The organism is Bacillus sp. 1NLA3E (assembly GCF_000242895.2).
In the GTDB taxonomy this organism is placed as follows: domain Bacteria; phylum Bacillota; class Bacilli; order Bacillales; family Cytobacillaceae; genus Bacillus_BU.
This window is the reverse complement of record NC_021171.1, coordinates 519,042-634,384: the sequence shown is the minus strand read 5'-3', so window position 1 is coordinate 634,384 and position 115,343 is coordinate 519,042. Positions and strand designations below refer to the sequence as shown.

Annotated in this window: 95 protein-coding genes, 1 tRNA gene, 7 pseudogenes and 1 riboswitch (2 of these 104 cut by a window edge); of the genes and pseudogenes, 41 read left to right on the top strand and 62 right to left on the bottom strand. The window is 37.3% G+C overall.

Going from position 1 to position 115,343, the window contains the following annotated elements:
- Both B1NLA3E_RS03140 and B1NLA3E_RS03135 read left to right on the top strand, forming a co-directional pair.
- Positions 1-562 carry the 3' end of an MFS transporter gene (locus tag B1NLA3E_RS03140; RefSeq protein ID WP_015592413.1) on the top strand. It extends 689 nt beyond the left edge of the window, so 562 of the gene's 1,251 nt are visible here — the last part of the coding sequence; its start codon lies beyond the left edge, outside the window; its stop codon occupies positions 560-562.
- 138 nt (positions 563-700) lie between these two features.
- Positions 701-1,669 carry a hypothetical protein gene (locus B1NLA3E_RS03135; protein WP_015592412.1) on the top strand — a complete coding sequence of 323 codons (969 nt, stop codon included), beginning with the start codon at positions 701-703 and terminating at the stop codon, positions 1,667-1,669.
- 114 nt (positions 1,670-1,783) lie between these two features.
- On the opposite strand, the gene B1NLA3E_RS03130 is transcribed toward B1NLA3E_RS03135, so the two are convergent.
- The 9 genes from B1NLA3E_RS03130 to B1NLA3E_RS03090 all read right to left on the bottom strand — a co-directional run bounded on the left by B1NLA3E_RS03130 (position 1,784) and on the right by B1NLA3E_RS03090 (position 19,238).
- Positions 1,784-2,584 (bottom strand): ABC transporter permease subunit, encoded by an 801-nt coding sequence (locus B1NLA3E_RS03130; RefSeq protein WP_015592411.1) that lies wholly within the window; start codon positions 2,582-2,584, stop codon positions 1,784-1,786.
- 46 nt (positions 2,585-2,630) lie between these two features.
- Complete coding sequence (locus B1NLA3E_RS03125; RefSeq protein WP_015592410.1) at positions 2,631-3,428, bottom strand: ABC transporter permease subunit; 798 nt, start codon at positions 3,426-3,428, stop codon at positions 2,631-2,633.
- Between the two features lie 6 nt (positions 3,429-3,434).
- Positions 3,435-4,319 carry an ABC transporter ATP-binding protein gene (locus tag B1NLA3E_RS03120; RefSeq protein WP_015592409.1) on the bottom strand — a complete coding sequence of 295 codons (885 nt, stop codon included), beginning with the start codon at positions 4,317-4,319 and terminating at the stop codon, positions 3,435-3,437.
- A 90-nt stretch (positions 4,320-4,409) separates the two neighbouring features.
- Positions 4,410-5,042 (bottom strand): TetR/AcrR family transcriptional regulator, encoded by a 633-nt coding sequence (locus B1NLA3E_RS03115; RefSeq protein WP_328285161.1) that lies wholly within the window; start codon positions 5,040-5,042, stop codon positions 4,410-4,412.
- Between the two features lie 243 nt (positions 5,043-5,285).
- On the bottom strand, positions 5,286-5,774 hold the full coding sequence (gene nrdG, locus B1NLA3E_RS03110; protein WP_015592407.1) for an anaerobic ribonucleoside-triphosphate reductase activating protein: 489 nt from the start codon (positions 5,772-5,774) through the stop codon (positions 5,286-5,288).
- Between the two features lie 87 nt (positions 5,775-5,861).
- Positions 5,862-7,709 (bottom strand): anaerobic ribonucleoside triphosphate reductase, encoded by a 1,848-nt coding sequence (locus B1NLA3E_RS03105; protein WP_015592406.1) that lies wholly within the window; start codon positions 7,707-7,709, stop codon positions 5,862-5,864.
- Between the two features lie 306 nt (positions 7,710-8,015).
- Positions 8,016-9,266 (bottom strand): ATP-binding protein, encoded by a 1,251-nt coding sequence (locus B1NLA3E_RS03100; protein ID WP_015592405.1) that lies wholly within the window; start codon positions 9,264-9,266, stop codon positions 8,016-8,018.
- 260 nt (positions 9,267-9,526) lie between these two features.
- Complete coding sequence (locus B1NLA3E_RS03095) at positions 9,527-17,773, bottom strand: GH36-type glycosyl hydrolase domain-containing protein (RefSeq protein WP_015592404.1); 8,247 nt, start codon at positions 17,771-17,773, stop codon at positions 9,527-9,529.
- 184 nt (positions 17,774-17,957) lie between these two features.
- Complete coding sequence (locus B1NLA3E_RS03090) at positions 17,958-19,238, bottom strand: ArsB/NhaD family transporter (protein WP_041580253.1); 1,281 nt, start codon at positions 19,236-19,238, stop codon at positions 17,958-17,960.
- A 220-nt stretch (positions 19,239-19,458) separates the two neighbouring features.
- Here B1NLA3E_RS03090 and B1NLA3E_RS03085 point away from each other — a divergent pair, with 220 nt between their 5' ends.
- Together B1NLA3E_RS03085 and B1NLA3E_RS03080 are read left to right on the top strand one after the other, a co-directional pair.
- The gene (locus B1NLA3E_RS03085) at positions 19,459-20,883 is read left to right on the top strand and encodes an ABC transporter substrate-binding protein (protein WP_015592402.1); all 1,425 of its coding nucleotides are present in this window, start codon (positions 19,459-19,461) and stop codon (positions 20,881-20,883) included.
- Positions 20,867-23,389, top strand: coding sequence for an EAL domain-containing protein (locus B1NLA3E_RS03080; protein WP_015592401.1), 2,523 nt, complete (start codon positions 20,867-20,869; stop codon positions 23,387-23,389). The genes B1NLA3E_RS03085 and B1NLA3E_RS03080 overlap by 17 nt, the downstream gene beginning before the upstream one ends.
- A gap of 58 nt (positions 23,390-23,447) precedes the next feature.
- On the opposite strand, the gene B1NLA3E_RS03075 is transcribed toward B1NLA3E_RS03080, so the two are convergent.
- Both B1NLA3E_RS03075 and B1NLA3E_RS03070 read right to left on the bottom strand, forming a co-directional pair.
- On the bottom strand, positions 23,448-23,984 hold the full coding sequence (locus B1NLA3E_RS03075; protein ID WP_015592400.1) for an HD domain-containing protein: 537 nt from the start codon (positions 23,982-23,984) through the stop codon (positions 23,448-23,450).
- Between the two features lie 277 nt (positions 23,985-24,261).
- Entirely contained in the window at positions 24,262-26,070 is a 1,809-nt protein-coding gene (locus tag B1NLA3E_RS03070; protein WP_015592399.1) for a glycosyl hydrolase family 18 protein, read from the bottom strand.
- 430 nt (positions 26,071-26,500) lie between these two features.
- Here B1NLA3E_RS03070 and B1NLA3E_RS03065 point away from each other — a divergent pair, with 430 nt between their 5' ends.
- From B1NLA3E_RS03065 to B1NLA3E_RS03040, 6 genes are all read left to right on the top strand, one after another.
- On the top strand, positions 26,501-26,851 hold the full coding sequence (locus tag B1NLA3E_RS03065; RefSeq protein WP_015592398.1) for an ASCH domain-containing protein: 351 nt from the start codon (positions 26,501-26,503) through the stop codon (positions 26,849-26,851).
- A 333-nt stretch (positions 26,852-27,184) separates the two neighbouring features.
- Complete coding sequence (gene atpB, locus B1NLA3E_RS03060) at positions 27,185-27,928, top strand: F0F1 ATP synthase subunit A (protein WP_015592397.1); 744 nt, start codon at positions 27,185-27,187, stop codon at positions 27,926-27,928.
- A 14-nt stretch (positions 27,929-27,942) separates the two neighbouring features.
- Positions 27,943-28,323, top strand: coding sequence for a F0F1 ATP synthase subunit B family protein (locus tag B1NLA3E_RS03055; protein WP_015592396.1), 381 nt, complete (start codon positions 27,943-27,945; stop codon positions 28,321-28,323).
- Complete coding sequence (locus B1NLA3E_RS03050) at positions 28,320-29,288, top strand: DUF3939 domain-containing protein (protein ID WP_015592395.1); 969 nt, start codon at positions 28,320-28,322, stop codon at positions 29,286-29,288. Before B1NLA3E_RS03055 ends, B1NLA3E_RS03050 begins: the two co-directional genes overlap by 4 nt.
- A gap of 227 nt (positions 29,289-29,515) precedes the next feature.
- A complete protein-coding gene (locus tag B1NLA3E_RS03045) occupies positions 29,516-29,923 on the top strand; it encodes an ATP-binding protein (protein ID WP_015592394.1) in 408 nt (135 codons plus the stop codon).
- Complete coding sequence (locus B1NLA3E_RS03040; RefSeq protein WP_015592393.1) at positions 29,916-31,793, top strand: ATP-binding protein; 1,878 nt, start codon at positions 29,916-29,918, stop codon at positions 31,791-31,793. Before B1NLA3E_RS03045 ends, B1NLA3E_RS03040 begins: the two co-directional genes overlap by 8 nt.
- A gap of 109 nt (positions 31,794-31,902) precedes the next feature.
- Here the strand turns inward: B1NLA3E_RS03040 and B1NLA3E_RS03035 are convergent, their stop codons facing one another.
- The 6 genes and pseudogenes from B1NLA3E_RS03035 to bioD form a co-directional block, all read right to left on the bottom strand.
- Entirely contained in the window at positions 31,903-33,315 is a 1,413-nt protein-coding gene (locus B1NLA3E_RS03035; protein WP_041580252.1) for a sensor histidine kinase, read from the bottom strand.
- Positions 33,316-33,372: 57 nt separating this feature from the next.
- Positions 33,373-34,071: a response regulator transcription factor gene (locus tag B1NLA3E_RS03030; RefSeq protein WP_041580251.1), complete on the bottom strand. Its 699-nt coding sequence runs from the start codon at positions 34,069-34,071 to the stop codon at positions 33,373-33,375.
- A gap of 660 nt (positions 34,072-34,731) precedes the next feature.
- Positions 34,732-34,882, bottom strand: a pseudogene (locus B1NLA3E_RS23535) (transposase); the annotation flags it as partial.
- A gap of 408 nt (positions 34,883-35,290) precedes the next feature.
- A pseudogene (locus B1NLA3E_RS03025) lies at positions 35,291-35,584 on the bottom strand (transposase); the annotation flags it as partial.
- 342 nt (positions 35,585-35,926) lie between these two features.
- Positions 35,927-37,267, bottom strand: a complete 1,341-nt coding sequence (gene bioA / locus B1NLA3E_RS03020) for an adenosylmethionine--8-amino-7-oxononanoate transaminase (protein WP_015592389.1) — start codon at positions 37,265-37,267, stop codon at positions 35,927-35,929.
- The gene (bioD, locus tag B1NLA3E_RS03015) at positions 37,239-37,979 is read right to left on the bottom strand and encodes a dethiobiotin synthase (protein ID WP_015592388.1); all 741 of its coding nucleotides are present in this window, start codon (positions 37,977-37,979) and stop codon (positions 37,239-37,241) included. The genes bioA and bioD overlap by 29 nt, the downstream gene beginning before the upstream one ends.
- A 112-nt stretch (positions 37,980-38,091) precedes the next feature.
- Here bioD and B1NLA3E_RS03010 point away from each other — a divergent pair, with 112 nt between their 5' ends.
- A complete protein-coding gene (locus tag B1NLA3E_RS03010) occupies positions 38,092-38,673 on the top strand; it encodes a biotin transporter BioY (protein WP_015592387.1) in 582 nt (193 codons plus the stop codon).
- Positions 38,674-38,756: 83 nt separating this feature from the next.
- Here the strand turns inward: B1NLA3E_RS03010 and B1NLA3E_RS03005 are convergent, their stop codons facing one another.
- From B1NLA3E_RS03005 to B1NLA3E_RS02980, 7 genes are all read right to left on the bottom strand, one after another.
- Positions 38,757-40,133, bottom strand: coding sequence for a sensor histidine kinase (locus B1NLA3E_RS03005; protein ID WP_015592386.1), 1,377 nt, complete (start codon positions 40,131-40,133; stop codon positions 38,757-38,759).
- Entirely contained in the window at positions 40,130-40,828 is a 699-nt protein-coding gene (locus tag B1NLA3E_RS03000) for a response regulator transcription factor (RefSeq protein ID WP_015592385.1), read from the bottom strand. Before B1NLA3E_RS03000 ends, B1NLA3E_RS03005 begins: the two co-directional genes overlap by 4 nt.
- Positions 40,829-41,016: 188 nt before the next feature.
- On the bottom strand, positions 41,017-41,589 hold the full coding sequence (locus B1NLA3E_RS02995; RefSeq protein ID WP_015592384.1) for a hypothetical protein: 573 nt from the start codon (positions 41,587-41,589) through the stop codon (positions 41,017-41,019).
- A gap of 395 nt (positions 41,590-41,984) precedes the next feature.
- Positions 41,985-42,704, bottom strand: coding sequence for a YebC/PmpR family DNA-binding transcriptional regulator (locus B1NLA3E_RS02990; protein WP_015592383.1), 720 nt, complete (start codon positions 42,702-42,704; stop codon positions 41,985-41,987).
- A 205-nt stretch (positions 42,705-42,909) separates the two neighbouring features.
- Positions 42,910-43,086: a DUF3934 family protein gene (locus tag B1NLA3E_RS23530; protein WP_083935043.1), complete on the bottom strand. Its 177-nt coding sequence runs from the start codon at positions 43,084-43,086 to the stop codon at positions 42,910-42,912.
- Positions 43,087-43,190: 104 nt separating this feature from the next.
- A complete protein-coding gene (locus tag B1NLA3E_RS02985; RefSeq protein ID WP_015592382.1) occupies positions 43,191-43,970 on the bottom strand; it encodes a TPM domain-containing protein in 780 nt (259 codons plus the stop codon).
- The gene (locus tag B1NLA3E_RS02980) at positions 43,970-44,545 is read right to left on the bottom strand and encodes a LemA family protein (RefSeq protein WP_015592381.1); all 576 of its coding nucleotides are present in this window, start codon (positions 44,543-44,545) and stop codon (positions 43,970-43,972) included. The genes B1NLA3E_RS02985 and B1NLA3E_RS02980 overlap by 1 nt, the downstream gene beginning before the upstream one ends.
- A gap of 335 nt (positions 44,546-44,880) precedes the next feature.
- On the opposite strand from B1NLA3E_RS02980, the gene B1NLA3E_RS02975 reads away from it, so the two are divergent.
- The gene (locus B1NLA3E_RS02975; RefSeq protein ID WP_236619601.1) at positions 44,881-45,924 is read left to right on the top strand and encodes a UvrB/UvrC motif-containing protein; all 1,044 of its coding nucleotides are present in this window, start codon (positions 44,881-44,883) and stop codon (positions 45,922-45,924) included.
- Positions 45,925-46,210: 286 nt separating this feature from the next.
- On the opposite strand, the gene B1NLA3E_RS02970 is transcribed toward B1NLA3E_RS02975, so the two are convergent.
- A complete protein-coding gene (locus tag B1NLA3E_RS02970; protein WP_015592379.1) occupies positions 46,211-46,534 on the bottom strand; it encodes a nitrous oxide-stimulated promoter family protein in 324 nt (107 codons plus the stop codon).
- A gap of 722 nt (positions 46,535-47,256) precedes the next feature.
- Between B1NLA3E_RS02970 and B1NLA3E_RS02965 the strand changes: the two genes are divergently transcribed.
- A complete protein-coding gene (locus B1NLA3E_RS02965; protein WP_015592378.1) occupies positions 47,257-48,171 on the top strand; it encodes a hypothetical protein in 915 nt (304 codons plus the stop codon).
- Between the two features lie 304 nt (positions 48,172-48,475).
- Here the strand turns inward: B1NLA3E_RS02965 and B1NLA3E_RS23520 are convergent, their stop codons facing one another.
- A complete protein-coding gene (locus tag B1NLA3E_RS23520; protein ID WP_083935042.1) occupies positions 48,476-48,721 on the bottom strand; it encodes a DUF3888 domain-containing protein in 246 nt (81 codons plus the stop codon).
- Between the two features lie 198 nt (positions 48,722-48,919).
- Here B1NLA3E_RS23520 and B1NLA3E_RS02960 point away from each other — a divergent pair, with 198 nt between their 5' ends.
- The 4 genes from B1NLA3E_RS02960 (at position 48,920) to B1NLA3E_RS02945 (ending at position 51,763) form a co-directional block, all read left to right on the top strand.
- Entirely contained in the window at positions 48,920-49,240 is a 321-nt protein-coding gene (locus B1NLA3E_RS02960) for a hypothetical protein (RefSeq protein WP_015592377.1), read from the top strand.
- A 481-nt stretch (positions 49,241-49,721) separates the two neighbouring features.
- The gene (locus B1NLA3E_RS02955; protein ID WP_041580250.1) at positions 49,722-50,492 is read left to right on the top strand and encodes an alpha/beta hydrolase; all 771 of its coding nucleotides are present in this window, start codon (positions 49,722-49,724) and stop codon (positions 50,490-50,492) included.
- A gap of 303 nt (positions 50,493-50,795) precedes the next feature.
- Positions 50,796-51,251: a GNAT family N-acetyltransferase gene (locus B1NLA3E_RS02950; RefSeq protein ID WP_015592375.1), complete on the top strand. Its 456-nt coding sequence runs from the start codon at positions 50,796-50,798 to the stop codon at positions 51,249-51,251.
- Between the two features lie 278 nt (positions 51,252-51,529).
- Positions 51,530-51,763, top strand: coding sequence for a hypothetical protein (locus B1NLA3E_RS02945; protein WP_015592374.1), 234 nt, complete (start codon positions 51,530-51,532; stop codon positions 51,761-51,763).
- 503 nt (positions 51,764-52,266) lie between these two features.
- On the opposite strand, the gene B1NLA3E_RS02935 is transcribed toward B1NLA3E_RS02945, so the two are convergent.
- Positions 52,267-52,467 carry a hypothetical protein gene (locus B1NLA3E_RS02935; protein WP_041580248.1) on the bottom strand — a complete coding sequence of 67 codons (201 nt, stop codon included), beginning with the start codon at positions 52,465-52,467 and terminating at the stop codon, positions 52,267-52,269.
- 497 nt (positions 52,468-52,964) lie between these two features.
- Between B1NLA3E_RS02935 and B1NLA3E_RS02930 the strand changes: the two genes are divergently transcribed.
- The 4 genes from B1NLA3E_RS02930 to B1NLA3E_RS25160 all read left to right on the top strand — a co-directional run bounded on the left by B1NLA3E_RS02930 (position 52,965) and on the right by B1NLA3E_RS25160 (position 56,828).
- A complete protein-coding gene (locus B1NLA3E_RS02930) occupies positions 52,965-53,711 on the top strand; it encodes a hypothetical protein (protein WP_015592372.1) in 747 nt (248 codons plus the stop codon).
- 874 nt (positions 53,712-54,585) lie between these two features.
- A complete protein-coding gene (gene ltrA, locus B1NLA3E_RS02925; protein ID WP_015592367.1) occupies positions 54,586-56,382 on the top strand; it encodes a group II intron reverse transcriptase/maturase in 1,797 nt (598 codons plus the stop codon).
- A 55-nt stretch (positions 56,383-56,437) separates the two neighbouring features.
- A complete protein-coding gene (locus B1NLA3E_RS02920; protein WP_041580247.1) occupies positions 56,438-56,641 on the top strand; it encodes a hypothetical protein in 204 nt (67 codons plus the stop codon).
- Between the two features lie 13 nt (positions 56,642-56,654).
- Complete coding sequence (locus B1NLA3E_RS25160; protein WP_187292148.1) at positions 56,655-56,828, top strand: hypothetical protein; 174 nt, start codon at positions 56,655-56,657, stop codon at positions 56,826-56,828.
- 63 nt (positions 56,829-56,891) lie between these two features.
- Here the strand turns inward: B1NLA3E_RS25160 and B1NLA3E_RS02910 are convergent, their stop codons facing one another.
- Positions 56,892-57,761 (bottom strand): SDR family NAD(P)-dependent oxidoreductase, encoded by an 870-nt coding sequence (locus tag B1NLA3E_RS02910; RefSeq protein WP_015592370.1) that lies wholly within the window; start codon positions 57,759-57,761, stop codon positions 56,892-56,894.
- Between the two features lie 120 nt (positions 57,762-57,881).
- On the opposite strand from B1NLA3E_RS02910, the gene B1NLA3E_RS02905 reads away from it, so the two are divergent.
- Complete coding sequence (locus tag B1NLA3E_RS02905) at positions 57,882-58,343, top strand: MarR family winged helix-turn-helix transcriptional regulator (RefSeq protein WP_015592368.1); 462 nt, start codon at positions 57,882-57,884, stop codon at positions 58,341-58,343.
- Positions 58,344-59,257: 914 nt separating this feature from the next.
- Positions 59,258-60,151, top strand: a pseudogene (locus B1NLA3E_RS02900) (reverse transcriptase domain-containing protein); the annotation flags it as partial.
- Here B1NLA3E_RS02900 and B1NLA3E_RS23515 read toward each other — a convergent pair.
- Positions 60,096-60,536: an SDR family NAD(P)-dependent oxidoreductase gene (locus B1NLA3E_RS23515; protein ID WP_328285160.1), complete on the bottom strand. Its 441-nt coding sequence runs from the start codon at positions 60,534-60,536 to the stop codon at positions 60,096-60,098. The pseudogene B1NLA3E_RS02900 and the gene B1NLA3E_RS23515 overlap by 56 nt on opposite strands.
- A gap of 138 nt (positions 60,537-60,674) precedes the next feature.
- Between B1NLA3E_RS23515 and B1NLA3E_RS02895 the strand changes: the two genes are divergently transcribed.
- From B1NLA3E_RS02895 to B1NLA3E_RS02885, 3 genes are all read left to right on the top strand, one after another.
- Positions 60,675-61,136 (top strand): MarR family winged helix-turn-helix transcriptional regulator, encoded by a 462-nt coding sequence (locus tag B1NLA3E_RS02895; RefSeq protein WP_015592368.1) that lies wholly within the window; start codon positions 60,675-60,677, stop codon positions 61,134-61,136.
- Between the two features lie 914 nt (positions 61,137-62,050).
- Complete coding sequence (gene ltrA / locus B1NLA3E_RS02890) at positions 62,051-63,847, top strand: group II intron reverse transcriptase/maturase (protein ID WP_015592367.1); 1,797 nt, start codon at positions 62,051-62,053, stop codon at positions 63,845-63,847.
- A 457-nt stretch (positions 63,848-64,304) separates the two neighbouring features.
- A complete protein-coding gene (locus tag B1NLA3E_RS02885; protein WP_015592366.1) occupies positions 64,305-65,765 on the top strand; it encodes an IS1182 family transposase in 1,461 nt (486 codons plus the stop codon).
- Between the two features lie 396 nt (positions 65,766-66,161).
- On the opposite strand, the gene B1NLA3E_RS02880 is transcribed toward B1NLA3E_RS02885, so the two are convergent.
- Positions 66,162-66,770 (bottom strand): methyltransferase, encoded by a 609-nt coding sequence (locus B1NLA3E_RS02880; RefSeq protein WP_015592365.1) that lies wholly within the window; start codon positions 66,768-66,770, stop codon positions 66,162-66,164.
- A gap of 320 nt (positions 66,771-67,090) precedes the next feature.
- Positions 67,091-68,299, bottom strand: a complete 1,209-nt coding sequence (locus B1NLA3E_RS02875; protein WP_015592364.1) for an MFS transporter — start codon at positions 68,297-68,299, stop codon at positions 67,091-67,093.
- Positions 68,300-68,429: 130 nt separating this feature from the next.
- Here B1NLA3E_RS02875 and B1NLA3E_RS02870 point away from each other — a divergent pair, with 130 nt between their 5' ends.
- Together B1NLA3E_RS02870 and B1NLA3E_RS02865 are read left to right on the top strand one after the other, a co-directional pair.
- A complete protein-coding gene (locus B1NLA3E_RS02870) occupies positions 68,430-69,329 on the top strand; it encodes a LysR family transcriptional regulator (protein WP_015592363.1) in 900 nt (299 codons plus the stop codon).
- 412 nt (positions 69,330-69,741) lie between these two features.
- A tRNA-Arg gene (locus B1NLA3E_RS02865) sits at positions 69,742-69,815 on the top strand.
- Positions 69,816-70,282: 467 nt separating this feature from the next.
- Here B1NLA3E_RS02865 and B1NLA3E_RS02860 read toward each other — a convergent pair.
- The 5 genes and pseudogenes from B1NLA3E_RS02860 to B1NLA3E_RS02840 all read right to left on the bottom strand — a co-directional run.
- The gene (locus B1NLA3E_RS02860) at positions 70,283-70,513 is read right to left on the bottom strand and encodes a hypothetical protein (RefSeq protein WP_015592361.1); all 231 of its coding nucleotides are present in this window, start codon (positions 70,511-70,513) and stop codon (positions 70,283-70,285) included.
- Positions 70,514-70,649: 136 nt separating this feature from the next.
- The gene (locus B1NLA3E_RS02855; protein WP_015592360.1) at positions 70,650-71,396 is read right to left on the bottom strand and encodes an amino acid ABC transporter ATP-binding protein; all 747 of its coding nucleotides are present in this window, start codon (positions 71,394-71,396) and stop codon (positions 70,650-70,652) included.
- 15 nt (positions 71,397-71,411) lie between these two features.
- The gene (locus B1NLA3E_RS02850; RefSeq protein WP_015592359.1) at positions 71,412-72,071 is read right to left on the bottom strand and encodes an amino acid ABC transporter permease; all 660 of its coding nucleotides are present in this window, start codon (positions 72,069-72,071) and stop codon (positions 71,412-71,414) included.
- Between the two features lie 66 nt (positions 72,072-72,137).
- Positions 72,138-72,920, bottom strand: a complete 783-nt coding sequence (locus B1NLA3E_RS02845) for an amino acid ABC transporter substrate-binding protein (RefSeq protein ID WP_015592358.1) — start codon at positions 72,918-72,920, stop codon at positions 72,138-72,140.
- Positions 72,921-73,133: 213 nt separating this feature from the next.
- Positions 73,134-74,042 (bottom strand): annotated as a pseudogene (locus B1NLA3E_RS02840) (IS4 family transposase); the annotation flags it as partial.
- A 254-nt stretch (positions 74,043-74,296) separates the two neighbouring features.
- Here B1NLA3E_RS02840 and B1NLA3E_RS02835 point away from each other — a divergent pair.
- Complete coding sequence (locus B1NLA3E_RS02835; RefSeq protein ID WP_015592357.1) at positions 74,297-75,301, top strand: NADH:flavin oxidoreductase; 1,005 nt, start codon at positions 74,297-74,299, stop codon at positions 75,299-75,301.
- 295 nt (positions 75,302-75,596) lie between these two features.
- On the opposite strand, the pseudogene B1NLA3E_RS02830 reads toward B1NLA3E_RS02835, so the two are convergent.
- The 4 genes and pseudogenes from B1NLA3E_RS02830 to B1NLA3E_RS02820 form a co-directional block, all read right to left on the bottom strand.
- Positions 75,597-76,483, bottom strand: a pseudogene (locus B1NLA3E_RS02830) (IS4 family transposase); the annotation flags it as partial.
- 300 nt (positions 76,484-76,783) lie between these two features.
- The gene (locus tag B1NLA3E_RS02825; protein WP_015592356.1) at positions 76,784-77,098 is read right to left on the bottom strand and encodes an aldehyde ferredoxin oxidoreductase C-terminal domain-containing protein; all 315 of its coding nucleotides are present in this window, start codon (positions 77,096-77,098) and stop codon (positions 76,784-76,786) included.
- A gap of 37 nt (positions 77,099-77,135) precedes the next feature.
- Positions 77,136-77,282, bottom strand: coding sequence for an aldehyde ferredoxin oxidoreductase N-terminal domain-containing protein (locus B1NLA3E_RS23510; RefSeq protein ID WP_268870666.1), 147 nt, complete (start codon positions 77,280-77,282; stop codon positions 77,136-77,138).
- 215 nt (positions 77,283-77,497) lie between these two features.
- Positions 77,498-77,983 (bottom strand): DUF2231 domain-containing protein, encoded by a 486-nt coding sequence (locus tag B1NLA3E_RS02820; protein ID WP_015592355.1) that lies wholly within the window; start codon positions 77,981-77,983, stop codon positions 77,498-77,500.
- 210 nt (positions 77,984-78,193) lie between these two features.
- On the opposite strand from B1NLA3E_RS02820, the gene B1NLA3E_RS23175 reads away from it, so the two are divergent.
- A complete protein-coding gene (locus tag B1NLA3E_RS23175; RefSeq protein WP_015592354.1) occupies positions 78,194-79,801 on the top strand; it encodes an ATP-binding protein in 1,608 nt (535 codons plus the stop codon).
- Positions 79,802-79,912: 111 nt separating this feature from the next.
- Positions 79,913-80,941: a CdaR family transcriptional regulator gene (locus tag B1NLA3E_RS02810; RefSeq protein WP_015592353.1), complete on the top strand. Its 1,029-nt coding sequence runs from the start codon at positions 79,913-79,915 to the stop codon at positions 80,939-80,941.
- 42 nt (positions 80,942-80,983) lie between these two features.
- On the opposite strand, the gene B1NLA3E_RS02805 is transcribed toward B1NLA3E_RS02810, so the two are convergent.
- The 8 genes from B1NLA3E_RS02805 to B1NLA3E_RS02770 all read right to left on the bottom strand — a co-directional run bounded on the left by B1NLA3E_RS02805 (position 80,984) and on the right by B1NLA3E_RS02770 (position 91,624).
- On the bottom strand, positions 80,984-82,123 hold the full coding sequence (locus tag B1NLA3E_RS02805; protein WP_015592352.1) for a glycerate kinase family protein: 1,140 nt from the start codon (positions 82,121-82,123) through the stop codon (positions 80,984-80,986).
- A 15-nt stretch (positions 82,124-82,138) separates the two neighbouring features.
- Positions 82,139-83,440 (bottom strand): GntP family permease, encoded by a 1,302-nt coding sequence (locus tag B1NLA3E_RS02800; RefSeq protein ID WP_015592351.1) that lies wholly within the window; start codon positions 83,438-83,440, stop codon positions 82,139-82,141.
- 457 nt (positions 83,441-83,897) lie between these two features.
- Positions 83,898-84,818 carry a ribokinase gene (gene rbsK / locus B1NLA3E_RS02795; RefSeq protein ID WP_015592350.1) on the bottom strand — a complete coding sequence of 307 codons (921 nt, stop codon included), beginning with the start codon at positions 84,816-84,818 and terminating at the stop codon, positions 83,898-83,900.
- Positions 84,819-84,830: 12 nt separating this feature from the next.
- Positions 84,831-85,847 carry an aldose 1-epimerase family protein gene (locus B1NLA3E_RS02790; protein WP_015592349.1) on the bottom strand — a complete coding sequence of 339 codons (1,017 nt, stop codon included), beginning with the start codon at positions 85,845-85,847 and terminating at the stop codon, positions 84,831-84,833.
- A gap of 73 nt (positions 85,848-85,920) precedes the next feature.
- Entirely contained in the window at positions 85,921-87,267 is a 1,347-nt protein-coding gene (gene fucP, locus B1NLA3E_RS02785; RefSeq protein WP_015592348.1) for an L-fucose:H+ symporter permease, read from the bottom strand.
- 44 nt (positions 87,268-87,311) lie between these two features.
- Complete coding sequence (gene deoC / locus B1NLA3E_RS02780) at positions 87,312-87,983, bottom strand: deoxyribose-phosphate aldolase (RefSeq protein WP_187292177.1); 672 nt, start codon at positions 87,981-87,983, stop codon at positions 87,312-87,314.
- Between the two features lie 513 nt (positions 87,984-88,496).
- On the bottom strand, positions 88,497-89,510 hold the full coding sequence (locus tag B1NLA3E_RS02775; RefSeq protein ID WP_015592346.1) for a LacI family DNA-binding transcriptional regulator: 1,014 nt from the start codon (positions 89,508-89,510) through the stop codon (positions 88,497-88,499).
- A gap of 422 nt (positions 89,511-89,932) precedes the next feature.
- Positions 89,933-91,624 (bottom strand): IS200/IS605 family accessory protein TnpB-related protein, encoded by a 1,692-nt coding sequence (locus tag B1NLA3E_RS02770; protein WP_015592345.1) that lies wholly within the window; start codon positions 91,622-91,624, stop codon positions 89,933-89,935.
- A gap of 417 nt (positions 91,625-92,041) precedes the next feature.
- Here B1NLA3E_RS02770 and B1NLA3E_RS02765 point away from each other — a divergent pair, with 417 nt between their 5' ends.
- The 3 genes from B1NLA3E_RS02765 to B1NLA3E_RS02755 are packed head-to-tail and all read left to right on the top strand — an operon-like array spanning position 92,042 to position 93,079.
- Positions 92,042-92,413, top strand: coding sequence for a DUF2089 domain-containing protein (locus B1NLA3E_RS02765; protein WP_015592344.1), 372 nt, complete (start codon positions 92,042-92,044; stop codon positions 92,411-92,413).
- Positions 92,414-92,803 carry an SHOCT-like domain-containing protein gene (locus tag B1NLA3E_RS02760; RefSeq protein WP_015592343.1) on the top strand — a complete coding sequence of 130 codons (390 nt, stop codon included), beginning with the start codon at positions 92,414-92,416 and terminating at the stop codon, positions 92,801-92,803.
- 3 nt (positions 92,804-92,806) lie between these two features.
- Positions 92,807-93,079, top strand: coding sequence for a hypothetical protein (locus B1NLA3E_RS02755; RefSeq protein ID WP_015592342.1), 273 nt, complete (start codon positions 92,807-92,809; stop codon positions 93,077-93,079).
- A gap of 202 nt (positions 93,080-93,281) precedes the next feature.
- Here B1NLA3E_RS02755 and B1NLA3E_RS02750 read toward each other — a convergent pair whose 3' ends face one another.
- The 6 genes from B1NLA3E_RS02750 to B1NLA3E_RS02725 form a co-directional block, all read right to left on the bottom strand.
- Positions 93,282-94,577: an NCS2 family permease gene (locus B1NLA3E_RS02750; protein ID WP_015592341.1), complete on the bottom strand. Its 1,296-nt coding sequence runs from the start codon at positions 94,575-94,577 to the stop codon at positions 93,282-93,284.
- Positions 94,578-94,662: 85 nt separating this feature from the next.
- Positions 94,663-94,764, bottom strand: a riboswitch (purine riboswitch).
- Positions 94,765-95,068: 304 nt separating this feature from the next.
- Positions 95,069-95,563 (bottom strand): DUF1456 family protein, encoded by a 495-nt coding sequence (locus B1NLA3E_RS02745; protein WP_015592340.1) that lies wholly within the window; start codon positions 95,561-95,563, stop codon positions 95,069-95,071.
- A 222-nt stretch (positions 95,564-95,785) separates the two neighbouring features.
- Positions 95,786-96,289: an ABC transporter ATP-binding protein gene (locus B1NLA3E_RS02740; RefSeq protein ID WP_015592339.1), complete on the bottom strand. Its 504-nt coding sequence runs from the start codon at positions 96,287-96,289 to the stop codon at positions 95,786-95,788.
- 24 nt (positions 96,290-96,313) lie between these two features.
- On the bottom strand, positions 96,314-96,880 hold the full coding sequence (locus B1NLA3E_RS02735; RefSeq protein ID WP_015592338.1) for a DUF4256 domain-containing protein: 567 nt from the start codon (positions 96,878-96,880) through the stop codon (positions 96,314-96,316).
- A gap of 156 nt (positions 96,881-97,036) precedes the next feature.
- Positions 97,037-98,626: an NAD(P)/FAD-dependent oxidoreductase gene (locus B1NLA3E_RS02730; RefSeq protein ID WP_015592337.1), complete on the bottom strand. Its 1,590-nt coding sequence runs from the start codon at positions 98,624-98,626 to the stop codon at positions 97,037-97,039.
- Between the two features lie 212 nt (positions 98,627-98,838).
- Positions 98,839-99,381 carry a DUF1697 domain-containing protein gene (locus B1NLA3E_RS02725; protein ID WP_015592336.1) on the bottom strand — a complete coding sequence of 181 codons (543 nt, stop codon included), beginning with the start codon at positions 99,379-99,381 and terminating at the stop codon, positions 98,839-98,841.
- 130 nt (positions 99,382-99,511) lie between these two features.
- Here B1NLA3E_RS02725 and B1NLA3E_RS02720 point away from each other — a divergent pair, with 130 nt between their 5' ends.
- The 3 genes and pseudogenes from B1NLA3E_RS02720 to B1NLA3E_RS25925 form a co-directional block, all read left to right on the top strand.
- Complete coding sequence (locus B1NLA3E_RS02720; RefSeq protein ID WP_041580245.1) at positions 99,512-99,694, top strand: hypothetical protein; 183 nt, start codon at positions 99,512-99,514, stop codon at positions 99,692-99,694.
- Positions 99,695-100,627: 933 nt separating this feature from the next.
- Positions 100,628-101,212 (top strand): annotated as a pseudogene (locus B1NLA3E_RS25930) (CHASE4 domain-containing protein); the annotation flags it as partial.
- 1,020 nt (positions 101,213-102,232) lie between these two features.
- Positions 102,233-103,153, top strand: a pseudogene (locus B1NLA3E_RS25925) (methyl-accepting chemotaxis protein); the annotation flags it as partial.
- A gap of 372 nt (positions 103,154-103,525) precedes the next feature.
- Here B1NLA3E_RS25925 and B1NLA3E_RS02710 read toward each other — a convergent pair.
- Both B1NLA3E_RS02710 and B1NLA3E_RS02705 read right to left on the bottom strand, forming a co-directional pair.
- Positions 103,526-104,002: a CBS domain-containing protein gene (locus B1NLA3E_RS02710; protein ID WP_015592334.1), complete on the bottom strand. Its 477-nt coding sequence runs from the start codon at positions 104,000-104,002 to the stop codon at positions 103,526-103,528.
- Between the two features lie 284 nt (positions 104,003-104,286).
- Positions 104,287-105,507 carry an MFS transporter gene (locus B1NLA3E_RS02705; RefSeq protein WP_041580244.1) on the bottom strand — a complete coding sequence of 407 codons (1,221 nt, stop codon included), beginning with the start codon at positions 105,505-105,507 and terminating at the stop codon, positions 104,287-104,289.
- Between the two features lie 172 nt (positions 105,508-105,679).
- Between B1NLA3E_RS02705 and B1NLA3E_RS02700 the strand changes: the two genes are divergently transcribed.
- Entirely contained in the window at positions 105,680-106,570 is an 891-nt protein-coding gene (locus B1NLA3E_RS02700; RefSeq protein WP_015592332.1) for a LysR family transcriptional regulator, read from the top strand.
- 329 nt (positions 106,571-106,899) lie between these two features.
- Here B1NLA3E_RS02700 and B1NLA3E_RS02695 read toward each other — a convergent pair whose 3' ends face one another.
- The 4 genes from B1NLA3E_RS02695 to B1NLA3E_RS02680 form a co-directional block, all read right to left on the bottom strand.
- Positions 106,900-108,402 (bottom strand): DUF3800 domain-containing protein, encoded by a 1,503-nt coding sequence (locus B1NLA3E_RS02695; protein WP_015592331.1) that lies wholly within the window; start codon positions 108,400-108,402, stop codon positions 106,900-106,902.
- 101 nt (positions 108,403-108,503) lie between these two features.
- Positions 108,504-109,358 carry a DUF6994 family protein gene (locus B1NLA3E_RS23165; RefSeq protein ID WP_015592330.1) on the bottom strand — a complete coding sequence of 285 codons (855 nt, stop codon included), beginning with the start codon at positions 109,356-109,358 and terminating at the stop codon, positions 108,504-108,506.
- Positions 109,359-109,760: 402 nt separating this feature from the next.
- Positions 109,761-110,675, bottom strand: a complete 915-nt coding sequence (locus B1NLA3E_RS23160) for a hypothetical protein (protein ID WP_051120116.1) — start codon at positions 110,673-110,675, stop codon at positions 109,761-109,763.
- 436 nt (positions 110,676-111,111) lie between these two features.
- Positions 111,112-111,459 carry a hypothetical protein gene (locus tag B1NLA3E_RS02680; protein WP_041580243.1) on the bottom strand — a complete coding sequence of 116 codons (348 nt, stop codon included), beginning with the start codon at positions 111,457-111,459 and terminating at the stop codon, positions 111,112-111,114.
- A 30-nt stretch (positions 111,460-111,489) separates the two neighbouring features.
- Between B1NLA3E_RS02680 and B1NLA3E_RS25155 the strand changes: the two genes are divergently transcribed.
- Genes B1NLA3E_RS25155 through B1NLA3E_RS23155 form a run of 3 tightly spaced genes read left to right on the top strand, consistent with a single transcriptional unit; the run spans position 111,490 to position 113,197 of the window.
- The gene (locus B1NLA3E_RS25155) at positions 111,490-111,651 is read left to right on the top strand and encodes a hypothetical protein (RefSeq protein ID WP_187292147.1); all 162 of its coding nucleotides are present in this window, start codon (positions 111,490-111,492) and stop codon (positions 111,649-111,651) included.
- Positions 111,648-112,778 carry a recombinase family protein gene (locus B1NLA3E_RS02675; RefSeq protein ID WP_015592327.1) on the top strand — a complete coding sequence of 377 codons (1,131 nt, stop codon included), beginning with the start codon at positions 111,648-111,650 and terminating at the stop codon, positions 112,776-112,778. Before B1NLA3E_RS25155 ends, B1NLA3E_RS02675 begins: the two co-directional genes overlap by 4 nt.
- Before the next feature lie 50 nt (positions 112,779-112,828).
- Entirely contained in the window at positions 112,829-113,197 is a 369-nt protein-coding gene (locus B1NLA3E_RS23155) for a hypothetical protein (protein WP_015592326.1), read from the top strand.
- Between the two features lie 294 nt (positions 113,198-113,491).
- On the opposite strand, the gene rlmD is transcribed toward B1NLA3E_RS23155, so the two are convergent.
- Positions 113,492-114,874: a 23S rRNA (uracil(1939)-C(5))-methyltransferase RlmD gene (gene rlmD / locus B1NLA3E_RS02670; protein ID WP_041580242.1), complete on the bottom strand. Its 1,383-nt coding sequence runs from the start codon at positions 114,872-114,874 to the stop codon at positions 113,492-113,494.
- An 18-nt stretch (positions 114,875-114,892) separates the two neighbouring features.
- Positions 114,893-115,343: the 3' portion of a DNA-3-methyladenine glycosylase family protein gene (locus B1NLA3E_RS02665; protein ID WP_015592324.1), read on the bottom strand. It continues 416 nt past the right edge of the window; 451 of the gene's 867 nt are visible here — the last part of the coding sequence; the start codon falls outside the window, past its right edge; its stop codon occupies positions 114,893-114,895.

The window sequence follows — 115,343 nt, the reverse complement described above, 5'->3', positions numbered from 1 at the left end:
AATTCGGAAATATCGAGCACTATTTTTATTCTTGCTTGCATACTTCTTATATATTGACGGCGTCGATACGATTATTACCATGTCAACGGCTTATGGAACAGACCTTGGAATCAATTCTACCAATCTGCTGATTATTCTATTTGCTACACAGGTTGTCGCAGCACCGTTTGCGATATTATATGGTAGACTTGCCAAGAGCTTTACTGGGAAAAAGATGCTATATGTTGGCATTACCGTCTATATTATTGTATGTATTTATGCTTATTTTCTAAAAACGACCTTAGACTTTTGGATTTTAGCCATGCTTGTCGCCTCTTCCCAAGGTGGGATTCAAGCATTAAGTCGTGCATATTTTGCCAAGCTCGTACCAAAACAAAATGCAAACGAATTTTTCGGATTCTACACCATTTTCGGAAGATTTGCTGCCATTTTGGGACCTCTTTTAGTTGGGGCAACAGCACAACTTACCGGTAGTACAAGCAGCGGTGTATTCAGCTTGGCTATCCTATTTGTTTTAGGACTAATCATTCTATCCCGGGTACCAGAACCAGAAAGCATTTAAAAAAACTTAGTAAACTTGAGATATATTAAAAGAGGAGCCCAAATATGATTTTGGGTTCCCCTTTTTTTGATTTTAATAAGTAATTAGAATAAAATTATCTTGATGTTAGAAGTCTGATCATCAGGTGAGGAGAACCCCATGAAAAAAGGATTGATTCCATTAGTTTTTATCTTGCTAAGTTTCACTTTATTAACCTCGTGTAACTCGCAAAAAGACATTGATCAACAAGTAAAAGATTATGTTAAAGAAAAATATAAATTTAACGTTGCTATTACATATCGTGAAGGTAAAAATGAAGGAAATATGGGAGACCGAATTTTCCAGGTCATAAAAAATAGCCAACCAAAAATTGAATTTCATGTTTACCTTTCGGGTGTTATAAATCCTAAAATCCAAGGTGATGATTATCCAGAACAGAAAAAGGCTTACGAATATAGCCAACAATTTTTCAAGGAGAATACGCAAAAAATTAAACGATTTGGTTATGATCAAATAAAATTTTCTGCTTCCGCAAATGGACTTGATGTAAGTGTCGTTACAAATCAAGAAGTTAGCTCACGTGATCAAAACTCACTTGAACGGTTACTGGAATTTGTTCAAATCGTGAACCGCTTTAAAGAAGACTCGCTCCGTACTGAAACGATTAGTTCAATCATCATTCATCATAAAAATAGCCAGAATAAGATTGTTGTAAACGGCATTAACTCAATAACGGATTCTAAGATCTTAACTCAACAACTCAATAAAGATGCATATTTTGTTAATAAAGCGTTGTTCCAACGTGACAAAGCTTTATTTCAATCAATGGAAAAAGACATTAAAGAAATAGGATACAGTTATAAATATGGACTCAATGTAGGAATGGTAAAAGAAACAATTTTTTGTAATGAAGACAACATTAAGAACGGTGAATGTTTCGGAGGGTACGATCTCACGCTAGAAGGACCAAGGGATTCAAAAAGTTTATATCAATTAGCCCAAACGTTAAAAAGTCAGGATATTAAGATTAAGGACGTATTCCTCCCTGAAAAACCATCATTACTAATCGAAAATATTGACAAAATTACAAGTCCCCAGCAAATCGATCTAATCCTTGATAGAAAATAATAAAAATGGTGCCTGACCCCCGGTGCGGTAACGCAGTACCGCGCTGGGGGTCAGGCACCCAATAGTAGTTTAACGTGTTAAACCATCACAACTTTATGCTGAGACTTTTAGGGTTTATGCATTTAAATCTCTTTTTTTGAAAAATGTGTAGGTCACAAAAATGAGTATGGCACTCAGCCCTACTGACAATAGGATAAATACAACATCCAATCCATCACCGAACATAACCTCTTTTGCTTCAAAATACTTAAACGGTGTCAGATATTTTAAGACTTCAAGGTTATCATTTAAATCAATCGCGATCGATAAAATATAGGTAAGCATCATGACCCCGGCACCAAATGATGCTGCCGACTTTGGATTTTTTTTCACAGCAGCAAGCGCACTTCCAATCGCCAAAAACAAAAGCTGCAAAACGAACATTGCCACCATTGTAAGGGCAACATCACCATTAACCGCCTCATGGTGTTTGTTGTATTTCCCCATCACGACCACCAGCGACACCAATGACACCAGATTAAAGATCACAACATTCGTGAATGCCGCTATTAACTTTGCTGTAATAACGGTTGTTCTGGAAACAGGCTTGACGAATAAGAATTCAGATGTTTTGTCGCGCTCCTCTTTCGCAATAATACCCGCACCCAGCATTACGGCATGAACCAGCGCCATTAATAAAATATAAATAAACAGCATCGAATAATATCCGCTTAGTGTAGATAGATCGACATCAGAGAAGCCTAATACAGCCTTCATCGATTTAGGCATATCTGCAACAATGTCATTGATCGATTGACCCGAAGAAGAATAGGCTTCATATTTAGCCATCCCAGATATCGCCATAAAAAAGATCCCAACGCTCCAAATAATCAGCGATTTTCGATAAGATTTCAGTTCTTTTATAAAAATATTCAAGAATAAACACCTCCAATTTGCTCAAAGCTATACAATGCAAACATCCTTAAACCGCATGGATATCCTTTTTGGTATAAACAAAATAACTCCCCACTATGGCTAAAATAATAATGACCGCACCTACAATTAAAAAGGATGATTCATAACTCGAATGCTTTAAAATATAGGCGGTGTCAAAATATTTAAACGGCGTAATATATCGTTTCGCATCCTCACCCGATGAATCGCTGAGCATACCAAGAAAATAGAAGACAAACACAGTGCTGAGCGACACAGACAACACGGATTTAATTTTTGGAACAATAACAGAAATAATAATTCCTAGAGCTAGAAAAATCAGTTGAATAAAAAACATCGTCAGCGAAAGCAAGATAAATAATTTCATGCTAAAGTCATCCGTTTTAACTTGGTTCGCCATCAAGATCCCGGCAGCTATATACACGATGTTCGTGATGATGATTGAAACCGTTGCTGCAAGCAACTTCGCTGTTAACACCGTTGTCCTGGTAACTGGTTTGGTTAACAGAAAATCCGCTGTTTTCTCTCTGACTTCCTTGCTGACAATCGCCGTGCCGAGATTCATCGCCTGAATCGCTCCCATAAGCGTAATAAAAGTTAACGGGAAGCAGTAAAAACCTAAAATGGTAAAGAAACTGCCAAGGTGCATACCTAATGCATTTCTGATTGCCTCAGGATAACCTGACAACATTTTGGAAAATGCATCCGCATCCTTTGCAAAAGATGGATAAATCGACAAGAAAAAAATAACAATCAATGCTAAGGATACCGACCAAATAATTATTGACTTCCGGTTCGCCTTCAATTCATGCAAAAATATGTTCATCGCTACTTAATCCTCCTTTTCATAGTAATGCATAAAGATCTCCTCTAGGTCAGGCTCTTCAATCCAAAGGTTGGTAATATCGATTTCAGCAATCTTTTTCAATACACCGTTAATGTTTCCTCTAAATAAGAAGCTAATTATGTTATCTTTCTTCTCTAGCTTTGTCACGCCATCCAAATTAAAGTAATCTTTATCGAGCGTCGCATGCGTATCTATTTTGAACTTTTTATAGTTGTTTTCTTTTAAAGTACTAATCTTTTCAACCGTTACGATTTTACCTTCTTTTATGATCGCAACACGATTACATAATCTTTGAACCTCGCTTAAAATATGAGAGGAAAATAAAATCGTGGCTCCCTTTTTATTCTCTATTTCAAGCAATTCAAAGAATTTTTGTTGCATTAATGGATCTAGTCCACTGGTTGGTTCATCAAGAATAATCAGCTTCGGTTCATGAAGAAGCCCCTGAACAATCCCAACCTTCTTTTTATTTCCAAGTGATAAATCATCTATTTTTTTCGTTAAATCAAGATTCATAATTTCTGCTAATTCTTTGATTCTCTTTGTGCAATCTTTTTTATAGAAGCTTGCTGAATATTTTAATAGGTCCATCACCTTCATGTTGTCATAATAAAAAACTTCTGAAGGTAAATAGCCGATTTGCTTCTTAATTTCAGGAGCAAACTGAACGCAGTCTTTCCCAAAAATTGTGGCACTGCCGCTGGTTGGGTATATTAGTGACAACAGTGTACGGATCGTTGTCGATTTACCGGAACCGTTTGGGCCTATAAAGCCAAATATCTCTCCCTCTTCTACATTAAAACTAATGTCCGTAATCCCTCTTGATTTTCCATACATTTTGGTAAGATTTTTAATTTCAATTACATTCATGGTAGAACCTCCCTTTTCAATCGAACATGTATGATTAAGCAGATTTTTTAGAACCTGCAGTCTACAAAATTAGATCAAATTTTCTTAGTACTATTTATAAAAAGCTGTTCTGAGGATTTCACAATACCCATCCATTTCTTCCATTACTTCCTCTAAATAGGTTTGATCCAAATTACTAGCTAACGCTTTATCTTGCTGACGGTAAGCAAATCCTTCCATTGCCCAAAAAATAATATTGACTGTTTTTTCAATATCCAGTCCCTCTTTAAATTTTGAAAGGTCTATATCCCCAAACAAATCTTTATAACCATAATTCAATAATTCTTTGTTCTTTTGGTCAATTTCTTTCTTTACATCAGGAGCGTTCTCTGTGTATATACTTTTAATAAAATTAAACACTTCAGGGTACTTTTGGAATAAATCGAATTTGAGTATTGCAATCTGTCTGTACCTATTAAAAATGTCTTTTTCGCTCCAATCCACTTTTGCGAGAATCTCCCCCATTACAATCCCCATAAAATGGTTATATAGAAATAAGTACAAATCCTTTTTATTATTAAAATAGTGGAACAATAATCCTTTAGAGATTCCTGCTTCTTTTACAATCTCATTAGTAGAAGCATTTTGATAACCTTTTTGCGCAAATTCTTTTAAAGCAGCATTTAAGATTCGATCTTGCTTTTCTGGATTTAGATTTAGAAATTTAGAAAACAACAGATTCACCTCCATCGAAAAACTTATTTGCCAACTCTTATTTATCATTTGACCCCTTTGGTCAATTTGATTATAGTTCCGTTGACTAGGTTGGTCAATAGGCTAATAATATTATTTTTTCCGTAAACTAAACAACGAAAAAAGCCCATCCATTTTAGTAATAGGATGCGCTTTTTTGGTGCCGCTTATTTTAATTGGTCTATGTTGCATTAATAATGCTGTTCATTAACATTCTCTGGTTTAACCTTTCAGTTACACTTTATTTTCGTACAATAACGTTTGTCCTTCAAATAGACTTTTCTTCACGTCAATAATCCGTTGGTTACTACTACCTTTATATAAAAGACCTAAATCCCGCTTAGCTAACTCAAATTGCCCGTCAACTAGGACATCGACTTGGGTCAACAATTTCAGGTGGCTTGGGTCGGTAAGCAAGGTTTCAAACCTATAGCCTGTATAACACCAAATATTTTTCCCCTCATGTTTTAAAGTTGCAGCTAACGGTGCCACTTCATCACTTTGAAGAAAGGGTTCCCCCCCGCTTAATGTAACCTGAGTCAGTTCATTTTGGATTATCTCCGAAAAAATCTCTTCCTTTGTCATGTCAGTGCCATTCTCCATTTTCCATGATTGAGGATTGTGACAACCAGTGCAGTGATGAGGACATCCCGCAAAAAAGACGACACTTCGAAACCCTTCACCATCAACAATACTATCATGAATAATGTTCATCACTTTCAACCGAAATCACCTCTTTATTTTCAAAAAAAGATCAACCCCATATTTAGTTGGAAAAAGTGTTGGCCTAAAACGACCAACACTTTTTTGTTAATGGTGATGAACTCTATCTCGTTCTTCACTGCGTTTACTGCTATTCCATTTATCCAAACTTCCAACCAAATAACCTGTGATGCGACGAATCCGCTCGATCTTAGACTCTTCATGATTCCCACATTTTGGACATTCATTCTCGATGATTCCTTTATGATTGCAATCTAAGCAACGATCAACCGGATGATTGATACTTCCATAGCCCACGCCATATTTTTGCATTGCCTTGACAATTGTATCTAATGCATCGATATTTTTGCTTGCGTCCCCGTCAAGCTCAATGTAGGTTATGTGTCCTGCATTGGTTAGTTCATGGTATGGAGCTTCAATCCTAATTTTGTCTACTGCTTTAATTTTGTAATAGACAGGAACATGGAAACTATTTGTGAAATATTCGCGGTCGGTTACACCCGGTATCACTCCATGCTTGGCCTTTGCCTTCTTTAATGCCTTACCTGCGAATGATTCAGCTGGAGTAGCCAATAAGGTGTAATTTAAATCGTATTCCTCAGTGGCGGAATCCATTTTTCCACGCATGTATTTAATAATGTCATAGCCCAATTGAGCCGCTTCTTCACTTTCACCGTGGTGTTTGCCGGTAAGCTGAACTAAAGCTTCTGCCAAACCAACAAAGCCGACAGAAAGGGTCCCTTGCTTAAGAATTTCATCAAGCTTCTGATAGGGATTAAGCATCTCACCGTTCCACCATATTCCTTGTCCATAAAGGAACTTGAAATGAGAAGCCGTTTTTTGTGCTTGATAGAGATAGCGTTCGTATAATTGTTTATTGGTTAAATCAATATAATGGTCAAGCTTCCCGAAGAAATCCATCACTCCATCAGACTCAATGGCCAGTAACGGCAGGTTAATCGTTGAAAAAGAAAGATTTCCTCTACCTACTGGAGTTTCTTTGCCATGGACGTTAGAAATGGTACGCGTTCTGCATCCCATTGTTGCAATCTCTGACTGTGGCGTGCCATCATAATATTTCAAATTAAACGGTGCATCCAGGAACACATAGTTCGGGAATAACCGTTTTGATGTTGTTTCTAAGGATAGTCGATAAAGATCATAGTTCGGGTCGCCTTCATGGAAGTTCACCCCGTTTTTCACTTTGAACACAATGATTGGGAAAATCGGAGTTTCTCCCCCACCTAATCCACCTTGCGTCGCTAGAAGGAGATTTTTGGTAACCATTCTGCCTTCTCTTGAAGTATCAGTTCCTAAGTTTACCGAAATGAATGGTACTTGTCCCCCACCACGGCTATGCATCGAATTACTATTATGTATAAATGCCTCACACGATTGGAATACCTCTTGATCAGTTAATTCCCACGCTTTTTCCTCGATGATTTCCTCTTCCATTTCTCCAACCATTAACTCTTGAATCATCTTTTTCTTTTTTTCAAACGTCATCCGAACATATGGCGCTAAATCGTAATCTAAAGTAGGGATTGATTGCCCACCATGTTGGTTGTTTTGATTTGACTGAAAAATAATACTTGTTAAAGCTAAAGCACTTGTAATGCTCTTCGGTTCTCTCATATGTCCATGCCCGGTATTAAACCCACCCTTTAGGACTTTTGCTAAAGGGATTTGGCTGCAAGTTGTCGTACCACTGGCGTAAAAATCCAAATCATGGATATGCATATATCCGTCCAAATAGGCTTGTTTGACATCTTCAGAAAGTAGATTGTCTACTACATATGATTTGGCAGACGCTGAAGCAAACAACAACATCATCCCCATCGGTGACAAGCCATCTACGTTAGCATTTTCCTGAACTAAATCTTTGTTACTACTGTTTACAATCTCTTTAAACTCTTCATAAAGCTTTGATTTCATAGTTTTTCCCCTTTTGGTAAAAACCCTATATTTAGTACTACGAAAATAATATTATCACAACATATGGTGTTTAAATGTGAAAAATTCATTTAGTTTTTGTGACATTTTGGAAATTAATCCAAAATTATTTTATAAAATTATTGATTTTTTCCAAAGGTAAAATAACATGACTGGTCATCATCTGGAAGATTCATGGACATTATTCCAAAAAAAGTGCCTGACCCCCTCCATGTTAACGCATTAATGCGTCGGGGGTCAGGCACTATTAAGTATATTAACGCATTAATGTGCTGAGGTTAGGTGCTTTCAATTTTTGTTGATGCTTGGAAATTGGATGGTGAATGTTGTGCCTTTTCCGGGTTCACTTTTGACCTTTATTTTGCCCTTCATTGCTTGGATGAGTTGGAAGGAAATCGTTAGACCTACCCCAGTTCCTTTTTCCTTGGTGGTATAAAACGGTGTTCCCAATTTATTAAGTTGGCTTTTTGTCATTCCTTTTCCACTATCCATAATTTCAATAGAGACTATCCCATTCTTTTCAATTGTATCCACTGAAAGAACCCCTCCAGCATCCATTGCTTCTATCCCATTCTTGATAATATTGACTAAAACCTGCTTCATTTCGTTACTATTTCCTTTTATGTGTAGTGAATCTTGAATATTAGTCTTGATCGTGATGTTCTGTATATTGGAATAAGATGTCATGAGTGCAATGGTCTTCTTAACCTCATCTGAGATATTTATAGAAGTCAGTTCCTCAGTATTTGGTTTCGCTAACGACAAGTAATCATTGATGATTGATTGTGCATGATCCAGCTCACTTAAAGCAATTTCGATATAATTTTTCTGTGTGCTTTTCAAATTTTCGTCATCGATCAATAGTTGTAAAAAACCTCGAACTGATGTCAAAGGGTTCCTCACCTCATGAGCAACGGAGGCTGCTAGTTGACTGATTATATTAAATTTTTCATCCCTATGTAATTTCTTACGAATTTCAATTTGTTGATTGACATTTTCGATGACAAACACAACCATCATCAGGCAAATCCAAGTAATACTATAAAAAATAAACATAAAGCGAATTTGCTGTATTTGATTCGTTTTAAAAAGAGTGAGCATCACAATAAACGTGTTAGCCCAAAATATTAAACTGACAAACCAAAGTTTCCCCTTTTTTTGGTATGATTCAATTTTTTTTGCTAAAAAAATTAGAATAATACTTGAAATAGAATAATTGATCAAAACAACATAAAACCCATTCCCACCTATAATAAATCGATAGGTTAACAGGATTAACACGTTAATTAAACCCGGAATCGTTCCACCATAAACAAAAGAAATAATAAAGGGAATGATTCTAAAATCATATATATATCCCTCAGAAAATTTGATTGGGTAAGACATCGTCAGAACTATGATGATCAATAACATGATAGTCAATTTCCAGTTTAGCTTTCGGTGTTCCCGGTTTTTTTCATTAAAAAACAAATAATAAACAAAAATAGGGAAAAGTACGATTAGAACTTGATATATAACAACCTCATAATCAATTACCATACAAATAATCCCCCAAAATAGTAGTGGAGAAATAGAATCATTAGAACATTTAACTTCTCTTAAAATATTATATTATAAAAGCGGATACTATTCTCGTTATTTTCTAAAAATTTCAAATACCACGAATTTAATAATAACCTTTCATTAGTTATTTTCGACTTCCCATCCATTCAATTTTAGTTGACAAAAGTATAAAAAAATCGCCATAAACCAACTATGTGGATCATGACGATTTATAATATAAGCGCTTTCTACTCATGCTAAAGCTTCAATTCAACCACATGTTCTTTTCCATCATCCTGCAACTCTACAAATGACCCATCTGAAATAGGGAGTTGCTCTCCGTCCATTGTTAGGTTCCTTTCACCATTCCCTCCATTTATTACATTAATCAAATAACTTGTTTTACCGAAGCGATAGGTGACTGAAAATCCTGGCCAATCATTTGGAATCCGCGGATCGATATGTAGCTGGTTTTCCCGCCGCCTAATGCCGAGAATCCACTCAATCCCCGCTTGATATAACCAGCCCGAAGCGCCAGTATACCATGTCCATCCTGCATGTCCTTGCTTAGGCTCTGCTGTATACACATCTGCAGCAAGCACGTACGGTTCACCGGTATACTTCATCACTTCACGATCCGTTCGAGTATGCGTCATTGGGTTGAGCATGCAGAACATTTCCAACGCTTTGTCCCCTTGACCAAGCTGGCACCAGGCGATAATACTCCAAATAACACCATGAGTATATTGCGCTCCATTTTCACGGAGTCCTGGTGGATATCCTTGGATATACCCTGGACTTGGATCTGTTTCATCAAACGGTGGCGTTAATAGTCGAATGACGGAAAGATCTCTCTCAACTAACTCGCGATCGAACGAATTCATCGCTTGAATGGCACGCTCTTTTGGAGCGGCACCTGAGATGACGGACCATGATTGGGCGATAGCATCAATTCGGCACTCCTGATTTTGAATCGAGCCCAGCCAGTTTCCTCCGTCTGTAAAAGCCCGACGGTACCACTGGCCATCCCAGCCATGCTCATTGAGAGAGTCGGTTAATTTCTCGCGATTTTTCGTAAATTCTTCTACTCTTTCCTGATCTCCGCTCTTTTTACAAAGCTCTGCAAACCGGTTCAACACGTCGCAAATAAACCAGCCTAACCAAACACTTTCCCCCCGCCCTTTAACACCAACGAGATTCATACCATCGTTCCAATCTCCGACTCCAATGAGCGGTAATCCGTGCTCGCCAATCCGACCGAGAGCCCGATCGATTGCCCATAAACAATGTTCATACACTGTTCCAGTTTCAGAAGCTTGTTTTGTTTCTTCATATCGTTCATGTTCACCCTCACCAAGTGGTTCGCTATGGAGAAAAGGTGCCACTTCATCCAAAATTGTCCGATCACCTGTATGCTCTATGTATCGAGAAACAGCATATGGCAACCACAATAAATCATCGGAAAATGTCGTTCGTATTCCTCGTTCAGTCTCTTCATGCCACCAATGCTGGACGTCCCCTTCTAAATATTGATGGGACGCATGGAGAATAATCTGCTCTCTTGTTTTTTCAGGCATCGTGTGCAAAAGCGACAGGGAATCCTGCAATTGATCGCGGAATCCAAAAGCTCCTCCAGCTTGATAAAAAGCAGTCCTAGCCCAGATTCGACAAGCTAAGGACTGATACAACAACCAACCGTTCAAGAGAATATTTGTTTCTTGGGACGGAGTTGAAACCTGAATCTGATCCAAATGGTGACTCCAAAACTCACCTACCTCTTGCAAAGCTTGCTCACAAACAGAGGATTGTCTATATTTCTTGACTAAATTCAATACAGCATCATTCGAACCTTCGCAACCTAACAAAATATAGACGACTTTTTCTTCCTCTGGCATAAGCGTGAGTTTACTTTGAATCGCACCACAGGAATCGTAATTAGTTCCAGTTCGACGCGATAATCCAACACGGTCCATTGCCGCAGGACGTTCCATGCTACCATTTCGCCCGATAAATTCATCCCTGTCCGATGTCCACGATATGTCTGATAAATAATCAGAATCCTCCTTAGGTTCCCCTTGAGGATATATCCCCAAGAATGCAGTGGCATCTCGAAATGTCTCTTGATATGAATTACGCGCTGTCATGACCCGTTCTGACTCTAGCCATTCCGTTACAATATAAGGCGCATTTGCTTGACGCTGTACACCCAACACCCATTCAGCGTAATAGGTCAAAGAGATTGTTCGTTGAACAGGTGACTTATTTTGCAGCTTTAATCTGATAATCTTCACAGGATCTTCAAGTGGAACATATACCAGCATTTCATGTTTGATGCCATTTCTTTCGTGGTCAAATCGCGAGAATCCTCTGCCATGCGTTATTTTGTATGGCTCTTGCGAATGGACGGCAGATGGGGCAACTGACCACACTTCACCACTCTCTTCATCTCGAAGGTAAGCCGTTTCCGTGGATGGATCCAACACTGGATCGTTTGACCAAGGGGTCAGCTTGCATTCGCGGCTATTTCGCCACCAAGTGTACCCTGTTCCCATTTCTGAAATAAGACAGCCGAAGTTGGGATTGGCGAGAACGTTAATCCACGGTGCAGGCAAATGATTACCGTTTTTGATGATAATCCGATACTCTTTACCATCAGGTGAAAATCCGCCCCAACCGTTGAAAAATAGCCAATCTTTGGTTTCATCCACCATTGTCTGTTCTAAATGACCCTGTTGATCATCAGAAGGTAAACCCAGATTTAATTTTTCAGGCAATGGTACGGCTTCTTGTCCTTTTTCTCGAGGCATTCGCAATTGTGAGGAGAAACTTGCCCCGCCTGCACGGAGCTCAACCCGAGCAACCGTCATCAACAAGACCTTATCCTCCTCTGGCAATTGATTAGCGGCAATCACATATACACCTGACATTTCTGCACCAAAGCGATCAATGCCCTGTTCAGCTGCCCGCCTTAGTGCTTCCTGTAAATGTTGCTGATAACCTTCCTCAGACCCGTTAAGGAGAACAAGATCGAATAACAGACCTAGGCGCCGTAGGTATTCATGTCCAGTTAACATCTTGACAACAAACGGCATATGACTTTGATCTTCAATGTGCACTAGCACAATTGGTCGATCTCCTGACACCCCATGGCTCCAAAGTCCTGACTGACCTTTTGAATTAGTCAATATTGCGGTTCTACGTTCCTTCCGTAGCGGAGGGGTATACAATACATAACCTGCTAATTTTTGAAAGTTGATCGCTTCCCAGTTATTCAAATGCAAATGTCTAAGTTCAATTTGACCACGATTCCAAGCCATCTGAAATGCCCTTTCAATTGACTGATCGGGAGCAAATTTTCCGATAATCTCAATAGCTCCTTCTTTCGTATCACTTACAGAAGTTACGGCGAATAATTGCATTTGCTTACCGGGTTCAATACAAATTCGCCGCCTCATTACAAATGCTGGGTCTGCCACCGAACCTACCTTCCCACGTAGACGAGAATAAATTCCTTGAGGTTCAGAGAGTCGATAACCTCGTCCGATAAAGCTTGATCTGTCTGTTTCAAATTCCACTGATCCTAGTGCTTCACCGTCTACCATAAGCGAATGTGCCGACCACAATGTATGATCCTTCGCCTCGCGAGGTCTACGACCAGCTACAAGACACCCTGATTGGGCATCATAGGCAGTGCGAATGAAAAGTTTACTAAAAGCAGTGTGTGCCACATCAGCTATTGGATTTGCCAAAGCAAGCTCAATAAACGTTGTGACCTCTAAAACCTTTTGCTCTGGACCTGTATTCGTTAGAGTAATTCTACGCACTTCCGCATTCCATTCTGATGACACACATATTTCCATGCTTGTCTTTACATCTTCATCGACTCGAAGAAACGTAGTCCGGTCCAATCCAAATTGTACCAACTGTTCGGGAGATTCAACTCGGCAAGGTTGGTATGAAGGGGACCAAAGCTTATTCTTGGAGAGGTCTCGAATATAAATATAGCTACCCCACGGGTCCATTACAGGGTCTTCCCGCCACCTAGAGACTTCTAATCCATTATATTGGCTAAAGCCACTTCCAGTGTTCGTTACAACTGTCGTGAATGCCCCATTTGAAAGAACACTTACCTCAGGGACCGTTGTGTTAGGTGAAATAATTTTTCTTGTATCCGTGACATCCGGTACTATTTTAGTATATGGCTCATGCACGCGATTCAACGCTGGATGTTTGATAAACTTCGGCGTTTTTGGAATTCGTTCTTGCAAAAGTAGCTCCGCAGAACGTATTTGTTTGTTGCGATGAAATCTTTCATACATCGTTTTTGGAAGCAATACATTAGCTAGGGTAAGCAAACTCATTCCCTGGTGATGTGCCATAAAACTACGAATCACTTCCAGCTGTTTTCCTTTTGGAAGCCGTTCAGAAGTGAAATCCATCGCCTCATAAAAGCCATACTTTCCACGGCCATTTAACTTTTCTATTTTTTTCAAAGAGGCAAGAGATTCTTCCTTGGCAAATGGTAATGCCATTATAGTGGCATACGGAGCAACAACCAAATCTTGTTCCAGACCTCGTTTAAATCCGAGACCAGGAACCCCGAAAGCTCGGTATTGATAATTCATTTGATAATCAAATGCGTAATAACCAGACTCGGAAATCCCAAAGGGGACTTCCCTTTGGCGGGCATATTCAATTTGGCGATCAACAACTGCAACATAGGTATTTTCCAACAAAGTGTTTCGATAAGTTCGCATGAATAGCCAAGGCATTAAATATTCAAACATTGTCCCAGACCAGGACAGCAAAACAGGTCGTTTCCCTACTTTTGCCATCGTTCTTCCTAGTACCTGCCAGTGCGAAACTGATACCTGTCCAAGTGCAATTGCTATAAAGCTGGCAATCCTGGCTTCCGACGCCATTAAATCGTACAGTACATCATCCCGTTCACACCGATCAGCATGATACCCTAATGAAAATAGTTTTGCTTGATGGTCATATAAAGGCCTAAAGTCTGTTCCTTGAATTAATTTTTCTAGACGTTCCAGAAGTTGACTGCCTCGGTCTCTCCAATTCACCAACACACTCTTCCCAGTCAATCTACTTGAAGCCATAGGCGTTATTTCTTCCGAAAAAGCTATCTTCAAAGATTCTGCTTGGTGATCATGATTAATCGGATTTTCTTTATCATCATAAGATTCAAGCCATTCCGCTAAGCCCTCTTTTACAGTAATAAGGCAACCAATTAAATTACCTGAATCGACTGTAGAAACATACCTAGGGAATAAAGGGTTCAAGGTCACCGTGTCGTACCAGTTATAAAGATGGCCTTCCCATTTATCCATCCGCTCCAGTGTTTCCATTGTTCGTTCCAACCTATTAATTAGCCCAGGAGTATCAATAAATTCAAAATCCCTCGCCGCTAACGTACAGGTCAAATACAGGCCGATGTTAGTTGGCGATGTTCGATGGGCCACCCCATTTGCTGGCTCCATTTGGACATTATCAGGTGGAAGCCAGTTCTCCTCTTTAGTAACAAATTCTTCATAAAAAGACCAGATCTGATGTGATAAGTTTCGCAGCTCTTCCGTTTCTTTGCTTGAAAAAGAAACCCGCTCCTGGTTTACAGGTTGATCAAGCCAGCGAATCACAAAGGGAGCGCTTGCCCAAATAGCACTTAGGATAAATCCAATCAATTGCACTGAAATATTTCCATTTAAGAATGTCGCTATAAAGAATAAAATGATCAGGAAATATCCTCCGTACAATCCTTGCAAAGTAGGGGCTTCATTTTTATTACTTTTGCGGTCCTCCTCCACTGAGGTGACCCATTCTAAGAGACGGCGTTTCGAGAAAAATAGACGATACAACGTTCTACTAATCCCATCAAGTATAAGGACAATTTGATAGGGCACCGTGATGAATGAAACTAAAACTTGACCTGTTGTAAATAGAATACTCCGAGGTTGCCTAAAAACAGTATGAACGGTCAACAATTGGCGGAGTACAGGTAAAAACCACGTGACTAACACTAAGCCAATCCAACGAAGAGTTGGCCCAGGAAGGATGGTGACAGCCAGCAAAAGAATGATATATAGGATCGGAGAAAGCAAACTACGTCGCATGTTATCAACAATCTGCCAACGAGTTAATATGGATAAATCAACTGGTCGTAGCTCTCCTTTTCTGTTGAACGATTTCGGCAAAAGCCAAAGTAACAATTGCCAATCTCCCCGAACCCAACGATGCTGCCTCATCTGATAGGCATTGAACCTAGCAGGATGATTATCAATTAATTCGATATCTGAAAGTAAGCCAGCACGCAAAAAACCACCTTCAAGTAAATCATGGCTTAATACCCGGTTTTCAGGAATCCGCTCACACAGCACTTGAAAAAATGCATCTACATCAAATATTCCCTTTCCGGTAAAAATCCCTTGCTCAAGCCCATCTTGATAGGGATCGGATACTGCAAAAGCATAAGGGTCAATACCAGGATCTGATGACCAAAGACTTGCGAAGCGAGACTTCATCGCTGCTTCGTGACTCATACCAACCCTAGGCTGAAGGACGCCATAACCTTCAATTACTCTTGTCTTTGTTTTGTTTATTCTCGGCCGATTATAAGGTAAGTGCAAAGTTCCAATCATTCTTTGGGCGCTTTCAAGCGGCAACTGTGTATCAGCATCTAGGGTGATAATATAACGAACCCGTTGCAGAAATGACACATCTCCATCAAAAAAAGAAAAACTGGTTTTCTTGCTTCCTTTCAGTAGCTCCACAAATTCTACTAATTTCCCGCGTTTTCTTTCCCATCCCATCCAAGCACCTTCGGATTGATTCCAAAGTCTTTTTCGCTGAAATAGGTGAAAGGTTGTTTCTGGGTATGTACGGCGTAACCGATTAATCCCCCTATTTACAGCCTCTAAAATGACCTCATCCTGCCTAATAATCTCGGTATCCGCATCCTTAAAGTCACCTAATAAAGCAAAGTGAATATTGGGATCTCTGTTCGCTAAATAATGCAATTCAAGCCGATCTGTCAACTCTTCCACTTCTTCAACGGAAGACCAAATAACAGGAATAACAACTACAGTTTCCGCTTCTGCTGGAATTCCTTTGGAAAAATCGAATCGAAGTAACGGAACTGGAGTTATGAGTCGTTCAATAAACCAGTGTGCACCCGTCACCGCCCATTCAATAGCTGGAAGAGAAATAACAAATAACGTAATCACCCAGTCAACTGGTGTGAATAATTGATTCCGCCCGATAAAAATAGATAACACGACCAAGAAAATGGCGAAAATAATCCCAATCATATTAAAGTACGTCCCAGTCGGGCGTTTTAACAAACCCGTTTCTGGAAGAGCCCTTGGCTTACCGCACATCTTCAGTGCCTGCCTTAATTGTTTGATACCATTAGGATCCAGCAGATAATAAGCAACGAATTCTTGTCGCAAAAGATCTTCAACTTTAACCTTTTCACTAGAACGATCCCTTTCATATTTTTCCGCAAGTTCTACCGCCTGGGTTGCAACAAGGTTTTCAGGAAGGTTCACTCGACGAGCTAGCTGTTCTACTCTTTTTCTAAGTGTATTGCGACTTGAAAAATCCAATTTGGAGTAGAACCCTGTGTGTTCCTTACTTAAGGTTTGCTCGACCATACTGATTTGCTCGAACGATTCTTGCCAATCCCAACGAGATAGTTTTCGTATGCTTGTAATAATATTCCCAGTTGTCACTTGGAAGGCTGCTTGAAGCTGATATTCATAAGACAATATATGATCTAAGCTCTCTGGTCCGTTCTCCAGTTTGCAGATTAGCCATTCTCCAACAGTCGCTGAGTAATCAGCTCTTTCCCTAAGGTGTTGCACCAGATGAACGATCATCGGTCCGGAGAGAGGCATTTCTTGCCCTGCGCTCTCCAACACCTCCTTAAGCTTCTCAGGAGTAATCTCTGATGCTTCGAGATTGGACAGTAACTTCTCTACTAACATACAGACATCACGACGTTCCCTTATAGAATCTACGATTCCAGCCAAACGACGAATTAATGCTACCCTCAGGATAAGAGGAATCGTCCATGCTTCAGCAATGGTCAAAACAGAAACTTCTTGATAAGCCTGGAAATATGAAATAAACGAATCCTTATCCAAGTTCCCATCAGTATATTGAAGATAATCCGTACAGATAGAAAAAACTCTTGACTCACCCGTTTTACTGAGGTGGGGTAAAGAGTTTACTAACCTTTTGGATAAATCGTGTTTAATGACGAGGACTTGCTCTTCTAAAAACTCTGCATTATCTAAAAGCCATTCTTCAGCTGGTTGTGAGCAGGAAGAACGAGTTTCTCGCAAATCTTTAACAAGGTTTCGCAAATTCTCGTGATCTGATTCATTTACCCGCCAAAAACGTGCCGAGGGCTTTCGGCTTATGAAAGGGTCGTGACTCAATGCTGATTTATGAGCCTCTTCTCTGAGCTGTTCTTTATTCAATATCATCATATTCTCCCCCAGAAATAGCTTTTAGCAGCAAATTTTGATTCTGATTCGCCGTAATTATTTATACTGAATAAAGTTTCCCATTCTGGTAGGAAATTATGCATAAAAGACAAAATAAAAACCTTTCCTAAACGTAGGAAAGGCTTTAAACAGCACGATATGAGTCATTATTTTACCCTAAATTAATTTACATTAAGTAACGCAAAAATATATATACTGTTGATATTAAAATAGAAATGAGCATTAACGGAAAGCCTATTTTTATATACCTATAGAAGGAAATGTGGTAGCCCTCTGCTGCGGCTAGACCTGCCACTACGAGATTAGCGCTTGCCCCAATCAAAGTCCCGTTTCCGCCAAGGCAAGCCCCTAACGATAATGCCCACCAAAGCGGTTCTAAATTGGTTATTCCCATCTTTCCCATTTCTTGAATCATTGGAATCATCGTGGCTACAAACGGGATATTATCTACAAATGCCGAAATGATTGCACTCATCCATAAAACGAGGATGGCAGTTGATTTCAGTTCTCCCCCTGTCAATGACATCGCCTTCTCGGCTAATGATGCGATCAAACCCGTTTCAACAAGCCCACCAACCATGACAAACAGACCGATAAAAAAGAATAAGGTTGTCCATTCTATTTTTTCTAATGCACGATCGAGATGATTTTTCCCAGCGAGCAATAATAACAGAAATCCCCCTAATAGGGCAATAGTAGCTGTTTCAATATGAATGTACTGATGAAGGAAAAAGCCACCAATAGTAAAGAAAATAATGAACAAACATTTTCTTAATAGCTTTAGATTTGTCAGTTCATCGTTTTCATTCTTCTTTAATAGTTCTCTCTTCAATTCTTCAGTAGTATGGAGGGATTTTCGGTAAATCAACACGAAAATCACTATTGTTATCAACAATATGATTATACAAATCGAAGCTAAATTATCAATAAATGACAGAAACGTTAGCTCCTTTACCGCACTTCCAATCATAATATTCGGGGGGTCACCGATCATCGTCGCTGTACCACCGATATTCGATGATAGAATAAGCAAGATTAAATATGGCATCGGGTTTAATTTTAATTGTTTCGTAATACTAATTGTCACTGGAACGACAAGCAATACAGTGGTGACATTATCAAGAAGAGCTGAAGCAGCAGCCGTAAATAAACTTAAAACTACTAGGATGGAAATAGGGTTTCCATGGACTCTTTTCGTTAGCCAGATTGCAATATATTTAAAAACACCTGTCTCCGCTGTAATCGAGACAATGATCATCATACCAATCAATAACCCGATAGTATTAAAATCAATATGGTGGATGGCTGTTTCCTGATCGAGAACCCCAAACATTACAACGAGTATCCCACCAAGCATCGCGATAATCGTGCGATGAATTTTTTCTGAAATAATAATAGCGTATGAAATAATAAAGATTCCTAAAGCAAGTATTGCTTGATTTTCCATTTGTTTCACCTTTTTCAAAATAATTGTTTGTCTACCTTTTATTAGTATAGATGATATGCAATTAAATTTACATTTCACAGTAAACTATTTTTATTATATATACCAACCTTCCTTTTTCCGAGTTTTTTTAATCTTATTATTTGTTTAACAATTTTGTGAACCCGTCGCTAAACAACATTAGATTGGTATAATATACCTATACAATAATGGGGGTATTCCTATGAAACCGAAGTTAATGCTTTGGCTTTTCGTGCTCATGATCATGCTGACAGGATGTTATTCAGAGCCCAAAAATAATAAAGGTACTACCTCAAAAATTAAACTGCCCACGATATCTATTATTGCTGATTCAGAACAGGCATTGGTTTTATTTAAAAAGGAAGAAAAAAACATTGAGAGAAAGTTCGGTGTCCAGTTGGAATATCACTATCCTAATAGACTCAACGATAATCTCGAAGATTTCTTATTTGCTAGCAAAGAAACTTACGATATTTATATGATATTCCCTGGAAAGATACCTGAATATGCTGAAAGAGATATGTTACTTCCATTAGATTCATACATTCAAAATACAAAAGATATGGATGACATAATTCCCGTTTATCGCAATCTTTATATGAAGTATGGTAGCCATGATTATGGGATGGTTTATGATGGTGACACCCATTTGTTATTTTATCGGAAAGACCTTTTTAAAAAGTATAATGACGATTACCGAAAAATATATGGTCATAATTTAACCCCACCTAATACTTGGGAGGAGTATGACCAAATCGCTCACTTTCTTACAAAAGATACTAATAACGACGGTAAAGTTGATCTATATGGAACCGCAATTTTTGGCGGTGATGCTAAAAGATACATTTGGTTTGCCGAACGATATTTATCTATGGGTGGACAATATTTTGATAAAAATATGAACCCACTAATCCAAAATCAGCAAGGAATTAAAGCTCTCCAAGATTTAATCAACCTCAATGATAGTGGTGCGACTCCACCAAATTCTATGTATGATTGGATTGATCTAAATAATTCATTCCTTCATGGAAACGTTGCCATGGTCGTTCAGTGGAGTGACACTTCACGCTTTTCTTACGATAAGAAAATATGGAAATCCAAGGTTGAAAATAAAGTTGGTTGGACCCTAGTCCCAGCTGATAATCCAAAGAATCCCCGCGGTGGAGTTTGGATTGGCCGAGTATTAGGAATATCCAAGAAATCGACAAAGCCTGATAAAGCTTGGGAAATCATTTCATATATTACCTCAAAAGATGTTAGTAAGCAGGCAATAGCATCTAAAGAAACCATTAATGACCCTTTTCGGCTCAGTCATTTTTCAACAGGTGGGATAGGTGCATTCCCGTCAAAGCAGCTTAACAAGGATTTTTTAAACACAGTAAAATCAAGCTTGAGTAATCCAAATGCAGATTTGATGATTCCAGGTGGTTGGGAGTATATGCAAGTGCTTGATAAGAATATTTATTCCGCTCTCATCCATAATTTATCACCGGAAAAGGCACTACAGGATTCAACAGTTGAATGGGACAAAATTACTGAACGTTATGGCCGAACTCAACAAGCAGAAAATTATCAACAATGGCTAACTCTCCTTGAGGAGGTCCGATATCATGAAGTGGCACAATAGACTAGCCTTCCGCTTCTGGTTTGCCTTCAATAGCCTTGTACTTATTGGAATTTTCACATTTAGCGGTCTAAACCTTTGGCAAGAATCAACACACCTTGAAACCCTTTTAAGAAATGAAGGGATTACCGCAGCTAATACTTTAAACTCTGCAATCGGCTTATACATGCTTCAAGAGGACTATTCGCATATTAGTCCTCTTACTTATTCATTACTATCCGAACCAAACATTGCTTACGTTATCGTGAAAGATAAGGGTGGTGCCACAATCAACCAAAAGGGTGAAACCACGATTGATAAAGAAAATATTGTTGTTGAAAAAGTCCCACTTCAATATTTTCAAGAAAATGTGGGCGAGGTTGAAATTGCATTAAAAACGGATACATTACAACAAAAACAAGAAAGCCTTTATGTCAGTACAGCTATCCTAACATTGATTATTTCCTTTCTATCTCTCATTTTTTCGTATTTAATTAGCAAAAGATTAGCCTCCCCAATCAATAGGTTAATAGCAGCAACCAAGAAAATGGCAGAAGGGGAGCGTCATTTTGATGTAGTAGAAGATAAAATTGTTGAAATTCAGGAATTAGCTCTTGCATTTCATAAAATGGCTCACACTATAAACCATCACGAAGAAATATTAGTCGAGGAAATTAACAAGGCAACTAAGGATTTATCCGAAAAGGTGGACATTCTTGAAGGGTTGGCTAATATATCCAGCTCCGTTATAAAGGATAATATTCAAAGAGTAGAAGTCATGAAAAGCATATTGGTTAGCATCATAAAACATAGTCATACAAACCAAATTTCTTTAACTTTTTTAAATAAAAATAATACTTTAGAAATGTTCGAGTTGGACCAAAATGGAAATATTCGTTCTCAAGATTTGCAAAATGCCAACACCTCTTTACATCAAGCAATCTGTAATAAACAAACGGTCATCCATAATAATTTAAATAACATACGTTTATCTTATTATGGGGAACAGCTCCTTAATAAAGGATTACATTCTCTCTTAATTCTGCCAATCATTGCAAAAAATAAATCTATTGGGGCTTTAAGTATTGCAAGCAAAATCCCTGATTATTTTTCAGATGAGATGGTTGATACACTTTCTATCTTTACCAATCAAATAGCACTAGCCCTTGACAGGATGACAGCTTATGAATCATTACAAAATTTAGCCTATCACGACTACTTAACCAATCTACCAAATTACCGATTGTTTAAAACTCGTTTGAATGAGGCAATGAAAAATGCCAAGAACCACCCAAACTCTCAAGTAGCGGTAGTATTTCTAGATCTTGATCGATTTAAAGTGGTAAATGATACATTGGGTCATACCACCGGGGATCTCTTATTACAAAAAATCGGAAGTAAACTGGTAAGTTGTCTTTCTGATGAAGATACAGTTACCCGGTTTGGAGGAGATGAATTTTCTATTCTTTTGCCAAATATAAGTAGTCGTGAAGAAGCAGTCTCAAAGGTACAAAAAATAATTGATAGCTTGGAAGAACCATTTTTCATAAAAGAATATGAAATTCCTATTTCGGCAAGCATCGGAGTTGCTTTTTATCCGGACGACGGTTTGGATGCTGAGCATTTAATTAAAAATGCCGATCGGGCGATGTACCGAGTAAAAGAACATGGCAAAAAAAGTTTTGCTATTTATACACAAAGCAAAGATGACCTGTCTTTTGATCAGCTGACTTTAGAAAATGAACTTCGAAAGGCTTTGGAAAGAGATGAATTCGTCGTTTATTATCAGCCGAAAGTTAGCTTGCAATCTGGCTCCATCGCTGGTCTTGAAGCGCTGGTTCGCTGGAAGAGCCCAGATAAAGGACTTATTTCACCAGGGAACTTTATCCCATCAGCAGAGGAAACGGGACTAATCGTCCCAATTGGAGAATTTGTATTACGTGAAGCTTGTATTCAATGTGTTACTTGGCATTCAAAGGGGTTTCCCCCAATTCCTGTTTCAGTTAATTTATCAACCCGACAATTATTACAATCAAAAATTGTTAGCACTGTAGAAAAAATAATCAAAGATTCCGGGATAAAGCCTGAGCTCTTAGAGTTAGAAATTACTGAAAGCATGTCAATGGATTTCGAAAGATCGCTTGAAATAATAATGAAACTCAAAAGTTTAGGTGTTCGAATTAGTGTAGATGACTTTGGTACCGGGTACAGCTCTCTTAGCTATCTACGTCAATTACCAATCGATCGTGTTAAAATTGATCAATCATTTATTAAGGATATGAATGTGAATCCTAGTAATGAAGCTATTGTTTCTACCATTATCAATATGGGCCATAATTTGAATCTTGCTGTTACAGCTGAAGGAGTAGAAACAAAAGAACAAGTGTTACTTTTGCAAAAACAAGCTTGTGATGAAATTCAAGGTTTCTACTTTAGTAAGCCAGTTTCATCAGAAGATTTTGAACGTAATTACTCAGCGATTACACAGGAAGCAAACAAATGGCGTGCAGTAGAAAATAAAGCGATGTGAGTTTATCAAAAGGGGTGGCCGTTTTTTAGGTCCCCCTCTAAATTTTCCGCTCAGCCATTCACTTAAATAACCTATCAACCTCTCGTCGCAGTTCTTCTAATAATTCAAAAGAAGATACGTAACCTAAACTCTCAACAATATTTCTGTAATACCATTCTTGTTGATCTTTGCCTCGATTAAATCTCTCCCATACATCATTTCCACTTTTTTCATAATCATTGATGATTGATTTAATATTATGTAGTTTATCTGCACAAGCAACAATCCTAATCTCTTCTGGTGCTAATTTTAAAAATTCAATCGTATGCTTTTTCCTTGCTTCCCAGGACAGAGATTTATCTGGTTCCGAGCACCCTTCCACAATTCCAGCAATTTCCTTGCCAAAAATCCTATCTATATCATCAAGTGAAATCAGAGTGTCTTCTACCGTATCATGCAATATTCCTGCAGCAATAAGCTCTTCTCCATATCCTGCTTTCATCAAAATCATTCCCACAGCAACAGGGTGAGTAATATACGGAATATCTGTTTGTTTTCTATACTGTTGTTCATGAGCTTTACTTGCAACTTCCAAAGCTTTTTCAATTATTTCCATATTAACTGTCCCCTCTCCTACTTAGCTTTACTTCTTTCATTTTACCATTTGTGGAAAAGGGACGGAGCGCCGCAAAAGTGAAGTATATTCCCCATTTGAGTGAAAAATATACGCTTTTCGCATTAAATAGGTCAAGTCTAGCTCTGCTCACACCGCCTTTATTGAGTTAGGTTGGTACTTCGAATGTATTTTCATGGTAAATGGTGGCGTGAAACGCCATATTAGTTTTGTATGTAAAAAAGGAGAGTGCATCAGCAACTCTCCTTTCTTCGTTGACTTATCTCAAGTCATTATAAATCTTACTCACTAACACTTTATTTGGATCTTGGCTTAATTCCCACATCATGGCTCCACCCAAACCTGTAGTTTTAATATAAGAGGTTTTATAACCAATAGATTCTCCATCATCATAGCTGATAAATTGTGAACCATTAAACAACCAAGGTACTTTGGAGTCTGGCTCCCAATAACGAATAAATCCATTCTTATTAACGTAATTTGCCTCAAGTTCTGCATAACTAATAGCTGAACCTGCACCTGTAAAAGTCTGGTATAAACCATTATTCACATTGGTAACTTGATTGTAGGATCTCCCGTAGAATGGTATCCCCATTATGATCTTATTTTTTGGCACACCGTTATTAAGAAAGGTTTGGACTGCATCTTGTACACTCCACTCCGAATAAAATCCGGTATCAGGGTCCATATACAACTGAGCATTCATTCCAGTAATTAAATCCCAAGATCCGTGGATATCATAAGTCATCAGTTGAACATAATCTATATAGGAAGAAAGCAAGTTCAATTCAGTATTCGCTGCATAGCCTTTTCCAGCACCACCTGCGATGGTTAAAAGATACTTTTTCCCATCCTTAGCACTTTGAGCATCCAAAGTTTCCCTTATCTTCTTTAATAATAGCGTGAAATTTTGTTTATCCTCTGGCCGGTTGATATTCCCTATTCGCCCTCCAACAACTGGGTATTCCCAATCTATATCAATTCCGTCAAAACCATATTTTAGAATAAACTGCAGACAACTTTCAGCAAATATTGTTCTAGATTGTTCAGTAAGTGCTACATCAGAAAACTTATCTGACCAAGTCCAGCCGCCAACAGAAATTAATGTTTTTAGTTGAGGATATTGTTGTTTTAATTTGGTTAATTGATAAAAATTCCCTTTATAAGGCTGATCCGACGTATCTCCTGGAAATGATTTCTCTACATCCACCCAGGAATCTCCCAATGCGATTTGTCCATCAGAAGAGATATTGGCAAATGCATAATTCAAATGAGTAAGCTTACTTGCATCAATATCCGTTACCTGAAAATTTGAATAGGCAGACCAGCCTGTGTAATAACCTACTGTCTTATACTCAGTTTGTACTGGTGTGATTGTATTTTTCACAATAACTGTTCTTGAAACTTGTGCCACTTGATTTGAGGTATCATAAACGACTGCTTTAACTATTTGCTCCCCATCAGGGACCCATGGATCAGTAGCCCAATTAACATTATATGGAGCAGCAGTTAGGGTGCGAATTAAATAGCCCCCGTTATTGCTATAGAACTCCACCTTACTTATTCCTTTATCATCAAGAGGATTAACAGATAAGGTAACTGTTCCACTTATTGTTTTCCCATCAACCGCAATGGGTGAAACCATTAACTCACCTACCTGTGGTGGTAGATCAATCATGAGCTTATTTGTAGTCACTTTTATTGTATTACTTGCATTTGATAGATTCCCTTTTGCATCTCTAGCCGTTATATAAAAGCTATAGGTTGTATTTGAGACTAGATTCTTGACTACATATTGAGTTGAAGAAACTGTCCCTATTAATCTATTATCTTGATACACATCATAACTAGTAACCGCTACATTATCCGTAGAGGAATTCCAACCTAAAGATATTGTCGTTTCTGTTACTCCAGTTGCAAGTAGATTTGTTGGAGCAGTAGGCGCTGTTTTATCAACCTTCGCAGCCTCAACGATCCTAAAACTTGTAAAGCAACTAATAAATAATAGAAATATAGTGGAAAGAATAAATAGTCTTTTAGATGAATGTTTCCCCTTGAAGCTCTGCATTCTGCCATTTCCTTCCTCTCAGTTTAAAATTTATATCTAATCTATCTTATATACATTTTAATATGGAAAAGCCGTGAGAAGTAGCGGTAAAAAGTAGCATTACATGATCTTAAAAAGAAGGCTATTTTAAAGCTCAATGTTGATTGGAGTGGAAGGCGCGAGACTCCTGCTGGAGCAGCGGGACAGGTGAGACCCCGCAGGAGCTTTAGCAACGAGGAGGCTCACCGCCCGCCCCGCGGAAAGCGAAGCGCCTGGAACGGAAATCAACATTCTAATTTAACAGAGACAAAAAGAAAATCTAATAAAGCTTTTACACTTGAATCCAACGTATATTTTTAAATTGAATGCATAGCCAGGTATTGAAAATTTTGGTCTTAGTTTGAAATATGTTACATTAATAACGTGAAAACAGATAAAAGGAGGCTTTTCAATGACTGCTGATAAAGAAACCAATGCACTGCCGCCAAAAACATGTACGATTGATCGACTTGTAACAGTATCTGAAGATGTTAACAAAGTAATGGAAGGCCGGAAAACAGCCACACGCCGGAATGGCAGATATGCAGATGTTGGAGAAATTATGATTTTGAAGGATAAAAAATTCATCGTCGAACGAGTGTATTCTCAGTCTCTTGGTCAATTAACTGATGAGCATGCTCGCCAAGAAGGATTTGAAACGGTAGAAGAATATAAAAATAAGATTTTATCCTTTCATCCAGGAATGCCTTGGCTCCCCAAAATGAGAGTGTGGGTCCACGAATTCAGTCCTGTATCTGAGTAACTATTTTTTTTATATACTATTTTGAAGGCAAAACCAGTAAGCTCTGGTTGTTGCCTTCTTTAACATGAGCGTTTTTATAGAACCCCAACCTCCCCTTTAGACTGGGATTTTAATTGTTATTATCAGGTCGGGTAATCTATATCGACTATTTCAATAGTAATTAAAATAATATTCAGAATTTTTTATTTTTCGACACATTCGTATCATCACTTTGATTAAATGTTTTGTATAATAAAGGTATAAATATAGTAAAATTTACCCAAACATACATACTCTCCTACATCCTCCCCACCGCTTTCTGGAAGTAACCAATAACAGGAAGAAGGTATTTATATGCACTCCACTCGACCTCTTGTGCAATTGTTTGGAATGACATTCGATCTGTCAATAATCCTGAGTAGCACCATCGCGGCATTGGTTGTGCTTATTTTTGTTTATTATTGCACAAGGCACATCACAGATAAAAAACCAGGAAAACTGCAAAATTTTATGGAATGGATTATCGACTTTGTAAAAAATATCATGGAAAATTCCATTGGGATTAAAGACAATTTTTTTATCCTCTCAGTAGGTGTAGGGCTTCTTCTCTATCTTTTAATCGCAAACATTATGGGAATCCCATTTTCCATCATTGCTGGAGAAAACCATGCTACCTGGTGGAAATCCCCGACCTCAGACGCCCATGTCACACTGACACTAGCGATCATGATGATTGTTTACACCCATTATATTGACATTCGTCTGCACGGATTTAAGGGGTATTTGCTTAGTTTCTTTAAGCCCTTCAAAGCCCTCTTTTTAATTAATATTCTTGAGCAATTTGCGTCCACGCTTACCCTTGGGCTTCGGCTGTTCGGAAACATTTATGCAGGGGAAATAATGCTTGGTATTCTTGCCGGAGCAGTGACACATGGATTTGACGGGGGTGTGTTTACTGGTATTGGTGCAAGTCTACTTACTGCAGGTCCTATGATTATATGGCAGGCATTTTGCTTATTCATCGGTGGAATCCAGGCATACATTTTTGTAACACTTTTCATGGTTTATGTTGGTCAAAGAGTAAATGAAGCGGTATAAAGGGGATATGAAAAATGGGGGATTTTGAAATTTTTGGTATGCCTGTTTCAATTGGAACAATGGTTTACCAAGCTATTTTGTTTACGATTCTAATTTTCATTCTTAAGAAGAAGTTTCTTGGTAAACTAGTTGAGGCATTGGAGCGTAGGAGAGAAACGATTGGAAATGAACTCCAGCTAGCTGATACCTATAAACAGGATGCAGAGAACAATATGATTCGACAACGAGAAATGACTGAAAAAGCAACACGGGAGGCTAGAGAGATTATAGAAAAAGGGCGACAGGAGGCTGCCCAAATTGTTAAGGACGCCCGAAAAGATGCTTTGATGATCCGTACCCAAGCATACGATGACGGTAGACCTAAGAATGTACGCGGGGTGCGTGGTGCCTCATGAAAAGCACCTATTTAAAAGAACATGGTAAAGTAATAGAAATGGTAGAGCTGGAAGAAGAACAAAAGTGGTTTAATATCAAATATGTAAGAGGGAATTTCCGTAAGACAGCATACGTAATAAAACATGATCAGGAAACTACAAATAATTATATTGAAAACTTTCTCAAAGACTGCCATGCTTCAGAGGAAATTATAAGTGACCTAAAAAACCCCTTAAAAAAGGGAAGCAAAGGGATTGAAACAAGCTTACAAGAGTTCGTGAACTTTTTAGTAAAAACATCATCAATTCACATCATGGGCGGAATAGCACTAGGATTATCCATCTTTGGAGGTTACCAATTAGGAGCAAAAATGGACGAGAATCTTCATAATTATCCATCTTATACCGTTATCGGTTTGCTCTGCGGACTTGTCGTTGGTTGTCTAATAGGTTATGTAATGATGTATAAATATCTTGGAATCCTTTCAAAGAAAGGAAAGCCAAAAATAAAAACACAAGATAATAGAAAAAATTCAGAGGAAGCTGTTGAATGGCCTATCATTGAATCTACACTCTATGATGTCCGTTATGCGGTACGCCAATTTTCTGATGACCTACCAAAAGGAATTAACAGAACTATCCTTGTAAAAGAGGATAACAGCATTAACTTTGATCGGCTCGCTCCCTACCTTCATGGGATACCAAGCAAACCATTTTATATGTCAAAAGAGACGTTTGATATTTTTGAGGAAAAGGACAAAAACATTCCTCCTATCATCGACAAGGTACAAAAGGCAGTTAATTTATTTTATAAAAAGAATAATGCATATCCAGCAATGCCTTATGATTCACTTCACAGGGTGAATTACTTCCAGCTTTTGCAAGACCATTATCTTGATGAAATGCCTGGTATCGAACTATATATTACCGAATATCATGGACTCCTTACCCATTTAAAACCACAGAAAAAAAGTGTTGGTGGGTAATAAAGAATAGGATAAATATTAAAGCTGCTACCGCTCATTCCCGGTAGCAGCTTTTTGAATATTACTAGGAAAATTTATTGTAGGATAGTTAATCATCTAAAAGCCTATATTATAATAGGAATTTTCAATATTTTTAAAATAATTCACCATTTCTCTGAATAAGTGTGATAAAATACACTGTGGAAATATACTCATTTTTACATTTTTGAAAGGAATAGGGGACAAATTTGTACAGGATTGTTATTGAACGAGAAGATGATGTTTATATGGCGAGTTCAATTGGTAAAAGAGTTGCTGACGAATGCGGCTTGAATAAGAGCCAACAAACCAAATTAGTAGTATCCATAATGGAACTAACCCGCAATATTGTCTTTTACGCTGGCAAAGGCGAGCTTTTTATTAAGCCAGACCCCTCCTATGGTATAGAAATAATCGCAATTGACCAAGGTCCAGGCATTCCGAACCTTGAGCAAGTTTTAAATAATACTGTCCCTTCTAAAACAGGATTAGGATTGGGGTTGTCAGGAGTGAAACGATTAATGGATGTATTTGAAATCACAAGTACCGTTAACCTGGGTACTAAGGTTAGAGCAGTCAAATGGCTCAAAGAGGGGCAGGGGAATTACTATGATTAAATCTCCCGCTAACCAAGAGATCTCATATGGTTTAATTGAACTCAATCCCGATGCAATGATTCTAAGTGCTAACAATGAAGGTAAAAGACTTTTAAACTCAGATGAAACTGAAAGTAACAATTTATTTCATCAAGTTAAAAACAATGAAATTAAGACAAAGCTACATGAATGTTTCATGGGTAAATCCAGCTCGTTCATTTTGACTTTCGATACACAACCATACTTTTTCTTATTCCACCGAACATTCAAAGATCAAAAGCTAGATAAAATCCATGTATATATGTTAAATATCAATTATTTGCAAACATCTCATGACCATAATAACTGGAATAACCACTTATTATCATCCATAGGAGAAATGGCTGCTGGTATTGCACATGAAGTCCGAAATCCCTTGACTGCTGTGAAAGGATTTCTACAATTAATGGAACAAACCTACAATCAAGAATATTCTCAAATTGCCCAAAGTGAATTGGACCGAGCCATTCATATTCTAAATGATCTAATGAGTGTCTCCAAACCGGAATTCGCTCAGGAAAAACAAATATCTTTCAATGTATGTGCCGAAATAGAATCCATCTTACTTTTATTTCAAAACCAACTTTATGATATCAACCTAATAAAGAGATTTGATAATGAATGTGCCATGGTTGTCGGTAGAAAAGATCAAATTAAAAAAGCCTTGTTTAATTTAATTAAAAATGCAATTGAAGCGATGCCTAAAGGTGGAACTTTGTTCATTGAGCAAAATGAAGACCTCCATGAAATCCATCTAAACATTTCTGATTCTGGAATTGGTATTCCACAAGACAAAATTCGCCTACTTGGAACTCCTTTTTTTACTTTGAAACAGGATGGAAAAGGAATGGGACTTGCACAAGTCTATAATGCAATCCACGGCAATCACGGCAAGGTACGTGTAACAAGTGAAGAAGGAGAAGGTACCACTTTTTATCTTTCATTCTCTAAAACAATTCAACACTCTAACCAATTTATAGGAGGTCAATCTATGATACAAGTAATTGATTCAAAATTGGAGTTAACGGAATTTTTAAATAAAAATTTAGCGTTTTATACGGAAGAATGGGTTCAATACTTACACAAAAACAAAAGCTATATTACTTCATTAATGAGAGAAAATGGCGAGTTGGATGGATATGCTGAATTTGGAAATCCGATTATGAAACTCGTAGCTCAAAATATACTTGAAGTTAAAATAGAAGAGATAATGGATGTAGCAAAAGAAAGAGGAGTGAAAAGTGCTAAAACAGAGTTTCCAATTCATTTAGCCTGGGAGCTTTTCCAATCAACCCGTGGAATTATTTGGAATGCAATCAAAGCATTCTACATTGAATCCCAAAGTACGCTTGATACAGAGGAATTCTTCACGTTAGAGCGCAATGTAAACGACATCATTGATATATATATCGATTCTTATACTGCCTATTTCGTAAATTATAAAGAGGAATTGTTAAAAAGCCATCGGGAAACTGTAGATGAATTGTCAGTCCCTATCATTCCAATAGCTGAAAGAGTTTGTATTCTTCCAGTAGTTGGTAATGTAGATACGTATCGTGCCAAAAAAATCCGAGAAAAGACACTTATCCGAGTAAAAGAACTAAAAGCTCAAAAACTAATTATTGATATTTCCGGCGTCCCTTTTGTTGATACTGCCGTGGTCAACCACTTATTTAAAATAGTTAAAGGGATTAAATTATTAGGTTGCTCCACTATCCTTACAGGAATCAGTCCTGAAATTGCCGACACCATGATTGAACTAGGTATCGAAATTGATGATGATGTAAAAACAAGATCTGATCTACAACAAGCTTTGCAGGACATTTCAGAGTTTAGAATCGGGAAACAATAGGCGGAGCACTGTCACCGATAATCTACTAAAACATCAAGTCTTAGATGAATAGATTCAAATTTTTTTAAAACAACAAAAAGGCTCAGACCTATGACTGAGCCTATTTTTTTTAAGAACTACCGTTTACCTTGTTAAGTTCAAACCAAAATTTCGTGCCAACTTTTTCCTTGCTTTCAACTCCATAGGCAACCTGATGGGCCTCAAGTATCCCCTTTACAATTGCCAAGCCCAGTCCCGTTCCAGTTGGTCTTTTTTCACTTGTCTTTTCAGCCTTATAGTACCGATCCCATATATGTGGCAATTCCTCCTGGGTTATTCCCTTACCTGTATCAGAAATCTCAATTCTGACACTCTCATTTTCCTCTACTATCTTCAATGTAATGAATCCGCCTTTTGATGTATGATTGAACCCATTGTTAATTAGATTATAAAGTACCTGGGCAATTTTATTTTCGTCCGCTTTAACCAATGCTTTAACCGATCCTATTCTTACAATTCCTACACCCGTTTTTTCACTTAAAATATCATACCGCTTCATCGCGTCATCTATCAGTACATTTATTTTAAAACTAACTTTGTTTAACTTAGCATTCCCCGATTGTAGCTGAGAAAGGTTCATAATATCATCTACAATTCTACTTAACCGTTCTGTTTCCTCGATAATAACTCCTAGCTGTTTTTCCCTTTTTACAGGATCATTACCTGTTACGTCTTTAATCGTTTCAGCATATCCACGGATTAGACTTAGCGGCGTTCGGAGTTCATGAGATACATTGGCAATGAGATCTTTCCTAAGTTGCTCTATTTTAGACAGCTGTTCACCCATATTATTAATGGTTTCTGCTAAGGTCCCTATCTCGTCCTGCTTTTTTGTTTTAATTCTAGCCAAAAAGTCACCAGCTGCCATTTTTTCAGACACTTTTTTTATTTCTAAAATTGGGCTTGTAAAACTTCGCGAAATGAGAAAAGAAATAATCAAGGATGCAAATAGGAGTATACCAATGATATAAACGAGTTGCCCCTTCAAAATTTCTGTTGTATCCTTCATTGGAGCTAAAGGCGTGATGATGAGCATAACCTGTGATAATTCCCCCGAAATTCTTATTGGTAACCCAATTAACATAAATTTGTTACCAAAACGGGGATGTGTCACAGGAACATCAACCTCTTTGTCGGTTAAAATTTCCTGAATAACCCCATTCCTAGCATTACTATCAATCATAGGCATTTTTCCGGCAGAACTAGAAGACCCTGTAATATAAATGGAGTTCCCATTTTTATCGGCTAGTTCGGCATATATATTATTATTAAAAGCAAATTCCTCCAGTTTGCTTTCAAAAGCACTCTTTTCCCCTTTTTCTAGCAACTGATTAATGGTGATGACTTCTCTTTTAATATAAGATGTCCACATCCGGTTATAAAAATTTTCAAGAAAAACAATCTGAAATAACCACAGAAGCAGCAAAACTATCGCAACAAGTGCCATCATTCCTGCCCAAAGCTTAAAACGGATACTCTTCATTTTTTCCTCCATTAATTTTAACGAAACTATTCACTACTTTAGCTTCCTAAAAATGGGTCATTTATGGGATTTCCCCGCATCAAATTTGTAGCCAGTTCCCCAGACAGTTACAATAAATCTCCGATATTCTCTAATGCTATCACGGAGTGTCTTTATATGGGTATCAACCGTTCGATCATCTCCCTTATGATCAAGTCCCCAGATTGAATTCAATAGTTGCTCCCTTGTAAAAACTCTATTTGGATTCTGGACAAACAGACTCAGCAATTCAAACTCCTTAGGAGTGAGGTTAACAACATTCCCATCAACATAAACATTCCTCGATTTATATTCAATGACCAGGCCTTCAACCCTAACCGTTTCAAATTTTGTTTCACTCTCATTTGTTGCTGAACTTCTACGAATGATTGCTTTCATTCGGGCAAGAAGCTCTTTTGGACTGAAAGGTTTGACAATATAATCGTCAATACCCAACTCAAAACCAAAGAGTTTATCATACTCTTCTCCCCTAGCCGTCAGCATAATGATAGGAACCTGTGATGTTTTTCTAATTTCCCGACATACAACCCACCCATCCATCTTGGGCATCATCACATCAAGAATGATTAAGGAATATTGATTCTGGCTAAACATTTCCAATGCTTCAATTCCATCGGAGGCCTCATCAATTTCGAATCCATCAGGGCTGGTATACTCCCTAATCATTTCTCTGATTCGATCTTCATCATCTACAATAAGAATTTTGACTTCTTCCATTTTAATCACCTACCTTTTTCTTTAGGCTCTGTTAAACTAGAATGTTGATTTCCGTTCCAGGCACTCGCTTTCCGCGGGGCGGGCGGTGAGCCTCCTCGGCGCTAAAGCGCCTGTGGGGTCTCACCTGTCCCGCTGCTCCCGCAGGAGTCTTCGCGCCTTCCACTCCAATCAACATTGTGCAAAAAATCAACATTGAGCTTTAACACAACCTTTACTACCTAGTATTCTATTTCAATGAATATTGGTCCCTAAAAATATTGTAAACTCTAAATGTTAAAAAAGTTTGAAAATAGTAAAATTTTGTAGAAAAATGAAAAATCCCATCTTTTTTTGAAAAGATTCCTACCTTTGTTCCGGTTAACGCAAACAAGGCCCAGGTACACTGAGCCTCAGATTGTCGAGAAAGTTTATTTTCTCGGCAATTTTCATTTTGTCAGAACATTGAATGCCGATTTTTAATATGAGATTGTCTATGCTAACGGACCTGTTGATTTCCGCTCCAGGTGCTTCGCTTTCCGCGGGGCGGGCGGTGAGTCTCCTCGTCGCTAAAGCTCCTGCGGGGTCTCACCTGTCCCGCTGCTCCCGCAGGAGTCTTCGCACCTTCCGCTCCAATCAACAGGGGGGAATCAAACTAAAGAATTACAACACACCATATCCAACCTAGCTAATGTGTTGCAATTTTTTTATGTTTTGACAGGCTACAGTAAGGAGAGCCTGTTCACTTACATTCTTCAATCCCCGTAACCGACAGTAGCGAAGCCCATGCAGCTCTTTTCTAGTCTGCGAAGCTTCGCTCAATTTTTTCCTTTCTAAAGGCTGGCTGTTTTCACAAAGATTGTTGTTTTTCGAACAAATTTAAATGTTTTTACCTAGGAACATCGAATTTGGGCACGACCTTCATTGGAATCACCAAAGCTGTCCGAATACCACTCTTTCGGACAACGCTTCGGATTTTTGGCATCATTGCAGCTCTTTAAGCCCATTTTCCCACGGGTGTCCTTGAATTCACCACTGCTGCCCGAAATCGCCGCTTAGTGAGAACATATAAGTTCAGAGAACAACAAAATTTACGAGAAGAGCCTTTCTAAATTTTTTTACGCATTTACTTACTCGAATTTCTTTAGTCTCTTTCACTTTCTCCTATTCTTTTAATGGCTTTTTTCCGTGTTTGATTCTATCCTCTTCTATTGCCTTGTTAAAGTCATCAGAATATTCCCGAGTCCGTGAATTTCAAACCTAAAAACCAGCGATAGGCGCCGTTTGTTCTTATTTCCCTTTCTAATTGACGTTCAGAACGAATTCCATAAAGATAACCAATAAACATCATTTTAAAAAGAATAAGGGGATCAGTAGGAAGACCGTTATCATCACTATAATAAGGAAGGACCTTTTCAAGAAGAAACGAAAAACCGATATATTTTTCAATCAGGCGAAGAAGGTGATCGTTTGGGACTAATTCATCAATAAACACTAATCCATATTCACATTGGATAGACTCTTTTGGCTTAAACATTGATTTCTCCACTTATTTTTATTATTTATTGGTTGAGTTGAAGGTCAGTATTGGAACCACCCTGTTGATTGGAGTGGAAGGCGCGAAGACTCCTGCGGGAGTAGCGGGACAGGTGAGATCCCGCAGGAGCGTTAGCGACGAGGAAGCTTACCGCCCGCCCCGCGGAAAGCGAAGCGCCTGGAACGGAGATCAACAAACTTATTGAACAGCCTATTTATTAATAATATTATTACGAATTAACGCGGTTAATTACTAAAGTTTTTAGGTAAATAATAGACTGTCGAGAGTTTCTCGACAGCCTGAGGCCCAGGTAAACTGAGCCTTGTATTTTACCTTGAACTATTATTCTGTCGTTTTTATGATTGATTCCTTCATGATTCCGATCATTTTCCTTATCTGTTCCTCTGTGCTTGCAAGAGGCGGCATAAAGACGATTACGTCTCCGAGTGGTCTTGTGATCATTCCTTGTTTTCTCATTTCTAAGGTTGATTTATAACCTATCCGTTGTTGCCAAGGGAATGGTTCCTTCGTTTCTTTATCCTTAACCAGTTCAATTCCACACATTAAACCTGCTTGACGCACATCCCCAACATGTTTTAACAGTTTCAGTTGACTTAATTCTCTTTCAATTAAAACAGCCTTGTTTGCAGCGTTTTCTACGATGTTTTCTTGTTGATATATTTGTAGATTTGCTAAAGCAGCAGCACATCCTAGTTGATTTCCAGTATATGAGTGCCCATGAAAGAAAGTCTTATACTCCTCGTATTCCCCATAAAATGCTTCATAGACTTTTTCTGTTGTCAGTGTTGCCGCAATCGGAAGATAGCCTCCAGTAATCCCCTTTGCTATTGTCATGATGTCTGGTTGAACCCCCTCATGTTCCACAGCAAACATTTTCCCTGTACGCCCAAACCCTGTTGCGACTTCATCGACTATTAATAGAATATCAAACTCCCGACAAAGCTGTTCGACACCCTTCAAGTAACCTTTCGGCATGACATTCATACCACCTGCCCCTTGAATAATCGCTTCAAGTGTAATCCCTGCAATCTCCTTATGGCGTTCTTCAAAAATCCCCCGCAATGCTTCAAGTGCCCTATCGCGAATTTCTGCTTCACTATTGTAAGGACTGCGGTATATGAGAGGAAATGGTGCCTTTATGGAATCAAACATTAAGGAGCCGTAAACTCGGTGATAAAGGTCAATATCTCCTACACTTATTGCCCCAACCGTATCTCCGTGATATCCGTTATTAACGGTAACAAATTTTTTTTTATGTGTTTGACCGGTATTCTGCCAATATTGGTAAGCCATTTTTATCGCAATCTCTACGGATGTTGCACCGGAATCAGAATAAAATACTCGTTGGAGATTACTTGGAGAAATTTCAATCAGCTTTTCTGCTAGCTGAATGGCAGGTACATTAGCTGCCCCAAGCAGAGTTGAATGGGAAATTATATCAACCTGTTTTTTTATGGCATCATTTATTTCTTTTTTTCGGTGGCCATGAACGTTTAACCACAAAGAGGAACATCCATCTAGATATTCATTTCCATAAATATCTTTAAGGATAATTCCTTCTCCACTTTCAATTATTAATGGATCGCGCTCATAATCAGTCATTTGAGTAAATGGAAGCCATAAATGTTTTTTACTACTTTCGAGAAGTGCTTGTTGATTCATTTCCTTCAATCTCCTTTAAGTTTTCAAACTGTTGTGAAGCTAAAAACCTGTCTAGTAATCTATCATTTTTAATCAGTTCCTCTACATTTTTCAAGCAAGGGATCATTCCAATAATTGGAACGTTGGTAAGATGTTCAATCATTCTTTTGTTATCTTGTTCAATTGAAGAGTCACCATCTGTTACCTGATTTAGGATAATACCTGCAATTGGTATTCCAGCATTCCTCATAGCCATGACTGAGAGAACTGTATGATTGATTGTCCCCAACCCTGCTCGCGCAACAAGAACAGCTGGGATAGATAATGCCTTAATTAAATCAATCATGCAGTAACCATTATCCTGAAGAGGAACGATTAACCCACCAGCTCCTTCGACTAAAACCATGTCATATTTTTGTTCTAGTAATCTAAAATGCTGGATGATTTTCGAAGATAAAATATTTACCCCTTCTTCTCTAGATGCTAGATGTGGAGAGCTTGGCATTTTCAAAAGATATGTATTGGCTTCCTCTTCATTCAATTTTGGAAATGCTAGCTGATAAAGTTGGATATCTGGTGCCACTAGCTTTCCACCATCTTCTACTGCTCCACTTTGTATAGGCTTATATGGTATTACATGTTTTCCTTGTTTTTGGAAGTATGCCGCTAGCAAAGTGGTAACTATCGTCTTCCCTACATCCGTATCTGTTCCCGTGATGAAGAAACTACTCATCAAACCCCTCCCTAAAAATTAATGTTAACTATATTTACAAATAAGTTAACATATGTAAGAATATTAATCAATGACTTACAAATTTTCAAATATTTTACTCAGGAGGATCGATATGGTGAATTCGAAAACAAAAGATATAGTACTCTGTGGTTTATTTGTAGCTCTTATGGGTGTTGGTGCAAACGTTACTTCTTTTTTAACGATAGGAGGTGTTCCAATCACCCTTCAGCTTATGTTCGCTGTTTTGGCTGGTGGAATCCTCGGTAGTCGGTTGGGCGTTTTTGCCATGATAAGTTACATCTTTGTGGGACTTGTGGGTGCCCCTGTTTTTGCTCAGTTTAAAGGAGGTCCTAGTCATCTTCTTAGCCCAACCTTTGGCTTTATATTATCGTTTATTGCTGTAGCTTTTGTTTCAGGGAAATTAATTGGTGACCATAGAAAAGTAGCACGGAAAAATTACATAAATGTAGGAATCTTAAGCATATTATGCAATTACATTATTGGAACAAACTTAATGTATGTTGCGTTTAAAATTTGGGCAGATGCTCCTGATAGTTTCAGTTATACAATGGCCTGGGGATGGATGCTGGCCTATTTACCGCTTGATATTGTTGTGATAATTGTATCCTTAGGAATATTGCCTAAACTTCGAACTGCATTAAGGAGACACATTTCATCGAACGCAAATGCCTAGGTAGGATAAACCCTCTTGGAATTTTATTTACTATTTCCCTAAAAAAAAATCCAAATTACCTGTAATAGAACAGGCAGCTTGGATTATTTTTTGGGGAGTATGATTGAAAACGCCGTCCCTTTGCTTACTTCACTTTCAACGGTAATGGATCCACCATGAGCTTCCACAAATCCTTTAGCAATGGATAGTCCTAGACCAGTACCACTATCATTGCGAGTACGCGATGGGTCCCTTTTATAAAAGCGCTCAAAAATAAATGGAATGGCATCTTCTGGTATTCCTGAACCAGTATCGGTTATTCTTACTAAAAATGAGTGGTCTTGTTCTTCTGTTGATATCTCCACCACACCTTGCTTAGGCGTATGGCGAAGCGCATTGCCAATAAGATTCACGATAACCTGTGTCATCCTGTCAGCATCAATTTCCACCAAACACTTTTCTGGAATCTTATCGTGTAAGAGTGAAATCTCTTTTTCATCAGCCAACCACTGCAAATGAATACATATCCGATCAATAAATTGTTTAAAATCAACAGACTTTGTATGAAGAGGAAGTTTGCCAGCTTCAGCAAGACTCAATTGTTGTAGATCACTCACCAACCGGTTCAAACGATAAACTTCATCCGTGAGTTCAAGAACTATTTCTTCAGTCGGAGCGATTGCCCCCTCTTGAATAGACTCCAATTTTCCTTGAAGAATCGAAAGAGGGGTTCGTAACTCATGAGCTACATCAGCAACGAGTGCCTGTCTAATCTCTTCATTCCTTTCTAACTTCTGAGACATGTCATTGAACGCTTCCCCAAGATCGTGGAATTCATCTTTTGTCGAGATGATCACTTTATCCACCTTTTCTCTTCTAGCAACCTGTTTAATTCCGATTACTAGATTTCTCAAAGGTTGAGTTATTTTCCTAGCTATCCAAATACTGAACAAGACTGCCATTGCCGCTGCAACTAAACCACTAAACAAGATGGTTATATTGGACGAGTGTAAAAACTCCTCCTCTAGGTTTTGAAGTTTATGTTGCTGGACGACTAACGTCCCTACCTTGTCCCCTTTTACAAACAAATCCTGTGACTTCCCCTTTAAATCAGCTCCGGCTTCTCCTATTCTAGTACTAGCGGAGTCAGCAATGACCTTTCCATCTTTGTTTAAGAGGAGAAAGTCGAAATTATGCATAGACATATTCATGGACATCATCCCACGCATCATCATTCCGTTACCCGTTCCATTTGTAGAACTGGAATTGAAATAAATTTGCTGAACATTGTCCCATGAGCCAGTTTCATCATAATAAAGTTCTAAATTCTGTTCCAAACGACCCATAAACATGGCATTGTTTTCTTCTAGGTAGGTTTCGAAAGTAGACTGAATCCTTGTTTGTAAAAAAACTGACTGGGTTATTCCCATCAACAAAATAATGACACTAAATGCCATGATCAACTTTGTGTGAAGTTTCATTTTATGTCACCAAAACGATAACCAATTCCATATACCGTATGGATATATTTCGGATGAGTTGGATCTTTCTCCACTTTTTTCCTTAAATTACTTACATGAGTATCGATTGATCGCTCATAATTTAGGAATGCTTCCCCCATCACGCTGTTCATCAGTTGTAATCGGCTATATACACGGCCAGGTTTCTGAGATAGCATCACCAAAATTTTATATTCAGTTGGAGTTAGGCTCAATGTTTCATGATTTACCTTAACTTCATAACTGCTTAAATTGATTTCGATTTCACCCCTGGTAAGGATTTTATCCTGTTCGTCATTTTCATCCTCTGGTGAACTTCTTCTCAAAACTGCCCTCATACGCGCAGTTAGTTCACGCATGCTAAAGGGTTTAGTAATATAATCATCAGCCCCCATTTCTAGTCCAAGAAGCTTGTCTATTTCATCCGATTTTGCTGTTAACATAATGACTGGTATTTTTCTGTGTCCCCTTCGGATTTCACGTAAGGCTTGAAAGCCATCCATTTTCGGCATCATTACATCTAACAACACAAGATCAACTGGATGATTTTCAACCAATTGAACCGCAGAAATTCCATCCTCCGCTTCTACTGTTTCAAATCCTTCATTATTTAAATATGATTTAATCATATCTCTTATTTTTTTTTCATCATCAATAACCGCAATAACCTTACCCAAACTTCATCCCTCCTTACCATGTTCCTCTTTCACATTATATCAGGCAGTTCGCCGTTCCTGTTTTGGTAAATATGACTGCTTGGTTAAGTTCAAAGGGCTCGTTTTAAAAAACTCTGAAGCAAAGCTCCAGAGTTTTTAGCCATCTATAACATTATTACAACTTGCTTGGGTGATTCCAAATTACTATATTATAGATTTTCTGTATTGTTGGTGAAATGGCCACCCATCATTCCTCCACCTTGTCCGGTCATCGGGCCCACAGTATTACGCTCGATGGCTGTTTTCATCATAGCCTCCATGTTTTCCAACATATTATCCATCTGATCTTGGGTGATCTTTCCTTCTTTTTTGAGCTGTTCTAGTTCAGTTTTTCTTGATTGAATCATCTTAGCCACAAGATCTTCCGTTTTAACTCCTTTTTCCTTGGCAAGCTCGGCTATAGATTTCCCATCGTTTCGGGCTGACTGGAGCTCGTCCACTGTCATATTAAGAGCATCAGCAATGATATTAGACATAGAGCCCGAAAAATAGTTACCCATTCCCATTCCACTACCCATAGCATTTCCAGTCATAAGACATGTGTAATTCTCAGTTTTGTTCTGTGGAGTTTCTTTCTCATTAGATGTTTGGACAACAGCAAAATTTCCCACTCCGGTGGAGACGTTTGGTATCGCTGAGGGTACACCGATAGGGGCTAACACGGCTCCTATCGTAAAAGCTCCAGCAATGGCTCCACCAACTAAAATATATTTCCATTTCATTTGTTCCATCTCCTTTTTAAGAGTTACTATTTAACTTTCAACTTCATCTTATCGAACAAAATTCAAGAACTTTTCTTGAAAATGTCAAGATAATGTTAAGATTCTGGTATTCAAGTTGATTTCCGTTCCAGGCGCTTCGCGGACCTTAGGGGCGGGCGGTAAGCCTCCTCGTCGCTAAAGCTCCTGCGGGGTCTCACCTGTCCCGCTTTTCCCGCAGGAGTCTCGCGCCTTCCACTCCAATCAACATTGTGCAAAAAATCAACCTTTAACACAGCTTATTCAACAGAAAAAGCCCTCATGTGTCTAATTGACACCGAGGGCTTTCCAAAAAAATTATATATTATTTACGGATCTCATCACTTAACGGAGGCCGTCATAAGTCTCAGGTTAATCTATTAATCACCAAGGTCTACATTATGGTACACTTGTTGAACGTCTTCTAAGTCCTCTAACGCATCTATCATTTTTTCGAATTTTTCTTGTGCTTCTTCTGTTAGTGTTACTTCGTTTTGGGCAAGCATTGTTAGCTCAGCAACAGTAAATTCAGTTATCCCAACATTCTTGAATGCTCCTTGTACAGTATGGAATTGGTCCGGCTCGGCATAAACGATAACTGAGTCATCTTCTTCTATAATGTCACGTACATCTACATCTGCTTCCATTAATATTTCAAGCACTTCATCTGCTGTTTTACCTTCAACCCCGATAACAGCTGTTGCATCAAACATATAAGCAACAGATCCACTTACTCCCATGTTGCCACCATTTTTACCATATGCAGCGCGCACATCTGATGCGGTACGGTTCACGTTATTTGTCAGTGCATCAACAATTACCATAGACCCACTTGGTCCGAATCCTTCATAACGAAGTTCAACATAACTTTCTTCCGAACCACCTTTTGCTTTTTCAATCGCACGATCAATTATGTGTCTTGGTACATTGTAGGTTTTGGCACGTTCAAGGACGAATTTCAAAGCCTGATTTGATTCTGGATTTGGTTCACCTTGTCTTGCAGCGACATAAATTTCCACTCCAAATTTTGCATAGATACGACTCGTATTTGCATCCTTTGACGCCTTTTTTTCTTTAATATTGTTCCACTTACGGCCCATAAACTGAACACTCACTTTCAACTTTAATCTCTACCAAATAATTAATCATAGATATTATAACTCAATTACATAATTTGTTTAAAGTTGTTTTACTTTTTTATCATTTTCATCCACCAATTTGGTTACAAAACACAAAAAGCAATCCTTCTAAATCATAACGAAGGGCTGCATTGTGAATGAAAGGAAACAACCTTTTCAGCATAAGCTATATTTCTGATGTGTCGTCTTTACTATTGTTGGCTACCTTTGCATCGGCATTTTTAACACCTTTGCTTACATACGGTTTGGCACTTTTGGCTTTGTTGGCTCCAGCCTTCCAACGATTCCAGCCCTTCTTGCCTGTTCCTCTACCGGTTCCACTCTTAGCTTTGGCTTTACTCATATCATCACTCCATTATTATTGTTACATTAGCGAGCACTAGTTTTTTTAATTTTATCCATTTTACCTGTTTATTAACACAGCGGGTTGACCTCCGATGGGTGACCTTACCAACCTCGTCCTGCACCTCCGCCACCTGATGAGCCTCCTCCGCCTCCGCGAGAACCACCACCGCCTCGGCCTCCTCCTCCTCTTGATATTATGGAGAGGAGAAGATATGTGAGGGTTCCCCCAAAAAACTTAAAATCAAGAATTACTACAACAATAACTATAAGGATGATCAACCAAGTAGGAATGCCTATTCCTTTACTCTCAGCTGCCTTTTGTCCATTATCGCTAGTTGCCTGCTGACCACTATCAGTTGTCTGTAATCCTTCCTTGCCATATTCTTTTAGAACTTCATTAGCTAACACCCTATATGTTTCAACAATGGCTCTGTCCGGTTGTTTATTTTGCAAGAAAGGGATCGCATTTTCATCCAGTATCCGGCCTGTTTTTCCATCTGGAAGTCTACCTTCTAGCCCATACCCAACTTCAATCCTTACTTTGCGATCATTCAAAGCCAATACAAGCAAAACCCCATTGTTTTCCTTTTTGGTCCCGACTCCGTATTGTTGAAAAGCTTCATTCGAAAATTCCTCTATTGAGCGATCTCCTATTGTGTCGACGGTCAAGACCGCAACTTGTGCGGTTGTTTGATCTTCAATTGTTCGGCCTATATTTATTAATTCGGCTTTTTCCTGCTCATTTAAAACATTGGCAAAATCCTGTACATAAATATCTCCAACAGGAGCAGGAATCTTTATTTCCTCAGCAAAACCTTTTCCTCCAAATAGAAAAAAGGTAAATATAACTAAAAGAAAGCTAAAGACTCTTTTGGCTTTCATTATTGATTGCCTCCAAAATCAACCTCTGGTGGTACTGCCGCTTTAGGATCCGCTTTAAAATATTCCTTTTCATCGAATCCAGTCATTCTTGCTACAATTGCTCCTGGCATTCTTTTTACCTTTTTGTTATAAACCGCTACCTGGTCATTATAATCTTTTCGAGCCACTGAGATTCTATTTTCTGTCCCAGCAAGTTCATCCATTAACTGAGTAAACTGCTTATCCGCTTTAAGATCCGGATAGTTTTCTACTACTACGAGCAAACGGTTTAAAGCACTTGTTACTTCTGCGTTAGCTGTCGCTTCCTCTTTCGGAGTTTTTGCACCGGCAAGACTTGCACGAGCATCTGAAATCGAGGCGATCACTTCCTTTTCATGTGAAGCATATCCCTTAACTGTGTTTACTAGGTTGGGTATTAAATCAAGCCTTCTTTGAAGCTGATTTTCAATTTGGGCGTACGATTGATCGACATTTTCATTTAAATTGACAAAATTGTTATAACTGGACATCAGCATTACACCAATAATTACAATCACCGCAATAAAGATTCCAATTCCTAAAAAACCTTTTTTCATTTAAAACACGCACCTTTCTTTATAGAATATATCACTTAAAGCTGTTATTGACATAGTTATTCCAACATTAGCCTTTTGAGTATCACAATATCGTTAGATGAAACTGAATCTTAACAATATATATTGTGCCCAATCTAAACTTTTGGGCTTTACTAATAGCATAACCCTAATTTATCCGTATGAAAACTGCTTGAGTAAATCAAGTACGAAACTTTATGGCAACACTGATTTCTAGAAATTATGGTAGAATAGTAGGAATTCATGTGATGGGAGGAATTCATATTAATTTAAAAGATAAGGTTAAAAACCTTCCCTCCACTCCTGGGGTTTACTTAATGAAAGATTCACTTGGATGTATCATTTATGTCGGTAAATCAAAAAATCTAAAGAATAGAGTCCAATCCTACTTTCAAAATTCTAAATCCCATACCCAAAAGGTTAAAAAGCTGGTCCAAAACTTAAAGGACTTTGACTACATTCTTACAGACACAGAATTTGAAGCCTTTATGCTTGAATGCAAATTAATTAAAGAAATTAAGCCAACCTATAATAAAAAAATGAAAAGTCCTCAATCATATACCTATATTGTGATAAAGATGGATGAAGAATACCGAAAAATAGAATTGACCAATTGCACTATTGAAAATGACAACAATATTTATTTTGGTCCCTATTCAAGCAAAAGTTCTGTAGAAAAAATTTTACAAGGACTTAAAGAATTCTTAAAAATTAACTGCAGTAACCCTTCTAATAAGAAAGTAGCCTGTTTGAACTACTCCTTAGGTATGTGCATTGGCATGTGTTTGGGCGGCTCTGCAATCGAGCAATACAACGAGATTTTGGACAAAATCATCTCGTTACTGAATGGTACTGACAAAAGCATTCTTGAAGATTTGAAGGAAAGAATGCTTAATGCTTCCGAGAATTTTGATTTTGAAACTGCAGCAAAATATCGAGACCTAATCGAATCATTAAACTTCCTCTTAAATAGAGAAAAGGTGATCGCGTTCACAAAAGAGAATCATAATATCGCCATGATAGAACACCTAAGTGAGCACACGATCAAACTTTTCCTCATTAAAGGGAATAAAGTTCTATTTTGCGAAAAATTTGCCCTTGAAGCTATAAATTTTGAACTAATTAGATCTATGATTAGATCAAATATATTTATCTGTTTTAAAAATGCAGCGTTTCATTCTCCCCTAGAGATAAGCAGTGAGGACATTGATGAAGCGCAGATTATTTATAGCTATTTAAAGGGTAGTCCCAGCAATAACAGGACTATACCTGAGCACTGGCTGGACTCAGAAGATAACCCTAATCTAGTTGAAGAGATTGACAAACTATTGGACCCAGTTTATGAACTTCTTTCAAAATAAAAAACACCCGAAAGTTCGTGGTGTTTTTTATTGACTGTCTTCGTAAACTTTGTTGCTATTTACTAAAAGAGAAGTGTGGTTTATTTCCGCTCCAGGTGCTCGCTTTCCGCGGGGCGGGCGGTGAGCCTCCTCGTCGCTAAAGCTCCTGCGGGGTCTCACCTGTCCCGCTGCTCCCGCAGGAGTCGAGCACCTTCCGCTCCAATCAACTTCTTTATCAACGGTTTTCTAAAACCTATAAAAAAAACAACAATCTTTTAGAAAAGAGCATTTTTATTTTAATGCATTCTCATTTATTCAACAAATGTTTCACAGAATATATTGGGTGATACAGTAGCATCCATGGACCAGAAAAACGCATAACGGCTTTCATCTTTTGACGATAATCTGGTTTATAGCAGTGAACAGTGCAATTGGAGCAAGCCGTTTTCTCTTCACCAAAACGGCAAAGTGAAAGTCGTTTATATGCATAAGACTTTAGGTCCTGACATTGTTCACATAATTCATTACGTTGGTGTTTTTTTCGACAGTACAAATCTATCATTTTTGTAACCATTTCTTTTTCCTTCTGGATGACTGGACCGTTGTTGAGTTCTCTTTTTTGTGTGGTCATCGCCCGTAAACCCCACTTTCTATTAAGCTAGATTTACTTCAAAATATTTTACTATGTATAAGATATCACATTTGTCTCGCTTGCGATTGGACAAACAGAACATTTCCGCGACAATTTTTGTCACACTTAAATCCCCATTTTTCTTAAAGCCACTCATTATGATAACGGCCACCGATATGTACCAGGAATAACATAATATTTACCGATGAATGAAAGTGAATTTACAACCGAATGACAGGTTGGTTTTTACCAGATTGAATATTTCGTTTAAATTAAACCACCGTCTCGAAAAAATGAATACTTGTCTCGCCCTATTTGAACATGTATCTCGGATGAAAACAACCTCATACAATGAGATGACACTGATTATTCAGTGATCTTCAGCAAACGGGCCATATTCTTGAATAGCACTTGGTAGTTAATTTGGATATTTATTTTAAAAATAGAGATTGTGAAGGAGTGTACTTAAAGTAACGGGCAGATTAGTGGAGCCGACAAGGCAGTCATATGGTATTATATCGATATACATATCCAGTTATTCCCTAGTCAAAGGAATAGATATATGTATAAATACATAAGTAGAAAGTCAAAGTTGTCGTATTTTCCATATTCCAAATTAGATAACGGTATCCAGACAACTGCGACAATTAAAATAACGGAGAAAATAATTTGTTTTTGAATCATTAAATTATTTCTTTTAGGCAAAAAGGGAGGAAATGTAAATGGGTGTACCTGATAATTATATTGATTTAGGATTAAATGCTTTAGCACGTTCTGGGGAAAAAGGATGGTTTGAAGGGCATTTTGGTGCAGCCTTATTAGCCGCTTACTATTTAGACAAGGAAAATGATCTCCCTGATCATGTGAAAAGTGGATTAATTCAGAATTGTGAGCATTACATAGGGAAATATCCAGAATTGTTTGCTCCTTATTCAACCGATGAAGTTGCGGATCTCTGCCATATAGAGCACGTCTTGAAAGGAATTGAAGCAAATCTAGAGGGTCTTCGTTCATCTGGACACGGTGTAATCCTTGGTGTTTTAGGGTTAAAAGCCTTAAAGGATCGCCCCGATTTATGCAAAGTTAGCATTGCTAAAGGTGTTTATCAAACCATTATGCACGCTTCAAAAGACCGCCAAAACCGCTATTACGGAATCAAAGACTATACGGCTTTAAGTTTTGATGACATTTTCGGAATCTCTGCCTACAATTCTTTGTTCGACTTGATCGAAGTCTGTTTTGCAGAGTTAGAAATTGTAATCCCAGACCGAAAGGTGGAAGATGTATTCTATTTTTTTACAGGGGAGTTAGAACACGGCGTTACCTTTGCTCACGCTATCGTGGAATTGGAACAAATGGGTTATTCAGACCTATCAAAAAAAGGTTTTCAGCTCCATCGTCTGCAAATGCATTTAAATCGCCAACACCCAAATGAACTGCTATATGAAGCGGTTACACAGCCTTTTTTCACTGCTATTACAGACCAACGTTATTGGACGAAAATTTATAATGATCCCCATAGCATTAAAGTTCCTTATTCAGCGTTATCCCTTATTAAACATTTACCTGAAAACAAACGAGTAAAAGCAGAATATAATGTGTGCAAAATTCTATGTCAAAACAAAGCGGCGTTTTAAAGGGAGGAATTTCTATGAGAAGTTGGAACAAGCCCATTTGGTCCGTGTCATGAATATTGTTTAACCTGAATTTGCAAATGAGTTAGAAATAGAGAAGCAAAGAATATTGATGAATCACCCTTACAGGGATGACGAATTACGTTAACGAGCACGTTCAACAAGCTAAAAGCAGCAATCATAATAATTATCTTGATCTTCAACAATCGGGTGCTTTAGTTACATTAAGAGATCGTCAATGGCGGTCTCTTTTTTTATGCAACTAAAGGGAAGGTTAGTTGAAGAACAAAAAAAGACAACCCTTTTACTAAGGATGTCTGTATTGATCTTCGTTTGGTTTTAACCTTCTGCTTTTGAAATCAATCGCCCGCCAACCTGGGTAACGATGATTATTGAAAGTGATGGTGACTAAATCATTAGGGGGATTGTGGGCTCCTTCAAATGTCGTTACCTGAACTGTTACATCAAAGTAGTAGCTGCCTTGTTCCAGCTTCTTGATTTGGAGAATCTTTTTGTCAATAAAACTGCTTAGGTTTGCCGTAATGTTTTTCAATTTCTTTGTTAATTAAAGGAGTAAGCAAAATGTAGATCAAGTCATCACGCAACTAACAGGTGCAAGAGTTGAAGATCATCAGCTGCTACGGCGGCTTTTTTTCTTGTTCCACTAACGGAGCAGGTTAATGAAGAAGGAAGTTCACTTTTCAATATAGAACCTTATATTTATTCCAAATAAAAGAAAGGAGGAAAGGAATTGAAAAAGAAAAACATTATTCTTATTGTTAGTTCTGTAATATTAATTCTTATAATTTTATCACCATTATTAGCTCCAATCATTCACAATGACAATTCTCCAAGAAGTGCAATAAGAAACTATATTCAAAAATCAGGGCATCCCTATCAAAGTTTTTTTGCAGTAATAAATGACAAAAATTATAAGGATGATCAGTATGGAAAGCTATATGAAGTTTTATGGAAAGATTGGGACAATGTAACGGGTACCACTCCATCCTTATGCTATGCAAAAAAGACTGCTGATAACATTTATAAGGTATCTTGTGGTACTGGACCTTAATCTATTTATTACTAACGGTTGCTGGAGTTTAACAAGGGGGTTGCTGCGGCGATCCTTTTTCTTGTTCAACTAACTAGCAGTTATATACAGTATCGGGAATAAATCCTTGGAATGGTGCACCTTTTATCTTTGTTTATATGTATCCATAGATAAGCGTTTAAGGACTTGACTTGGAGCCTCCGTGGGTATGAGTTGTCTTGAAAGGCTGAAGCAGTTGTTTCATCAGGCAGCCAAGCCTATCATACCCACCCCTCCAAATAAAGTCCTATGTTTGTTAACGTTGAAAACTATAAATACTTACTGAAGATAATAAGTAAACAAAGTTAGAAAATACGCTATTTTTGTTTCGTTATTTACGATGAATACGGTCAAAAATCATACTGTATATAAGGGTAGGTTAGTTCTACAAGGATACAAGGGAATTAATGAAAATTATGGTAAGATTTAAAATATAGAAATGATAGAGAAAGGCGGAATAGTCGTGTTAGAAATATTTCCTATATATATAACTTCATTCGAACAAGAAAGACTGATTAGAGTATATCTACCTAAAAATTACAACAAGCAAAATCAGAGTTACCCCGTGTTGTATATGCACGATGGGCAAAATGTTTTTCAGGATAATGATGCAATTGGTGGCACATCTTTAGAACTTGAAAACTACTTAGATGAAAATGGATTGGAAGTTATCGTTGTCGGAATAGATCAAAATAGCGAAGAACGAATAAATGAATATTGTCCTTGGATAAATGGGGAATATAGCAAGAAAATATTAGGTCAGGCTAGTTCAGCTGGTGGAAAAGGGATACAGTATGTAGACTTTATCGTGAATGAACTAAAGCCATTCATAGACAATAAATACCGTACGTTAAAAGACCGTACTGCAATGGCAGGAATTTCCTTAGGAGGACTTATTTCCACTTACGCTATGTGCCGTTATCCTCAAGTATTCAAAAGCATAGCTGTTTTGTCTTCAGCTTTTTACCGTAACCAGGAGGAAATTGAAAAGTTAATACAAGATACCGATTTGTCATTGATTGAAATGTTTTACTTAGATTGTGGAACGAAGGAGGCAGGTAAAGAAGATATGATAAGTAATGAATTTTTAGCATCAAACAAAGCGGTTTTTACAATATTGAGAGAGAAATTGCCCAATGCGAAATTTGAGACTATTAAGGATGCAGAACATAACTATTATTTCTTTAAGAAGAGAGTTCCTGAAATTGTTTCTTATTTAATGTCAGTAAAATAGATAAGAGTCCCTTTAAAGCAGTCGTAATAGGATATTCAAACAAAGCCATTAATAATTAGAATTACCATCTTATTCAACTAACGGGTGCTTTACTTCAATAAGGAATAAGGCTTTTTCCTTATTCGAGTAATGGTCAGTTTAGATAAACAAGGAATTCAATTTCTGAATAGTTAAAAAATTTGTTCTTTAAAGAAAAGGATACTAGTTATGATAATTTGTATGTGAGATAACCTTCCATTACTGTTGAAAGTTAGGTGAATTATTATTAGGATTTAAAAAGTATATTGATTTGGAGGGTCTTTTATGGATATTAAACTTGATGATTTAACTGGAACAAAAGTTGCTGAATTTGTAAAGGAACATCTTCTAAGCATGGCATTGAACTCTCCACCCGAAAGTATACATGCACTAAATCTTGAGCAACTGCAAAGACCAGAGATTACATTCTGGAGTGCATGGAAAAAAAATGAATTACTTGGATGCGGTGCGCTTAAAGAATTAAATAGTCTACATGGAGAGATAAAATCAATGCGAACATCTACATCCCATCTAAGGAAAGGTGTAGCAAAACGAATTCTTCAACAAATAATTGAAGAAGCCAAAAGACGTGGCTATTCCAGGATAAGTTTGGAAACAGGCTCAATGAATGCTTTTGAACCAGCTAGAAGACTGTACGCGGGCTTCGGGTTTCAATATTGCAAGCCGTTTTCAGATTACATTGATGACCCAAACAGTGTATTTATGACTAAGGTATTATGAATCTATTTTTTATAAAAAGTTAGAGATAATAGTATATGATTTAAGCAGTGATCTTCAACAATCGGGCGCATTTCCAGAGTAGAAATTGCGCTCTTTCTTTATGTATAGGGCCATTTAATGGAGGAAGCCTCTCCAGAAAAATGGATATTTGTATCAACATCAGCATGAAGTTTGTGAAAGTTTTCACTTGAACTAACGGGGCAGGATAGTTGAAGTGGAACAGTGATAAACTAACAGGTATATAAATTCCTTAAAAGGAGTAAGAAAACCATACAATTATGAAAGAAGTGGCCATTGGGATTATATTGGTTGTTGGCGGAAGTATCATTTTAGGGTGGTTTATTAAAGAAGCCTATAAAAATAATAAAAATGAAAGTAGGAAGTATAAAATTTTCTATTTGTTATGGGTGATTTTAGGTGTCGTATTAGATTTTAGTAATGGATTAATTATTATTCTTGGTCTTATTTTATTAGGAGTTCTTTTAATAATCTATTCACCACTCTTCAACTAATGGGTGCAATAGTTAAAGATCAAAGCTGTCATTACCGGCAGCTTTTTCTTGTTGTGCTAACGGACAGGTTAGTTCGAGAAGGAATAAATAATTCAAATACTTACAGAATAATAAGGTAATAAGTAATAACTGTTAAATGAACAATTACATTAAAAATTGTTAAAGGGGAAATTAAGATGGTAACATTTATAACTTCAATTATCCCATTTTTATTACTCATACCTTTTATTCTTTTGGCTTGGTGGCTTATTTCTTTATTGTTAAACATAAAATCAGCTACTAAAAAGCAACTTGAACAGAATGATGAAATAATTGAATTACTAAAGAAATTGAATAATAAGGACAATTTTTCAAGTTAAGTTATGTGTTATTCAAATAATGAGGTGCATTCCTTTAACAGAGGGATGCTTTTTTACTTATTAGACAAACGAGGAAGATGACTGAAGAGGAATATTTGTTAAAAAAGGGTAAGAGGTTAAGTTACTTTCAGATTGAGTATATATTTACTTTTTTATTTCTACTTCCCTTATTTGGATATCTTTATTTTGAAATGGCTTATAGTCAAACAGAAAAAACACTAGCAGTATCATTGTTAGCATAATAGCAGTAATAATAATTTCTTTGTTATAATGTTTTGCACCTTTATCCTTTAATTGCTTTCTATAATTAATTTGAATTTTTTTCTTTTTAAAATCTTGTTTCATACTACTCCCCCCTTGAATATTCATAGATATTATTTAAATTCTCTTTTTAAGAATAAAAATCCTTTAAGGACCTAATGAATCAACAATGAAGACTTATAAAATTTATTCTTCGAATACATCAATGGATATAGGTTAGTTATTTTAGTTATTCAACTATCGGGCGCTATCCTTTAGCAAGGATCAGTGCCTATTTCTATTTTAGGGCCAATTAATTTATCAGGTATTGAATTAATCACTTTACCTTGAAATAATCGGTTTTAAGCAATAGGGCAGGTTAGTTAAATAATGGGTGATTATTTAAAGTGATAATACTACTATAAATATATACATAGAAATTCTATATATATATAATTGCTATGTATTGAGGAATAATATGGAAATTAAAGTAAAGGTGCTTTTTTTAAATAAGGAATGCTGTACTTTGCTTTATTCAAAAACACCTTTGTTCGGTTTAGAAATACTCACTGAACACATATGTATATAAAGGGAGAATCAAAATGTGGGCAGATGATGATGAGTTAGAATACAAAGTCAAGCGTACCAAGTTTCTATCTGGTGCGGGATGTTTAATTGTGGGATTTATTCTACTTGTGTTAATCGTTGTTTTTACTGTCTCTTTTTCTATAAAGGTATACGATAAACTTACAGAAGATAGGGAAATGGTTGTGAGCAAATCTCCTGACCAAAACCAAACCATTAAGGTGAAAGTAAAAGGAACTCTTACTTTCGATGACCCAACTGTTGTGATTTCGTATGAAAACTATAAAATCCAACGTAAAGTCAGCAATGATAGAAAAAGTCTAAACCCTTCTGATATTTCAATAAGTTGGAAAAATAACGAAGAAGCAACAATTCTGCTATTTGGGGAAAAACAAGCTCCAGAGGTGATTGAATTTAAAGTACCAAACAGAGGGATTAAATCTAATCCATTTCAAGTTGTTCAAAGAGAATTAGGGTTTATCCCTTTTGAGAAGAGCGAATCCCCCAAACACTTCAATATTGTTGAATTAAGAAGGAACACCTATTCAAAAGGAATGTCTTCTGACTACGATAAAGTGCCTATTGAAGTTTATTGTGGGGAAGTCGGGAGTGACTTACAGAAATATGGTGAGTTTTCAGGAAGCGACAAATACCAGATGGACTTTTTCCTATTTACTTGGGATGATGAACAGCACGTAACGATTACTGCAAGAGAAAACAATAAGAATGAGGCAGTAGATACAATGAAAATTGAACTTAAGTAAAAAGAGGATAGTTTCCGAACAAAGTAGGTGGTGTAATTTTAAAAATGTAAGTCGCCTTTTTGTTTGTTCCAAAAGCAAGATTGTGAAAAAATGTACTTAAAGTAACGGGGGCTTTACTTTAATAACGATATTCCGCAATCGGGCGCGTGCGACGTGTTCTGTTATAAGCACTAAAATGCGAAAAACAGGAGACTTTTCATTTTTTGCTAATACTAAAATTAAAATCTCAACTTTACAACTGAGGATGGGAATGACGGAACCATGTTACCTGAAACCATCCCGACAATACTCCTGCATGCGTCATAATTGACAGATTATGGGGTATGAAGCCAGGTGGAGTCGGCAGAACAGAGGCTAAAGCCTCACTTTTTTTTTCCGTGATGCCATGCCAATGGATATGCCGGGCGGCTGAAAAACTAGATATGGTGAGAATCGTTCCAGGTATAGGAACCGACGAACTTTCGAATTTAAGGGTCTAAAGATTGAACATATGGAAACCTATGGACCATCTAACGATGGTGTGAGTGGTGTGGAGTAAAAATGCGCCCTCTGAAACACGCTATATCGAACTATGGTGATATCCAGCTCACAGGCTTAAAGAAAGCACCTACGTCTAGGAAGGATAGCTAGGTTGTAAGGAACGCGGAAAGCAAGGAACATTGAAACGAAGGCTGTCACCTGAAATGGTTGTTATAAGGGTAAACCGAAATACATTTATCCTTGTGAGGGTAGGGGCACGACCTATGAAACTTCTGTAATGGGAGCTGAGGAACAGCCCCGAGTCTAGCGAAATCAAACGATTATTTTCCTAAAGTGCATTGCACCGATCGGGTATGAACGTGGGAACATCACCTCGGAGAGGGGGGATGCCACAGTGCAAGCTCTACGATATTGGGATTACTACAGTATGACTGAAACTTTTACGGATTTATATGATAGAGCCACTCGTAAAGAATCTTTTACCCGATTATATGACATTATTACATCAAGAGAAAATATTCTACTGTCTTATCGAATCATAAAATCTAATAAAGGTTCAAAAACTGCGGGAACAGATGGTAAAACTATAAGCGATATAAAAATACTGTCTGAAGATGAACTAGTAACCACTGTACAAAGTAAATTACGAAACTATCGTCCAAAGAAAGTAAGACGAAAACTGATTGAAAAAGAAAATGGAAAGATGAGGCCGCTTGGAATTCCTTGTATTTTAGACCGAATTATCCAACAGTGCTTCAAGCAAGTTCTGGAACCTATTGCAGAAGCTCAATTCTATAAACATAGCTATGGTTTTAGACCTCTTCGGTCTACTCACCATGCAATGGCAAGAGTACAATCCTTAGTTAATCACGCATCACTTCACTATGTAGTTGACATTGATATTAAGGGTTTCTTCGATAATATCAACCATACTTTGCTTATCAAACAACTGTGGAATCTAGGTATTCAAGATAAAAAGGTCTTAGCTTGTATTTCCAAAATGCTAAAAGCTGAAATTGATGGAGAAGGAATCCCTTCAAAAGGGGCACCTCAAGGTGGATTGTTATCGCCTTTACTTTCAAATGTTGTCCTTAATGATTTAGACCAATGGGTATCTACACAATGGGAGTTCTTTCCTTTAAATCGACCATACGAAACAAGAGAAGGTCAGCTGTGTGCCAAAAAACGTACCAATCTTAAAGAAGGATATTTGGTTCGTTATGCAGACGACTTTAAAATTCTCTGTCGAGATTGGAAAATAGCCCAAAGATGGTTTGCTGCCGTAAGGCAGTACCTAAAAGACCGCCTAAAATTAGATATTTCGCCAGAAAAATCTCAAATTGTAAACCTTCGAAAACGCAATTCAGAATTTCTAGGTTTCACGATTCGGGCGAACAAGAAAAGAAACAAGAGGGTTGCCCACACGGGAATAAAAGATAACAAAAGGCAGAAAATCAAGGCTGAAGCGAAAAAACGCATTCAGATACTAAGAGTGTCCCCAACATCTCAAAATGCTTTACTTTTCAATAGTTTCGTCTTAGGAATGCATAATTATTTCAATCGAGCAACCCATGTTAATATAGAGTTCTCTCGTATTGCCTACGAACTGCAATCCTTTATGTACAATCGTCTAAAATCCGTCGGTATATATGAACATCCATCAAATGCATCTCCTACTTATAAGAAATTCTACAGCAGAGGAACTAAAACATTTAAAGTAGCTAATGTATATCTATTCCCTCTTTCTAATGTAAAAACTAGGAACGCCATGAACTTTAGTCATGGTCTTACCCCTTTTACAATTGAAGGAAGAGCACGTATACATAAAAAGATTCAAACGGATATTCAACGGGAAATTGCATTATTGATGAAGTCAAATATTCAGGCACGAAGTGTTGAATATTTGGATAATCGGATTAGCCGATACAGTATGAAAATGGGGAAATGTGAAATCACAGGCAATTTCCTTTATGCTAATGAAGTTCACTGTCATCATTATATCCCAGTACATCTTGATGGAAGCGATCAATTTAAAAACCTTCGCATTCTCCATAAAGATGTGCATCAATTAATTCATATGACGGATAAAAAGACGATTACAATACTCATATCGAAACTTGGAATTTCTGGACCTATGGTCCAGAAAATTAATACTTACCGCGAAAAATGCGGAATAGAACCAATCTCATAAAGGATGGGTAACTAGGAACTTATAATCTAGTACAAATCGTTAGATGGAACGCGGAATGATGGGAAACTATCACGTTCCGTGTGGAGCAGGGGAAAAGCTGGAGATAACATCAAAGGTTTACCTATTGCTACTTTTCCGTAGCAAGAAAGGCGCCCTTCTTTATGAATTGGACATTAATGGAATAAGAGGTTTTTATAAAACCTATTTTTGTATGCAACCACTAGTTCACTTGAACGATTGTATAGTTGTTGTTGGATGAGATGAAGTCGTACTTGAGATTGACCATAGATGCAGATCTTAGCGAATTACCTGAGCTATATGAGTCAATTCAGAACTATAAAGAGATATTCCAAAATCAAATTGCTTTACTTCAGCAAATTATTGATCTTATTGACTCCATGTTAATACAAGGAAACCCTGTTGGACAAGACTGCTTAAGAGAATAAGCGCAAGGTTTTATGGATTTTGAGGTCCCCCGTACGTTGGGACTGAGCCTTTTTCCAGATACATCATTTTATATATTCAAACAAGATTTCTTTAGTGTCGTTCCACAAACGTTGCTGCATAGAAATATCTTTCCCGGGATAGATTGGATCAATTTTTGCACCAGTTCCAACATTGAAGTATCCACCTGTTACTTCATCGTATTCGGAATCAAGTGCTAAACGAACAATGATGTTAGCTCCTCTTCTAGGATCTCCAATATGAAGAAGTTTCAAGATACTTCCCAATACAGTAGATATACGAAGTTCTCTTCCAAGCCCAGTATTATTGAAACCAGGATTTAGTGCATTGGCAGTAACCCCAGTTCCAGAAAATTGTCGTGCCAACTCACCAGTAAACATGATATTTAGAAGCTTAGTTTTTCCATAAATTTCAGATGAACCTCTTGCTGTAAATGGGGATGTGTCCGTCAAATCCTTTGGTAACTTCAGTTCACCATGATTTCGAGAAGCCTCAGAGGCAACATTAACAATTCTTGCACTTTCTGCTTCTACTAAAGAATCTTTTAACAAATTCGTTAGCAGCCAGGGCGTTAGATAGTTTACCGCTATCATCTCAGCAAATCCCTCAGGAGTAACGCGTTGCTCGAACCCATGAAGCCCAGCATTGTGAATGAGTACATCAATCTTTGAATAGTTTTCTTTAATTTCTAGCCCTATACGGCGTACATCCTTCATCAGCGATAGATCTCCAAAATAGAAATCAACTTCCGTTTCTGGGGAAGCTTCTTTTATTAGTTTTTCAGTTGCTTCAGCCCGTTTTTTGTTACGAGCAGTCAAAACCAGATGTGCACCACGTTTTGCGATTTCAATTGCAGCTAGTTGACCAATACCATTGGTTCCACCAGTGATTACCATTATTGGATACTCAGACATTTTACATTCTCCTTCTCTAAACTTGACACTGTTTTAATAAATGATTATATTTGACATATATCAAATATAATCATTTATTTGATATATGTCAAATAATATGTTGCGTTAGGATGGGGAATTATGGATATTGATTATTCTGATTCGAGGGAACAGCTGGAGTTTACTTTTGGTGAACAGCTCAATGCGTTGATTAGTGAAGCACATGCACTTAATGTCAGAACTGCAGCTACATTTGATGCCACTTTGCAGCCTGCAGCATTTTTGATTGTTCGCTGGCTTTTTTCACACGGTCCTACTAACGCTACGACTTTAGCAGAGTCAACCGCAATGGACCGTAGCTCTATCAGTAGACTTATTGGCCAATTGAAAGGTCTGGGATATGTAAAAAGCGAGCCCCACCCTAAAGATCGTCGAGGAGTATTGTTAACCTTAACTGAACTTGGTCATGAAAAAACAATAAAAGCACTAAAAGAAAAAGAAGCTATTTTCTACGAACGTATTTCAAGTTTAACGGATTCAGAATTGAAAACTTATATTGAAATGCTAAAATCTCTAAGCTTCAACAAAACCGATAACTCTTGAGGAAGAAGTGTTTGACGCTCTATTCCGTAACCCCTACCACGACAATTTTTTTCTCCAACGGCAATATTAAATTCTATATGGATGTAATAGGATTTTGGTGTCAGTCCCCCGCTACGTTAAAGAGTGGGGGACTGACCCTTTTTCTTCGGTGAAATGTATCACAAGTTATGTTCCACAATCGGGCGCGTGCGACGTGTTCTGTTATAAGCACTAAAATGCGAAAAACAGGAGACTTTTCATTTTTTGCTAATACTAAAATTAAAATCTCAACTTTACAACTGAGGATGGGAATGACGGAACCATGTTACCTGAAACCATCCCGACAATACTCCTGCATGCGTCATAATTGACAGATTATGGGGTATGAAGCCAGGTGGAGTCGGCAGAACAGAGGCTAAAGCCTCACTTTTTTTTTCCGTGATGCCATGCCAATGGATATGCCGGGCGGCTGAAAAACTAGATATGGTGAGAATCGTTCCAGGTATAGGAACCGACGAACTTTCGAATTTAAGGGTCTAAAGATTGAACATATGGAAACCTATGGACCATCTAACGATGGTGTGAGTGGTGTGGAGTAAAAATGCGCCCTCTGAAACACGCTATATCGAACTATGGTGATATCCAGCTCACAGGCTTAAAGAAAGCACCTACGTCTAGGAAGGATAGCTAGGTTGTAAGGAACGCGGAAAGCAAGGAACATTGAAACGAAGGCTGTCACCTGAAATGGTTGTTATAAGGGTAAACCGAAATACATTTATCCTTGTGAGGGTAGGGGCACGACCTATGAAACTTCTGTAATGGGAGCTGAGGAACAGCCCCGAGTCTAGCGAAATCAAACGATTATTTTCCTAAAGTGCATTGCACCGATCGGGTATGAACGTGGGAACATCACCTCGGAGAGGGGGGATGCCACAGTGCAAGCTCTACGATATTGGGATTACTACAGTATGACTGAAACTTTTACGGATTTATATGATAGAGCCACTCGTAAAGAATCTTTTACCCGATTATATGACATTATTACATCAAGAGAAAATATTCTACTGTCTTATCGAATCATAAAATCTAATAAAGGTTCAAAAACTGCGGGAACAGATGGTAAAACTATAAGCGATATAAAAATACTGTCTGAAGATGAACTAGTAACCACTGTACAAAGTAAATTACGAAACTATCGTCCAAAGAAAGTAAGACGAAAACTGATTGAAAAAGAAAATGGAAAGATGAGGCCGCTTGGAATTCCTTGTATTTTAGACCGAATTATCCAACAGTGCTTCAAGCAAGTTCTGGAACCTATTGCAGAAGCTCAATTCTATAAACATAGCTATGGTTTTAGACCTCTTCGGTCTACTCACCATGCAATGGCAAGAGTACAATCCTTAGTTAATCACGCATCACTTCACTATGTAGTTGACATTGATATTAAGGGTTTCTTCGATAATATCAACCATACTTTGCTTATCAAACAACTGTGGAATCTAGGTATTCAAGATAAAAAGGTCTTAGCTTGTATTTCCAAAATGCTAAAAGCTGAAATTGATGGAGAAGGAATCCCTTCAAAAGGGGCACCTCAAGGTGGATTGTTATCGCCTTTACTTTCAAATGTTGTCCTTAATGATTTAGACCAATGGGTATCTACACAATGGGAGTTCTTTCCTTTAAATCGACCATACGAAACAAGAGAAGGTCAGCTGTGTGCCAAAAAACGTACCAATCTTAAAGAAGGATATTTGGTTCGTTATGCAGACGACTTTAAAATTCTCTGTCGAGATTGGAAAATAGCCCAAAGATGGTTTGCTGCCGTAAAATTCTTGCACTTTCTGCTTCTACTAAAGAATCTTTTAACAAATTCGTTAGCAGCCAGGGCGTTAGATAGTTTACCGCTATCATCTCAGCAAATCCCTCAGGAGTAACGCGTTGCTCGAACCCATGAAGCCCAGCATTGTGAATGAGTACATCAATCTTTGAATAGTTTTCTTTAATTTCTAGCCCTATACGGCGTACATCCTTCATCAGCGATAGATCTCCAAAATAGAAATCAACTTCCGTTTCTGGGGAAGCTTCTTTTATTAGTTTTTCAGTTGCTTCAGCCCGTTTTTTGTTACGAGCAGTCAAAACCAGATGTGCACCACGTTTTGCGATTTCAATTGCAGCTAGTTGACCAATACCATTGGTTCCACCAGTGATTACCATTATTGGATACTCAGACATTTTACATTCTCCTTCTCTAAACTTGACACTGTTTTAATAAATGATTATATTTGACATATATCAAATATAATCATTTATTTGATATATGTCAAATAATATGTTGCGTTAGGATGGGGAATTATGGATATTGATTATTCTGATTCGAGGGAACAGCTGGAGTTTACTTTTGGTGAACAGCTCAATGCGTTGATTAGTGAAGCACATGCACTTAATGTCAGAACTGCAGCTACATTTGATGCCACTTTGCAGCCTGCAGCATTTTTGATTGTTCGCTGGCTTTTTTCACACGGTCCTACTAACGCTACGACTTTAGCAGAGTCAACCGCAATGGACCGTAGCTCTATCAGTAGACTTATTGGCCAATTGAAAGGTCTGGGATATGTAAAAAGCGAGCCCCACCCTAAAGATCGTCGAGGAGTATTGTTAACCTTAACTGAACTTGGTCATGAAAAAACAATAAAAGCACTAAAAGAAAAAGAAGCTATTTTCTACGAACGTATTTCAAGTTTAACGGATTCAGAATTGAAAACTTATATTGAAATGCTAAAATCTCTAAGCTTCAACAAAACCGATAACTCTTGAGGAAGAAGTGTTTGACGCTCTATTCCGTAACCCCTACCACGACAATTTTTTTCTCCAACGGCAATATTAAATTCTATATGGATGTAATAGGATTTTGGTGTCAGTCCCCCGCTACGTTAAAGAGTGGGGGACTGACCCTTTTTCTTCGGTGAAATGTATCACAAGTTATGTTCCACAATCGGGCGCGTGCGACGTGTTCTGTTATAAGCACTAAAATGCGAAAAACAGGAGACTTTTCATTTTTTGCTAATACTAAAATTAAAATCTCAACTTTACAACTGAGGATGGGAATGACGGAACCATGTTACCTGAAACCATCCCGACAATACTCCTGCATGCGTCATAATTGACAGATTATGGGGTATGAAGCCAGGTGGAGTCGGCAGAACAGAGGCTAAAGCCTCACTTTTTTTTTCCGTGATGCCATGCCAATGGATATGCCGGGCGGCTGAAAAACTAGATATGGTGAGAATCGTTCCAGGTATAGGAACCGACGAACTTTCGAATTTAAGGGTCTAAAGATTGAACATATGGAAACCTATGGACCATCTAACGATGGTGTGAGTGGTGTGGAGTAAAAATGCGCCCTCTGAAACACGCTATATCGAACTATGGTGATATCCAGCTCACAGGCTTAAAGAAAGCACCTACGTCTAGGAAGGATAGCTAGGTTGTAAGGAACGCGGAAAGCAAGGAACATTGAAACGAAGGCTGTCACCTGAAATGGTTGTTATAAGGGTAAACCGAAATACATTTATCCTTGTGAGGGTAGGGGCACGACCTATGAAACTTCTGTAATGGGAGCTGAGGAACAGCCCCGAGTCTAGCGAAATCAAACGATTATTTTCCTAAAGTGCATTGCACCGATCGGGTATGAACGTGGGAACATCACCTCGGAGAGGGGGGATGCCACAGTGCAAGCTCTACGATATTGGGATTACTACAGTATGACTGAAACTTTTACGGATTTATATGATAGAGCCACTCGTAAAGAATCTTTTACCCGATTATATGACATTATTACATCAAGAGAAAATATTCTACTGTCTTATCGAATCATAAAATCTAATAAAGGTTCAAAAACTGCGGGAACAGATGGTAAAACTATAAGCGATATAAAAATACTGTCTGAAGATGAACTAGTAACCACTGTACAAAGTAAATTACGAAACTATCGTCCAAAGAAAGTAAGACGAAAACTGATTGAAAAAGAAAATGGAAAGATGAGGCCGCTTGGAATTCCTTGTATTTTAGACCGAATTATCCAACAGTGCTTCAAGCAAGTTCTGGAACCTATTGCAGAAGCTCAATTCTATAAACATAGCTATGGTTTTAGACCTCTTCGGTCTACTCACCATGCAATGGCAAGAGTACAATCCTTAGTTAATCACGCATCACTTCACTATGTAGTTGACATTGATATTAAGGGTTTCTTCGATAATATCAACCATACTTTGCTTATCAAACAACTGTGGAATCTAGGTATTCAAGATAAAAAGGTCTTAGCTTGTATTTCCAAAATGCTAAAAGCTGAAATTGATGGAGAAGGAATCCCTTCAAAAGGGGCACCTCAAGGTGGATTGTTATCGCCTTTACTTTCAAATGTTGTCCTTAATGATTTAGACCAATGGGTATCTACACAATGGGAGTTCTTTCCTTTAAATCGACCATACGAAACAAGAGAAGGTCAGCTGTGTGCCAAAAAACGTACCAATCTTAAAGAAGGATATTTGGTTCGTTATGCAGACGACTTTAAAATTCTCTGTCGAGATTGGAAAATAGCCCAAAGATGGTTTGCTGCCGTAAGGCAGTACCTAAAAGACCGCCTAAAATTAGATATTTCGCCAGAAAAATCTCAAATTGTAAACCTTCGAAAACGCAATTCAGAATTTCTAGGTTTCACGATTCGGGCGAACAAGAAAAGAAACAAGAGGGTTGCCCACACGGGAATAAAAGATAACAAAAGGCAGAAAATCAAGGCTGAAGCGAAAAAACGCATTCAGATACTAAGAGTGTCCCCAACATCTCAAAATGCTTTACTTTTCAATAGTTTCGTCTTAGGAATGCATAATTATTTCAATCGAGCAACCCATGTTAATATAGAGTTCTCTCGTATTGCCTACGAACTGCAATCCTTTATGTACAATCGTCTAAAATCCGTCGGTATATATGAACATCCATCAAATGCATCTCCTACTTATAAGAAATTCTACAGCAGAGGAACTAAAACATTTAAAGTAGCTAATGTATATCTATTCCCTCTTTCTAATGTAAAAACTAGGAACGCCATGAACTTTAGTCATGGTCTTACCCCTTTTACAATTGAAGGAAGAGCACGTATACATAAAAAGATTCAAACGGATATTCAACGGGAAATTGCATTATTGATGAAGTCAAATATTCAGGCACGAAGTGTTGAATATTTGGATAATCGGATTAGCCGATACAGTATGAAAATGGGGAAATGTGAAATCACAGGCAATTTCCTTTATGCTAATGAAGTTCACTGTCATCATTATATCCCAGTACATCTTGATGGAAGCGATCAATTTAAAAACCTTCGCATTCTCCATAAAGATGTGCATCAATTAATTCATATGACGGATAAAAAGACGATTACAATACTCATATCGAAACTTGGAATTTCTGGACCTATGGTCCAGAAAATTAATACTTACCGCGAAAAATGCGGAATAGAACCAATCTCATAAAGGATGGGTAACTAGGAACTTATAATCTAGTACAAATCGTTAGATGGAACGCGGAATGATGGGAAACTATCACGTTCCGTGTGGAGCAGGGGAAAAGCTGGAGATAACATCAAAGGTTTACCTATTGCTACTGATATGAAGTAACTAATGCCTAATTTCTCACATACAACACCGAGAAATTAGGCTTTTTATATTTTAATTTGGCTCTTTTCTAAAAGATTGTTGTTTTTTACTTGGTTTTTGGAAAGAAAACCGTTGATAAATAAGTTGATTGGAGCGGAAGGTGCGAGACTCCTGCGGGAGCAGCGGGACAGGTGAGACCCCGCAGGCGCTTTAGCGAGGCCACTGAAAAAGTCCAAGTTTTTAATTTAGGCAGTTGAAAGTTTGATTAAACCAAACTTTCAACTGTCTTTTTGCCTTATAATAACGATATTAAATGTATGTAGGTGATATCCCGATGATTTCCAATCAAGAAACACTTAATCTTAGCCCATTCATGGCAATCTACGAAATAGTTGTGCCAAAAAGTAATATGCTTCGCCAAATCAATGAACTAGTGGACTTTTCATTTATTCTCGAAGAATTAAAAACGAAATATTGTCTTGATAACGGTCGAAATGCCATTTCACCGATTCGCATGTTCAAATATTTATTACTAAAATCGATATTTGATCTATCTGATGTGGATGTAGTAGAACGTTCAATATATGATATGTCGTTTAAATATTTCCTGGATATGGCACCAGAAGATTCCGTGATTGATCCTAGTTCCTTAACGAAATTTCGTAAACTCCGTCTTCAAGATGAGGATTTATTAGATTTGCTCATTGGCAAAACAGTTGAGATTGCTCTGGAAAAAGAAATCATAAAAAGTAAAACCATTATCGTGGATTCCACACATACGAAAGCGCGTTATAACCAAAAATCTCCGAAGGAATTTTTACAAGAGAAAGCGAAAAATGTTCGAAAAGCCGTGTATCGAATTGATGAATCCATGAAGGAAAAATTCCCTGCGAAAACAACTTCTGTTGAAGTAACCGATGAATTAGATTATTGTCGTCGAATCATTACTGTTGTCGAAAAAGAACCACAAATCGCTAAGGTACCTGCGGTCAAAGAAAAATTAAATGTTCTAAAAGAGATCGTAGAAGATTATACAGAACAACTTAGCTATTCAAATGATCCAGACGCACGGGTCGGACACAAAACAGAGGACTCTTCTTTTTTTGGGTTCAAAACGCATTACGCGATGGCTAATGAACGGATTATTACAGCGGCAGTTATGACAACAGGTGAAAAAAGTGATGGAAAATATCTGCGGGATTTAACAAAAAAAAGCCAAGCAACTGGAATGAAAATTGACAAAATCATTGGAGATACAGCCTACTCTGAGAAAGATAATATTCGATTCGCGAAAGAAAATGAATTAGCACTTGTTTCCAAATTACATCCGCATATTACACATGGCAGACGCACAAAAGAAGAAGAGTTTGAATTTAATAAAGATGCAGGAATGTATGTATGTAAAGCAGGGCATATGGCTAATAGAAGGAAATATGAAGGACGAAAGGGACAAGATAAAAACCCTAGAATCAAGTACTTTTTTGATATTGAAAAATGTAAAGTGTGCCCTTTTCATGATGGCTGTTATAAAGAAGGAGCGAAAAGTAAATCTTATTCTGTGACAATCAAATCAACAGAACATGCCGATCAGGAGGCATTTCAAAACACAGAAGAATTTAAAGAGTTAGCGAAATCTCGCTATAAAATTGAAGCGAAAAATAGTGAGTTGAAACATAGACACGGGTATGATATTGCATCATCTGCGGGTCTATTAGGCATGAAGATTCAGGGAGCTACAGCGATATTCGCTGTCAACCTTAAACGAATACTAAAACTCCTCAATGAAAAAGAATAAAAAAAGATAAGGAAAAGGGCAATTTTTCGTCCAAAAACAGACGATAAATTGCCTTTTTTGTACCAAAATTTATTTACAGACGTAAAAATCGTATGTTTTTCAGTGGCCTCCGCTTTAGCTCCGAGGAGGCTCACCGCCCGCCCCGCGGAAAGCGAAGCACCTGGAGCGGAAATCAACCACACTTCTCTTTTAATAAAAAGCAACAAAGTTTACGAAAACAGCCTTTAATTTTCATACAGTTTATATCCTCATTTTCCTGACACTACCGCTACTAGACAACATAGTGAATTAGAGGAGTCTATTATTTGTTAGAAGTTGGCAAAGCGTGGCAAATTACTTGTCAAAGACTGGTGCAAAAGATAGCAGAAATGGTAAATTCTAATGGCCGTAATCACATTAGAAGGCCAATCGATATATTAAAAATTTCTCATAAGGATTTTGATCATATAAATCTGGCAAAATGACTTCTTGTTTTAATTCAAAAGCGGTCTGATTTTCTAAATAATAGAAATAATCTTCTGATACATAATATAATATCAGTTCTATCTCCCTGTTGGTCTTTTCTACAGAAAATAAGATATTGTTTATGATATTCATAAAAATTTGGATCGAAAACGGATTAAAAAAATAAAACCGATTATCCTTTGGATTAATTTGGTACTCTTGAGCCAAGCAACACTGGAAATGAATTTTATCTTCACAATCACTAAATTTCTCCAAATAATAATCCTTGTTCTCAACTGCCTCTTGATAGAAAGTCTCATTCATTTCAACCCCAACAACAGTTGCATTAAATAAATAATTGATGTAAAAGTTTAATCTCCCTTTTCCGCACCCAAAGTCAACAACACGATCACTACTTTTTAATTCATATTGCTTAAATAATTCTTCTAACGCACTATATGGCGTCGGCTCATAACGATGGTAATGGAAAGACTTATTGAAACCCTCTTGGTCTCCACCTGTTATTATGTTCAACAATTCATCATAATACTGTTCATTCATAAATTCACACCTACTCAAGCGGATTATCATTTACCCCTTATGATACAGATTTTTGTGTAACATATAAAGGTTAACTATACGATTAGCTCTACTCTTTCATAAAAAAGGCTATACTCTTAATTGGTGAGACGTTGAATAAACACGGTTATTCTGTTGGTCCTACAAAAGCATCGGAATGCTTTAATAAGCTAGCAGATGTTCGAGCAAAATAGGTAACAAATTTTCATTCAAATACACTGAAGGGAAAGATAAGTTTTCATTATCTTTCCCTTCCATTCAAAATAAGGAATAAAATTCAGCTAGTACAAGTTATTCTACTCTTAGATTTCTCTCAACAGTACAGTATTGGTTTTATTAAGCTGTCTTTCCTTTTTTCCATGCAAAAAATAGTAAAGAACCATCGAGAATAAAATAACGCCTACCATAATCATATAAAGCCCTCGAAATCCTGTATATGGTACAAAAAAGCCTAATATATATGGTCCAATCCCAAATCCAAGGTCAACAAAAATGAAAAAAGTTGATGTAGCCAACCCCAATCGTTGTGGTGGAGTTACCTTTACTGAAACAGCCTGGGCTGAAGATGTATAATTTCCATAGCCAAGACCAATAATTGCCCCTGCCACTAATAATGTCCATCCTTGTTCCACTTGACTAAGAAGAAACATACCCGCTGCAAAGACGCTAAGTGCTGGATAAATGACTAAGTTTGCTCCTTTAACATCAAATAGGCGCCCCGTTAACGGCCTTGAAACGAGGACCATTATGGCATAAATAGCGAAGAAAAAGCTAGCTGCTTCTACCAGTTTCAATTCCTTAGCATAAAAGGTGATAAATGACAGCACACCCGAATAAGCAAAACCTACAAAAAACGTAACCACAGATATTGGAATTGCTTTTTTCTCAATGAAATTACTCATCTTAAATCCCTTTATTTCCCTAGCAACATTGTTACTAACTTGAATAGAGGGTACTTTTAAAAAGAGGGCTGTAACCAAACTAAAAGCACCTAAAATCAAGCAAAATAAAAAGATGATTTGGTAGCTTGCATGTTCCTTTAGATACATTCCAAAAAAGGGACCGATAGCTGTCGCAATAATCGCGCTTAAACTATAATATCCAATCCCCTCTCCACGCCGAGTTGACGGAATAATTTGAGCAACGATTGTACCAGTTGCTGTACTAGCAATTCCTAAAGCTATACCATGCAAAAGGCGGTTTATTAGTAATAAAAATAAAGTATTTGCTACAAAGTATAATAAGGTAGTCACCGCAAAAAGGATTAATCCCAAAAAGAGGATTTTTTTCCGTCCGATTTGGTCAATAATCCTCCCAGCAAATAGTCTCCCTAATAACGCCCCTATTACAAATATTCCGGTCACGAGCCCCGCTTCACTGGTATTTGCATCAAATTTTTCTACTGCATATGTTGAAATGGTGACCATTAACAAATAAAAAATCAATGTCACAAAAAAATTAATCCCAGAAACAATTAAAAAATCCTTGGTCCATAGTTTTGCTTTATTCATATTCTTCCCCTTTACTATTCCGTTCTTTTAGATACGTATTTTCCATTTTATATATAATTTTTGAATATGTAAAACAACGATTTTTAATGATAGTATAAGAATTACTAATATTAAAAAGGGGAAACGTACGATGAACCTCGAACAAATGGAGTATATAAAAGAAGTCGTTGAAACGAAATCAATGTCCCTCGCTGCCCAAAATCTTCATGTATCTCAATCCGCAATCAGTCAGTCGATTTCTTTGCTGGAGAAAGAAATCGGAATTCAATTATTTAAACGTTCCCGCTTCGGAACTATACCAACTGACACAGGGAAAAATATTATTAAAAAGGCCCTGGAAATTTTAAAGAAAGTGGATGAAATGAAATTAGAGGTCCAGTCCATCACTTCTTCTTATAAGGGGGAATTAAGAATTGCGACAATTTCCAGCTTATTCTTGACCATGTTGCCTAAAATACTTTCCAAATTTAAAAAAGATTTCCCACAAATTAAAGTGAACATAACTGAACTTGAAAGCAAAGATATAATCGAAAAAGTAGCTCAACAAGAGGTTGATTTAGGATTAATTGCCTTAAATAAAGATTCAGGAGTGAAATTACCAGATCAATTAACCTTTCAATCATTTCAATATCAGGGAGGTTTAATAGTTATTGTTCCCAAGGATTCTCCATTAGCCTTTAATAAAGAACTATTGTTACATGAAATCCTTGATTATCCTTTTGTCATGTATGCAAGTAGTTTTTGGGAGAAAATAGCAGAATATATTAAAGAAAATTACCAACCACTAAATGTTATCTTTGCCACCACTAACACCGAGGTGATCAAACGAACAGTAGCAGAAGGATTAGGTATTAGTATATTATCTAGTTTGATGCTAAAAGATGATCCCTATGTTGAAAGCCGACGGATCGTTTCAATTCCTTTAGCTGATTATAATCTTTACCCTAGCGTTTCATTTGGTTCGATTCATTCGCAAAACCTCACTCATTCTAGATTAATAAAGAAATTTTTAGAATATGTTGAACTTTAGTTTTAGATAGTTCCGTTCTATAAGCATCTTTTTATCCACTGTGAGTTATGTACGGTTCTTTCTTTTTTATTATTTGGCTCTGTTAAACCAGAATGTTGATTTCCGTTCCAGGCACTCGCTTTCCGCGGGGCGGGCGGTGAGCCTCCTCGGCGCTAAGCGCCTGTGGGGTCTCACCTGTCCCGCTGCTCCCGCAGGAGTCTTCGTGCCTTCCACTCCAATCAACTCCTTTATTAACGGTTTTCTTTCCAAAAGCCTATTAAAAAAACAACAATCTTTTAGAAAAGAGCCTTTAGCAAAAACCCCTTTACTATTGCACATGATGAGTTATGGTTCGTATCTCATCTACTTTTTGATACTGAAAGTCAAGTTTATTTTGACCTTTACAGCCAAATGACTTATAATATAATTCTATGTCCCAGTAGCTCAGTAGGATAGAGCAACAGTTTCCTAAACTGTAGGTCGGAGGTTCGAATCCTCTCTGGGACGCTAACAAACAAAGAGGTAAACCCTTATTATTTGAGGGTTTACCTCTTTTTATATGCAGATTAATGATAACCATAGGATAATAAGCATCACCCAAAGGATTAGTTGAATCATAAGTACACTGCCTGCCTTTGGAAATAGCATTTAAATTCCAGTCAATTTATTCAATTATTCTTAATAACACTTTACAATTTTATAACATTTAAGACCTATTTCCTTAATGTTACAGCACTATACTAGATGTAGTGGGGATAGCGCGAGTGGCTATCATAGTATTTGGCGAAGGTGGAGCCTATACTTTTTATTAACTTATATAACTGATCTGTTAATGAGAATTCTTTGAAATGACTACCAAAATAAGGAGTTGTTCCAATGCTAAAGTGGTTGACTAGAATCATTACTTTGACAACATTCTTGTGCCTATTAAATTGATAAAAGCTGTGGGATCAATTAATCCACACAGCTTTTTATTATTTTCCTTTACTTTCATTCAGCTCGTTCATGAGCTGTTTCGTCCTTTTCGCATTTCCTTCTGCAAAGTTTTCAAGACGATCCTTTAGTTCATCATCATCGTGGATCCGCTCAGCGGTTATGAGATACGTCCTCATTAATTCTTCTTCAATTTCAATTGAGCTTTTAAGTATTTCTTCTAGGTTTTCCTTTTCTTCGTCATTCTTTCCTTTAAACACATTAGGACTCATCGGGAAGACCTCCTTTTCCCTTTATGGTTCGCAATTTCTCCCAGGTTATCCATTGATCGCGAAAGCAAAAAAAGGAGTTTCATTTTACCGAAACACCTCTTAGTCTTATTCAATATATTAACCTTATGTTTATGTCTTATTTCAAACTACGGGTCAGGAATGCCTTTGTTCTATCGAGCTTGGGATTAGTAAACAACTGATTAGGGTGACCCGATTCAACAATTTCCCCATTGTCCATAAAAATAGCCCGATTGGCAACCTCTTTTGCGAACCCCATCTCATGAGTTACCACAATCATCGTCATATGCTCTTCTGCGAGATCTTTCATTACTTGCAATACCTCACCAGTTAATTCCGGATCTAGCGCAGAAGTAGGCTCATCAAACAGCAGGATTTCTGGGTTCATCATGAGCGCCCGAGCAATGGCGACCCTTTGTTTTTGACCACCCGATAAATTTGCTGGATAGGCCGATCCACGATCAGATAGTCCAATTTTCTCTAGTAGCTCATTGCTTCGCTGTTGGATTGCTGCTTGTGACTCCGCTTTTACTAATCTTGGAGCTAGCTCCAAATTTTCTTTAACGGTTAGATGTGGGAAAAGATTAAAATGTTGGAAGACCATTCCCATCTTGACGGTAATTCTCTTAATTTCGTGCGGTTTTGAGTAGATTCCATCTTTCACAAGATAATCACCTGATACACAAATGCTACCGGCATTTATTTCTTCAAGATAAACCAGACTGCGGAGCAGTGTACTTTTCCCAGAACCGGAAGGACCGATCACTGCAACTACATCATTTTTATTTACATCAAAAGTAATCTGCTTTAATACATCTAGCTTGCCGTACGATTTTTTAAGGTTAGATACTTCAATGATAGCCACATTCACCACTCCCTCTTATTCAAATTTGAACCGTCGTTCGATCCATTTAAAGATCATCGTTAATACCAGCGTCATGACCAGATAAATGATACCTGCGATGAAGAACGGCACAATCGTAAAGTCACGGTTTACTGCAGTCTGGGCAAAGTGTAATAATTCCGGTACAGCGACCGCATAGAGCAGGGCAGTATCCTTGATCAATGTCACTGTTTCATTAGCTACAGCTGGAAGGGCGATACGGAACATTTGAGGTAATACAATCCGTGTCATCGTTTGCCATTTATTCAATCCAAGGACCTGGGAAGCCTCATACTGGCCTTTATCAATACCCAATAGCCCACCCCGAAAAATTTCAGCAAAATAGGCAGCATAATTTAAAATAAAACCTAAACAGGCGGCAACAAAGCGATCCAGGACCATATATTCACCAATGACAGGTAGCATTGGCAACCCAAAACAAATAAACAACAGTTGGAGTAAAAGCGGAGTGCCGCGCATCACATTTATATAGAGCTGAGCCAGCCAAGAAATGGGCCTGTAGCTACTTTTTACAGCCAGTGTTAATAAAAAGCCTAGCGGAATCGAAGCCACAATAGCAATCAAAAACAGGAGGACTGTCATCTGTGCCCCTTCTAACATGGGCTTAAGGATTGAGCTTATATATTCAAAAGACATAAAAGAATTCCTCCAAAAACAAAACAGGGTTCCCTTAGGAAATCCTGTTTTGCCTTATATTCGTTATTACTTTAATACTTTATCTTCACCAAACCATTTTTTCGATATATCTGCGGAAGTACCATCAGCGTTCATATCATCTAGTGCCTTTTGAAGGTTTTTAAGTAATTTCTCATTACCTTTTTTAACTCCTATTCCATATTCTTCTGGAGCAAGAGATTCATCAAGAACCTTAAAAGTTTCTTTCTCTTTCGTCATATAATAATTGATAACAATCTCATCAATAACTACCGCATCCAAACGTCCGCTCTTTAAATCATTCAAAGCTAAAACATTGTCGGAAAACTCGGTAACGGTTTTAACCTTGTCTTTGATTGGATTTGCATCCAAAGCATCTGCTGCCGATGAAAGAGTTTGAAGACCGACAACTTTTCCTTCTAAATCCTTTAGTTTTGTAAGCTTTGAATCGTTAAGTGTTACCACAACTTGGGCATTTTTTAGATATGGTTTTGTAAAAAGAACCTTCTCTTTACGCTCATCAGTAATAGTGTAACCATTCCAAATAAGATCAATGCGACCACTGCTTAGTTCAGATTCCTTTGTTGTCCAGTCAATAGGTTGGAATTTAACTTTTGTCCCCATTTTTTTGGCTGCTGCTTTTGCTAAGTCGATATCAAAGCCTACAATCTTATTGTTTTCATCACGGAATCCCATAGGGGCAAATTTATCGTCGATACCAATCACCAATGTTTTATCTTTTCCATTATCCTTCGATGAGGAGCTAGAGCATGCTGAAAGGAGCGAGAATACTGCGGCAATTACTAGGATAATTGTTGCTAAACGTTTCATATTGATAAACCACCTTTATTTGAATGTTATTTCACTTTAGTACGTTACCATATTATCACACTAACATTATAACATTATAATATTATTAAATTCAATAACCGGGTGAATAAAAAATAAAAGAGCCAATTTTCATTAGGGATTAGGCCATGTTTTTGCTATATGATTTTTCTATTTATTAACTCAACTTTCGCAGACTGAAATAGGCAGGTATGCCTAGATATAGTTGGGTAAGCCTGCAATCCATTGCTGTAGTTGACTTTTGATTAACTTTTGAATTTTTTTGTTACTCTCTTTAAGGGTCTTCAAGAAGCTCGATTAATTGCTGAAGCACAATAGCCCAATCGAGGTCACTGATTTCATCACAAAGTTCATAAAACATACCGCCTAATGTTCTTTGGTCCGTACTACATCTGTTTTGCCAGGACAGAACAATATATCGTGCAAAAACTATCGTTGTATGACTAATTAAGGAATCATAGGAACGACCTTGAAACTCCTTTTGGAGTTTTAATAGGGATTTCGTTGTTTTGAAAAACACTTCAATGTCCCATCTCATTCCATAAATTCTGATGATTTCTTGGTCACTTAGCGTACAGTCTGTACTCAGAATCGCTAACCATTCGCTCTTTTTATTACGGTTTTGAACGAATACCATTTTCACTACAACTCCATGGCTTGGGTAGTATTAATGGAGAGAAGAATCCCTTTTTTCCCTTGAATAGGTGCTGCCAAACGATAAAGTTCCTTTAAGCTGACACGCTTATCATCTACAAGGTAACGTTGTTTTAAATTCTTAACCATGCCAATTACATCAAGCTCTTTGATGTTCTTAATAAGTGGTTGATGGGTAAACCAAGTATCCATCAACACATATGAAGCATCAATCCCAGCGTTCAATGCACGTTGAATCATATAAGGAATTTGTTCTGGAGCAGTTTGTAAGGCTTCAAGACGGCGTTTGTAGCCAGTGCTTCGCTTGTCGATTTTACTTGATATTCCGTTAATTTGGCTTGTTTTAGAGCTCAATAAAGAAAAGTCCACAGGAACGAACGTTGCATCATCTGATCAACCAAGGGTTAGCATACGGAAGCCTTTATAAAAGCGCATTTTTTGAGAGGCATGCTATGTTCTTAAATAGTTGTTAGGAGGATAACACATTCAAATTTCCCCTGTTGGGCTCGTCGAACCTTGATCCAATAGTAACACACCTAACTAAACTACATTTCACACAATCGACACCACTAAATACCAAGTAACATAGTCACCTTTCAATCTAATCACTATAATAAGTAATAATATAAAATAGACTGTTTGACGGAGTAGCCAGTTAAGGCTAGAAAATCAACGATCCTTTAGAATACAGGAGAAAATTAAAAATGAATAAAAGTTCTATATTAATAGAAAAGCAGATAATAAAAAATTTTGTTTTCCATAACCGCTATGTTTGTGCACCTTTTGATATTTCAAAGGCAACGGAGGATGGGCTCGTTACAGATGAGCTATTATCAATCTACGAACAGCGCAAAGGTCCTTCTCTAATCGTTGTTGAGCAAGCTGCTATTGATGCAGCTGGTCAATATAGAGAAAATCTCATTTTCGTAGACCGTGATGAATGCATCGAAGGATTGTCTAAACTGGCAGCAGTCATACATAAAAACAACCAGGTGGCTGTGTTACAGATTAATCATACCGGGAGTGCTGCGGACACTGCCTTAACAGGTAGAGAAGCTGTGGCCCCCTCCGCCGTGATGCATCCATTCGTTAAGCGCTCTATACCAAGGGCCTTGACAATAACTGAAATCCACGAAATCAGAGAGGCATTTGTCCAGGCTGCTCTACGTGTTAAAAAGGCTGGCTTTAATGGTGTAGAGATCCACAACTGCCATGGGTTTTTATTAAGCCAATTTCTTTCTCCTCTAACCAATCTAAGGACTGATGAATACGGCGGAAGCCTGGAAAACCGAAGCCGTTTTCTAATGGAGATCACTACAGCAGTACGAAAAGCAGTTGGCGAGGACTTTCTCCTTCTTGTTCGCTTAGGCTTGGATGACCTTTTACCAGGTGGAACAACATTGGAAGAAGGATGCTTAGTAGCAGCAAAACTTCAAGCGGCTGGTACCGATATTCTTGATGTATCCACTGGGCTTGTTCCTCCATTAATATTACCAGGCCCTGCCATGTTAAGAAATATGATTAAAACAGTTAAACGCCATGTTACTATCCCAGTTATTGGAGCAGGGGAATTAGCGGACATTGCAATCGCAGCAGATATGGTGCAAAAAGGTGAGATAGACTTCATTGCCCTTGCCAGACCTATAATGAAAAAGCCAAATTATGTAGAGGATTTATTAGAAAAAATATCTTTTGAGAGTGTAAAATAATAAATCATTTTTCCATCGATATAAGCGCCAACCAACCCATCAATTTTAATTTCACACAACAAAAAACCCAAAATTCAGGATCTTATTATCCTAAATTTCGGGTTTTTTAATTTGGAAAATTCCAACTTCCCCTCGTTTTGCTGACATCAATAAGAAGATTACAAAATGTATAGTTAATGTGCAAGAACTAACACCACTCTGCTGTACACTCCTCTATCCACTGGTGATGAAAGCATACTCTTATCGGCAATACTTACCTAACTCAACTTTCGCAGACTGAAATAGGCAGGTATGCCTAGATATAGTTGGGTAAGCCTGCAATCCATTGCTGTAGTTGACTTTTGATTAACTTTTGAATTTTTTTGTTACTCTCTTTAAGGGTATCTTCAAGAAGCTCGATTAATTGCTGAAGCACAATAGCCCAATCGAGGTCACTGATTTCATCACAAAGTTCATAAAACATTCCGCCAAGTGTTCTTTGGTCCGTGCTACATCTGTTTTGCCAGGACAGCACAATGTATCGTGAAAAAACTATCGTTGTATGACTAATTAAGGAATCATAGGAACGACCTTGAAACTCCTTTTGGAGTTTTAATAGGGATTTCGTTGTTTTGAAAAACACTTCAATGTCCCATCTCATTCCATAAATTCTGATGATTTCTTGGTCACTTAGCGTACAGTCTGTACTCAGAATCGCTAACCATTCGCTCTTTTTATTACGGTTTTGAACGAATACCATTTTCACTACAACTCCATGGCTTGGGTAGTATTAATGGAGAGAAGAATCCCTTTTTTTCCTTGAATAGGTGCTGCCAAACGATAAAGTTCCTTTAAGCTGACACGCTTATCATCTACAAGGTAACGTTGTTTTAAATTCTTAACCATGCCAATTACATCAAGCCCTTGCTCTTTGATGTTCTTAATAAGTGGTTGATGGGTAAATCAAGTATCCATCAACACATATGAAGCATCAATCCCAGCGTTCAATGCACGTTGAATCATATAAGGAATTTGTTCTGGAACAGTTTGTAAGACTTCAAGACGGCGTTTGTAGCCGGTGCTTCGCTTGTCGATTTTACTTGATATTCCGTTAATTTGGCTTGTTTTAGAGCTCAATAAAGAAAAGTCCACAGGAATGAACGTTGCATCATCTGACCAACCAAGGGTAAGCATACGGAAGCCTTATCATATAGGAGGCACCTCTTCTGTATGGTATTGTAATTCTCGACAAATCAACTATACCAAACGAAAAGGTGCTTTTTCATGCCTATATTTAAAGTCAAGCACCCTACTACAACGGCTCCGAACTTTACACACATTTAAACTCATCACATTTTTCTAGGTGCGAAAGTTGAGTTATTAATAAATGAATTAAATACTGGGCATTCATGAGGTTGATGCAAATGTACCTTAATCCACTTAAGACTATCTTCCACATTTTTCAATTAAGTAATTTCTCCGCTCATTTCTAAAACAAAAACATTAGACAAACATCCCCCTGAGAATCCAGGGGATGGAGGTGTATTTATTACCTAATTTATCATTTTTTTCTAATTCATCTGCTACATGTTTTAAACCTACGTCTTCAAGCGCTGATCTCGTTGGCCAGCCAGTTTCCGTATCCCAGCCTTCAAACTTATAGTACTTCGTTTTCCATTCTTCAAACTTGTCTCGTTCAAGCTTTCTTCCAGCATAGTTAAAGTAATCCCATTTTCCATCTTTTTTGCCCGGCATGTAATATGCTTTATTAAACCCACCTGCAAATGGCACATTATATATATAGTCTGCAAAATGCACTATATCCCGATGGCGCCCTTGCAAAGTATATATCGCATTATCTAAATCCGCCGGTACCTAAAATACTGATGGCTTTCAAATTTTCCGAACCCCAAACGCCGCCAAATCCCCCCTGGCCAGCACCATTACCAGCATCATGTATTAAACATGCCATTCTGCTTAAACTTTCTCCAGCGGGACCAATTGTGCGCTATCTACCTGCACCTGCACCTTTAAAACTTCAACATCTATTTAAAACACTAACGAAAAGGCTCAGTCATAATAAGACTGAGCCCAATTTACCTAGTTTCTATTTTAATATGTTGTGGCATGCACTTACATGGATTGACTTCATCCTTACCATAATTCCTTAAAAAAATAATTCAAAAGCGTTTTCCACGAAGTTATCCTTGAAGTCCGTTAATCGTCGTCCACTGTTCCACCTGATTTGCTAGTCAACTGTTCATGTTGATAAACAATTTTTCCACCTAAGTGACCAGTAATTGCTAGAGTAGTCGAACCAGTAATACTAAAGACAATAACTAAAGCGATAATTAAGTTTTTATTAAATTTGAGGCGTTTACCAAACAGCTTAATGACTGCCACAATTGCAAAGAGAGTAACAGAAGTACCGGCAAGAAAAGAGTGCAATTCAACGGTATCATGAATCCCTCTTCCCCAATTTTTAAAGGCAAATGCTTCAGCAGGATCCCCTGTTGCTAAGGAAACAAAACCTAAAAGAACCCCCACAAAAACTAATACGGTGCCCATTCGACTAACGCTTTCTTTTTTAAGAAATAAATTTACAATTTCAATGAGTGTTGCTGTTAATAATAATGCAATAGGAAAATGAACTACTAATGGATGTAATGGCATAATCTCAAGTCTCCTTCGAATAATTTTCAATTATTGTACCTCCGGAACCTGAATTAAACCTGACAAAAGTAACATCCCTTCAGAAGCCTGCACAACAAATGCTTTTTCCATTATTGATCTCAACCATTCTGTTCTTTTTTATTAAGTAACATTTTAAAGTTAATTTAAACTAGCAATATAACATTAATATAATTATTATTAGAATGTTATGATGTATTATTGACTTACTAGAGGTGACTAATGGCTGAAAAAGAACCATATTATATAACTGAATCAAAGAGAATGTGTATAGAAAGTGGAATGGATCCAAACGAAATAGCTAAACCAAAAGGGTTTATGACAAATCAAGTACTAGATAGCAAAAGGAAAGAATACAGTGAGATCTTATCTGTTGTTAGTTTTTTTTCAAATAAGCTCATAGATTCATTAAATGGAACACCTATCTTGATCGTTATCTCTGATTCGGAAGGATACTTGTTGGATATGGTTGGTGACGAAACAATTAGGACTGCCATAGAACAGTTTGGTATTAAATTAGGAAGTCTTTTTAGGCAAGAAGATACGGGTACAAATGTCGTTAGCTTAGCATTAAAACATAGGCACCCTGTAAGATTAAAAGGCGAAGATCATTATCATAAGTTTCTTTATGAAGTAGCTTGTTACGGTGTACCATTTCATTACACAGATGAAGATAATTTACTTGGTAGTGTTTGTATAATGGTGCCAATCTTATTTCAAAATCCTTTATTTTTAACCATGTTATCTCAGGTGGTAGATTCCATCGAAAGAGAACTGTTACTAAGAAAAAAAAATAGGAAACTTAATATTTTAAATCAAATTATGTTGTGCAGAACAAGAAACGGAATTGTAATAACTGATGAAAAAGGTATTACAATTGAGTTTAATGATTTTGCTCAACAAATTTTTAACCAAACTAGCAGTTCAGTTATTGGAAAGAGTATATATGATTCTGATTTGACTGGAGAATTTTTTAAACGAGTAATAGAGTTTGAAGAAAAATATGAAAATGAAGTACTTACATTTAATAACATAAATAGTGATCAAGTAGTATGTTTATTTGATGCTCAACCAATCTATGAAGATGAAAAGGTTATTGGCGCATTTGGCCAATTTAGGGATATAACCGACCGGCATTTAATTGAGGAAAAAATAAAAGAGTCAGAAAAACAAGCTCTTGCAGGTCGAATTGCTGCTGGAATTGCCCATGAAATTAGAAATCCGTTGACAACCGTTAGGGGATACTTACAATTTCTTGAAAAAGATGTAGATAGTAGAACATCCCATCTATTTTCTAGTTTATTAATTCCAGAAATTGACCGTGTGAATAAAATTATTTCCGATTTCTTAAGTATCGCAAAAGCTTCATATAAAGAGTTAGAAAGGATAAATATCCAACATTTTTTTATCGATTACCTATTGAAATTTCTTAAAAGTGAATCATTACTCTACAATGTAGAGATAAATGTAGAAATTCTTCCTGAGACTAAAAATCTTTCTATCCTTTGTAACCGTGAAGAACTATTGCAGGTATTTATTAATTTATTTCAAAATTCATTGCAAGCAAAAACGGACACCCCTTTAATCATTAATATAAGTACTAATTTAGTTAACTCTCATGTTCAATTTATATTTAATGATAATGGGAAAGGAATTCACTCTTCTGTTCTCACTCATATTTTTGAACCATTCTTTTCGACCAAAGACAGTGGAACGGGTTTAGGATTATCAGTATCAAGAAAAATAGTGGAAAACCATAACGGAACGATGTATGCCAGCAGTAACGAAAGGGGTACAAAGTTTATTATTGAACTTCCCTATTTCAATTAGTAAAAACCCCAGAATAACGCCTTTATAATAGATGGTTCATAAATTAACAATAGGTAAATTGTTAAGAGATGCTTACAATTTAAACAAGTGATTTATAGAGGAGCTATATCTATGTATGAATTGACTCATCATCAGGCCCAAAACATTGTCGATAGAATGATGAAGGATATTCCTTATAATATTAATATAATGGATAAAACTGGCGTCATAATCGGGAGTGGAAATAAAAAAAGGATTGGTACACTACATCATGGAGCAGTGGCTGCCATTAAACAAAAGAAAATATCAGAAATCAAACAGGATGAAGAGTTCGTAAAAAAGGGCATTAATTTGCCAATCGAATTGAATGGCGACATTGTCGGAGTAGTAGGGATCAGTGGTGAGGTTATGGAAACTAGACCATTCGGAAACCTTCTTAAATCGGCTGTTATTTTGTTAATCGAGCAGAGTGTTGCATCGGAAAAGGAGAATCTAGAAAAAAACTTAAAACAAGAGTTTTTTAGCTTCATGACAGATTCAAATACAACATATACAAAGGAACTAACGGATCAGGCTTTAGCCTACGACATCCAGTTAAATAAACCTTCCCAAATGGTGTATCTTGAATGTCCTAATGAGATTGAAGAAGATTTCTTTAAAAATTTCCCATCCTTCAATACATCCAATCATTCACTTTGCATTGTAGTTCAGGAAACAAATAAGATTGAAGCGCTCCAAGAACAGATTGAAAACCAGTATCCAGATGCTTTCATCTCCATTAGCAAAATGAATGATAAAATTTCTGACGGATTTTTACAAGCCAAATCTGCCATGCGAGTATTGAAAGGTTTATTTTTAAACAAAAAAGTCATTTCCTATGAAAAATGTGAATTCATCGCCGATATGTCCGAACTGCAAAGAAATGATGCAAAAACAGGTCGGATGGTCCATTTATTTAAAAAAAATGATGAACTGATAAAAACTCTGCAGGTTTATCTCAACTGTAACCAGAACGCCAATGAAACGGCCAGTCAGCTCATTATCCACAGGAATACATTGAATTATCGGCTAAACAGGATTTTTAAAATCACCGGCAAAGATCCTAAAAATATATTAGAGCTCGTGGAACTACTCTTTATGCTGATTAATCGGGAGAAATAAGGAGGCTGTCCCTAATTTCTGGGACAGCCTCTTTATTAATTTCTATTTTAACAATCTTGCAATGCTTTCAGAGGTCCGGGCAACGTTTTCCTTACCTTGCTCAAGCAAAGTATCAAGATCAGCTGCTCCTGGTACAATTCCAAAAATAGCGTCAAAGCCTTCATCGTATAAAGTTTCAACATCCTTGCCCACATATCCTGCAAGTGCGATCACCTTAATGTCACTATTAACACTTTTGGCTGCCTGGGAAACGCCGTAAGGGGCTTTTCCAAATTTCGTTTGGAAATCAATACCACCTTCTCCTGTAAAGCAATAGTCAACATTTTGCAGTTTTTCTTTTAAATTTGTATACTTGATCACAATTTCAATACCCTTTTTCATCGTGGAGTTGGTGAAAGCAAGCAGACCTGCACCAAGGCCGCCTGCACCACCTGCACCTGGTACATCCACCATATCAATTCCTAGCTGCTCTTTTACAACTTTACCGTAGTGCCTCAAATTATTATCCAAGATTTGAACCATTTCAGGTGTAGCGCCCTTCTGCGGACCGAAAACAGCTGATGCGCCACGTTCTCCGCACAATGGATTAGTTACATCCGATGCTACCAAAATGTTAACATTTTTTAATTGTGGATTAACATCAGAAGGATCGATTGTATCGAGCTCGCCTAAATATCCGCCTCCAAATGGCAGCTCATTCCGGTCTTTATCCAGGAATTTATACCCCAGTGCAACTGCCATTCCGGTGCCACCATCATTCGTAGCGCTTCCGCCAATGCCCAGAATGATGTCTGTAATGCCCTGTTCTATACAATCCTTAATTAATTCCCCGGTTCCAAATGTAGTTGTAATGAAAGGATTTTTTGTTTCTTTCGTAACGTAATGAATTCCGCTTGCTGATGCCATTTCAATCACGCCGGTCTTGCCATCTCCCAAGATCCCATACTGCGCCATAACCGGTGTGCCAAGCGGCCCCATAACTTCCTTTTTTATCAATGTGCCGCCTGTTGCATCTATCAACGACTGGACGGTGCCTTCTCCGCCATCTGCCATTGGTACATGAATGCATTCAGCATCCGGAATGGCTCTTTTGATGCCAATCTCCATTGCCTCGCATACTTCTTTTGCCGTCATGCTTTCTTTAAACGAATCAGGAGCCAATAAAAATGTTTTCCCCATCATGTATACCCCATTCTTTTATAAAATAAATCCGTACAGGATTACTGCTACGATCGTCATCGTTAGACCGACAATACTTTCAAATAAGACAACCTTCATCCTGTCTTTCATGCTCATGTTCATGGCATTACGTGTAACGTGGAAGTAAGTGCCATGTGGTAGGTGGTCGATTACAGTTGCACCAGCATGAGTCATTACTGCAGCTGCCAAAGGTGCTACACCAGTATTCAAAATAGCATCTGAGAATGAACCAGTAGCCAAGATAACACCTGTTGAAGTGGATGCCGTTGCCGCTGCCATTAATATGCCTGCAATTGGTGCAAGGAAAGTACCAGAAATGCCTGATGAATTTACCAGAGCAACAACTTGTTCAGGTAGGTCTGACGCTGTAATTAACCCGCCAATGGCTCCTGCGCCAATAATGATCAGAATCGTTGGTGTCATTCTATTTAAACCAGCTGTACAATAATCCATAATTTGTTTTCTCTTGCCAAGCGCCAGGGAACCCATTACACCGGCAAACGGCAGGATAAACAAGGAATCAATTTTAAGTTTTGCAAGGAAATCAATGCCTATCATCGAACCAATAGGACTAATCATCAAAAGAACAATAGCAATGATAGGAGTTACCAGGGCTTTTGATAATGCCGGGAGATTTGTGGAGCTAGCCTGTTCCAATTCTGCAGCTTCAGCATCCGTTACTTTTGTGCCTTTATACTTGATTAATGATGCGATAATAACCGTAACAATTACACCGATAATAGCAGGGACAAGTCCGCCGATCATGACCTGGTTAACATCGAGCTTGAATCCGCCTGCTGCTGCAATGGTATTAGGGTTTGGAGAAATTATGTTACCTGCTTTACCGCCGCCAGACAAAGCAACCAGCATGGCCACTTTGGAATAACCCATTTTGTTTCCGACAGACAATGCGATTGGTGCAACAATCAATACGGCAACAGGGATGAATACACCTACTGCTGTGATAATCATGGTAGCCAATGCCAGTGACAGCATGGCTTTCGTTCCACCGAGTTTATCTACAATAACTTTTGCAATGGTTTCCGCTGCTCCGGATTCCATCATGACACCTGCAAAAACACCTGCAGCGATAATGCGAATGACCGTACCCTGAACACTTTGTGTTCCTGTAATTAAGATTTGAACTGCTTCTGCAAAGTTAGCGCCGCCAATGAAGGCACCAACAATTGCTCCAAGAATCAATGAATAAGTTGGTGCCAGCCTAAATAAAATTAAAATGATTGCCAATGCCAATCCGCTTAAAGCGCCAATCCAGCTAATATCTATTGCTGTAGCCATTTTAAATCCTCCTAATAGTTAGATGTGAATTCTTTTAGATGAATGTGCTCTTTTCTATCATATATTTGTGCCCTATTAACTTTTATAAATTCAATAGACCTATTATAAGATTGCACAATTATTCATTTCTGGTCTTTGCATACTCATTGTTTATTTTTTATTGCTAACCCCTTTCTAGTCTCTTTTATTATTACCTTTCATTGAATACGCTTTCAGTATAATTGCATAGCAATCCCTTAACAATTGATAATCTAACAAATAATTTTGTGCATATGCACTAAACAAATCGTTTTCAATAAATGTTAAAGTTTAAAAAAGCAAGAATGGCAAGCAACAGATATAAAAATACCCCGAGTTCAATTACCTGAACTCGGGGCAGATTTAGATATGTATATTTTATGACGGGAGGGAATATAGAAAAAGGGTACTTTTTGATAAAATGTACCCTTTAGTTTATTCAAACCATTACATTCATGAACTGCTCGACTTCGTCAAAACTTGGATAAGAAGTCTGTGTTCCACGTTTTGTGACACTTAATGCCGCAAAAGCAGTAGCCATTTTTATGGCATGAAGAACATCTCCGTCTTGCACGAAATAGTGGGCAAAGCAACCAATAAAAGCATCTCCCGCCCCTGTTGTGTCAATAGCGGCTACCGTATGCGAGTCAACGATATGCACTTCCCCTTTGGTCACCCACATAACTCCTCGGCTGCCCATTGTTACAATCACATCTTTTACACCTTTTTCAATTAACGTGCTTGCAGCAGCCTTGATTTGTTCGTCCGTTTCAACTGGCATCCCTGTCAGGATTTCTAATTCACTTTCATTTGGTATGAAAAAATCACATTTGCACACATAGCTGAAATCTAGATTCTTTGAGGCGGGTGCCGGATTTAGAATAACAGGAATTCCATGCTCGTTTCCAAATTCAATGGCCCGGTAAATCGTCTCGAGCGGAATTTCAAGCTGTAGGACAATCAGGGAACATTGTTTCAGCTTATCTGCCGCCCGGTCCACATCCACTGGTAGAAGCTGCTGATTCGCCCCCTTAATGATTAGGATGCGGTTTTTAGATTCCGGATCTACAAAAATCGGCGCGACTCCGCTTGAGGTACCTAGAACTTTATTAGTAAACTCAGTATCGATTCCATAGCTTTCAAGGTTTTGAATCGTGTTGTCCGCAAACAGATCATCCCCAACCTTTGTAACCATCATCACCTTTGAGCCCATTTTTGCCGCCGCGACTGCCTGGTTTGCACCTTTTCCTCCACAACCAATTTCGAAGTCAGGCGCCTCAAGTGTTTCCCCTTCTTTAGGCATTTTATCAATATATGAAATGAGATCCACCATGTTGGATCCGATTACTGCGATATCCATGTGATTACCTCCTTATTTTTTTCCTGTTACCACCGTGAAAGATTTTTCCTCTCCAGCATTCAGCTTCAATAATGTACCTGATCTTTCTGCAGCAAGGAAACCTTCTGGCCTGCAGGTTGCCGGTAACACGAAAGCTCCAACCTGCTGGTCGCTATTGTGTAAAATCCAACGTGTTGCGTAATTAAATTCAGATGTGGAAAATCTGGTAAAAAAAGCAGTTCCATCATGCGAAACCATTTCAAATTCTGCATCTTCCAAATAATGGTCCAACTTATCTGCAAAAAACACAATCTCTGGATCATACATCTCAGGCTGGTTTAAAGCGGTAATCATCTCATCCCCACTAAGGAGCTTTTTATTATAATCCAGCCATTTCTCGGTCGGCTTTACATGTCCCGGTATGGACTCCCTGAGTTTAAAAGCACTGGCAGGGATGTTCTGCTTCATGACCGCATTTTCGAGATAAGCATAATTTGTATGGAACATATATTGAAGCGGCATCTCTGAACCCGAAAGATTTTTAACATTCATGTTGATTTCAATGAATGTTTCTCGACTGAACATTTTTACCGTTGGCCGTGCAAGGTAATGGTGACCAAACCCCTTCACATACTCGGTCTCACCACAGATTTTAATGCCATCATCCGTAATCTCAAGCCACGCCCTGTCCATTTCAGCGCATGGCATTTCTCCATGAAGATCATGGTCATCCTCGGGTCCTGGGCAGCCGTTGCGGATTAAGCCTGAGTGAAAAGCAAAGCAGCCATATGTATCTATGACACTAGCTGCCTTCTTCGGCTGGGAGAACATGTTTTTCATTTTCAGGTTGGCGCCATCAAATTCCAAATCCCAGATCATCTGTCCCATATAAGGAAGGACAACCATCCTACCGCGCAGATTTTTAAGCTCGATTGCTTCCACACCAGACGGATACCGGAATAGACTTGCTGTCATTTCATCGTTACGAAAAATTATCTTGCTACTATCTGTAAAATAAGCACGTTGCAATTCAACTTTTCCTGATGCCATTTCGATTCATCTCCTATTTTAACTATGGAGCAGCCGGAATTCGGCCGCCCTTGTACTTGTAAATCAGGTTTTCTTACTTAGCCACCTTTAGTGGTTCCTCGGTATTTTGTTCTGCAGCATTCCGCTTCATTTTTCCATAGAAATAGAAACCGATATAGATAAAGCAAACCATAGGGATAAGGAATGAAAGCTGCATTGAACCAAACAAGTCGGATGCGAATCCCTGGGCAGCTGGGATCACTGCTCCACCTACGATTGACATAACGAGGACCGCACCTGCCATCTCTGTATATTTCTTTTCCTTAACAACTTCAAGTGTTTCCGCATAGATGGTTGGCCAACAAGGTCCAAACAGCATGCTCACGGCAACTGCCGCATATACCGCTGCCATACTTGGCACGAATGCCACAAAAGCAAGCAATGCTGCACCGATAATTGAATAAACAGTCAATACCTTTGATGGAGCGAAGCGAGTCATTAAGAAGTTCGCAATGAACTTTCCAACAAAGAAAGCAATGAAACTGAACACCATGAAGTTCGAAGCGATACGCTCATTGATGTCCGGATTCAGGTCAAGCGCCAAACGAATTGTGAACGACCATACCGTAACCTGCATTCCTACGTATAAAAATTGAGCAGCAATCCCTTTTCGGAAGCTTTTGTTTCCACCCAGATATTTCAAGGTCTGCAACAGTCCAGGAGATTTCACTGTGGTCTTAGCTTTTTCTATAACAGGTTTACAAATAGGAAATTTAGTAAAAACAAATAATATTAATACACCGATAAGAACAAAAATTATATATTTATATGGTTCAAGTGTATGCTGAAGCATCTGCAGTCCGAAAACACGAGCCTCTTCAGGAGACATTTTAGACATTTGTGCCTCTATGCTTGCACCTTCCTGGAAAACAAGATATTTTCCTAACAGGATACCGGAAATGGATCCAATCGGATAAAACGTCTGGCTAATATTCAAGCGAAGCGTTGCAAACTGACGCGGCCCAATCATGGAACTGTATGTGTTTGCAGCTGTTTCAAGAAAACCAAGTCCGATGGCAATGGAGAAAATCGCGAATAGAAACATCGTATATGTCGCCATCTCCGAAGCAGGATAAAACAATGTGCACCCTGCAATATAAAACAACAAGCCCGTAATAATAGCTAATTTATAGTTTGTCTTTTTGATGACCATAGAAGCGGGTATCGCTACAAGAAAGTATCCTCCGTAAAATGCGCTTTGGACTAAAGCGCTTGCAAAATCACTTAACTCGAACACATGCTTGAATTGCGTGATAAGAATATCATTCAGGCTGGCCGCTACCGCCCATAATGGGAACAGCATCGACAGCAGGATAAACTGAAAAATGGGAGTTCGGTTCAAATATCCATCCGGCAATTGAATCAGGTTTTTGCTTGTCATTTTCATTTCTCCTTATTAGTGAATTTAGAAACGATGAAGCGACCTTAATATCCGCTCTCAACCATTTCACCTTTCATAATCTTCACGCCAGAACTAGCACCAATGCGGTTTGCGCCTGCTTCAGCCATTGCCTTCAGGTCATTCAGGTCACGGATACCACCTGATGCCTTCACACCTGCTTTTTCCGCCACAACTCTCCGCATCAATGAAACATCTTCAACTGTTGCACCTCCGGTTGAAAAACCTGTGGATGTTTTGACAAAGTCAGCACCTGCACGTAAGGACATTTCGCAAGCAAGGACCTTTTCTTTGTCAGTAAGCAGCGATGTTTCAATAATCACCTTAACGAGCGCCTTTCCATTTGCGGCATCAACAACCCCGCGAATATCTTCCTCCACAGCCTGTTCATTTCCCGATTTAAGCAATCCTATTGAAATGACCATGTCCACTTCAGTTGCACCATTTTTAATAGCATCCATCGTTTCAAACGCTTTTACTGAAGATGTAGATGCCCCGAGTGGAAAGCCGATGACCGTACAAACCTTTACATCACTGGCTGCTAGTTCTTCTGCAGCAGTTTTTACCCATACAGGATTCACGCAAACAGATGCAAACCCATATTCTCTTGCTTCTGCACAAAGTTCCACAATCTGTTCCTTTAATGAATCTGCCTTCAATAGTGTGTGGTCAATCATTTTAGCGGTGTTCATAGAAATTCCCCTTTTTATTTAGATAATAAATTATATAAATGCACTTTCATTTACTAAAAATGTGTAAATACACTTCCATTTTCGGTGTCCAAATCAGTTTTTGATTGAAAGCATTACTTTTATTCACATGGTAATCAATACTTTTCACTGGTCCTCAGTTCTTGCCTAATCATCTGTGAACCTTGACACTCAATACCTCCTCACTTGAACTTCCATGGCATTATGATTAAAAGTAAAATCATATAACAAAATGTAAACGTTTAGATTTTGTCGCAAAAAAATATGATTTAACGAGTTTTGTAAGTAATTAATTTATCAGTTGTAATGTAAACGTTTAGATTTTGTTTCTAAATTTAGATTAGCACCATTCACTTAATGTAGCAAGAGTTTTTTGAATGCGTTTTCAAAATAAAATAAAGTTTTTTTGATTTGGGGAAGATATCGGTTGCAAGGACCTTATTTTCCCTTATTTGTAAAAAAGAGCCCAACCATTTATCCGATGGAGCAGCTCTCTTCAATTTAATTCTTAATAAGACGGCAGGACTGCCTGATGATCAGTTCTGGTGGCAGTGAATATTGCCGCTTCGGAAGATCCTTAAAGTGAATCCTTTCATGCAAAAACATAAATGCTATTTCACCAACCGCAGTCATCGGCCTTGCCACGACTGATAGCTTCGGATTCAGGAATGTAGCTATATCCACATCATCAAAACCAATGAACGACACTTCATAGCCAAGCTTCCAGTTCAAGTCATCCAACGCCCTCATGCAGCCAATTGTCATCAAGTTATTCGATGAAAAAATAGCTGTTGGCCTTTCATCAAGTTCTCTAAGCTTCTCCGTAGCAAGATAACCACTGTGCTCTCCAAAATCCCCTTGGATCACAAGCTTTTCATCAAGAGGTATATTATAGTCCTCTAGTGCCTTTTTATAGCCAAGGTACCGCTCTAACCCTGGAGTCGTATTTTGGGGACCACAAATAATGGATATTTTCCTATGTCCTTGAAGAATCAAATGCTGAACTGCCTGATACGATCCCTTTATATTATCGACTAGGACAGTGTCTACCTCAAAGCTTCGAATACTCCTGTCAACTGCCACCATGGGTATATTCTGCTCCTGAAGCAACTTCAGATGTTCTCCATTTTCATTGGCAGTTGTAATGATGACCCCATCCACACCGCGTTCAATGAAATTTTTTACAATTTTTTCCTCGATATTCTGCGACTCGTTCGTGCTACTCAGGATAGTGAAATAATCCTTCTCCCGCGCTTTCTGTTCAATCCCAGCCATCACCAGGGGGAAAAATGGATTTTTGATGTCAGGCACAATGACACCAATCGTTTTGGTTTCTTTACGCTTCATCGTTCTTGCAGCAGCATTGCGAATATAACCTAGTTCCTGGATAGCCTTAAGAATCCTCTCCTCTGTTGCCTTCCTAACACCACCCTGGTTGTTGATCACTCGCGACACGGTCGCGATTGAAACTTCAGCAACCCTCGCAACATCCTGAATATTTGGTTTCGAATCCATTTTACATAACCCCTAAATATAAACGTTTAGATTTTCAATTATAATAAGACATTGTTATGCCAAGTTTAATTACTGAAAGGATATATAAACGTTTAAATTATTGTTTTTTTGATCAATTTATATAGTATCACCAAGAATAGTCCTTAATACTGGATCTCCAATACTCTTCAACAATATAAAAAAACGCTTTTAAGCAAATGCCTATCAAATTAATAGTTTAACACTTTAAAGACATGTTATATAGTTTTACTTGAAATTATATTCCTGAAACTTTCGGCTATAAAATAATATGTTGACCCATTGAACTACCCGCCACTTAACACCCTTTCGGGTTTGTTTGAAGTGGGGGATTCCTGAAATACAAGACATATATACAAGATATATGACCGTTTCCCGTTCAACTAGGAAACGGTTTTTCCGCTTTAAAATATCGACAAACCTTTTTTCTCCAAGTCTGTTAACGCCCCTGAAGAGAAGAGTTCGTTGGTCAAACGAAACTTGTCTCCATCAAAAAGTTCTGATTGGTAGAACGCACATGTGCGTATCCCTTTCAGGCATTTAGAAACATACCCCCACTGCCTCCAATGATGAGCACCTATTATCTTCTCTGGTAATAGTGCACCCAACGTTGGTGGGAGTTTTTCTTTAAATCCCATGGCTCTTCTAGCGATGACGAAACTGGCGGCTTCATGGATGGAAATCCCAAACCGTTTCATGTATTTCATTTTTCCAATTTGGCTGGTGTAAGCTGGATTCACTTCAAAAACAGCAACATTCATCTTCTCAGCCCTAGCTTTAATAGAAGCAATCATTTTGCTATAAGCAAACATCGACATCACCTGGTTTGCTTTTTTGTTTCCATAAGGATGGGAAACCTTTGATAGGGTAGTGTCTAGATCTTCAACGGCAATGGGTTTGTTTGCTTGATAAGCGATGTTCACCACTTCAATGGCTTCAGCCTCTAAAATTTTCGTCACTTGATTGGAGCTTTTCCCTTTAATATCGAAGGGTAAAGACCATGAAGAAAGAAGCTGTCCTTTGCTATTGGCATTGGAAATCGCAAAATGATTTACATTGCAATCTACACCAATGATGCCAGCTAATTTGGAATAGTTGATAGATGGATTTTCTTCTTCGTTTATCATGCATTTGAAAATGTAAAAATCACCATGGTCTTCCACAGACCAGGCAATAGGTTTACCAAATTTCTTTTTATTCTTGCAGTTTTTTTGAGTTAAAATGGCGGTTTCTATTTTGTCTTGACCATACGGGAAATGGAGGTTCTCCACAAAAACCACGACACCGGATGGGGTCTTAAAACGTAATCTCTGACAATCTAGGTCATAATGAAAGACAAAATTACCAGAATGGGAATCTTTACGACCAGAAATTTTCATTTGATGATAGCGGGATTTCTCCCATTCGTTTTTCCAAATTTCATGATTATTTGCATACCTATCCACAGTGAATTGAGATTTAAAGCGCTTTTTAGAACCAAAAGTCACACTGGAGATTTTTGTTTTTAATTGTTTTACTTCATCTTCTTTTCTATTTAATTTACAAATTAGGAAACCAATTTTACTTTTCAATTTCTTCATTTGAACATCTAGATATTGATGTTCAAATTCGTAGGCATGATAGTAGAGGTCTGTTTTCATCTTATAGTGGACGACAAAAAAGTTGCCTTCCTTTTGTTCCTTAGCGTTCTTTGGGAAGGATGGTTTACCTTTTACAAAGGATTTTTTTATCTTCTGCAGAGTGGTCAAATGGGATTTAACTTTTTTTAATTTCTTTTTGATGGAATTAATTTGTTCTGCTTTATTTTTAATGTAGAGTTTATTTAATTCAATTAAGCTGCTTTGTACAGCTTTCGCCTCTTGAACCACACTGTTGGCATAATAATCATCCAATTTGAATTGTTCTTTAACTGTTAGATGGAGGGACCTTGTCCGTTTGCTTTTACCGGAACGCTTTTCTTTTACCAAGGTATTAAAAGCGGTGTGTTTGGCCTGATTAAAGAGAAATAGAGCATGTTCAATCATAGTAACAAATTCTTCTGACAACCTATGTTTATAGATACGGTTAGAAAAATAGGTTTTTATGCTCATAGTCATGTCCCTTTCCTCTTATTTGATTATATTATATCAGAATATACGTTCTCATTCAAACGAAAACCTCACCTTCGGAGGGGCGATTCATCCCCTCCCTACTCATTGGGCTACGCCCTGCGCATTCCTTGAGGAGGGGGTCTTCTCGCCAAAGATGATAAAATGATAATCTTTTAAATCATTTTTTATTAATTGATCTTTGGCTGCGGATATCATATCTCAATGAAACGAAAAGCATGAAAGAGAGGTTAATCCCTAAATTGTAGAGTAAATACAGAGATGGCACTTGTTTATTAAATCTTTTAATATAAAAATAAATATTTTTAATTATTTTTGTTAATTTATTTAATTATTTTAATCAAATTATTTATTTCCTGAACACATTGATGTATGATTGAATTATAGAAAAGGAAGGAGAGAGTTATGGCATATCCTCTTATATCAGAGTGTCCCGTTTGTAGTAAGCAATTAAAAATTACAAAGCTGCAGTGTACTCACTGTCACACTACGATTGAAAATGAATTTGAGCTCTCCAATTTTGCGAGTCTCAGCAAGGAACAGCTTAATTTTATTGAGACTTTTCTAAAATGCCGTGGAAATATTAAGGAAGTTGAGAAAGAACTTGGAGTATCCTATCCCACCGTCCGGGGAAAATTAGATGACATTATCTCTTCTCTTGGATATTCCACCACTAAGAAGGTTGAAATTGATCGAAAAAAAGTCATTTTAATGCTAGAAAAAGGCGAAATAACCGCTGAAGAAGCGATTTCAATATTAAATGGGGAGGAATCCTAAATGAACGAGGAAATTTCAAGAATATTAACAATGGTCGAAGAAGGAAAACTGGACAAAGATAAGGCTGCTGAATTGATCGATGCACTGCAAGGCAAGGGTAAACAAGTCAATCTAAATAAACAGACCTCATCCCCCTACCTAGACAAAATGCTAAAAATACGCGCTACTTCAGAACAAGGGGACAATGTTAACGTTAATCTACCAATTAAACTCGTAAAAGCTGTTTTAAGGGTAGGAACAAGCATTGCTGAAAGAATTCCCGAAGCGGAAAAATATGTAAAAGATATCGACGTTGATCTCTTAATTGAAGCGATTGAAAATGAATTGGACGGTCAAATTGTAGATATCACCTCGGCAAAAGGGGAAAAAGTATCGGTTGTGATTGAGTAATATATGATGAAAGTAAAAATTAAAGCAAAAGGTAGACGATATTTTATTCCAGTCCCCTATGCCTTGTTACATCTATTCATTGGAGTCGTGACATCAAAAAGAATCCTGGCAATTGCAAATCGTTCAATTGAAAAAGGAGGAAATAAGAAGTTTCAAATTCCAAACATAAGCAGGGATGATCTGAAGCCTTTGCTAAGGGAACTTTCAGATCAAAAAGGTTTAATGCTGGTCGAAACAATCCTTAAAGACGGCACTGAAGTTTCTATAAAATTATAAAATACCATTCCTCTTTACATTGGAATGGTGTTTTTGTCCAGTTACCTTTCTTAGGTTTTATTTGTATTAATATCTTAACACTTAAAAGACTTCCATTTGGAACATAACACGTTAAGTAAAGAAAAAAGCAGTGCTTTGATCTCTCAAAAACACTGCCATTTTTCTGCCTAAAACTTATTTTAAGAAAGTTGGGACACCTTTTTTAAATCACATAAACAAAGTAAAAAATGAAGGTTAAACAGAGAACAGACATGATTGGATGGACTTCCCTCGTTTTTCCCATGGCAATCATACTGATTGGGTAAAGAATGAAGCCTAGGGCAATCCCTGTTGCCACACTAAAGGTCAAAGGCATCATAATAATCGTTACAAAACATGGGATGACAATGGTAAAATTGCTCCAGTTAATCTTGCTGATTTCTGTTGCCATCAGGGCTCCAACAATAATCAGAGCCGGGGCCGTCACCTCAGGAGTGACAATGGATAAAATAGGCGAAAAAAATAAGGAAACGGTAAAGCAGGCTGATATAACGATGGCTGTAAAGCCTGTCCTGCCCCCAACCGCAATACCTGCAGAAGACTCAACGAATGAAGCGGTTGTCGATGTACCTAAAACGGAACCAGCAATGGTTGACATGGAATCTGCAAGGAGTGCCTTCCCGGCATTGGGGATTTGGTTATCCTTCATTAGTCCTGCCTGGCTGGCAATGGCGATTAACGCACCTGCTGTATCAAAAAAGGCCACAAACAAAAAGGTAAAAATAACTGCCAGTACTTTTGGGGATAGAACATCATCCAGATGATTGAAAACGACCCCGAATGTAGGCTGAAGGCTTGGTATTTTTCCAATAATGGCTTCCGGCTTGTCGATAATGCCAAATAACATGCCAAGAATGGTTGAAAGCACCATTCCGTAAAAAATCCCGCCCTTTATTCCTTTGTTTAAAAGAATAATAGTAATGATAAATCCCGCAATAGCAAGCAATGTTGGAGGAGAATTCAAGTTCCCCAGCCCCACCATTGTGGCTTCATTTGCAGTAACAATTCCAGAGTTTTTTAAGCCGATTAACGCGACGAAAAATCCAATTCCTGCGGCGATGGCATGTTTAAGATCCTGGGGAATGACATTAATAATTTTTTCGCGGATTTTTAGCAAGCTTAATATCATGAATAATACACCAGCAATAAAAACACCCGCCAATGCGGTTTCCCAAGGTATTTTCATGCCAATACAAACAGTAAAGGTAAAAAAGGCATTTATACCCATGCTTGGGGCAATGCCAATTGGATAATTAGCAATTAGTCCGATTAACAGGGATCCGATAATGGCGGACAGGGCAGTTGCTGTAAAAAGTGCCCCTTTATCCATGCCTGTTTGGCTCAGGATGACTGGATTGACAACCAGGATGTAAGCCATTGATAGAAACGTGGTGATTCCCGCAATACTCTCTTGCTTAAAAGATGTATTCCGTTCGGAAAATTGAAAGTAATTCTTCATGATAGTTATGTCCTCCGAATCAAATAAAATAAAATAAAAAAATCCCCCGGAAAGCTGCCGGTGGATCTGCCAAAGGACAATAAAAGCCTGAATCGTTGCCCCTTGTAGACAGGCTATTTACGGCAGCCAGGTAGAGACGTTCAAGCCATATTCTTGAACTTATACAAGATAATTCTTTAATAAATAATACGGGTAATATTATCAGTGAAAAAGTTCTGAGTCAATAACAACGGGCATTTTCAGCCAATTAAGATTATTTTATTATTTTTTTCATTTGATAATAATTTAGGGTGAAAATAAGAAAAAGCAGTAATAGCTATCATCAGCTATAAAAATACCCCGCGTTCCATTACATGAAATCGGGGCAAGTTTAGATATAAATATTTTATGACAGGGGCACAGAAAAAAAACGGAATTATGTAACATCCAGTACAATATATTCACGGGCAGCGAGGGAATAGTTAAATTTAGTCCAATCCGTTGATGTTCCCTTATCCCCTATATTTTATCGTTAAGCCTTTTAGGAAATTTCGAGCGTATTTATCGCCACACTCTTTATAGTTCTTATGTCCTACTTTTCTTAATATAGCGCTTAATTCCCCCTTAGTGATCGTGACTCCTGCTTCTTTAAGAATATCGATCATATCCTCACTTGTTAATGCTAATGCTATTTTCAATTTCTTTAGTAGGAAGTTATTTACACATTCATTAGAAAGTGGTGGGCTTTCAGGTAGTCCTGGTTTTGGATCTTGTTTTCCTCTTTTAAAAATAATAAATCCATTTAAAAACGACTCTAGCTTCATATTATTTAATTTAACTATGTATTCATTTTCAGCTTCGTCATTAGTTGATTTCGTTAGTATTTCAAGCACTTCTTCTTTGGTTGTTTCAATGCCACCAAGCTTAAAGATCTCGACCATATCGTTATTTTTTATGTCTAGTGCGTACCTTAATCGAATTAATATATCGTTATTTTCCATTAACAAGCCTCCATACTATTTTTTCAATTGATAAGATGATTCCCTGATTCCCGTGCATATTGGTTATTTTGAACTACCACCACTTAATTTTACTTATAAAAAAGTTATTAATGCATAGAAAAACCAAATGACATGAAAGGAAAGAGGGTAAAATTGGAATGGTCGTTTTCCCACTTTACCCCTGATCCTTATTGTCGCACAATCGACATCATATTTATATTGCTCTATCTAAAATTCCTGTTTTTCTAACCACTCAGATAACCTTTTCTCACGGGATGGTTTTTTCTTTTCGTCACCGTCGTATTTCCCCAATGTTAGTTCATCATGGATCTTTCCATCCATAAGGAATATTACTCTGCCTGCCCAAGCTGCCACTTTCGCATCATGGGTAACAATGATGACGGTTGTGCCCTCTGTGTTAACAGTATTAATGATATCCATCACATCTCTTGAGGTACTGCTATTTAGCGCTCCAGTAGGTTCATCCCCAAATAAAATATCCGGCTGATTGATGAGTGCCCTACAGATTGCTGCACGTTGCAGCTGCCCACCTGAAACCTTTTTAATATCATGTTTCGCCACATTGTCAATTCCTGTCTTTACCATTAGTTCATCGACATGTTGATTTACCTTTTCTCTAGACAGCTTACCAGACTTAAACCCCGGAAGTACAATATTATCTCGGATAGGTAAATTTTTTAGAAGATAGGAGTGCTGAAAAATAAATCCCATCTGCTTTAGCTTTCACACCAAAATTTAGACCATTAGTGAGCCACGGAAACCCCTAGCAGCATAGTAGGACTCTGCTCCATTGTGGTACACAAAGACCGTGTCGTAGCGACGATCACAGAAGATGGCCCCACCGAGATTTCTAATATTAGGGGGTGTTTTCACCCAACTCGATGTTTTAGTATCGAAATTCCCAAGTTTCTGTATCTCCCGGTATTGTTCTTCCGTTAAAATCTCAATACCCATGTCAGCAGCCATATCAATAGCGCTGTTTTTTGGTTTGTGTTCTTTCCTTGACTCCAGCGCTTCACGGTCGTAACAAACACTTCTTCTGCCTTTAGGACTTTCCGCTGAACAATCATAAAAAATGTATTCGCCCACTTGTTTATCATGAACAATAACATCCGGTTCACCGCCGGTTCTTTCCATTTCATTAAGCGACCACAGTTTTTCTGTATTAGTTTCTAGCTTTGTTTGTACTTTAACCCATTCAAGTCCTTTATGGCGATCCATGTTTTTATCAAAACGGCCTTTCAATATTCCGAGTATTTCTTCACGTTGCTCTGGTGACAACTTCCTTTTTTCATTATTCATACGAAACCTCCTATAAAATGTTTAGAAGTACTTTTTTTTGAATTGCTTCATCCCTCAGCGCTTTCAATTTCCTTCATTAAAAGGTAGTGACTGTGTCACTCCTCGAGAAATCTTGTTTCACAAAATGTCAAAGAAAATCATTATGTGTACCAAAAACTAATTTTCAATCTCCATTAACGCTTCTGCACATTTTATTCCGTCAACAGCACTAGACGTGATTCCTCCAGCATAACCTGCACCTTCACCACAAGGGTATAACCCTTTGATGTTCGACTCAAATGTCAGAGGATTTCGCCTAATTGTAACAGGTGATGAACTTCGGCTTTCTACAGCTGATAAAACTGCATCATGTTTGATAAAGCCCGCAAGTTTTTTATCCATTACTCGCAACCCGTCTTTTAAACTATCAACGATAAAATCATCTAGACATTCTCTTAAGTCCGTTGGTGTAACACCCGGGGTATAAGTTGGGATAATATCGCCAAGTTGTTTACTACCCTTATTTACTAAGAAATCGCCGACCAATTGTACTGGTGCAAAATAATTTCTGCCACCAAGTTCAAATGCTTTTCGCTCAAGCTTTCTTTGAAACTCTATAGCCGCCAGTACATCTCCATTAAAATCATTTGGTGTGATAGAAACAAGCAATGCACTATTAGCATTTTCACCACTTCTTGCGCTATAGCTCATACCATTTGTCACTACAGCATTTTTTTCTGATGCCGCTGCAACAACATGACCTCCAGGGCACATACAAAACGTGTAAACACCTCGTCCATTGGGAAGATGGGCATTCAACTTATAGTCAGATGCACCAAGTAGTGGATTATTTGCAAAGCTGCCGAATTGCTGTAAATCGATGTCTTTTTGGTGATGTTCAATACGTACACCTACAGCAAAAGGCTTCGGTATCATGTCTACACCTAAATCCTTTAACATATAAAAAGTGTCTCGAGCACTATGCCCTATCGCCAATACTACAGCATCAGTTTCTATTGTCTCAGACTCTCCATGCCTATCTAGTAGCACGCCTCTAACTTCACCATTTTCGATGATAAGTTCCTTCATTTTCGTTTCGAAACGGACTTCCCCACCAAGTCGTTCGATTTTTTTACGAATATTTCTAACAACCGTGATCAAAATGTCCGTTCCAATATGGGGCTTTGCTAAATAAGCGATCTTACTAGGAGCACCCGCTTCTACGAATTCCTTTAATACTTTCGGAATTCTAGTATTTTTTACACCAGTTGTTAATTTCCCATCGGAAAATGTTCCGGCTCCACCCTCACCAAATTGGACATTACTACTCGTTTCAAGCTCGCCGTCTTTCCAAAACTTTTCAACAGCCATTTTTCTTTTATCGACGTCCATTCCCTGCTCTACAACAACGGGGTTTAATCCATGTTCTGCTAAAACCAAGGCACAGAAAAGTCCAGCGGGTCCACTGCCTACTACTACAGGACGGGTGGTTTTATTGGTTTTCTTGATCCCATATTCTAATGGATTATAGGATGAGACATCTTTTATTCCTAAATACGATCTCTCGTTTTCAATTTCAACATCAACAGAATAAACAAGCTGGACATTACTTTTTTCCCTTGCGTCGATCGACTTCTTAGAAATACTAAAGGACAATATTTTGTCCTGTTTGACTCTTAGTATTTTCTGAATTTTCTGAGCTAAAAGTTCATTTTCCTTACTTGGGTCAAAATCAGCACGAAGCTTAATATTACTTATTCTTAACATGTTAAATCCCGTCCTAAATTTATTTTTGCAGCTTTTATGAATATTCGTTACTTGTTTAATTATCTTCTTTTTACCATATATAAGTTATTACCCTTGTGAGTAAAATTTAATTCTGCTGTCATCACAATTTCGTTCATATTATTTAGTCATTGTCACTTTTTTTATCGTTCTTACCTTACAGTCTGATTGAAGAAGGAAATCTTCGCATTTCCTCATCTATTTGCAAGTTGTAATAATTTTCTTACCGTGTTTGAATTTCGGATTGTTATGCTATTATACATAGACGAACCGACAATCTTTGACCACCGTGTTCTTGAAAAGGTTTCGATAGGTGCAGACCAAAATATCACTCTGCCATAATGATCTACTTTTTCATATTCCGGTTTAATTGCCCCAACATCCTCAATCACTTCCTCCACGGTGGTTGGTGGTATTACAAATATTGCATTGTGCTTTGAATCCTTGTCTTGCCCCCACCATAATGGTGCATGATTTAGCGCCGCAATGAGGTCATTTACAGATATAATTGAAACTGGGATATTTAACTGAAATTTACTCTTAATTAATACTTCGCATTCTTCTTTAAGCTTTTTCTCATCTTTTTTATCACTTGTAAAAATTATATTTCCGCTGTTTATATAAGTAGCAACATCATCAAAACCATTTTGCTCAAATAAATTCTTAAGTTCGGGCATGGAAATCTTATTTTTCCCGCCCACATTTATACCTCGCAGAAAAGCAATATATTTCCTCATTTGCTACTCCCCTCATTAACATTTGCTTTTAAAATACCATTATTAGAATGTAAGGATAAATGACAAGGATACTAACAGTCAAGATAGTCTCATTATTATTAATGGGTATGAACCTTTAATAGAGAGTATTATGGAGCTTTGGGTATCTTTAGTAAGAGATGTTGGAGCATCTTCAGTTCATCCTGTTGTAAATGAATTAAGTAAAATATTAAAAGAATATGTTACTAGGGGAGAATGGATTATAGTTTCATATAAATCATCAAGTGCAAAACAAATGTATGGAATTCAATACAATCGTGCTGTGTTGGATTAACGATCTCCAAGATATACCTAAGGGTAAAAAGTAATGTGTATTCAAGATATAATCCCGGAACAAGGTATTTAAAAAGGTGGATTTATATTAAATTGTACTTAAAAATGAAGAAACTATAAGGGCAGTGCCTGTCACTCCCCGAAAAACCTTGTTTCACAAAATGTTTTACAAACTTGCTGTAGGTTTTCCCTTCCACTTATCAAGAAAAAGCCTAATTTAGAAATTAGGCTTTTTAAAAAGTATTTATCGAAGATTGGGTTATTTCAACACTAAATTTGTCACGCACTCCACATGCTATAACTAATTATTTTCTTCCACAATCTGTTTTAATTTTACTTGTTAAGATAACCTGCTTCTTCTTTTAAAACTATCTGCGAGACGCACTTCACGTGAGTCATTATTTTTTCATTACACAATTTAACAGAACATTTATGAATTCAAACACTTTACATTTTTGTTTACCCCAGTAGAAGGGATAGTTCCCCCCTATTTTCAGGCAAGCAAATCTATTTTCCCACGCTTACTTAAGTCAAAGCCAGTTTTACATTCTTGAGGCATTTCGAATTCCCATTCCGATATACCTACTATAACAACTTAGCAAAATAAACGACTGAGCAGCTTCAGGAAATACAGTAACTGAAAGTCTAAGCATGACTCATTTGACTGTATGTTTTATTCTATTGCCATTTCTTCATTTAAAAACAAAATAGGAATAACTTACCAATTTTAGACAAGGACTACTTCTTATATCCTTATCAATCTTTTTAAATTTTGGATAAAAATTATATAATTGAATGTTCAATTATATGTAACATTTCCTGAAAACTTTCCACAAAATTCTACAAAAAAGGAAGATTCTTTCTAAAATTTTTATATAATTATGCTGTTAATAGAAAACAGTGACTTATTTACTATTTGATTTGGGGTGTATAAATGAAAAAGGTATTACAATCATTGCAATTCAAAATGCTATCTATAATAATTATACTTTTGGTTATCCCTATTTCCATTGCAGGTTCTTATTTATATTTTCATATAACCAGTGATTTAACACAAATGGAAAAAGAAAGAGTTCTTTCATCAAGTCTAGCAACGGAAAAACTAATAAAGAATTTCGGAAATCAACTCTTAGATACAACAAAGTCTAATGCCTATTGGGAAGATTATAGACAAGCAGTTGAAAACAAAGATTTAACATGGATAAATGATAATGTTAATTCAATAAAAGATACTGTTCCCAACTTACACTTTATTGCAACAGCTGATTTAAATGGAAATGTCATTTCAGAGGTCGGAGATATAAAAGAGTTCTCGGGCAAACTAGGTAATTCTGCAATTATAGGGAAACTGAAAAATAGCAGTGACTTTTCAGGTCTTATTCAGACCTCAAAAGGGTTAGCAGTTATCGCTGTTTCAAAAATTACAAATGAAGAAGGTAATAATCCAACAGGGATATTAATTTTTGGAAGAATTCTTAATAATAATGCTTTAAATGAAATTAAGTCTACTTTACATAATGACATCGCTTTGTTAACTGACAATGGAAGATTATTAACTACTTCATCTAAAGTTGATAAAAATAAACTTTTTGCTTATTTAACTGAAAAGAATCCAAATCTGAAAAGTTTTAAGACATCACATTCTAGATCAACTGAATATGCTGAAATGGTATTAGCATTAAATGATTTTACAAATAAACCGATTGGTGTTTTATATGTTAATGAAAAACAAATAACAAGCACATCTGTTAAAAGCAGTTTAATCAATGTTAACCTTCTTATCGGTATTATTTTCATTATTATTTTGATATTACTCTCTGTATTAATTTTTAAACTTATTATTAAACCTATTCAGCAAATAGTAGCCATCTCTGAAGATGTTTCAAAAGGAAATTTTAAAAATGAAGTAGATGAAAATATCTCCAAACGAAAAGATGAGTTGGGTAAATTAGGTTATTCAATGGATATTTTGATAATTAATTTCCGTAATTTAATCAAAGAGATTAAAAAAAACATAGATCATTCAGCCGTTAATGCCCAAGAATTAGAAGGTTCCATGAATAAAGCAAACGATTCGATATGTAAGTTAGTTACTTCTATTCAGCAAGTAGCTGGGAACACTAGTGTAACTGCATCCAATGTTGAGGAAATCTCTGCTGCAGTGGAACAAATGAGTGCTTCTATTAATTTAGTGGCGGAAAATGGGGATAGTTTAGCAGCTGCAGCTGAGGAAACTTCTTCAGCTATTCAAGAGATGACGGTATCCATTGAACATGTGGCTGCTAATTTAAGAAATACTGAAGAAAGTGTTGACCAGATTTCAACTGCTATTGAAGGAATGAGCAATTCTATTAAAGGTGTTAATAATAATGCCAATAATTTAGCGGCAGCTTCAGAACGAACCTCTGAAACAGTTGAGGAAATGGTTGTATCGATCAAGCAAGTGGCAAATAGTGCAAAAACAATTAATCAACTTAGTCAATCCGTTAAAGTGGATGCCTTTGAGGGAACAGCTTCTTTAAATGAGACATTGAATGGAATGAAAGAGATTTCCCAAGTGATTGAACACACTAGCCAGGTCATGGAGTCTTTAGGGGAAAGCTCCGAAGAGATTGGTAGTATTATCGAAGTAATTGATAACATTGCTGATCAAACAAATTTGTTAGCACTTAATGCAGCAATCGAAGCGGCACGAGCAGGAGAACACGGAAAGGGTTTTGCAGTGGTTGCCGAAGAAGTCCGTAAACTAGCTGAACGATCTGCAAAAGCCACGAAAGAAATTGCTAAACTAATCAATGGAATTCAAGCGGAAACTACTATTGCAGTCTCCACTATAAAAGAAGGTACCGAAAAGGTTAATGAAGGAAATCTACTAGCTGAAAAAACGAATCAGGCGATTAAGAAAATTACAGAGGGGATTGCTCGAGTAACAGAGGAAATGAAACAAATTGCAAAAGCAACAGTGGAACAAAGCACTAAGAGTGAATCTATTATAAAGTCAGTTGAAAATGCTAAGAAACTGGCAATGGAAATGACTCATTCTACGAAAGATGAGTCAATCACTGCTGAAGAAATTGTTAACAGTATCCTCAATATAAAAGAACAAGTTCAACAGATTTCTATTGCAACCTCTGAACAAGCTATGGTTAGCCAGGCAATAGTTGCTGCAGTAGAGGATGTAACCAATCAATCTGGCTCTGTGACCAATGCAACAAAGGAACAAGGGCATACATCTGAGGAAATAGCTCGAAATATTAATTCCATGAAAGAAATGATTAGAGAAATGACAATTGCAACGAATAACCAAGCAAGTTACGGAAAGGAAATTTCATTAGAAGTAGAAAATGTTCTTAAGAAAACAGAAGAATTATATAATGGTATTGAGGCTCAAACAAAAAAAGTAGGAGATGTAGGCCAAGTAATTATCAAAATGGATACACAATTTGAAAAACTAAAATAAGACATTCATCGGAATAAAATGAATGTTTTCGCCGTTACCTTTGACCGATTCTACGATACTCAAACAAATGGCATTTGCTTTTGCGCCTGCTTCACTAACACTAAAAAATCATTATTCCTTTTAAGTTCTTAAGAATATTAAAGGAAAAATAGGTTCTCCGCAAATACACCGGTACAAGAGCAGCGCCATTATATATAGTATTATCCATGAAGGTGAGAACTATTTGACGCTTACTAAAGTACCGGTTAAAGACTAAAGCCCAGTCATAAGACTGGGCAAGTTTTATACTAAAATAAAATAAGCTTAACAATGCACTACACGTGTCCTGAGTATATGTGGCAACACATGGGGTGCAGGTGAGTATATAGTCTATTATTCCTGGATTGATTCTTCATTAAATATGGATTTAGATAAATTATGGATAATATCCCCGCGGCTTATAATCCCTACAACTCTACCTGCTCCATTCACTACAGGAATCTTTTTAAAATGATGTCTGGATATTAAACGTATAGCGCTTTCAAAATCATCATCAGGTGCTAAAGTCTTAATATTTTTCTTTACCATAATATCTTCAATAGGAGTATTCAATCTTTTTCTTAAAACATCTTCTATTTTTTGAGCTTCTTCTATATACGAAATATAGTAAGCCAAATAAATTTTCTCTTTATTTGGAGAAAGAAAACGTACGATATCCCCATCTGAAACAATGCCTACTAAATTACCTTTATCGTCAACGACTGGTACACCACCAATTCGATTGGTTTCAAGAATAGAAATTAATTCTTTGACAGTTGTTGAAGGCTTTGCCGTAAATATTCTTCGAATCATAAAATCGCGCACTTGCATTGGCTCTTTCTCCTTTCTTATTTCATATAATCAAGATGGATAGTTATTTTACCTATCTTTTTCTTTGTAATAAAATATAATCTACTTTAAGGATATACCTTGTTTACGGAATAGTTTTATTCTATTTCATGAACTTTTTAATCCAGGATGTTTGTATATGAAAATATATTAGAAATGAATGACATAGTGGGATTAGAAGAATGAAAAAGAAAAAGTTTTATAAGATAGAAAGCCTGACTCCAAGTATAAAAATTAACTAGAAGACAGGCACATGAACAATTTTTTTATTTATTTTTAATTTCAACCAAAGACTTCAATTCAACTGCACGGCGACCCTCTTTTTCCTTCCCGCTTGCTAAAGCGAAGTAGGCTATGCCTCCTACGATAATAAGTGCAATTCCAGAGATAAAAACACTACCATAACTGAATGATTTTGCCACAATTCCCAGCACAAATGCACCAATAGCCATTCCTAAATCCATTGAATTGAAGAACAACGAATTGGCGATTCCGACACGATGTTTTTCAACAGAACTAATAACCTGTGTTTGAAGTATTGGTGTAACAGAGCCATACCCAATTCCAATGATTGCACCTGCCAGAATCATAATAACTGCTGTTTGAGGCAATGAGAGCATAACCATCCCAATGGCAAATAAAATAATACAAGGATAAACAATTTTGTTTGCCCCGTAACGGTCAGCCCATACACCTGTAAATGGCCGGAAGATAAACATTAAGCCTGCATAAAGAATAAAGAACGTACTAGCGGCTTTTATAAGGTTAATTTCTTGCGCATACAAAGCTAAGAATGAGGCAATACCTGAGTATCCACATGCTAAAATAAATATTACAAGTGCAAATGGCGCAGCCTTTTTATCAACCAAATCATCGAGACTAAATTTTTTACCCGTCTTTGAAGCTTTTTCAAGTTGTTCTTGCTCCGGAACATTGATAGTCATTGATAGGAAGATATTTAATGCTGAAATGACAATACAAAGAATGTATGCAGTGTTGTAGGCTCCAATATTGGCTAAGTTAAGCCCTATAACTGGACCAATAACCATTGCTAACCCCATTGCTAATGAGAACCAACTCAATCCCTCTCCACGTCTTGAGTCTGGTATGATAACAGCACTGATTGTTCCTTTTGCAGTTGTAATAACCCCAAATGTTAGTCCATGAATAATCCGCAAAATAAATAATGCCCAAATATTAGTTACAAATGGATAAAATAGTGTTGCAATAAAAAATGCTGCTGAAGAATAAATCAGAATTTTCTTCTGTGATCCTGGACTTACCCACTTCCCAGCAAATGGCCGAATAACAATAGCCGCAATTAAAAATAAAGTTAATAATAAACCAGCCTGATCCACACCACCGCCAAATTCTTTCGTTAATTGAATCGGAAGTGCTGTTAATAAGATATAAAATGCTAAAAAGATAAAAAAGCTGATAGTAGTGATATTTATAAAATCCTTAGTCCATAGTTTTGGTTTATCCATATAGTGTTTCCCCCTTTTTTCTCTTGTCAATTGACTCATCTATTAACGATGGTTTCCTTGAAATGAAAGTGACTTATTTAGTATATATCTATCTGTCATGCATACATAATTGTATTTTTTATAGCATCCATGCATAATAGTAATATCACTGATTTGCCGAGGAGAATACCGCATGGATTTTGACCAACTTTTTTATTTCCAAATAGTTGCAAAACATAAGAGTTTTACAAAAGCCTCCGAAGAATTAAACCTTTCACAGCCAGCGTTAAGCCGTTCTATTTTGCGACTAGAAGAAGAAATCGGTGTCCCTTTACTCGAAAGAAAAAGCCGTGGAGTCGTTTTAAACCAATATGGGAAAACTTTTCTCAAGTATGCAAACCAGGTATTATCAGAAATGAAAGAAGCAAAGCAAAAAATCCATGATATGGTCGATCCATACCATGGGACCATTTCGCTCGCATTTATCCAAACACTTGGTTCCAGTTTTGTACCTGATTTAATCAGTGATTTCCAAAAGGAATTTCCAAACATTCAATTTCAATTATCTCAAAATATAACAAGTAAAATCTTAAAAGGAATAGAAGCTGCTAACATTGACATTGGTTTCTGTTCCCCACTAGAACCGCATGAAAATCTGTGCTCCATTCCAGTTTTGACCGAAGAATTGTTTCTAATTGTTCCTGCTTCCCACAGGCTGGCTGGAAAAGATCGAGTCAATTTAGGCGAAGTAGCCGATGATCCTTTTATCCTTTTCAAACCTCAAACAGCCTTACATGATTTAATAGAAAATCTCTGTAATGACGCTGGATTCTACCCAAGAAAGGTTTTTGAAGGATATGAGGAGAGGACGGTCTCTGACTTAGTAGGTGCCAATTTGGGTGTTGCTATTGTCCCGTACATACATAACATGGACGAAGGTAAAATTTCAATGATCCAGGTACAATCACCAAAATGCTTTCGAGTAATCCAAATGGTATGGAGAATAAATGGATATATGTCTCCTGCCGTAACAAACTTTAAGGAATTTGTAGAGAAAAGGGCTAGAGGAATTACAAAAAAATAAATATAAAATGGTAAAATCTTTTGTTTTCCCCTCTCTTCTAACATGTAAAAAAGCCCAGTTATTAAAAATAACTTGGCCATATTTTTATAATAATCCTTTTTAAAGATGAGCTTAAACAAAATGGATAGGTTAAGAGATGAGTCAGTTGCCTTCTTTTAAAATGAGTTGCGCCACTCACTCCACATGTCCTGTATTGGTTTCACAGGAAAAAAAGTTCGACTATACCTTTTAAAACTTTTACTATATTTAAAAATATAATGCTTTTATATAAATTTTTTACATAACAGAATGAATTCTATTTGATGTAACTTTTGAAATAGACAATCCAATCATAAAATATCAGCATAATATTCATTGTCTACCTTGCAGAACAAAACTCTTGATGGGAAAATTTTTCCTCCCATATTGGCAAATGATACGCAATATATAACCCAATCTAATAACCCTTGTTCCAATTTATAACATGTTGTTTCCCCTTTATCCTCTATCGTAACTGTAGGAACCATATTATTAGAGAATCCAACTGATAATACATAATATATCTGGCTACCCTCTAATATTTCCAAAAGTGGTTGCTTTGAAATATCATAAAACACTTTTGCACCCCTTTGGTTATAATAGAACTCCTCATTCAAACTAGTAATCGGTTCAATATTTAACTTAGAATGCATTCTTTGAAAATAAGAGTTTAGATTACTACAAACATAAGCATTGAAATCCTCGCCGAACATACTTCTATCAAACTCATTCATCTTTGCAACCGACTCAAATTTACTCAAATAATTCAAAAATGAAACTAAAACTATAAAATCATCTGAATATATGCCTCCAAAGGACTTAAACCATGCATTATTTAATTTTCCAATAATTAGATACAGTTGTTTATAGAGTCCGAGTTGTTGATCACTGACCTCAAACCATTTTCCACTCAAAATTTTCTTTCCAATACCATCTTCAGCAAATTCATATCTCAATTGAAAATGCAATGCTTTCAGTAACTTAGATATTATGCCAGCCAATATATCTGATATTCTAATACCAACACTAACTTTTGAATCAAGTTCTACAGGTTTAGATATTCCCAGTTTTCTAGCTGCCTTTAAAGTATTGCTGTCTTCCCCTTCTTTATCCAAATAAAGCGAATAACTTTTAATTCCCTTTTCATTGATATATTTATCAAATCCATAAAAAGCACTATCATAACTCCAATTTATCTCAATATCCTCGTTGACGGCATCTAACAATAATAGAATTTGCGTAAAAGCTACATTCTCATGTCTCTTCAATTCAGGATTGGTTAGATTGGTAGTAAGTTTTTGGGAGTAAAAATCTTTGAGCAGTTGAATGAGTTCTCCAGTATTTTCATAAATTCCACTTATTATTTCTTGAGGACGATACATTAAAATCGACTTAACAATTGAGTACTTCATAGCATCCATATCTTTAAAAATACTATTTGTGTAGTTTATAAACAACTGTTGGATGATGAACTCAATTTTGCTGCTAACAGAAAAATACAATAGAATTTTTTCATCAAACAAATTTAAAAAATCGCCAATAAATTCTACATTTTCTTGATTCAATGAAGCAAAACCATTCCGAAAATGCTTAGGCTTTAAGGTAGTACTTTTTAACTCACCATTTGATTTTCTATCGGAATACTTGTTTTCAAAAGTAATATACTTTTCTTCGATGATTTCTTCATCCGAACTTTCCCAACCAACTATTGTCACAACAAAATTATCATAGTAGTTTGCAGAAGTGATTGTTGATTTATTTATTTTTCTACTGTGCTCAGATTCATCGTAATAGAATTTATATTCACGCGACATTGTTCAAACACCACACCCTCAACGATAAATAGTATTCTTGTATTTTTGATAATATAAAGATATATTTCTAAAGAATATTAACTATCTTTCTAGCTTTTTCCCTAACTAGAGATGAACAGGCGGATTCTCTCATTTCTCTTTTCTATTGCCCTGGAATTCCCTTCAATAAATAATTCATAATCTTCTTTTCCATCAATAAGGATATTATCTAAATTTTTTTCACCCAACAATTCGTAGGTCTCGTTTGCCATATCAAATGTTGACAAGTCTTTCACGTTATATTTTTCATCTACAAAATCCTGAAAAAGAAAATAGTCCACGAATCCATCAAAGGAAATCAATTGAAGCAGCCAGCTTTTGTTTTTATCATAAATATCTTTTAACTTGCATACCTCTTGATTATACCATTTTTTCAAATCGTAAAGTGTGATGTCAATCCTGTCATAGAAGCTCTTTTCACCTCCTCTAGCTTCGTTAATCGACAACTGATTAAAATAATTGCCATTAACCTTTACCCACCTTGGCCATATTATATGTCCACCAAAAGTTCTTGTTATTTTTAAATATTTACCGACCTCTTGATCCTCAACTTTTGCTTTAAATGCCCAGTTACTTGAAGGACCAATATAATCACTCCCAAACCCTACGACCATTTCCGCATTCTCATCTTTTATTGTTACTACAACTTCATACCAAGCATCTTTACCTTTTTCTCTTTTTTTGATATTGATAACTTTTAATTCGTAACCACTTGGTAACCTACGTCTATTCAAGAAAGTTATAAATCTTTCATACAACTTTTTGCTAACTGAATCCGGATCTTTATAAGGTAATCCATTAATTTTCATACCTTCTATCCCGAATGCATTTTTAAAACTTTCCGGGTCGAATTGTCCACATCCGACATCATCTAGAAAACAAAAAGATGATTCTTCTACACCAGTTTTAATACACATTAAATTCCACCTCCATATTTTCTAAAATTGTATTTAGATAGAATTAATTTCTCAAGACAGACATCGCCATCGTCAAAAAGGTTGTTTATTATATTAGTATCAACATAAGTTGTAAATATTTAAAAGGTGGATAGAGAAAAGACTGATTCGCCTCAAATGTTAGGCTCCAATCCTTCTCAAATGCCTACCCCAAAACAAACAAAACCCCCGAAAGTACTGATAACACAGCATTCTCAAGGGTACTTATTTCTATTATCTAACTAGCTGTGCTACTGTTTCTACATGTCCTGTATATTTATAACAGTACACATCAAATACGACTATACCCAATCTTAATCAGAATTGACCATTTATTACATGAGAAAAAATTAGAACAGTCATATATATATTTTCAACAAAGTATTAACTAAAACCCCTAATAAATTTATGTAAATCCTTTATATTTTTTATTTTATATAAATTTATGAAGTCTTCTGTTTCTAATGCTTGTAAACCTCTTCTAACAGCAGTAGATGTTGCACCACCAATGAACACTTGATACTTAACATATTCCGGTGCTCCATCAGTGCCATCACTTAATTCAATATACTTCAAATGTGGAAAAATATCTTTCGCCACTTTAATAACTTCTATAGCCATATCTACTGGGATTGCATCTCCTAACCATATTGCTTCGTGCTCACTATGTGTTTCAAGTTTTTTCTTGTTTCGAAAAGACTTATATAAATTGGCTGAAAATCCCCTACTTCTCAATTCAGACACTAATTTAGAACTCATATGCATTAAGCTTACTTCCACTTTAAATAATTCTTTAATTCCCTCTTTTTCTGCTAAATAATTGTCTAAATTAGTTTTAATGTTTTCTTGCTCTCTCTCTATCAATAAAGCATTCTCTTGATTAGAAATATACTTTTTTTGCAACTCCATAACACTCATCAGAGAATCTTTAATAAAATTTATATCTTCCTTATCCATACCAGTCTGAGCAGATAATACTTGGCATTCATCGGTTTTTTGCACAACAAACTCCTTTTGCTGTGTAACACTGTTATAAGTGCTTACGAAATTGCTTTCATCCTTATAATCAGATGGAGAATATAATTTCTTGTGGTGTCGTGTAACTAATAAATAGAATGCTAACAATACAATACATGGAAATAATGCTATAAACAAAACTAACATCATATTCTGTATATCATTCAATTTACTCTTAACAATTACTAGAGCTGCAATCGCTTCTGTTAAAACTAAAAACAATCCAATAATACCTATTGGATTCTTTATATAATTCTGCGCCTTTTCTGCAATACTACTCATCCGGTTTCCTCTTTTCAAATTGTAAACTATTAAATAACGCATATTATTTCAAAGTTCATAGCTCTTTTAGAAAACATACCTTTGCTTTATAAATCAACAGGTGACCCATTTCATAATCCTAGCACTATACGAGTATATTTTCTTCTTTAACAACTGATTTTCTTTCAATAATTCGCAAAATAATTACTAAACAAGACTTTTAATATAAAGTAACACATTTATCAATTACATAGAAACAACATATAAAACCAAATTCTCTCTATTAATAATAGCATTAATTTGATTAAGTCATCTAAAACAAATTTTAAAAATTTTGCTAAAACTTTTTCAGGGCATACTGATGGTCAGAAATCTGAAAAAATCCCATAGGTGTTATTGAAATATAAGCTCTTTATATAAAAAACTCCACATAACAATGCTAAGCGTATATCAACAATTAAATTTTACGCCATTTCAAATTTAGTGCTTTAATGTAGCTGCCACTAAAATCCTGATTTTCATTTTCTAAAAATTCATCTGCCCAGAAAATACATTCGTCTTTAACAATTAGGCTTCCACTATATAATTCACGAGAACAGTTTTCTAACGCTGGCCTTAAATTCATTGCGATTAAGCCTTCAAAACATAATTCAACTATTCCATACCAACCTGAATTATCAAATGTTACTCTTAGTGTCCTTTGACCAGAATAATCTTCCTCATACTGCATCTTTTCTATACCAATATGGATGAAAAACAGAAAAACATTATCAGTAGGGTCAAAGTACCGAAAGTTATACATCATAGAAAAATCATCAAGGGAGAGGAATACAAAATGAAGGTCATCCGCTCATATGCTGTACCCAATAAAGCAGTGAATGTGCAACGGATTTTACAACAACTCATTGAAATAGAAATGGAAAAAATCGTTAATACTAATTCCGTAAACTCACCAGCATCTCATGAAAAAATTACTCTAGGTGGTGATTGTGCATGAGATGTGCAGTATATGCTCGTGTCTCAACGGAATTGGATTCACAAAGGACATCAATAGACAACCAAATAGACATTTTTAGAATTTACACCGCTCAACGTGATTGGGATATCGTCAAGGTTTATACCGACAAACAATCTGGTACAAAGGAAAGTCGTCCTGGATTAAAGGCTTTGATTGATGACGGAAAAGCTGGAATGTATGATGTCATCTTGGCAAAAGAGCTATCTCGTTTAGCACGTAACGGTCGGCTCTCTTATGAGCTTCGGGATATTTGCCAATTCAATAACATCAATATTGTCTGCTTGGATAACTCAATCAACACTATAGATGGTAACGTACAGAACTTCGGATTATTTGCTTGGCTTTACGAGAATGAATCAGCTAACAGTAGCCGCCGAAATAAACAGGCGAAAAGGGTAAAAGCGCAACGCGGTTTGTTTGTTGGATCAAATCCACCATACGGTTACTTTTCTGAAAATAGGGTTCTTAAAATTAGAAATGACAACACCCCAAACATTGTTCGTCGGATTTTTCAAGAGTATTTAAATGGTACAGGAATGGACACAATCGCAAAGACATTAACTGCTGAAGGTGTCCCAACACCTGCTCAAGTAGCTAATAAAGCAAATGCCTCGAATTTGTGGCATGCCTCAAGTATTAAAGTAATGTTAAACAATCAGCACTACTCTGGGGACCTAGTCCAAAGCAGAACTGAAACCATCTCTGTCACCTCTTCCAAACGTCGGGAGCTTAGTGAAGAAGATATCGTGGTGATTGAAAAAACACACGAAGCGATTCTTCCGAAAGATACCTTTAATGCGGTACAAGTGATGATCCAGAATCGAACCAGAACAGCTACTGCACCAAAGAAACACATTTTCACGAATATCCTTTATTGTGAAGAATGCCAAAAAGGTATGTGGTATAAAGCCAATCAAAAAGGCTGTCGTTGCGGCGGAAATATAAAACACGGTAACACCTTTTGTTTAAATAAAGTGGCTATTCGTGAAAAAGAATTAATGCATGTAATCATTGAGGATTTACAAACGCTTTTAAACTCTTTAAAGGAAGAAAACTTTTTGAATACGTTGTTAAACAAGTTAAACGTAAAAAAACGCACTACCTAAAAGAACTTGAAGCGATTCAAACTGAAATCGAAACCTTAAAAAACAAAAAGTTGGAATATGTAAATCTCTTCACTGAGAATGTCATTACTAAAGATGAACTGGTTGAATACCGAGAATTAACGGACAACAAGGTTACAGCACTTCAAATTAAAAAGACTCAGTTGGATGAAAAACTGAAGGATTGTGTTGAAAAAAATTACGCCATTAATATTGGCAACAAGCTAAAAGAAGCACTGAATCTAAATGACTTAACTCCGACAATTCTTCATTCACTGGTTGAAAAGATTACTTGTAATCATGATGGCACTGTCCACATCCAATACAGCTTTGTTAATCCGTTACAAGTGTACATCGATTTTAAACTCTTCCGATTCCCCCCCCTTCAAAACCGCATTCCTTCGTTTCTTCAGTTGGAATAAAGTTTTCCGAAATCCCGCTCCCCCCCTTTTTCTCTTCAAAATCTCACGTTTCCCCCCGCTTTTTCTCGCCTTTTTTTCACGCTTTTTCTCAATATCGAATAAAGTTTTCAGAGACCGCAAAAAGCAGAAAGGCAGACCCCGCAAGGGGTTGCCCTGTTTTTCTCACGCTTTTTTACGAAATCTTTTTTCTCACTGGGAGGAGAAATCGGAAAGGTTTATTGTGTAGGGATAGTGAGATTATTTGTTAGTTACACAAGACACGTAAAAAGGCAACGCCCCAGAAGGGCAGTTGCCTTATTTTAAAATGAGTTGCGAGATACACTCCACATGACTCGTATGTGGGAACATATCAACCGGCTGAATATACTCTACCTTAAATTTAGAACTTAACACCTGAATATCCTTTGCCAATGTTGATGGATTACATGACACGTACACTACTTTCTTCGGCTCTGCTGATAATATTGTCTCTAGCAGCTGATTGTCCAGTCCTGTTCTTGGTGGGTCGACGATGATGACATCGGGTTTCCAGCCCTTTTTGATCCATTTTGGCAGGACCTCTTGGACTTTTCCTGGGACGTATTTTGTGTTGGTGAACCCGTGGCGCTTGGCATTTTTCTTAGCATCTTCGATCGATTCAGGAATGATGTCCATTCCTCGGACTTCTCCTGCCTGATCTGCTAACCAAAGTCCAATCGTACCAACACCACAATAAGCATCGACGACTTTTTCTGTACCTGTTAATGCTGCTGCTTTTTTTACTTCATTATACAGTTTCACTGTTTGCACAGGGTTTAATTGAAAGAACGTCCTTGCTGACAGCTCAAACGATAAGTCACCGAGGGTCTCTTGGATAAATTCCTCCCCATCTAAAGCGACCGTTTCTTCTCCAAAAATAAGCGATGTCTTTGCACCGTTAATGTTTTGCATTATAGACTTTACATCAGGAAGGCGATCAATAATTATTTCGATAATCTGATCTTTTTTTGGCAACTCTGGTTGCGTCGTAATTAACACTATTTGTAGTTCACCAGAGTGCACGCCGACTCTTGAAACAATCGTTCTAACGATCCCTTTTCGCGTCTTTTCATTATAAATAGAAATCTGTAAATCCTGTAATATTTTCTTAACCGTTTCCGTTGCTTTATTCGTTTGCGGATGCTGCACTGCACAATTCTGAATGTCAATGAGCTGATGTGAATTCAATCCGTATAGTCCCGCAAGCACCTTGCCTCTTGCATCCAATCCTACCTGGAATTGACTTTTATTTCGATAGCCCCATGGATTTTCCATCCCAATTGTTTCATTTATCGTTAATTCCCCAACAGGTATTTTCGTATGGCGCTCTAGTGACTGAATAATAATATCGCGTTTTTCTTTTAATTGTTGTTCATAACTTAGGTGTTGAAGCTGGCAGCCTCCGCATTCATCATAAACGGGGCATACTGGTTGAACCCGATGCTCTGAGGATTTACGGATCTTCTTAATCTTTGCCTCAGCAAATTTCGGATTAACCTTTGTCACCTCAACGACTACTTCTTCTCCAGGCAAGGCTCCAGGCACAAACACAACTTGTCTTTTAAAATAGCCGACTCCTTCTCCATTGATCCCTAATCGTTTAATTGTTAATGGAAAGGATTGTTTCTCAGTAATAGTAACGGTTTCTTGTTTTTGCATGATTTTCTTCACTCCATATTATTCGATACTTCGCCATAAATATAACGAGGCGTAGCTTAAGTACGGGTCCCAACCCAGTTTGAAGTTCTCCATCTCTTCTTCTGTCGGTTTTCGATCCAAATTGTATAGCTTCTTTAGTGCATTTTGAATGCCAATATCGGCAATTGGAAACAAATTCGGTCTCCCCAGCCCAAACATTAAGAAATTTTGTACGGTCCATGGTCCAACGCCACGTAATTTAACCAACTGTGCTAAAATTTCTTCATCTGACAGCTGCTTTATTTTTTCTAGATTAAGCTCTCCTTGAGCAATCGCCTTGCCAATCCCTATTACATACTCAGCTTTTCGACCGCTAAATTGCAACTCCCTCAGCTGTTCAACTTCTATGCCTGCAACAACCTCTGGTCGTGGATAAAACCAAACTCCATCTACCTCAAACCCAAATGTTTTTACAAATCTTGTTGAAAGC

What these genes read in the sequence shown, in the direction of transcription:
- B1NLA3E_RS03135 (WP_015592412.1), top strand. Translation starts at nt 701, where the DNA reads ATGAAAAAAGGATTGATTCCATTAGTTTTTATCTTGCTAAGTTTCACT.
- B1NLA3E_RS03125 (WP_015592410.1), bottom strand. Translation starts at nt 3,428, where the DNA reads ATGAACATATTTTTGCATGAATTGAAGGCGAACCGGAAGTCAATAATT.
- B1NLA3E_RS03120 (WP_015592409.1), bottom strand. Translation starts at nt 4,319, where the DNA reads ATGAATGTAATTGAAATTAAAAATCTTACCAAAATGTATGGAAAATCA.
- B1NLA3E_RS03105 (WP_015592406.1), bottom strand. Translation starts at nt 7,709, where the DNA reads ATGAAATCAAAGCTTTATGAAGAGTTTAAAGAGATTGTAAACAGTAGT.
- B1NLA3E_RS03100 (WP_015592405.1), bottom strand. Translation starts at nt 9,266, where the DNA reads ATGGTAATTGATTATGAGGTTGTTATATATCAAGTTCTAATCGTACTT.
- B1NLA3E_RS03095 (WP_015592404.1), bottom strand. Translation starts at nt 17,773, where the DNA reads ATGATGATATTGAATAAAGAACAGCTCAGAGAAGAGGCTCATAAATCA.
- B1NLA3E_RS03090 (WP_041580253.1), bottom strand. Translation starts at nt 19,238, where the DNA reads ATGGAAAATCAAGCAATACTTGCTTTAGGAATCTTTATTATTTCATAC.
- B1NLA3E_RS03085 (WP_015592402.1), top strand. Translation starts at nt 19,459, where the DNA reads ATGAAACCGAAGTTAATGCTTTGGCTTTTCGTGCTCATGATCATGCTG.
- B1NLA3E_RS03080 (WP_015592401.1), top strand. Translation starts at nt 20,867, where the DNA reads ATGAAGTGGCACAATAGACTAGCCTTCCGCTTCTGGTTTGCCTTCAAT.
- B1NLA3E_RS03075 (WP_015592400.1), bottom strand. Translation starts at nt 23,984, where the DNA reads ATGGAAATAATTGAAAAAGCTTTGGAAGTTGCAAGTAAAGCTCATGAA.
- B1NLA3E_RS03070 (WP_015592399.1), bottom strand. Translation starts at nt 26,070, where the DNA reads ATGCAGAGCTTCAAGGGGAAACATTCATCTAAAAGACTATTTATTCTT.
- B1NLA3E_RS03065 (WP_015592398.1), top strand. Translation starts at nt 26,501, where the DNA reads ATGACTGCTGATAAAGAAACCAATGCACTGCCGCCAAAAACATGTACG.
- atpB (WP_015592397.1), top strand. Translation starts at nt 27,185, where the DNA reads ATGCACTCCACTCGACCTCTTGTGCAATTGTTTGGAATGACATTCGAT.
- B1NLA3E_RS03055 (WP_015592396.1), top strand. Translation starts at nt 27,943, where the DNA reads ATGGGGGATTTTGAAATTTTTGGTATGCCTGTTTCAATTGGAACAATG.
- B1NLA3E_RS03050 (WP_015592395.1), top strand. Translation starts at nt 28,320, where the DNA reads ATGAAAAGCACCTATTTAAAAGAACATGGTAAAGTAATAGAAATGGTA.
- B1NLA3E_RS03040 (WP_015592393.1), top strand. Translation starts at nt 29,916, where the DNA reads ATGATTAAATCTCCCGCTAACCAAGAGATCTCATATGGTTTAATTGAA.
- B1NLA3E_RS03035 (WP_041580252.1), bottom strand. Translation starts at nt 33,315, where the DNA reads ATGAAGAGTATCCGTTTTAAGCTTTGGGCAGGAATGATGGCACTTGTT.
- B1NLA3E_RS03030 (WP_041580251.1), bottom strand. Translation starts at nt 34,071, where the DNA reads ATGGAAGAAGTCAAAATTCTTATTGTAGATGATGAAGATCGAATCAGA.
- bioA (WP_015592389.1), bottom strand. Translation starts at nt 37,267, where the DNA reads ATGAATCAACAAGCACTTCTCGAAAGTAGTAAAAAACATTTATGGCTT.
- bioD (WP_015592388.1), bottom strand. Translation starts at nt 37,979, where the DNA reads ATGAGTAGTTTCTTCATCACGGGAACAGATACGGATGTAGGGAAGACG.
- B1NLA3E_RS03010 (WP_015592387.1), top strand. Translation starts at nt 38,092, where the DNA reads ATGGTGAATTCGAAAACAAAAGATATAGTACTCTGTGGTTTATTTGTA.
- B1NLA3E_RS03005 (WP_015592386.1), bottom strand. Translation starts at nt 40,133, where the DNA reads ATGAAACTTCACACAAAGTTGATCATGGCATTTAGTGTCATTATTTTG.
- B1NLA3E_RS02995 (WP_015592384.1), bottom strand. Translation starts at nt 41,589, where the DNA reads ATGAAATGGAAATATATTTTAGTTGGTGGAGCCATTGCTGGAGCTTTT.
- B1NLA3E_RS02990 (WP_015592383.1), bottom strand. Translation starts at nt 42,704, where the DNA reads ATGGGCCGTAAGTGGAACAATATTAAAGAAAAAAAGGCGTCAAAGGAT.
- B1NLA3E_RS23530 (WP_083935043.1), bottom strand. Translation starts at nt 43,086, where the DNA reads ATGAGTAAAGCCAAAGCTAAGAGTGGAACCGGTAGAGGAACAGGCAAG.
- B1NLA3E_RS02985 (WP_015592382.1), bottom strand. Translation starts at nt 43,970, where the DNA reads ATGAAAGCCAAAAGAGTCTTTAGCTTTCTTTTAGTTATATTTACCTTT.
- B1NLA3E_RS02980 (WP_015592381.1), bottom strand. Translation starts at nt 44,545, where the DNA reads ATGAAAAAAGGTTTTTTAGGAATTGGAATCTTTATTGCGGTGATTGTA.
- B1NLA3E_RS02975 (WP_236619601.1), top strand. Translation starts at nt 44,881, where the DNA reads ATGAAAGATTCACTTGGATGTATCATTTATGTCGGTAAATCAAAAAAT.
- B1NLA3E_RS02970 (WP_015592379.1), bottom strand. Translation starts at nt 46,534, where the DNA reads ATGACCACACAAAAAAGAGAACTCAACAACGGTCCAGTCATCCAGAAG.
- B1NLA3E_RS02965 (WP_015592378.1), top strand. Translation starts at nt 47,257, where the DNA reads ATGGGTGTACCTGATAATTATATTGATTTAGGATTAAATGCTTTAGCA.
- B1NLA3E_RS02950 (WP_015592375.1), top strand. Translation starts at nt 50,796, where the DNA reads ATGGATATTAAACTTGATGATTTAACTGGAACAAAAGTTGCTGAATTT.
- B1NLA3E_RS02945 (WP_015592374.1), top strand. Translation starts at nt 51,530, where the DNA reads ATGAAAGAAGTGGCCATTGGGATTATATTGGTTGTTGGCGGAAGTATC.
- B1NLA3E_RS02935 (WP_041580248.1), bottom strand. Translation starts at nt 52,467, where the DNA reads ATGAAACAAGATTTTAAAAAGAAAAAAATTCAAATTAATTATAGAAAG.
- B1NLA3E_RS02930 (WP_015592372.1), top strand. Translation starts at nt 52,965, where the DNA reads ATGTGGGCAGATGATGATGAGTTAGAATACAAAGTCAAGCGTACCAAG.
- B1NLA3E_RS02920 (WP_041580247.1), top strand. Translation starts at nt 56,438, where the DNA reads ATGATGGGAAACTATCACGTTCCGTGTGGAGCAGGGGAAAAGCTGGAG.
- B1NLA3E_RS02910 (WP_015592370.1), bottom strand. Translation starts at nt 57,761, where the DNA reads ATGTCTGAGTATCCAATAATGGTAATCACTGGTGGAACCAATGGTATT.
- B1NLA3E_RS02905 (WP_015592368.1), top strand. Translation starts at nt 57,882, where the DNA reads ATGGATATTGATTATTCTGATTCGAGGGAACAGCTGGAGTTTACTTTT.
- B1NLA3E_RS23515 (WP_328285160.1), bottom strand. Translation starts at nt 60,536, where the DNA reads ATGGTAATCACTGGTGGAACCAATGGTATTGGTCAACTAGCTGCAATT.
- B1NLA3E_RS02895 (WP_015592368.1), top strand. Translation starts at nt 60,675, where the DNA reads ATGGATATTGATTATTCTGATTCGAGGGAACAGCTGGAGTTTACTTTT.
- B1NLA3E_RS02885 (WP_015592366.1), top strand. Translation starts at nt 64,305, where the DNA reads ATGATTTCCAATCAAGAAACACTTAATCTTAGCCCATTCATGGCAATC.
- B1NLA3E_RS02880 (WP_015592365.1), bottom strand. Translation starts at nt 66,770, where the DNA reads ATGAATGAACAGTATTATGATGAATTGTTGAACATAATAACAGGTGGA.
- B1NLA3E_RS02875 (WP_015592364.1), bottom strand. Translation starts at nt 68,299, where the DNA reads ATGAATAAAGCAAAACTATGGACCAAGGATTTTTTAATTGTTTCTGGG.
- B1NLA3E_RS02870 (WP_015592363.1), top strand. Translation starts at nt 68,430, where the DNA reads ATGAACCTCGAACAAATGGAGTATATAAAAGAAGTCGTTGAAACGAAA.
- B1NLA3E_RS02860 (WP_015592361.1), bottom strand. Translation starts at nt 70,513, where the DNA reads ATGAGTCCTAATGTGTTTAAAGGAAAGAATGACGAAGAAAAGGAAAAC.
- B1NLA3E_RS02850 (WP_015592359.1), bottom strand. Translation starts at nt 72,071, where the DNA reads ATGTCTTTTGAATATATAAGCTCAATCCTTAAGCCCATGTTAGAAGGG.
- B1NLA3E_RS02845 (WP_015592358.1), bottom strand. Translation starts at nt 72,920, where the DNA reads ATGAAACGTTTAGCAACAATTATCCTAGTAATTGCCGCAGTATTCTCG.
- B1NLA3E_RS02835 (WP_015592357.1), top strand. Translation starts at nt 74,297, where the DNA reads ATGAATAAAAGTTCTATATTAATAGAAAAGCAGATAATAAAAAATTTT.
- B1NLA3E_RS23175 (WP_015592354.1), top strand. Translation starts at nt 78,194, where the DNA reads ATGGCTGAAAAAGAACCATATTATATAACTGAATCAAAGAGAATGTGT.
- B1NLA3E_RS02810 (WP_015592353.1), top strand. Translation starts at nt 79,913, where the DNA reads ATGTATGAATTGACTCATCATCAGGCCCAAAACATTGTCGATAGAATG.
- B1NLA3E_RS02805 (WP_015592352.1), bottom strand. Translation starts at nt 82,123, where the DNA reads ATGATGGGGAAAACATTTTTATTGGCTCCTGATTCGTTTAAAGAAAGC.
- B1NLA3E_RS02800 (WP_015592351.1), bottom strand. Translation starts at nt 83,440, where the DNA reads ATGGCTACAGCAATAGATATTAGCTGGATTGGCGCTTTAAGCGGATTG.
- rbsK (WP_015592350.1), bottom strand. Translation starts at nt 84,818, where the DNA reads ATGGATATCGCAGTAATCGGATCCAACATGGTGGATCTCATTTCATAT.
- B1NLA3E_RS02790 (WP_015592349.1), bottom strand. Translation starts at nt 85,847, where the DNA reads ATGGCATCAGGAAAAGTTGAATTGCAACGTGCTTATTTTACAGATAGT.
- fucP (WP_015592348.1), bottom strand. Translation starts at nt 87,267, where the DNA reads ATGACAAGCAAAAACCTGATTCAATTGCCGGATGGATATTTGAACCGA.
- B1NLA3E_RS02775 (WP_015592346.1), bottom strand. Translation starts at nt 89,510, where the DNA reads ATGGATTCGAAACCAAATATTCAGGATGTTGCGAGGGTTGCTGAAGTT.
- B1NLA3E_RS02770 (WP_015592345.1), bottom strand. Translation starts at nt 91,624, where the DNA reads ATGACTATGAGCATAAAAACCTATTTTTCTAACCGTATCTATAAACAT.
- B1NLA3E_RS02765 (WP_015592344.1), top strand. Translation starts at nt 92,042, where the DNA reads ATGGCATATCCTCTTATATCAGAGTGTCCCGTTTGTAGTAAGCAATTA.
- B1NLA3E_RS02760 (WP_015592343.1), top strand. Translation starts at nt 92,414, where the DNA reads ATGAACGAGGAAATTTCAAGAATATTAACAATGGTCGAAGAAGGAAAA.
- B1NLA3E_RS02755 (WP_015592342.1), top strand. Translation starts at nt 92,807, where the DNA reads ATGATGAAAGTAAAAATTAAAGCAAAAGGTAGACGATATTTTATTCCA.
- B1NLA3E_RS02750 (WP_015592341.1), bottom strand. Translation starts at nt 94,577, where the DNA reads ATGAAGAATTACTTTCAATTTTCCGAACGGAATACATCTTTTAAGCAA.
- B1NLA3E_RS02740 (WP_015592339.1), bottom strand. Translation starts at nt 96,289, where the DNA reads ATGGGATTTATTTTTCAGCACTCCTATCTTCTAAAAAATTTACCTATC.
- B1NLA3E_RS02735 (WP_015592338.1), bottom strand. Translation starts at nt 96,880, where the DNA reads ATGAATAATGAAAAAAGGAAGTTGTCACCAGAGCAACGTGAAGAAATA.
- B1NLA3E_RS02730 (WP_015592337.1), bottom strand. Translation starts at nt 98,626, where the DNA reads ATGTTAAGAATAAGTAATATTAAGCTTCGTGCTGATTTTGACCCAAGT.
- B1NLA3E_RS02725 (WP_015592336.1), bottom strand. Translation starts at nt 99,381, where the DNA reads ATGAGGAAATATATTGCTTTTCTGCGAGGTATAAATGTGGGCGGGAAA.
- B1NLA3E_RS02720 (WP_041580245.1), top strand. Translation starts at nt 99,512, where the DNA reads ATGGAGCTTTGGGTATCTTTAGTAAGAGATGTTGGAGCATCTTCAGTT.
- B1NLA3E_RS02710 (WP_015592334.1), bottom strand. Translation starts at nt 104,002, where the DNA reads ATGCAAGTGCGCGATTTTATGATTCGAAGAATATTTACGGCAAAGCCT.
- B1NLA3E_RS02705 (WP_041580244.1), bottom strand. Translation starts at nt 105,507, where the DNA reads ATGGATAAACCAAAACTATGGACTAAGGATTTTATAAATATCACTACT.
- B1NLA3E_RS02700 (WP_015592332.1), top strand. Translation starts at nt 105,680, where the DNA reads ATGGATTTTGACCAACTTTTTTATTTCCAAATAGTTGCAAAACATAAG.
- B1NLA3E_RS02695 (WP_015592331.1), bottom strand. Translation starts at nt 108,402, where the DNA reads ATGTCGCGTGAATATAAATTCTATTACGATGAATCTGAGCACAGTAGA.
- B1NLA3E_RS23165 (WP_015592330.1), bottom strand. Translation starts at nt 109,358, where the DNA reads ATGTGTATTAAAACTGGTGTAGAAGAATCATCTTTTTGTTTTCTAGAT.
- B1NLA3E_RS23160 (WP_051120116.1), bottom strand. Translation starts at nt 110,675, where the DNA reads ATGAGTAGTATTGCAGAAAAGGCGCAGAATTATATAAAGAATCCAATA.
- B1NLA3E_RS02680 (WP_041580243.1), bottom strand. Translation starts at nt 111,459, where the DNA reads ATGATGTATAACTTTCGGTACTTTGACCCTACTGATAATGTTTTTCTG.
- B1NLA3E_RS25155 (WP_187292147.1), top strand. Translation starts at nt 111,490, where the DNA reads ATGAAGGTCATCCGCTCATATGCTGTACCCAATAAAGCAGTGAATGTG.
- B1NLA3E_RS02675 (WP_015592327.1), top strand. Translation starts at nt 111,648, where the DNA reads ATGAGATGTGCAGTATATGCTCGTGTCTCAACGGAATTGGATTCACAA.
- rlmD (WP_041580242.1), bottom strand. Translation starts at nt 114,874, where the DNA reads ATGCAAAAACAAGAAACCGTTACTATTACTGAGAAACAATCCTTTCCA.